The 114,530-nt window shown below is 59.1% G+C and carries 113 protein-coding genes (1 of these 113 running past the window's edge); 20 read left to right on the top strand and 93 right to left on the bottom strand.

From position 1 onward, the window contains the following. Positions 1–158 carry the final stretch of a DUF3108 domain-containing protein gene (locus F6R97_RS24475; RefSeq protein ID WP_038979701.1) on the top strand. The gene continues 556 nt to the left of window position 1, outside the view, so 158 of the gene's 714 nt are visible here — the last part of the coding sequence; its start codon lies beyond the left edge, outside the window; it ends in the stop codon at positions 156–158. Positions 159–228: 70 nt separating this feature from the next. Here the strand turns inward: F6R97_RS24475 and F6R97_RS24470 are convergent, their stop codons facing one another. Next, positions 229–693, bottom strand: a complete 465-nt coding sequence (locus F6R97_RS24470; protein ID WP_038979700.1) for a DUF3859 domain-containing protein — start codon at positions 691–693, stop codon at positions 229–231. A 127-nt stretch (positions 694–820) separates the two neighbouring features. After that, complete coding sequence (locus tag F6R97_RS24465) at positions 821–1,834, bottom strand: amidohydrolase family protein (protein ID WP_315867217.1); 1,014 nt, start codon at positions 1,832–1,834, stop codon at positions 821–823. A 163-nt stretch (positions 1,835–1,997) separates the two neighbouring features. On the opposite strand from F6R97_RS24465, the gene F6R97_RS24460 reads away from it, so the two are divergent. Further along, the gene (locus F6R97_RS24460) at positions 1,998–2,414 is read left to right on the top strand and encodes an OsmC family protein (protein WP_038979696.1); all 417 of its coding nucleotides are present in this window, start codon (positions 1,998–2,000) and stop codon (positions 2,412–2,414) included. Between the two features lie 61 nt (positions 2,415–2,475). Then, entirely contained in the window at positions 2,476–3,336 is an 861-nt protein-coding gene (locus tag F6R97_RS24455; protein ID WP_038979695.1) for a pirin family protein, read from the top strand. A 310-nt stretch (positions 3,337–3,646) separates the two neighbouring features. Here F6R97_RS24455 and htpG read toward each other — a convergent pair whose 3' ends face one another. The 3 genes from htpG to F6R97_RS24440 all read right to left on the bottom strand — a co-directional run bounded on the left by htpG (position 3,647) and on the right by F6R97_RS24440 (position 6,570). Beyond that, a complete protein-coding gene (gene htpG, locus F6R97_RS24450) occupies positions 3,647–5,551 on the bottom strand; it encodes a molecular chaperone HtpG (RefSeq protein WP_123721239.1) in 1,905 nt (634 codons plus the stop codon). A gap of 81 nt (positions 5,552–5,632) precedes the next feature. Next, positions 5,633–6,085 carry a PaaI family thioesterase gene (locus F6R97_RS24445; protein WP_030131718.1) on the bottom strand — a complete coding sequence of 151 codons (453 nt, stop codon included), beginning with the start codon at positions 6,083–6,085 and terminating at the stop codon, positions 5,633–5,635. After that, a complete protein-coding gene (locus F6R97_RS24440) occupies positions 6,082–6,570 on the bottom strand; it encodes a PaaI family thioesterase (protein WP_038979693.1) in 489 nt (162 codons plus the stop codon). Before F6R97_RS24440 ends, F6R97_RS24445 begins: the two co-directional genes overlap by 4 nt. 156 nt (positions 6,571–6,726) lie before the next feature. On the opposite strand from F6R97_RS24440, the gene F6R97_RS24435 reads away from it, so the two are divergent. Then, positions 6,727–6,990, top strand: coding sequence for a hypothetical protein (locus F6R97_RS24435; protein WP_315867216.1), 264 nt, complete (start codon positions 6,727–6,729; stop codon positions 6,988–6,990). 65 nt (positions 6,991–7,055) lie between these two features. On the opposite strand, the gene F6R97_RS24430 is transcribed toward F6R97_RS24435, so the two are convergent. The 12 genes from F6R97_RS24430 to sdhC all read right to left on the bottom strand — a co-directional run bounded on the left by F6R97_RS24430 (position 7,056) and on the right by sdhC (position 21,521). Beyond that, positions 7,056–7,457: an MAPEG family protein gene (locus tag F6R97_RS24430; protein WP_038979689.1), complete on the bottom strand. Its 402-nt coding sequence runs from the start codon at positions 7,455–7,457 to the stop codon at positions 7,056–7,058. After that, complete coding sequence (locus tag F6R97_RS24425) at positions 7,457–8,194, bottom strand: DUF599 domain-containing protein (RefSeq protein WP_038979687.1); 738 nt, start codon at positions 8,192–8,194, stop codon at positions 7,457–7,459. The genes F6R97_RS24430 and F6R97_RS24425 overlap by 1 nt, the downstream gene beginning before the upstream one ends. A 262-nt stretch (positions 8,195–8,456) precedes the next feature. Continuing rightward, on the bottom strand, positions 8,457–9,770 hold the full coding sequence (brnQ, locus tag F6R97_RS24420; RefSeq protein ID WP_048394337.1) for a branched-chain amino acid transport system II carrier protein: 1,314 nt from the start codon (positions 9,768–9,770) through the stop codon (positions 8,457–8,459). Positions 9,771–10,164: 394 nt separating this feature from the next. Beyond that, positions 10,165–11,046 (bottom strand): succinate--CoA ligase subunit alpha, encoded by an 882-nt coding sequence (sucD, locus tag F6R97_RS24415; protein WP_007898976.1) that lies wholly within the window; start codon positions 11,044–11,046, stop codon positions 10,165–10,167. Next, positions 11,046–12,212 (bottom strand): ADP-forming succinate--CoA ligase subunit beta, encoded by a 1,167-nt coding sequence (sucC, locus tag F6R97_RS24410; protein ID WP_007898980.1) that lies wholly within the window; start codon positions 12,210–12,212, stop codon positions 11,046–11,048. The genes sucD and sucC overlap by 1 nt, the downstream gene beginning before the upstream one ends. Positions 12,213–12,391: 179 nt before the next feature. Then, the gene (gene lpdA, locus F6R97_RS24405) at positions 12,392–13,828 is read right to left on the bottom strand and encodes a dihydrolipoyl dehydrogenase (protein WP_007898983.1); all 1,437 of its coding nucleotides are present in this window, start codon (positions 13,826–13,828) and stop codon (positions 12,392–12,394) included. Between the two features lie 110 nt (positions 13,829–13,938). Then, positions 13,939–15,156 (bottom strand): 2-oxoglutarate dehydrogenase complex dihydrolipoyllysine-residue succinyltransferase, encoded by a 1,218-nt coding sequence (gene odhB / locus F6R97_RS24400; RefSeq protein ID WP_007898985.1) that lies wholly within the window; start codon positions 15,154–15,156, stop codon positions 13,939–13,941. Positions 15,157–15,198: 42 nt separating this feature from the next. Further along, complete coding sequence (locus F6R97_RS24395) at positions 15,199–18,030, bottom strand: 2-oxoglutarate dehydrogenase E1 component (protein ID WP_038979684.1); 2,832 nt, start codon at positions 18,028–18,030, stop codon at positions 15,199–15,201. Positions 18,031–18,292: 262 nt separating this feature from the next. Beyond that, complete coding sequence (locus F6R97_RS24390) at positions 18,293–18,997, bottom strand: succinate dehydrogenase iron-sulfur subunit (protein ID WP_038980237.1); 705 nt, start codon at positions 18,995–18,997, stop codon at positions 18,293–18,295. 11 nt (positions 18,998–19,008) lie between these two features. Beyond that, positions 19,009–20,781 (bottom strand): succinate dehydrogenase flavoprotein subunit, encoded by a 1,773-nt coding sequence (sdhA, locus tag F6R97_RS24385; RefSeq protein WP_038979682.1) that lies wholly within the window; start codon positions 20,779–20,781, stop codon positions 19,009–19,011. A 3-nt stretch (positions 20,782–20,784) separates the two neighbouring features. After that, on the bottom strand, positions 20,785–21,153 hold the full coding sequence (gene sdhD / locus F6R97_RS24380; RefSeq protein WP_008071469.1) for a succinate dehydrogenase, hydrophobic membrane anchor protein: 369 nt from the start codon (positions 21,151–21,153) through the stop codon (positions 20,785–20,787). Continuing rightward, a complete protein-coding gene (gene sdhC, locus F6R97_RS24375) occupies positions 21,147–21,521 on the bottom strand; it encodes a succinate dehydrogenase, cytochrome b556 subunit (RefSeq protein ID WP_038979680.1) in 375 nt (124 codons plus the stop codon). The genes sdhD and sdhC overlap by 7 nt, the downstream gene beginning before the upstream one ends. A 363-nt stretch (positions 21,522–21,884) precedes the next feature. Here sdhC and gltA point away from each other — a divergent pair, with 363 nt between their 5' ends. After that, entirely contained in the window at positions 21,885–23,174 is a 1,290-nt protein-coding gene (gene gltA, locus F6R97_RS24370; protein WP_007898998.1) for a citrate synthase, read from the top strand. A gap of 850 nt (positions 23,175–24,024) precedes the next feature. Here the strand turns inward: gltA and F6R97_RS24365 are convergent. The 3 genes from F6R97_RS24365 to F6R97_RS24355 form a co-directional block, all read right to left on the bottom strand. Continuing rightward, a complete protein-coding gene (locus F6R97_RS24365) occupies positions 24,025–25,683 on the bottom strand; it encodes a cation acetate symporter (protein WP_038979678.1) in 1,659 nt (552 codons plus the stop codon). After that, a complete protein-coding gene (locus F6R97_RS24360) occupies positions 25,680–25,991 on the bottom strand; it encodes a DUF485 domain-containing protein (protein WP_038979676.1) in 312 nt (103 codons plus the stop codon). Before F6R97_RS24360 ends, F6R97_RS24365 begins: the two co-directional genes overlap by 4 nt. Positions 25,992–26,196: 205 nt before the next feature. After that, complete coding sequence (locus tag F6R97_RS24355; protein ID WP_038979674.1) at positions 26,197–27,048, bottom strand: glycine betaine ABC transporter substrate-binding protein; 852 nt, start codon at positions 27,046–27,048, stop codon at positions 26,197–26,199. Positions 27,049–27,334: 286 nt separating this feature from the next. Here F6R97_RS24355 and F6R97_RS24350 point away from each other — a divergent pair, with 286 nt between their 5' ends. Next, a complete protein-coding gene (locus F6R97_RS24350) occupies positions 27,335–28,930 on the top strand; it encodes a beta (1-6) glucans synthase (protein ID WP_048394500.1) in 1,596 nt (531 codons plus the stop codon). Positions 28,931–29,023: 93 nt separating this feature from the next. On the opposite strand, the gene F6R97_RS24345 is transcribed toward F6R97_RS24350, so the two are convergent. Further along, positions 29,024–29,395: a hypothetical protein gene (locus F6R97_RS24345; protein WP_038979673.1), complete on the bottom strand. Its 372-nt coding sequence runs from the start codon at positions 29,393–29,395 to the stop codon at positions 29,024–29,026. 223 nt (positions 29,396–29,618) lie between these two features. On the opposite strand from F6R97_RS24345, the gene F6R97_RS24340 reads away from it, so the two are divergent. Together F6R97_RS24340 and F6R97_RS24335 are read left to right on the top strand one after the other, a co-directional pair. Further along, positions 29,619–30,917 carry a serine/threonine protein kinase gene (locus F6R97_RS24340; protein ID WP_038979671.1) on the top strand — a complete coding sequence of 433 codons (1,299 nt, stop codon included), beginning with the start codon at positions 29,619–29,621 and terminating at the stop codon, positions 30,915–30,917. Beyond that, positions 30,910–31,698 carry a VacJ family lipoprotein gene (locus F6R97_RS24335; RefSeq protein WP_038979669.1) on the top strand — a complete coding sequence of 263 codons (789 nt, stop codon included), beginning with the start codon at positions 30,910–30,912 and terminating at the stop codon, positions 31,696–31,698. The genes F6R97_RS24340 and F6R97_RS24335 overlap by 8 nt, the downstream gene beginning before the upstream one ends. 186 nt (positions 31,699–31,884) lie before the next feature. Here F6R97_RS24335 and F6R97_RS24330 read toward each other — a convergent pair whose 3' ends face one another. Then, positions 31,885–32,799, bottom strand: coding sequence for a DUF808 domain-containing protein (locus F6R97_RS24330; RefSeq protein WP_038979667.1), 915 nt, complete (start codon positions 32,797–32,799; stop codon positions 31,885–31,887). Positions 32,800–32,933: 134 nt separating this feature from the next. On the opposite strand from F6R97_RS24330, the gene F6R97_RS24325 reads away from it, so the two are divergent. Further along, positions 32,934–33,542: a TetR/AcrR family transcriptional regulator gene (locus F6R97_RS24325; RefSeq protein ID WP_050683319.1), complete on the top strand. Its 609-nt coding sequence runs from the start codon at positions 32,934–32,936 to the stop codon at positions 33,540–33,542. A gap of 124 nt (positions 33,543–33,666) precedes the next feature. On the opposite strand, the gene F6R97_RS24320 is transcribed toward F6R97_RS24325, so the two are convergent. Together F6R97_RS24320 and F6R97_RS24315 are read right to left on the bottom strand one after the other, a co-directional pair. Continuing rightward, positions 33,667–34,125, bottom strand: a complete 459-nt coding sequence (locus F6R97_RS24320; RefSeq protein WP_315867215.1) for an REP-associated tyrosine transposase — start codon at positions 34,123–34,125, stop codon at positions 33,667–33,669. A gap of 249 nt (positions 34,126–34,374) precedes the next feature. After that, on the bottom strand, positions 34,375–34,815 hold the full coding sequence (locus F6R97_RS24315) for a heme-binding protein (RefSeq protein ID WP_315867214.1): 441 nt from the start codon (positions 34,813–34,815) through the stop codon (positions 34,375–34,377). A gap of 266 nt (positions 34,816–35,081) precedes the next feature. On the opposite strand from F6R97_RS24315, the gene gcl reads away from it, so the two are divergent. The 9 genes from gcl to F6R97_RS24270 all read left to right on the top strand — a co-directional run bounded on the left by gcl (position 35,082) and on the right by F6R97_RS24270 (position 46,443). Continuing rightward, complete coding sequence (gene gcl, locus F6R97_RS24310; protein ID WP_038979660.1) at positions 35,082–36,857, top strand: glyoxylate carboligase; 1,776 nt, start codon at positions 35,082–35,084, stop codon at positions 36,855–36,857. Positions 36,858–36,990: 133 nt separating this feature from the next. Beyond that, positions 36,991–37,773, top strand: coding sequence for a hydroxypyruvate isomerase (gene hyi, locus F6R97_RS24305; protein WP_008014978.1), 783 nt, complete (start codon positions 36,991–36,993; stop codon positions 37,771–37,773). A 151-nt stretch (positions 37,774–37,924) separates the two neighbouring features. Continuing rightward, positions 37,925–38,815 (top strand): 2-hydroxy-3-oxopropionate reductase, encoded by an 891-nt coding sequence (locus tag F6R97_RS24300; RefSeq protein ID WP_048394334.1) that lies wholly within the window; start codon positions 37,925–37,927, stop codon positions 38,813–38,815. A gap of 174 nt (positions 38,816–38,989) precedes the next feature. Then, entirely contained in the window at positions 38,990–40,270 is a 1,281-nt protein-coding gene (locus F6R97_RS24295; RefSeq protein WP_315867213.1) for a glycerate kinase, read from the top strand. Next, complete coding sequence (gene pyk, locus F6R97_RS24290) at positions 40,260–41,675, top strand: pyruvate kinase (RefSeq protein ID WP_048394330.1); 1,416 nt, start codon at positions 40,260–40,262, stop codon at positions 41,673–41,675. The genes F6R97_RS24295 and pyk overlap by 11 nt, the downstream gene beginning before the upstream one ends. A gap of 268 nt (positions 41,676–41,943) precedes the next feature. Next, positions 41,944–42,858 carry an urea transporter gene (locus F6R97_RS24285; protein ID WP_038979652.1) on the top strand — a complete coding sequence of 305 codons (915 nt, stop codon included), beginning with the start codon at positions 41,944–41,946 and terminating at the stop codon, positions 42,856–42,858. A 21-nt stretch (positions 42,859–42,879) separates the two neighbouring features. Beyond that, complete coding sequence (locus tag F6R97_RS24280; RefSeq protein WP_038979650.1) at positions 42,880–43,704, top strand: ion transporter; 825 nt, start codon at positions 42,880–42,882, stop codon at positions 43,702–43,704. 106 nt (positions 43,705–43,810) lie between these two features. Next, complete coding sequence (locus F6R97_RS24275) at positions 43,811–44,809, top strand: sulfate ABC transporter substrate-binding protein (protein ID WP_038979648.1); 999 nt, start codon at positions 43,811–43,813, stop codon at positions 44,807–44,809. Positions 44,810–45,237: 428 nt separating this feature from the next. Continuing rightward, positions 45,238–46,443, top strand: coding sequence for an MFS transporter (locus F6R97_RS24270; RefSeq protein WP_038979646.1), 1,206 nt, complete (start codon positions 45,238–45,240; stop codon positions 46,441–46,443). A 98-nt stretch (positions 46,444–46,541) separates the two neighbouring features. On the opposite strand, the gene F6R97_RS24265 is transcribed toward F6R97_RS24270, so the two are convergent. The 12 genes from F6R97_RS24265 to ccmA form a co-directional block, all read right to left on the bottom strand. Then, positions 46,542–46,946: a type II toxin-antitoxin system HicB family antitoxin gene (locus F6R97_RS24265; RefSeq protein ID WP_048394326.1), complete on the bottom strand. Its 405-nt coding sequence runs from the start codon at positions 46,944–46,946 to the stop codon at positions 46,542–46,544. Next, a complete protein-coding gene (locus F6R97_RS24260) occupies positions 46,946–47,158 on the bottom strand; it encodes a type II toxin-antitoxin system HicA family toxin (RefSeq protein ID WP_315867212.1) in 213 nt (70 codons plus the stop codon). Before F6R97_RS24260 ends, F6R97_RS24265 begins: the two co-directional genes overlap by 1 nt. A gap of 292 nt (positions 47,159–47,450) precedes the next feature. After that, entirely contained in the window at positions 47,451–47,855 is a 405-nt protein-coding gene (locus F6R97_RS24255; protein ID WP_038979641.1) for a hypothetical protein, read from the bottom strand. Positions 47,856–47,869: 14 nt separating this feature from the next. Next, entirely contained in the window at positions 47,870–49,072 is a 1,203-nt protein-coding gene (ccmI, locus tag F6R97_RS24250) for a c-type cytochrome biogenesis protein CcmI (protein ID WP_038979639.1), read from the bottom strand. Further along, positions 49,065–49,538, bottom strand: coding sequence for a cytochrome c-type biogenesis protein (locus tag F6R97_RS24245; protein WP_038979637.1), 474 nt, complete (start codon positions 49,536–49,538; stop codon positions 49,065–49,067). The genes ccmI and F6R97_RS24245 overlap by 8 nt, the downstream gene beginning before the upstream one ends. Continuing rightward, the gene (locus F6R97_RS24240) at positions 49,535–50,071 is read right to left on the bottom strand and encodes a DsbE family thiol:disulfide interchange protein (RefSeq protein WP_038979635.1); all 537 of its coding nucleotides are present in this window, start codon (positions 50,069–50,071) and stop codon (positions 49,535–49,537) included. Before F6R97_RS24240 ends, F6R97_RS24245 begins: the two co-directional genes overlap by 4 nt. Further along, entirely contained in the window at positions 50,068–52,071 is a 2,004-nt protein-coding gene (locus tag F6R97_RS24235) for a heme lyase CcmF/NrfE family subunit (RefSeq protein WP_315867211.1), read from the bottom strand. The genes F6R97_RS24240 and F6R97_RS24235 overlap by 4 nt, the downstream gene beginning before the upstream one ends. 3 nt (positions 52,072–52,074) lie before the next feature. After that, entirely contained in the window at positions 52,075–52,530 is a 456-nt protein-coding gene (gene ccmE / locus F6R97_RS24230) for a cytochrome c maturation protein CcmE (RefSeq protein ID WP_038979631.1), read from the bottom strand. After that, positions 52,527–52,703 (bottom strand): heme exporter protein CcmD, encoded by a 177-nt coding sequence (gene ccmD / locus F6R97_RS24225; RefSeq protein ID WP_007894243.1) that lies wholly within the window; start codon positions 52,701–52,703, stop codon positions 52,527–52,529. The genes ccmE and ccmD overlap by 4 nt, the downstream gene beginning before the upstream one ends. Further along, positions 52,700–53,455: a heme ABC transporter permease gene (locus F6R97_RS24220; protein ID WP_123720715.1), complete on the bottom strand. Its 756-nt coding sequence runs from the start codon at positions 53,453–53,455 to the stop codon at positions 52,700–52,702. Before F6R97_RS24220 ends, ccmD begins: the two co-directional genes overlap by 4 nt. A gap of 78 nt (positions 53,456–53,533) precedes the next feature. Next, positions 53,534–54,202: a heme exporter protein CcmB gene (ccmB, locus tag F6R97_RS24215; RefSeq protein ID WP_315867210.1), complete on the bottom strand. Its 669-nt coding sequence runs from the start codon at positions 54,200–54,202 to the stop codon at positions 53,534–53,536. Continuing rightward, on the bottom strand, positions 54,199–54,834 hold the full coding sequence (gene ccmA, locus F6R97_RS24210) for a cytochrome c biogenesis heme-transporting ATPase CcmA (protein WP_038979626.1): 636 nt from the start codon (positions 54,832–54,834) through the stop codon (positions 54,199–54,201). The genes ccmB and ccmA overlap by 4 nt, the downstream gene beginning before the upstream one ends. Before the next feature lie 198 nt (positions 54,835–55,032). On the opposite strand from ccmA, the gene F6R97_RS24205 reads away from it, so the two are divergent. Beyond that, on the top strand, positions 55,033–56,607 hold the full coding sequence (locus tag F6R97_RS24205; protein ID WP_315867209.1) for a flagellar hook-length control protein FliK: 1,575 nt from the start codon (positions 55,033–55,035) through the stop codon (positions 56,605–56,607). After that, a complete protein-coding gene (locus F6R97_RS24200; RefSeq protein WP_038979623.1) occupies positions 56,604–56,933 on the top strand; it encodes an EscU/YscU/HrcU family type III secretion system export apparatus switch protein in 330 nt (109 codons plus the stop codon). The genes F6R97_RS24205 and F6R97_RS24200 overlap by 4 nt, the downstream gene beginning before the upstream one ends. A gap of 117 nt (positions 56,934–57,050) precedes the next feature. On the opposite strand, the gene F6R97_RS24195 is transcribed toward F6R97_RS24200, so the two are convergent. The 57 genes from F6R97_RS24195 to rfbF all read right to left on the bottom strand — a co-directional run bounded on the left by F6R97_RS24195 (position 57,051) and on the right by rfbF (position 113,644). Continuing rightward, complete coding sequence (locus tag F6R97_RS24195) at positions 57,051–57,443, bottom strand: DUF2802 domain-containing protein (protein WP_038979621.1); 393 nt, start codon at positions 57,441–57,443, stop codon at positions 57,051–57,053. Continuing rightward, positions 57,444–57,929: a chemotaxis protein CheW gene (locus F6R97_RS24190; protein WP_007894224.1), complete on the bottom strand. Its 486-nt coding sequence runs from the start codon at positions 57,927–57,929 to the stop codon at positions 57,444–57,446. A gap of 88 nt (positions 57,930–58,017) precedes the next feature. After that, a complete protein-coding gene (locus tag F6R97_RS24185) occupies positions 58,018–58,893 on the bottom strand; it encodes a CheW domain-containing protein (protein ID WP_315867208.1) in 876 nt (291 codons plus the stop codon). A gap of 123 nt (positions 58,894–59,016) precedes the next feature. Further along, the gene (locus F6R97_RS24180) at positions 59,017–59,805 is read right to left on the bottom strand and encodes a ParA family protein (RefSeq protein ID WP_038979617.1); all 789 of its coding nucleotides are present in this window, start codon (positions 59,803–59,805) and stop codon (positions 59,017–59,019) included. Positions 59,806–59,848: 43 nt separating this feature from the next. After that, a complete protein-coding gene (motD, locus tag F6R97_RS24175) occupies positions 59,849–60,739 on the bottom strand; it encodes a flagellar motor protein MotD (protein WP_038979616.1) in 891 nt (296 codons plus the stop codon). Between the two features lie 12 nt (positions 60,740–60,751). Beyond that, positions 60,752–61,492 carry a flagellar motor protein gene (locus F6R97_RS24170; protein ID WP_038979615.1) on the bottom strand — a complete coding sequence of 247 codons (741 nt, stop codon included), beginning with the start codon at positions 61,490–61,492 and terminating at the stop codon, positions 60,752–60,754. Then, positions 61,492–62,628, bottom strand: coding sequence for a chemotaxis response regulator protein-glutamate methylesterase (locus F6R97_RS24165; RefSeq protein ID WP_038979613.1), 1,137 nt, complete (start codon positions 62,626–62,628; stop codon positions 61,492–61,494). The genes F6R97_RS24170 and F6R97_RS24165 overlap by 1 nt, the downstream gene beginning before the upstream one ends. Positions 62,629–62,677: 49 nt before the next feature. Further along, the gene (locus F6R97_RS24160; protein ID WP_038979612.1) at positions 62,678–64,915 is read right to left on the bottom strand and encodes a chemotaxis protein CheA; all 2,238 of its coding nucleotides are present in this window, start codon (positions 64,913–64,915) and stop codon (positions 62,678–62,680) included. A 53-nt stretch (positions 64,916–64,968) separates the two neighbouring features. Continuing rightward, the gene (locus F6R97_RS24155; protein WP_038979610.1) at positions 64,969–65,757 is read right to left on the bottom strand and encodes a protein phosphatase CheZ; all 789 of its coding nucleotides are present in this window, start codon (positions 65,755–65,757) and stop codon (positions 64,969–64,971) included. Between the two features lie 22 nt (positions 65,758–65,779). After that, on the bottom strand, positions 65,780–66,151 hold the full coding sequence (locus tag F6R97_RS24150; RefSeq protein ID WP_003183998.1) for a chemotaxis response regulator CheY: 372 nt from the start codon (positions 66,149–66,151) through the stop codon (positions 65,780–65,782). A 167-nt stretch (positions 66,152–66,318) separates the two neighbouring features. Continuing rightward, entirely contained in the window at positions 66,319–67,059 is a 741-nt protein-coding gene (gene fliA / locus F6R97_RS24145; protein WP_007894214.1) for an RNA polymerase sigma factor FliA, read from the bottom strand. After that, the gene (gene fleN, locus F6R97_RS24140) at positions 67,056–67,886 is read right to left on the bottom strand and encodes a flagellar synthesis regulator FleN (protein ID WP_003222917.1); all 831 of its coding nucleotides are present in this window, start codon (positions 67,884–67,886) and stop codon (positions 67,056–67,058) included. Before fleN ends, fliA begins: the two co-directional genes overlap by 4 nt. A gap of 116 nt (positions 67,887–68,002) precedes the next feature. After that, positions 68,003–69,328 (bottom strand): flagellar biosynthesis protein FlhF, encoded by a 1,326-nt coding sequence (gene flhF, locus F6R97_RS24135; RefSeq protein ID WP_038979607.1) that lies wholly within the window; start codon positions 69,326–69,328, stop codon positions 68,003–68,005. Positions 69,329–69,339: 11 nt separating this feature from the next. Beyond that, on the bottom strand, positions 69,340–71,469 hold the full coding sequence (flhA, locus tag F6R97_RS24130) for a flagellar biosynthesis protein FlhA (protein ID WP_038979605.1): 2,130 nt from the start codon (positions 71,467–71,469) through the stop codon (positions 69,340–69,342). A 140-nt stretch (positions 71,470–71,609) separates the two neighbouring features. After that, positions 71,610–72,266 carry a hypothetical protein gene (locus F6R97_RS24125; protein ID WP_151152211.1) on the bottom strand — a complete coding sequence of 219 codons (657 nt, stop codon included), beginning with the start codon at positions 72,264–72,266 and terminating at the stop codon, positions 71,610–71,612. 160 nt (positions 72,267–72,426) lie between these two features. After that, a complete protein-coding gene (gene flhB, locus F6R97_RS24120; RefSeq protein ID WP_038979603.1) occupies positions 72,427–73,566 on the bottom strand; it encodes a flagellar biosynthesis protein FlhB in 1,140 nt (379 codons plus the stop codon). A 3-nt stretch (positions 73,567–73,569) separates the two neighbouring features. Next, on the bottom strand, positions 73,570–74,352 hold the full coding sequence (gene fliR / locus F6R97_RS24115) for a flagellar biosynthetic protein FliR (RefSeq protein WP_038979602.1): 783 nt from the start codon (positions 74,350–74,352) through the stop codon (positions 73,570–73,572). 3 nt (positions 74,353–74,355) lie between these two features. Further along, positions 74,356–74,625: a flagellar biosynthesis protein FliQ gene (fliQ, locus tag F6R97_RS24110; protein WP_007894208.1), complete on the bottom strand. Its 270-nt coding sequence runs from the start codon at positions 74,623–74,625 to the stop codon at positions 74,356–74,358. Further along, a complete protein-coding gene (fliP, locus tag F6R97_RS24105; protein ID WP_315867207.1) occupies positions 74,622–75,380 on the bottom strand; it encodes a flagellar type III secretion system pore protein FliP in 759 nt (252 codons plus the stop codon). Before fliP ends, fliQ begins: the two co-directional genes overlap by 4 nt. Next, positions 75,380–75,826 carry a flagellar biosynthetic protein FliO gene (gene fliO, locus F6R97_RS24100; protein ID WP_315867206.1) on the bottom strand — a complete coding sequence of 149 codons (447 nt, stop codon included), beginning with the start codon at positions 75,824–75,826 and terminating at the stop codon, positions 75,380–75,382. The genes fliP and fliO overlap by 1 nt, the downstream gene beginning before the upstream one ends. Next, positions 75,827–76,285, bottom strand: coding sequence for a flagellar motor switch protein FliN (gene fliN, locus F6R97_RS24095; RefSeq protein WP_038980234.1), 459 nt, complete (start codon positions 76,283–76,285; stop codon positions 75,827–75,829). A gap of 65 nt (positions 76,286–76,350) precedes the next feature. After that, positions 76,351–77,319 (bottom strand): flagellar motor switch protein FliM, encoded by a 969-nt coding sequence (fliM, locus tag F6R97_RS24090; RefSeq protein ID WP_038979596.1) that lies wholly within the window; start codon positions 77,317–77,319, stop codon positions 76,351–76,353. Between the two features lie 9 nt (positions 77,320–77,328). Further along, positions 77,329–77,832: a flagellar basal body-associated protein FliL gene (gene fliL, locus F6R97_RS24085; protein WP_038979594.1), complete on the bottom strand. Its 504-nt coding sequence runs from the start codon at positions 77,830–77,832 to the stop codon at positions 77,329–77,331. Positions 77,833–78,042: 210 nt separating this feature from the next. After that, positions 78,043–79,413 (bottom strand): flagellar hook-length control protein FliK, encoded by a 1,371-nt coding sequence (locus tag F6R97_RS24080; RefSeq protein ID WP_315867205.1) that lies wholly within the window; start codon positions 79,411–79,413, stop codon positions 78,043–78,045. A 105-nt stretch (positions 79,414–79,518) separates the two neighbouring features. After that, on the bottom strand, positions 79,519–79,866 hold the full coding sequence (locus tag F6R97_RS24075; protein ID WP_315867204.1) for an Hpt domain-containing protein: 348 nt from the start codon (positions 79,864–79,866) through the stop codon (positions 79,519–79,521). Between the two features lie 31 nt (positions 79,867–79,897). Further along, entirely contained in the window at positions 79,898–81,601 is a 1,704-nt protein-coding gene (locus tag F6R97_RS24070) for a fused response regulator/phosphatase (RefSeq protein ID WP_048394297.1), read from the bottom strand. Between the two features lie 2 nt (positions 81,602–81,603). Beyond that, complete coding sequence (locus F6R97_RS24065) at positions 81,604–81,909, bottom strand: STAS domain-containing protein (protein WP_038979589.1); 306 nt, start codon at positions 81,907–81,909, stop codon at positions 81,604–81,606. Positions 81,910–82,074: 165 nt separating this feature from the next. Then, positions 82,075–82,524, bottom strand: coding sequence for a flagellar export protein FliJ (gene fliJ, locus F6R97_RS24060; RefSeq protein WP_038979587.1), 450 nt, complete (start codon positions 82,522–82,524; stop codon positions 82,075–82,077). 6 nt (positions 82,525–82,530) lie between these two features. Next, the gene (gene fliI / locus F6R97_RS24055; RefSeq protein ID WP_038979585.1) at positions 82,531–83,889 is read right to left on the bottom strand and encodes a flagellar protein export ATPase FliI; all 1,359 of its coding nucleotides are present in this window, start codon (positions 83,887–83,889) and stop codon (positions 82,531–82,533) included. Continuing rightward, positions 83,879–84,688, bottom strand: a complete 810-nt coding sequence (gene fliH / locus F6R97_RS24050) for a flagellar assembly protein FliH (RefSeq protein ID WP_038979583.1) — start codon at positions 84,686–84,688, stop codon at positions 83,879–83,881. Before fliH ends, fliI begins: the two co-directional genes overlap by 11 nt. Before the next feature lie 7 nt (positions 84,689–84,695). Further along, the gene (gene fliG, locus F6R97_RS24045) at positions 84,696–85,715 is read right to left on the bottom strand and encodes a flagellar motor switch protein FliG (protein WP_007894195.1); all 1,020 of its coding nucleotides are present in this window, start codon (positions 85,713–85,715) and stop codon (positions 84,696–84,698) included. After that, the gene (gene fliF, locus F6R97_RS24040; RefSeq protein ID WP_038979581.1) at positions 85,708–87,495 is read right to left on the bottom strand and encodes a flagellar basal-body MS-ring/collar protein FliF; all 1,788 of its coding nucleotides are present in this window, start codon (positions 87,493–87,495) and stop codon (positions 85,708–85,710) included. Before fliF ends, fliG begins: the two co-directional genes overlap by 8 nt. A gap of 15 nt (positions 87,496–87,510) precedes the next feature. Beyond that, entirely contained in the window at positions 87,511–87,840 is a 330-nt protein-coding gene (gene fliE / locus F6R97_RS24035; protein ID WP_010456962.1) for a flagellar hook-basal body complex protein FliE, read from the bottom strand. 179 nt (positions 87,841–88,019) lie between these two features. Then, on the bottom strand, positions 88,020–89,405 hold the full coding sequence (locus tag F6R97_RS24030; RefSeq protein ID WP_315867203.1) for a sigma-54 dependent transcriptional regulator: 1,386 nt from the start codon (positions 89,403–89,405) through the stop codon (positions 88,020–88,022). A gap of 5 nt (positions 89,406–89,410) precedes the next feature. Continuing rightward, positions 89,411–90,616, bottom strand: coding sequence for a sensor histidine kinase (locus F6R97_RS24025; RefSeq protein ID WP_161794721.1), 1,206 nt, complete (start codon positions 90,614–90,616; stop codon positions 89,411–89,413). 128 nt (positions 90,617–90,744) lie between these two features. Further along, a complete protein-coding gene (locus tag F6R97_RS24020) occupies positions 90,745–92,220 on the bottom strand; it encodes a sigma-54 dependent transcriptional regulator (RefSeq protein WP_007894189.1) in 1,476 nt (491 codons plus the stop codon). A gap of 173 nt (positions 92,221–92,393) precedes the next feature. Further along, entirely contained in the window at positions 92,394–92,690 is a 297-nt protein-coding gene (locus F6R97_RS24015; protein WP_038979575.1) for a hypothetical protein, read from the bottom strand. 10 nt (positions 92,691–92,700) lie between these two features. Further along, the gene (gene fliS, locus F6R97_RS24010) at positions 92,701–93,096 is read right to left on the bottom strand and encodes a flagellar export chaperone FliS (protein ID WP_038979574.1); all 396 of its coding nucleotides are present in this window, start codon (positions 93,094–93,096) and stop codon (positions 92,701–92,703) included. Positions 93,097–93,223: 127 nt separating this feature from the next. Beyond that, positions 93,224–94,630: a flagellar filament capping protein FliD gene (fliD, locus tag F6R97_RS24005; RefSeq protein WP_038979572.1), complete on the bottom strand. Its 1,407-nt coding sequence runs from the start codon at positions 94,628–94,630 to the stop codon at positions 93,224–93,226. A gap of 81 nt (positions 94,631–94,711) precedes the next feature. Further along, positions 94,712–95,077, bottom strand: coding sequence for a flagellar protein FlaG (locus tag F6R97_RS24000; protein ID WP_038979571.1), 366 nt, complete (start codon positions 95,075–95,077; stop codon positions 94,712–94,714). A 74-nt stretch (positions 95,078–95,151) separates the two neighbouring features. Continuing rightward, positions 95,152–96,003 (bottom strand): flagellin domain-containing protein, encoded by an 852-nt coding sequence (locus tag F6R97_RS23995; RefSeq protein ID WP_038979570.1) that lies wholly within the window; start codon positions 96,001–96,003, stop codon positions 95,152–95,154. A 253-nt stretch (positions 96,004–96,256) separates the two neighbouring features. Continuing rightward, on the bottom strand, positions 96,257–96,526 hold the full coding sequence (locus F6R97_RS23990) for a hypothetical protein (RefSeq protein WP_038979569.1): 270 nt from the start codon (positions 96,524–96,526) through the stop codon (positions 96,257–96,259). Then, complete coding sequence (locus tag F6R97_RS23985; protein ID WP_315867202.1) at positions 96,523–97,815, bottom strand: motility associated factor glycosyltransferase family protein; 1,293 nt, start codon at positions 97,813–97,815, stop codon at positions 96,523–96,525. The genes F6R97_RS23990 and F6R97_RS23985 overlap by 4 nt, the downstream gene beginning before the upstream one ends. A gap of 96 nt (positions 97,816–97,911) precedes the next feature. Next, on the bottom strand, positions 97,912–98,838 hold the full coding sequence (locus F6R97_RS23980) for a ketoacyl-ACP synthase III (RefSeq protein ID WP_038979567.1): 927 nt from the start codon (positions 98,836–98,838) through the stop codon (positions 97,912–97,914). A gap of 223 nt (positions 98,839–99,061) precedes the next feature. Next, a complete protein-coding gene (gene pseI / locus F6R97_RS23975; protein ID WP_038979566.1) occupies positions 99,062–100,114 on the bottom strand; it encodes a pseudaminic acid synthase in 1,053 nt (350 codons plus the stop codon). Further along, positions 100,111–101,610, bottom strand: coding sequence for a UDP-2,4-diacetamido-2,4,6-trideoxy-beta-L-altropyranose hydrolase (gene pseG / locus F6R97_RS23970; protein WP_048394284.1), 1,500 nt, complete (start codon positions 101,608–101,610; stop codon positions 100,111–100,113). The genes pseI and pseG overlap by 4 nt, the downstream gene beginning before the upstream one ends. Further along, positions 101,607–102,302 carry a pseudaminic acid cytidylyltransferase gene (pseF, locus tag F6R97_RS23965; RefSeq protein WP_048394282.1) on the bottom strand — a complete coding sequence of 232 codons (696 nt, stop codon included), beginning with the start codon at positions 102,300–102,302 and terminating at the stop codon, positions 101,607–101,609. Before pseF ends, pseG begins: the two co-directional genes overlap by 4 nt. Positions 102,303–102,308: 6 nt before the next feature. After that, the gene (gene pseC, locus F6R97_RS23960) at positions 102,309–103,472 is read right to left on the bottom strand and encodes a UDP-4-amino-4,6-dideoxy-N-acetyl-beta-L-altrosamine transaminase (protein ID WP_315867201.1); all 1,164 of its coding nucleotides are present in this window, start codon (positions 103,470–103,472) and stop codon (positions 102,309–102,311) included. Next, the gene (pseB, locus tag F6R97_RS23955; RefSeq protein WP_048394278.1) at positions 103,469–104,470 is read right to left on the bottom strand and encodes a UDP-N-acetylglucosamine 4,6-dehydratase (inverting); all 1,002 of its coding nucleotides are present in this window, start codon (positions 104,468–104,470) and stop codon (positions 103,469–103,471) included. The genes pseC and pseB overlap by 4 nt, the downstream gene beginning before the upstream one ends. A gap of 30 nt (positions 104,471–104,500) precedes the next feature. Next, entirely contained in the window at positions 104,501–107,434 is a 2,934-nt protein-coding gene (locus F6R97_RS23950) for a TIGR00180 family glycosyltransferase (RefSeq protein WP_050681388.1), read from the bottom strand. A 54-nt stretch (positions 107,435–107,488) separates the two neighbouring features. After that, positions 107,489–108,217: a cephalosporin hydroxylase family protein gene (locus tag F6R97_RS23945; protein ID WP_038979560.1), complete on the bottom strand. Its 729-nt coding sequence runs from the start codon at positions 108,215–108,217 to the stop codon at positions 107,489–107,491. A 29-nt stretch (positions 108,218–108,246) separates the two neighbouring features. After that, a complete protein-coding gene (locus F6R97_RS23940) occupies positions 108,247–108,912 on the bottom strand; it encodes an acetyltransferase (protein ID WP_038979559.1) in 666 nt (221 codons plus the stop codon). Next, positions 108,909–110,030: a DegT/DnrJ/EryC1/StrS family aminotransferase gene (locus tag F6R97_RS23935; protein ID WP_038979557.1), complete on the bottom strand. Its 1,122-nt coding sequence runs from the start codon at positions 110,028–110,030 to the stop codon at positions 108,909–108,911. The genes F6R97_RS23940 and F6R97_RS23935 overlap by 4 nt, the downstream gene beginning before the upstream one ends. Next, on the bottom strand, positions 110,027–111,253 hold the full coding sequence (locus F6R97_RS23930; protein WP_038979555.1) for a class I SAM-dependent methyltransferase: 1,227 nt from the start codon (positions 111,251–111,253) through the stop codon (positions 110,027–110,029). Before F6R97_RS23930 ends, F6R97_RS23935 begins: the two co-directional genes overlap by 4 nt. Next, a complete protein-coding gene (locus F6R97_RS23925) occupies positions 111,250–111,810 on the bottom strand; it encodes a dTDP-4-dehydrorhamnose 3,5-epimerase family protein (protein ID WP_038979554.1) in 561 nt (186 codons plus the stop codon). Before F6R97_RS23925 ends, F6R97_RS23930 begins: the two co-directional genes overlap by 4 nt. Further along, positions 111,807–112,889: a CDP-glucose 4,6-dehydratase gene (gene rfbG, locus F6R97_RS23920; RefSeq protein WP_048394270.1), complete on the bottom strand. Its 1,083-nt coding sequence runs from the start codon at positions 112,887–112,889 to the stop codon at positions 111,807–111,809. The genes F6R97_RS23925 and rfbG overlap by 4 nt, the downstream gene beginning before the upstream one ends. Next, positions 112,871–113,644 (bottom strand): glucose-1-phosphate cytidylyltransferase, encoded by a 774-nt coding sequence (gene rfbF, locus F6R97_RS23915; RefSeq protein ID WP_038979552.1) that lies wholly within the window; start codon positions 113,642–113,644, stop codon positions 112,871–112,873. The genes rfbG and rfbF overlap by 19 nt, the downstream gene beginning before the upstream one ends. Positions 113,645–114,530 lie beyond the last annotated feature (886 nt).

Here is a 114,530-nt window from a genome sequence, read left to right as displayed (position 1 = left end):
GCGATCCGACACAAAGCAAGCGCATCACCGTGCTGTGGTTCGCCAAGGATTGGGATTATTTGCTGGTCCGTCTGCAACAGGTCGAAACCGACGGCAAGGAGTACAACATCATGCTCCTCGACGGCACGGTCAACGGCAAGCCGGTCAAAGGCAGCTGATCCGCAACAACATGAAAGCCCCGCAAACGCGGGGCTTTTTTTCGTTTGTCATTTGGCTGGGTGAGAGCGATCAGCGCACGGTAAAGCGTTGCTGGGCCAGCAGGCGATCGCCCTGGAACACCATGAAACGCCATTCACCGGGAACGACTTCGTGGCTTTCGGTGAACTCGTACGCCATCACGTCCTGCGGAGCGCCAGGCACCAGTTTCTGAGTGACTTCCAGCTTGTCGTGACGCACGCCATCCGGAGTACGGATGCCCGGCGTGAAATAGAGCAACGTCAGCGGCTGGTCTTCGGCGACCTTGCCGGCCAACTGGTAACGCATACCGAACTTGGTGCCGAGTTTGGCGGGGACGATTTCGGTTTGCTGTATCTGTTCATTGCTGCGGCGCAAAACTCGCTCGCCCGATTGCAGTTCGGCTTTCGGGCCAGCGAACACGCCATATTCCACCGGGCCTTCGACACGGACTTCGGCACTGGCCAGACCACTGACGAACATCATTGTGGCCAGGGCGGCTAAACGGGTGAGGTGCATGGTGCGCTCCTTGATTGAGATGGCCGGAGCGTATGACACGGACATGACTTATTGATGACAGGTCCGAGTTTGGCGACAGGTTCAACAAATGGGTTGAATGAGCTACCGCTTTCGCCGCGCCGCGAAATCAGCTTTTACCAACGGAACGAGGCAAAATCGCCAAAAAGTTATCCCGTGCAATCTTTCTGGCAACATCCTCCCGTAAGGCATCAAGAAACGGATCGAAGCTGCGCATTTCCTGACCGAGCTTGTTGAAACGTCCCACCACATCGGAACCGAGCATGAAGCGCTCCGGAAAGCGCTCCACCAGCTTCACCCATTCATCCCGAGGCGTGCCCTGCTCATCCAGCAGATAAGGCGTCAGCATGCTCCAGGACAGGTCAATGAACAGATTGGGGTAGGCCTCGAGCATTCGCGACAGCGTTGGCAACAGAAAATCCAGCTGCGTCTGATGCCGATGAATCTCCGCACTGGTGCCTGCATGAGCCCAGATAAACCGGGTGTGCGGATGATTGCGCAGCGGCTCTTCGACTTCTGCCAGGTACAGCGGATTTTTCTCACGCTTGGAGGTGATGTTGGAATGCAGCATCACCGGCAAGTCGTTCTCGGCAGCCAGGTGATAGATGCGGGTCATCGCCTCGTTGTTGGCCCGCGGCGTGTCGCCGGACGTCAGCGCAGTCAGATCGTCGTGACGGGTAAAGACTTCGCCGATGCCCTGCCAAAGCCCGGGATTGAGGTCGAGCATGCGCTGGATGTGTGCCGCGGAGTTTTTGTCATTCGGGTTGAAGCCGGACAGGAAAGGGTGAAAACGCTGGCGCTGCTCGGGCGTCAACTTATTCACCGCCGCCGCGACGATCACATCGGTCGCGCTGTACCAGTAGGCATCGGCGTCATCGCCGGCGTAATAACGTGGGCGCTTGGGTTCGTCTTCGTGCCATTTCTTGGCCACCGGAATGCCGGAAATCATCACATGCTCGATGGCATTGTCGTCCATGGCCGTGAGCAATTTCGACATGCCCGCCGTTTCCTGGAAGAAATCGACGTAATGCAGGTGCGCATCGCTGTAGGCGTATTCGCGAGCGTAGGCATCAACGCTGCACAGCGCCAACAGCCAGGCGAGGCTCAAACGGATCGGGGGCACGGGATTCTCCTGGATATGGGCAACTGCGGTATGAGCACCATAGACCGCCCCGCGCAAACCGGGGTTCAGCCGGCAAGAAAGTGGAACGCGAACTTGAAGGAATGCTCTATAACTTCACGGTCTTTTTGATCGAATGACTTTTCCACTGCCCGCGAGGTTTCCCATGACTGTTACCGTCAATACCATCTCCGCCGAAGGTTTTCGTCACAGCGTCCAGATCGATGACCACGAACTTTTTGCCGATGTGCCGAAAACCTCTGGCGGCGAAGGCACCGCGCCCGAGCCCCATGACTACTTCGATGCAGCCCTCGGTGCCTGTAAGGCCCTGACGCTGAAAATGTATGCCCAGAAAAAAAACATCCCGCTGACGGGTGTCGAGGTTGAGGTCACGCGCGACAACAGTGAAGAGCAGAAAGGCAAATACGCCCTGCACGTCGAACTCACGCTCAAGGGTGTGCTTACCGACGCTCAGCGTGACGAACTGCACCGCGTGGCCGACCGCTGCCCGGTACACAAGCTCATGACCACTTCCGAGATCAGCATCGAAACCCATCTGTCCGAAGGTGCCTTCAGCCAATAGCGGCAAGGGCTGCGCAAGCGGGTTATGCTCCCTGCGTCACCCGCTCAGCCTGGAATGCACCATGAACACTCCGCTCGTGATCCGCCCTCGCGCCGAAGATGTCGAAGGTCAGCCGATTCTTCGCCCGTTGCCGTCAGCCAAATGCCGCAACGTCGGGCCTTTCGTGTTTTTCGACCACATGCTCGAAACCCGTTATCCGGCGGGCAAAGGCATGAACATCCGTCAGCATCCGCACATCGGTCTGTCCACCCTCACCTACCTGTTCGAAGGGCAAATCCAGCACAAGGACAGCCTCGGTTCCGATCAGGTGGTGAATGCCGGCGATGTCAGCTGGATGACCGCGGGTAGCGCAATTGCCCACGTCGAACGCACGCCCGAGCCATTGAAAGACAGCGGCTTTACGATGCACGGCTTACAGATCTGGCTGGCTTCGCCCAAGGATCGTGAACACGGTCCGGGACACTACAGCCACCATCCGGCTGCCACGCTGCCCGTCAGCGATAACCTTGGCGTGAAGATACGGATGATCGCCGGGTCAGGCTTCTGCCTCGAATCGCCGGTCCCAGTGCTTTCTCCTACGCTCTACGCCGAATTGAACCTGCAAACAGCGACCACATTGCTGATTCCCACCGAGCATGAAGAACGGGCACTGTATGTACTGAGCGGTGAGGCGCAACTGGATGGCGAGGCGCTGGAGCCGCATTCGCTGGTGGTATTGCCGGCCGGGGAAGAGATGACACTGTTCGCCGAGAGCGACTGTCATGCCGTGCTGTTTGGCGGCGCGCCGCTGGATGGCCCGCGACGGATCAACTGGAATTTCGTGGCCAGTGATCCAGCATTGATCGATGAAGCACGTCGGCGCTGGGCGGCCGGGGATTGGCCGACTGTGCCGGGGGAAAGTGAGCGGATCGAGTTGCCTTAGGTCCTGAGTCGCCTATCAGATTGCCTTCAAAATAAAAACCATCAAGACAGTTGCTCCCACATTTGATCGAGTCGTCCGCAAAATTTACAGTCGACGCCGATCCACTGTGGGAGCGGGCTTGCTCGCGAAGGGGACGGCACTAACACCACCCCTATCAGGGCTACAAACAGCAATCAGTCCTTGAACACTTCATCCAGCAAGTCATACATCGATGGCGACGGAACGAACCATGATTTGGCTCATGATTAACTCCCGGTAAAAAAGCCCCAGAATGAAAAAACCCGCCGAAGCGGGTTTTTTTACAACGCGGTTAAACCGACAGTTCAACCAACAGCTTGTTCAGACGGCGCACATAAGCCGCCGGGTCTTTCAAGCTGTCGCCGGCCGCCAGGGCCGCCTGATCGAACAGGATGTGCGACAGGTCGCCGAAGCGCTCGTCGCTCTGCTCGTTGTCGAGTTTCTCGATCAGCGGGTGAGCCGGGTTGAATTCGAAGATTGGCTTCGAATCCGGAACCTTCTGACCGCTGGCTTCCAGGATCTGACGCATTTGCAGGCCCAGGTCCTGCTCGCCGATGGCCAGAATCGCCGGGGAATCGGTCAGACGATGGGAAACCCGCACTTCAGCAACGGAGTCGCCCAAAGCGGTCTTGAGACGCTCAACCAGGCCTTCTTTGGACTTGGCGACTTCTTCCGCGGCTTTCTTGTCTTCTTCCGAATCCAGGTTGCCGAGGTCCAGGTCACCGCGTGCCACGTCGACAAAGCTCTTGCCGTCGAAGTCGTTGAGGTAGCTCATCAGCCACTCGTCGATGCGGTCGGTCAGCAGCAGCACTTCGATGCCTTTCTTGCGGAAGACTTCCAGGTGCGGGCTGTTTTTGACTTGCGCGTAGGTTTCACCGGTCAGGTAGTAGATCTTGTCCTGACCTTCCTTGGCGCGGGCCAGGTAGTCGGCCAGACCTACAACCTGCTCGCCGTCATCGCCCTGAGTGGACGCGAAACGCAGCAGGCCGGCAATTTTTTCTTTGTTGGCGAAGTCTTCTGCCGGGCCTTCTTTCATGACCTGACCGAAGTTCTTCCAGAAGCCTTTGTATTGCTCAGGCTCGTTCTTCGCCAGTTTTTCCAGCATGTCCAGAACGCGCTTGGTCAGCGCCGACTTCATCGAATCGATGATCGGGTCTTTCTGCAGGATTTCCCGCGACACGTTCAGCGACAGGTCGTTGGAGTCGACCACGCCTTTGATGAAGCGCAGGTACAGCGGCAGGAACGACTCTGCCTGATCCATGACGAACACACGCTGCACGTACAGCTTCAGGCCTTTCGGCGCCTCCCGCTGGTACAGATCGAATGGAGCACGGGTCGGCACATAAAGCAGCGAGGTGTACTCGAGTTTGCCTTCGACCTTGTTGTGGCTCCAGCTCAGCGGGTTTTCGAAATCGTGAGCGACGTGCTTGTAGAACTCTTGGTATTCCTCGTCTTTTACTTCAGTGCGAGGGCGAGTCCACAGGGCGCTGGCGCGGTTGACGGTTTCCCATTCAACGGCAGGCTTGTCTTCGCCTTCAACGGCTGCCACTTCTTTCGGCAACTCGATCGGCAAGGCGATATGGTCGGAGTACTTCTTGATGATGTTGCGCAGACGCCAGCCATCGGCGAACTCGTCTTCAGCGGACTTCAGGTGCAGGACGATACGAGTACCACGGTCGGCTTTCTCGACGGTGGAGATTTCGAATTCGCCTTCGCCCTTGGACGACCAGTGCACACCTTCGCTGGCAGCGAGGCCGGCACGGCGGCTGAATACGTCAACTTTATCGGCGACGATGAAGGCCGAGTAGAAACCGACACCGAACTGACCGATCAGGTGCGAGTCTTTTTTCTGATCGCCAGACAGGTGTTTCATGAAATCAGCGGTGCCGGACTTGGCGATGGTGCCCAGATGCGTAACCGCATCTTCACGGCTCATGCCGATGCCGTTGTCTTCGAGGGTGACGGTTTTAGCGTCCTTGTCGAAGCTCACACGGATTTTCAGTTCAGCGCCGCCTTCCAGCAATTCAGGCTTGGCCAGTGCTTCAAAGCGTAATTTATCGACAGCGTCAGAGGCGTTCGAGATCAATTCGCGAAGGAAAATTTCCTTGTTGGAATACAGCGAATGGATCATGAGGTGCAGCAGTTGCTTCACCTCGGTCTGGAAGCCCAGGGTTTCCTTTTGAGTTTCCACACTCATGGTCATCAAACTCCAATCAGATGGCAGTGGCCGCGACCTTGAGGGTCGGCGGCGGGTTGTCCTCAGAGTTGGGGGCTGAGATCAGGATTTCAAGGGCTCTTCGATTTTGAAGTGAGCGCGGGCCGTGGCAATGGGCTCGGCTTCGGTGCTTTGCCAAGCGGTAATTGCCACGTTTGCCACCCGGCGCCCCTGTCGGCACACCTGGCATCTGGCCCAGGTATCGCGAAACTGCCCCGCGCGCAGGTAGTCGAGGGAAAAGTCGATAATCTTCGGCACACCAGGCGAGCCGGTGAAGATCAGCAGGTGCAGTGCTGCCGAGAGCTCCATGAACCCAGCAATCACCCCGCCATGAATCGCCGGCAATAAAGGATTACCAATGTTGTCTTTGTTGGCCGGCAGACGAAACAGCAGCTCATCCCCCACCCGTGAACATTCGACGCCGATCAGTCTGGCGTAGGGAATCAGGTCCAGCAGCGAGGCGTAGTCTCCCTGCGCATGGGCCTGTTGAAGTTGTTCCTTGAACGTGTCGGTCATTTCGCAACTCCAGCGACGGCACCGGCAATAGCACCGCCAAAACCTTTGGTGCCTTTGATGCTCTTGCCCATACGCATGAAGGTGCCTACCACATGGGCGATGGGCTGTTCGGGGTCGTCCTGATAGGCAAAACCGCGCGCGAAGATCACGTCGGTGGTCACTCGGTAGCATTGAGCGAAGCCGTATACGTCCTTGTGCGGCTCGGCGGCGTGCATGTAGTCGATGCGCAAGTCGAGCGTCGGACAGACTTCGAATTCGGGCAGCACACAGAGGGTGGCCATGCCGCAGGCAGTGTCCATCAGTGAGGTCAGCGCACCACCATGAATCACCCCGGTTTGCGGATTACCGACGATCTGCGGGCTGTACGGCAAAATCACCGTCAATCCTTCGCTGCTGGCGCTGTGAACACGCATGCCGAGTACCTGACAATGCCGCAATGCCGACAGGAATCGCGTCGCACGCTCAAAAACGGGATTTTCGGCCATTTGATAAAACTCTTCTTAGTGTCTGGTCAAGTAGCGGGCTAGAAGGCAAAAGTTCCGCAGCAAAACAAACTTATATATCTGTATGAATTGAGGAACTTAACCCTATTCGCTGTGCTCGAAAGGCCAGTAGATATTTTCCATAAGGAGAAACACCCCATGCGTAAGACTTTAGCTATTGCCTTGATGTTGACCGCTTCCCTCGGTCTCGCTGCCTGCGATAAAAAATCCGAGGACAAAGCTCAAGATGCCACCAAACATGCCGAGCAAGCTCAGGAAAAAATGGGCGAAGCTCAGGATAAAGTGAACGAGGCTGCAAAAGAAAACGCCGAAGCTGCCAAAGCTCAGGCCGAATCGAACGCAGCAGCGGCAAAAGAAGCAGCTCCAGCTCCAGCTCCAGCTCCAGAAGCCCCTAAAAACTAAAACGTTTTTAGTGTGATAAAAGAAAACCCGCCAAGTGCGGGTTTTCTTTTTATTGGCGATAAGTATTAGAGCAAAATTGTTCTAAAAGTCGGACTAATCATCAGCAACAACGAACACACTACCCCCACAAACCACACCAGGCTGCGCTGCCAGGCCAGATCTACCCAATAGCACAGCAAGTAAATGATGCGCGCGATCACAAAGATGATTGCCAGCGTATCGATCAGCCATCCCGCCGTCTGCGTGGTGTGCGCCATCAACACCCCTACCGCGAACAATAAGAACGCCTCGAAACTGTTCTGGTGGGCCGCCAATGCACGGGCGCCGAAACCGGTTAGTTGGGCCTGCTGCTGGCGCGGCAGGTGATTGTCGTAACCGCCCTGCTCGTTCATGGCCTTGGCCACTGGAATCTTTGCCACGTAAATCAACAATGCGCTGACAAACACACACCAGAACGGAATACTCATCAAGCAGCCTCCTTGTTCGCTTCAGGCAATGGCGCCTCTGTAGGGGTATACACCATTACATCAAGAACGTCGGAGTGAAACTCGCGGCGATACAACACCAGCACGACGCCGGCACTCATCAGCATGAACAACCAGGGGCTGACGAACCACGCCAGCATGGTCATGCCGAAGTAATAGGAACGCAGACCGAAGTTGAACTGGTTGGCCGCCATGGAGATGACACGGGCGGCTCGGGAAGCGAAGGCTTTGCGCTCTTGCTCGGACACATGGCGCTCGCCGATCATCGGTGCAGAGCCCACCAGAATCGCCGCAAAGTTGTACTGACGCATGCACCAACTGAAGGTAAAGAACGCATAGACAAACACCAGCGCCAGGCACAACAACTTGATCTCCGACATCCCTTGGGAAGCCTGTTGCACCATCGGGATATCCGCCAGCAACGACACGGCTCTGTCGGATGCACCCAACACCGTGAGAATACCGGCCAGGATAATCAGCGTACTGGAGGCGAAGAACGAGGCATTGCGTTCCAGGTTACCAATCACGCTGGCATCGGCAATGCGGTTGTCGCGCAACAGCATGCGGCGCATCCAGTCTTCGCGATACAGGTGCAGCACGCTGGCCAGGCACGCGGTGTCGCGGCCCTTCCACGTTGCGTAACGGGTGTAGCCACCCCAGCAGACGGCAAACCAGAGTGCGGCGAGAATGTGGATCAGATTGGCGTGGATGAACGACATGCAATTCCCTGTGAGGCATTAGTTAAATCTGTAGGAGCGAGGCTTGCCCGCGAAGACGGCGTGTCAGTCGATAATTTCTTCGGATCTGACATCGCCTTTGCGGGCAAGCCTCGCTCCTACACAGGTAGTGCTTCGACGTTAGCGCAAGGAAAAAGACACCGCATCCCGCCCATAAAAAAATGCCCCGTATCGATTGATACGGGGCATTTCTATTTTTGCAGGAAGCAGTTCGAGGCCCGCTTGTGGCGGGCCTTAAAGCGACTTAAGCCAACGCTTCTTCGCGCTTGCCCAGCAGACGGTCGCAAACCACGGCAACCACCAGGGTCATGACCGCTGGCACTAGCCACGCCAGACCCTGCTCGCTCAGTGGCAGATGAGTCAGTTGAGTCGGCATCCAGTCAGCCAGACCGGCGCCCTTGAGGGCATCGATCAAACCAAAGATGAACGACACCAGCATCACCGGACCGACAATACGGCCCTGCTCATGCCAGAAATCCTTGCAGAAGCTCAGGGCTACCAGGGCGATGCACGGCGGGTAGATGGCGGTCAGCACCGGGATCGAGAAAGCAATCAGCTTGGTGAGGCCCAGGTTGGACACCAACAAGGAGAACGCAGCCAGGATGATCACCAGCGTCTTGTAGGACAGTGGCAGTACACGGCTGAAGTATTCGGCACAGGCACACGTCAGACCGACCGCTGTTACCAGGCAGGCCAGGGAGATCAACACCGCGAGGAAACCGCTGCCGAGCGAACCGAATGTGTGCTGAACATACGCGTGCAATACCGCCGCGCCGTTGGCAGCACCGGCGGCCACTTCATGGCTGCCCGAACCGAGACGGAACAGACTGACATAAACCAGTGCCAGGCCCACGCCGGCAATCAGACCGGCGATGATCGCGTAACGGGTGATCAACGCTGGCGATTCCACGCCGCGGGAGCGAATCGCATTAACGATGACAATGCCAAATACCAGCGCGCCCAGGGTATCCATGGTCAGGTAACCATTGATGAAGCCTTGGGAGAACGGTGCTGCGACATATTCAGGAGTGGCCACGCCGATTTCACCAGCCGGCAACGCGAACGCGGCGATGCCGAGAGCAGCCAGAGCGATGATCTTCAGCGGTGCAAGGAAACGTCCTACGGTGTCCAGCAGACGGCCCGGATAGAGCGAGATGAAGAACACCAGCAGGAAGTACACCGAGCTGTAGAGAAATAGCGCCAGCGGGCTCTCGCCAGTCAACGGCGCCAGGCCTACTTCAAACGACACGGTCGCGGTGCGCGGCGTCGCGAACAACGGGCCAACAGCGAGGTAGCACGCGGCTGCCAGCAGGCCACCGGCGACTTTACCGATCGGGCTGCTCAAGGCATCCATTGCACCACCGACCTTGGCCAGGGCGACAACGGTGATCACCGGCAGACCGACCGCGGTGATCAGAAAACCCAGCGCCGCCATCCAGACATTAGGCCCGGACTGCAAACCGACGATAGGCGGGAAGATGATGTTGCCAGCCCCGACGAACAGGGCAAACGTCATAAAACCCAGTGCCAGGATGTCCTGGCCTTTCAACACTTTCATTAAGGAAATACCACACTACTGAATCGGAATTTAGAGAGGGATTTCCCTTATGGGTGAGGGAAATGCTGTCGGCCCGTATAGGACTAACCCGTTTAGCGCGTCGCTGCCTTGTGGGCCGCGGACGCAAAAATGGCTGCTAGCCTAACGAATTTGCACGACAAACGCACTGTTACAGGGCGAACTATCCGATACGCGACATTTCAATGTCGCGTTTACATATCTAAATTTCATCGAAAACAGCAAAGATCAAAAGATCGCAGCCTTCGGCAGCTCCTACATGGACTGCATTCCAACTGTAGGAGCTGTCGAAGGCTGCGATCTTTTGATCTTTGGAAACGACAAAGGCCACCCGAAGGTGGCCTTTGTCAGCAGAGTTACAAGCTAAGCGCGAGGCTTACTTGATCGCCCAACCGGTCAGCTCGGACAAAGCCTTGCCGATGTCTGCCAGCGAACGCACGGTTTTAACGCCTGCGTCTTCCAGGGCAGCAAACTTCTCGTCTGCAGTGCCTTTGCCGCCAGAGATGATTGCGCCAGCATGGCCCATGCGCTTGCCCGCAGGGGCAGTCACACCAGCGATGTAGGAAACAACCGGCTTGGTCACGTTTGCCTTGATGTAGGCAGCCGCTTCTTCTTCAGCCGAACCGCCGATCTCACCGATCATTACGATCGCTTCGGTCTTCGGGTCTTCCTGGAACAGCTTCAGGATGTCGATGAAGTTCGAACCCGGGATCGGGTCACCACCGATGCCGACGCAAGTCGACTGACCGAAACCGGCGTCAGTAGTCTGCTTCACAGCTTCGTAGGTCAGGGTGCCGGAACGGGAAACGATACCGACCTTGCCTGGCAAGTGAATGTGACCTGGCATGATGCCGATCTTGCATTCGCCTGGAGTGATCACGCCTGGGCAGTTAGGACCGATCAGGACTACGCCCAGCTCGTCGCACTTGACCTTGGCATCCAGCATGTCCAGGGTAGGAATGCCTTCAGTGATGCAAACGATCAGCTTGATGCCGCCGAAGGCTGCTTCCAGGATGGAGTCCTTGCAGAAAGGAGCTGGAACGTAGATCACGCTGGCGGTGGCGCCAGTGGCAGCTACAGCGTCTTTCACGGTGTTGAACACTGGCAGACCCAGGTGCTCGGTGCCGCCTTTGCCTGGAGTTACACCACCAACCATCTTGGTGCCGTACTCGATGGCTTGCTGGGTGTGGAAACTACCTTGCGAACCGGTAATACCCTGGCAGATAACTTTGGTGTCTTTATTGATCAGGACGCTCATTATTTGCCCTCCGCAGCTTTAACGACTTGTTGAGCAGCGTCGGTCAGGCTGGTAGCAGCGATGATGTTCAAACCGCTTTCTGCCAGTACTTTAGCGCCCAGCTCAGCGTTGTTGCCTTCAAGGCGAACAACAACCGGGATTTTCACGCCGACTTCTTTCACAGCGCCGATGATGCCTTCGGCAATCATGTCGCAACGAACGATGCCGCCGAAGATGTTGACCAATACTGCAGCGACGTTAGTGTCGGACAGGATGATCTTGAACGCTTCGGTTACGCGTTCTTTGGTAGCACCGCCGCCCACGTCGAGGAAGTTGGCTGGTTTGCCGCCATGCAGGTTGACGATGTCCATGGTACCCATGGCCAGGCCAGCACCGTTGACCATGCAACCGATGTTGCCTTCCAGTGCTACGTAGTTCAGTTCGAACTTGGCAGCGTGCGCTTCGCGCGGATCGTCTTGCGACGGATCGTGGAAAGTCTTCAGCTTAGGCTGACGGTACATGGCGTTGGCGTCGATGTTGATCTTGGCGTCGAGGCAATGCAGATCGCCGTCAGCCTTGATCACCAGCGGGTTCACTTCCAGCAGAGCCAGGTCGTGATCCTTGAACAGCTTGGCCAGACCTACGAAGATCTTGGCGAACTGAGCAACTTGCTTGCCTTCCAGGCCCAGCTGGAATGCCAGCTCGCGACCCTGGAATGGCTGAGCGCCAACCAGTGGATCGATAGTGGCCTTGAGGATTTTCTCAGGGGTGTCGTGAGCGATTTTCTCGATGTCCACGCCACCTTCGGTGGAAGCCATGAACACGATGCGACGGCTCGAACGGTCAACGACAGCGCCCAGGTACAGCTCTTTAGCGATATCAGTGCACGATTCAACCAGGATCTTGGTGACTGGCTGACCATTGGCATCAGTCTGGTAAGTCACCAGACGCTTGCCCAACCACTGTTGAGCGAATGCTTTGGCGTCTTCTTTGCTGCGAACCAGCTTTACGCCGCCCGCTTTACCGCGACCACCAGCGTGGACCTGGGCTTTGACAACCCACTCGGTGCCGCCGATTTTGTCGCAAGCTTCTGCTGCTGCTTCCGGGGTGTCTACTGCGTAGCCGGTCGAAACTGGCAGGCCGTACTCAGCGAACAGCTGCTTACCCTGATACTCGTGAAGATTCATGCTTATTACCGTCTTCGTTAGGTACTGCGCATTCGGTGCTGCACTTGTTCAAGTGCCGCACCACCTGTGACTGCTGCTTGCGTAGCTGAGCTACGCAAGACTGCGTCCAGCGGACATTCCGCGGTGAGTCTTGCATGCAAGGCTCACGACGGGCCGTACCGCCGTGGTTTCTTATTGTCTTAACGCTTCTTGCGGTTGGCGATGTGGATGGCGCCGCCATTCACAGCCAAAGCTGCTTCGTGCAAGGCTTCAGACAGGGTCGGATGGGAGAAAACCATCATGCCCAGGTCTTCAGCGCTGGTGCCGAATTCCATACCGATCGCGCCCTGCTGAACCAGTTCTGCAGCGCTCGGGCCAATCACGTGGACGCCCAATACGCGGTCAGTCTTGGCATCAGCAATGACTTTCACGAAACCGCCGGTGTCGTTGGCTGCCATGGCACGGCCACTGGCTGCGAACGGGAAGGTGCCAACGTTAACTTCAACGCCTTCAGCCTTCAAGGTCTGCTCGGTCTTGCCGACCCACGCGATTTCCGGGTGAGTATAAATAACTGACGGGATCAAATCATAGTTCATCTGGGCTTTGTGGCCCTTGATGCGCTCAACGACCATGATGCCCTCTTCCGAGGCTTTGTGTGCCAGCATCATGCCGCGAACCACGTCACCGATGGCGTAAACGCCCGGTACGGTGGTGGCGCAGTGATCGTCAACGTGCACGAAACCGCGCTCGTCCAAGGTCACGCCGCAATCAGCAGCCAGCAGATCAGTGGTCACCGGACGGCGACCAACGGCTACGATCAGCTTGTCGAAAGTGATGTTCTGTTCGCCGTTGGCATCGGTGTAGTTCACAACGACTTCGTCGCCGTTCACTTTGGAACCGGTAACGCGAGCGCCCAGCTTGATGTCCAGACCCTGCTTGGTCAGGGTTTTCAGCGCTTCCTTGGAAACGGCAGCGTCAGCGGCCATCAGGAAGGTGTCCAGCGCTTCGAGAACGGTAACTTCTGCGCCCAGACGGGACCAGACCGAACCCAGTTCCAGACCGATCACGCCAGCGCCAATCACGCCCAGACGTTTTGGAACCGATTGGAATTCCAGCGCACCAGTCGAATCGACGATCACATTCTGGTCGACCGGAGCCGGTGGAATGTCGATCGGACGCGAACCTGGAGCCAGAATCACGTTCTCGGCTTCAATGATTTCTACCGAACCGTCAGGCTTGGTGACTTCGACTTTCTTGCCGGCCAGCAGTTTGCCGTGGCCCTGGATCGAGGTCACACCGTTAGCCTTGAACAGGGTCGCAACACCGGAGGTCAGGCCTTTGACGATGTTGGCTTTACGGCCGACCATTGCTGGCACGTCCATGGTCACGCCAGCGTGGTTGATACCGTGGATCGCGAAGCCGTCTTGGGCTTCGTGGAACTTCCAGGAGCTGTCCAGCAGCGCCTTGGATGGAATGCAGCCGACGTTCAGGCAAGTACCGCCGAGGGCCAGTTTGCCTTCCTTGTCGGTGTATTTCTCGATGCAGGCAGTGGAGAGGCCCAGTTGCGCTGCTTTAATGGCAGCCACGTAGCCGCCAGGGCCCGCGCCAATCACTACCACGTCGAATTTCTGAGTCATGTGTCATTCCTTCTCGAATCAAACCGGACGGCCCCTTTTGGGGACCGTCGTGGGACGAAGCTGGTCATTACAGAAGAGCCGCTCATCGCTGAGCGGCCCGTGCAACGAAATCAGATATCCAGCAGCAAACGAGCCGGGTCTTCCAGCAGGTTCTTGATGGTAACCAGGAAGGTCACAGCTTCTTTGCCGTCGATCAAACGGTGATCGTAGGACAGAGCGAGGTACATCATCGGACGGATAACGACTTGACCGTTGATCGCCATAGGACGCTGCAGAATGTTGTGCATGCCCAGGATGGCCGCTTGCGGCGGGTTGACGATCGGGGTCGACATCATCGAACCGAAAGTACCACCGTTGGTGATGGTGAACGTGCCACCGGTCATTTCGTCCATCGACAGCTTGCCGTCGCGAGCCTTCTTGCCGAAGGTGGCGATGCCGCCTTCGATTTCAGCCAGGCTCATCAGTTCGGCGTTACGCAGAACCGGTACAACCAGGCCGCGGTCGCTGGAAACAGCAACACCGACGTCAGCGTAGCCGTGATAAACGATGTCAGCACCGTCGATCGACGCGTTGACAGCCGGGAAGCGTTTCAGCGCTTCGGTGGCAGCCTTGACGAAGAACGACATGAAGCCCAGGCGCACACCATTATGGCTCTTCTCAAAGAGATCCTTGTACTTCGAACGCAACGCCATGACTTCGGTCATGTCGACTTCGTTGAAAGTGGTCAGCATTGCCATGTTCGATTGAGCTTCAACCAGACGCTTGGCAACGGTGGCCCGCACGCGAGTCATCGGTACGCGCTTCTCGATGCGATCGCCGGCAGCGAACACTGGAGCAGCAGCGGCAGGCGCAGCAGCCTTGGCAGGCGCGGCAGCCGGAGCGGCTTTCTTGGCAGCTACAGCGGCAACAACGTCTTCCTTGGTCACACGACCGCCTTTGCCAGTGCCGGCAACGGAAGCGATGTTGATACCGTTTTCTTCAGCCAGCTTGCGAGCAGCCGGTGCGGCAACAGGATCGTCTTCGCCCGCTTCGGCAGGAGCAGCGGCAGCGGCAGCAGGTGCAGCAGCGGCGGCTGGCGCGGCAGCAGCACTGCCCTCACCGATGGAGCCCAGAACTTCGTCGGACAGAACGGTGTCGCCTTCGTTCTTGACGATAGCGCCCAGCACGCCATCAGCGGTGGCCAACACTTCCAGTACGACTTTGTCAGTTTCGATGTCGACGATCAGTTCGTCACGCTTGACGGCGTCGCCCGGTTTTTTGTGCCAGGTGGCAACGGTGCCATCGGCAACCGATTCCGGGAAAGTGGGGGCTTTGATTTCGATAGCCATTATCTGTGGGTCCTTAAATTCGGTTTCAGGTGCGCGAAGGCGTTAAACAGTAAAGGCGTCTTGCAGCAGTTGTTCCTGCTGCTCAGCGTGCATCGATGCATAACCACAAGCAGGTGCAGCAGAAGCATCACGGCCCGCGTACTCAAGTACGAGAGACTTGTCGTGATTGCCAACGATGCGGCGCATGTGGTGTTGGCTGCAGTACCAGGCACCCTGGTTCATCGGCTCTTCCTGACACCAAACGATATGTTTGAGGTTGGTGTACGGAGCCAGGACTTCGTTCAAGTCGTCCTCAGGGAATGGGTACAGCTGCTCGATACGCACGATGGCGATGTCATCACGACCTTCGGCACGGCGTTTTTCCAGCAGGTCGTAGTAGACCTTGCCGCTACACAGAACAACGCGCTCGACCTTTTTCGGGTCCAGGGCATCGATTTCCGGGATAACGGTCTGGAACGAACCTTCAGCCAGATCTTCCAGGGTCGAGATGGCCAGTTTATGACGCAGCAGCGACTTCGGAGTCAGAACGATCAACGGCTTGCGCAGCGGGCGAATCACCTGACGACGCAGCAAGTGGTAGATCTGAGCCGGCGTAGTCGGAACGGCAACCTGAATATTGTGCTCGGCGCACAGCTGCAGGTAACGCTCCAGACGAGCCGAAGAGTGCTCTGGACCCTGACCTTCATAACCGTGCGGCAGCAGCATGGTCAGACCGCAGAGACGACCCCACTTGTGCTCGCCACTGGTGATGAACTGGTCGATAACCACTTGGGCACCGTTGGCGAAGTCGCCGAACTGGGCTTCCCAGATCACCAGCGCCTCAGGCGTGGTGGTCGAGTAACCGTATTCGAACGCCAGCACGGCTTCTTCGGACAGGAACGAATCGTACAGGTCGAAACGTGGCTGACCCTTGTACAGGTTTTGCAGCGGGACGTAGGTACCCGCGTCTTTCTGGTTGTGCAAGACAGCATGACGGTGCGAGAACGTACCGCGACCGATGTCCTGACCCGTCATGCGAATCGGGTGACCTTCGAACGCCAGGGTCGCGTACGCCATGGTTTCGGCGTAACCCCAGTTGATCGGCAGGCCGCCGGCTTGCATTTTCTGACGGTCTTCGTAGATTTTCGAGACCTGGCGCTGAACCACGAAGCCTTCCGGAATTTCCAGCAGCTTGGCGGACAGTTCCTGCAAGGTTTTCAGATCGAAGCGAGTGTCGTGACGCGCGGTCCAGGCGTGGCCCAGATACGGACGCCAGTCCACGAACAACTCTTTGTTCGGCTCTTTGACCAGACTTTTTACAACATGCAGACCGTTGTCCAGCGCATTGCGGTATTCGTCGACTTTCGCCTGAACACGCTCTGCGTCCAGCACACCGCCCTGGGTCAGACGATCGGCATACAGCTCACGGGTGGTGCGCTGTTTGGTGATCTGCTGATACATGATTGGCTGGGTGCCGCTAGGCTCGTCGGCCTCGTTGTGGCCGCGACGACGGTAGCAGACCAGGTCGATCACCACGTCACGCTTGAACTGCATGCGGTAGTCGATGGCCAGCTGGGTCACGAACAACACGGCTTCCGGATCATCACCATTCACATGGAGGATCGGCGCCTGGATCATCTTCGCAACGTCGGTCGCGTACTCGGTGGAGCGCGAGTCCAGCGGATTGCTGATGGTGAAACCGACCTGGTTGTTGATCACGATGTGCACGGTGCCGCCGGTCTTGAAACCGCGGGTCTGCGACATCTGGAAGGTTTCCATCACCACACCCTGACCGGCGAATGCCGCGTCACCATGGATGGAGATCGGCAGAACCTTCTCGCCGGTAGGGTCGTTACGACGATCCTGACGAGCGCGAACCGAACCCTCGACCACCGGGGAAACGATTTCCAGGTGAGACGGGTTGAACGCCATGGCCAGGTGAACTTCACCGCCAGTGGTCATCACGTTGGACGAGAAGCCCTGGTGATACTTAACGTCACCGGAACCCAGCTCGACCTTCTTCTTGCCTTCGAACTCGTCGAACAGCTCGCGCGGGTTCTTGCCGAAGGTGTTGACCAGCACGTTCAGGCGACCACGGTGGGCCATGCCGATGACGATTTCCTTGGTGCCGTAGGAACCGGAACGCTGGATCAGCTCGTCGAGCATCGGAATCAGGCTCTCGCCGCCTTCCAGACCGAAACGCTTGGTACCCGGGTATTTGGTCCCGAGGTATTTTTCAAGACCTTCGCCGGCGGTGACGCGTTCGAGCAGGTGGCCCTTGATGTCGGCGGAGTACGTCGGACGGCCGCGCACGCTTTCCAGACGCTGCTGGAACCACTGGCGCTGCTCGGAATCGGTGATATGCGTAAATTCAGCGCCGATGGTGCGGCAATATGTCTGCTGCAACGCTTCGTGAATTTCGCGTAGGCTCGCCTCCTCTTTGCCGATGAACAGGTCGCCGGCACGGAAGGTCGTATCAAGATCGGCATTGGTCAAGCCGTAATGATTGATTGACAGGTCTGCAGGTGCAGGACGCTGCCACAGCCCCAGCGGGTCAAGCTGGGCTGCCTGGTGGCCACGCATACGGTAGGCCTGGATCAATCGCAGCACTTCAACTTGCTTCTTCTCGTGCTCACTGCTCACGCTGCCGGCGGAAACCGGTTGGGCGCGGCGCTGGTTCTTTGCCAGCAAGACGAAATGATCGCGAATTGTGGAGTGCGAAACATCGGTGACAGTGTCGCCATCAGCAGGCAACTTCTGGAAGTAGGTGCGCCACTCTTCTGGCACAGCGTTAGGGTCGTGCAGGTAGAGCTCGTAGAGCTCTTCCACATAGGCAGCGTTACTACCGGATAGGTAGGCGCTGTTCCACATGCGCTGCATCACGCTTTCTTGCATGCTTGGTCACCCTCGGTTAGGGGAACACCACCGGCGTCGACACCGAGAAAACTTGCAGAAGTCCGAATGCAGCGACTAAAACAAGCCACTTAGGATCACGCTGATAGTCCGGGTACCAGCCCGGATGCCCCTGCTTGTCTCATTTCTTCAAAATAAGAGCTGCAGCCTTATAAGCTGCTGCTCAGGTTAAAACTACGGCGCCGGTTGAAGCCTGCGCCGTAGCATCTACGGGTATTGCGGTCCTACGGGTACAGCAGCTGAATCACACGCCGCTTGAAAGCAGCATGTTACGAATGTGACCGATGGCCTTAGTCGGGTTCAGGCCTTTCGGACAAACGTTGACGCAGTTCATGATGCCCCGGCAGCGGAATACGCTGAACGGGTCATCCAGCGAAGCCAGACGCTCGGATGTCTTGTTGTCGCGGCTGTCTGCCAGGAAGCGATAGGCTTGCAGCAAAGCAGCCGGACCCAGGAACTTGTCCGGGTTCCACCAGAAGGACGGGCACGAAGTCGAGCAGCAAGCGCACAGGATGCACTCGTACAGACCGTCGAGCTTTTCACGCTCTTCAGGGGACTGCAGACGCTCGATGGCCGGAGCCGGCGTGTCGTTCTGCAGGTATGGCTTAACCTTTTCGTATTGCTTGTAGAAGATGCTCATATCGACGACCAGGTCACGGATAACCGGCAAACCTGGCAACGGACGAACGATCAGCTTGTTACGTTTTACGACGGCAGACAGCGGCGTGATGCACGCCAGACCGTTTTTGCCGTTGATGTTCATGCCGTCGGAACCGCAAACACCTTCACGGCAAGAGCGACGATAGGAGAAACCTTCGTCCTGCTCTTTGATCAGGGCCAGCACGTCCAGCACCATCAGGTCTTTACCACCGGTATCAACCTGGAATTCCTGCATGAACGGCGCAGCGTCCTGATCAGGGTTGTAACGATAAACACTGACTTGCAACATGGCGGCCACCCTTAATAAGTCCGAATCTTAGGTTCAAAAGTCGGAACAGTCTTCGGCGAGAAGTTCACAGCACGCTTGGTAACGCGCTTGTCACCCGGGAAGTACAGTGTGTGGCACAGCCAGTTTTCGTCGTCACGGTCTTCGAAGTCTTCACGGGCGTGAGCACCGCGGGACTCTTTACGCACTTCTGCAGCGATGGCAGTAGCTTCGGCCACTTCCAGCAGGTTCTGCAGTTCCAGCGCTTCGATACGCGCGGTGTTGAACGCCTGGCTCTTGTCATTGATCTTGACGTTGGCGATACGGCCACGCAGATCAGCCAGCTGAGCAATACCCTTCTGCATGTATTCGCCGGTACGGAACACACCGAAGTAGTTCTGCATGCAGTTTTGCAGTTCGCGACGCAGGGTTGCCACGTCTTCACCTTCGGTACGCTCGTTCAGAGCGGACAGACGTGCCAAGGCCGCGTTGATGTCGGCGTCGGTGGCGTCATCGTATTCGATACCGTCGGTCAGCGCTTTTTCCAGGTGCAGGCCGGCAGCGCGGCCGAAAACCACCAGGTCGAGCAGCGAGTTGCCGCCCAGACGGTTGGCGCCGTGAACCGATACGCACGCCACTTCACCCACTGCGAACAGGCCAGGGATGATTTCGTCGACGCCTTCGTCGTTCTGGGTGATTGCCTGACCATGAATGTTGGTCGGAACGCCGCCCATCATGTAGTGGCAGGTCGGAACAACCGGAACCGGAGCAACAACAGGGTCAACGTGTGCGAAAGTCTTGGACAGTTCGCAGATGCCTGGCAGACGGCTGTGCAGCACTTCCTCGCCCAGGTGGTCGAGTTTGAGCATTACGTGGTCGCCATTCGGACCGCAACCGTTACCGGCAATGATTTCTTTAACCATCGAACGGGCAACAACGTCACGACCGGCAAGGTCTTTGGCGTTCGGAGCATAACGCTCCATGAAACGCTCGCCGTGCTTGTTGATCAGGTAACCACCTTCACCACGGCAACCTTCGGTGACCAGTACACCGGCGCCGGCGATGCCGGTCGGGTGGAACTGCCACATTTCGATGTCTTGTACCGGTACGCCGGCACGCAGCGCCATGCCAACGCCGTCACCGGTGTTGATCAGGGCGTTGGTGGTCGATGCGTAGATACGACCTGCACCGCCGGTGGCCAGTACGGTGGCCTTGGCACGGATGTAGGTGGTTTCACCGGTTTCGATGCAGATGGCAATCACGCCGACGAATGCGCCTTCCTGGTTTTTCACCAGATCAACAGCGTAGTACTCGTTCAGGAACGTGGTGCCAGCTTTCAGGTTGCCCTGATAAAGGGTGTGCAGCAGCGCGTGACCGGTACGGTCGGAAGCGGCGCAGGTACGGGCGGCCTGGCCACCTTTACCGTAATCCTTGGACTGACCACCGAACGGACGCTGATAGATACGACCTTGTTCGGTACGCGAGAACGGCATACCCATGTGGTCCAGCTCGTATACGGCGGCCGGGCCTTCCTGACACATGTACTCGATAGCGTCCTGGTCACCGATGTAGTCGGAACCCTTGACGGTATCGTACATGTGCCAGCGCCAGTCATCGTTCGGATCGGCAGACGCGATGGCGCAGGTGATGCCGCCCTGGGCCGACACGGTGTGCGAACGAGTCGGGAAAACCTTGGTGATCACGGCAGTCTTGTGACCGCCCTGTGCCAGTTGCAGCGCTGCGCGCATGCCGGCACCGCCACCACCAATAATGATGGCGTCGAAAGAAATCGTTGGAATGTTAGCCATGGATCAGATACCCCAGAGAATCTGCACACCCCAGACGAAGTAAGCGAACATCGCAACGCCGCATACTGCCTGGAAAAGGAAACGTACTGCAGTCGCGGACTTGCCCAGCGCCATCGGCGTCAGGTAGTCAGTCGCGATGGTCCACATGCCGACCCAGGCGTGAGCGCCCAGGGCTACAAGGGCCAGCAGACTGAAGATACGCATCCCGTTGTGGGCGAACAGGGCATGCCATTGGTCGTAGCCAATGCCTGGATTCGCAACGAGGTATCCGATCAGGAAGATGAAATAAGCCGCGAGAACGACCGCAGACACACGCTGTGCCATCCAGTCATAGAGGCCCGAACGCGAAAGGTTCGTAACGCTGGTTACCATATCCAAACTCCTGCCAGAACGATCAACACCACGGAAACGGCGATGATAATTTTCGAGCCCAGGCGGCCGCCTTCCAGCGTCTCACCGATGCCCATGTCCATGATCAAATGGCGCACACCGGCTACCAGGTGATACAAAAGAGAGGACAGGAGGCCCCATGCTACGAACTTGGCCAGCGGACTGGTCAAGCATGCCTTCACCTCGGCAAAACCTTCCTCGGAACCCAGAGACTTGCCCAATGCATACAGCATGAAGCCAAGGCCCAGGAAGAGGATGATGCCGGAAACACGGTGAAGAAACGACGTAACGCCGGTGATGGGGAGTTTGATGGTCCTTAGGTCTAGGTTTACAGGTCGTTGGCTTTTCACGGCTTTTTTTTCACACTGAAGAGCCCCTAACAATCAGGGCAAAGTTGTTGGGGAGTGCACTGGTCAGGTAACCACCACCCAGGGATGCGACCCCCAATAAAGCAGGCCCAAAAGCCCCTGGCGGTCGGTGGCCGAGTATAGACAGTTAGGCTACTAATGACAACGCGTTCACCTTCCCCTAATAGCTGATTGCACAAGTGAGATAAAAGGCGTAAATGGCAGTCAATTTCGAGGAAAAAGTCCGGTTAAAGCCTTCTGGAGCAAGACTTTAGGCAAATTGACATTCGAATTTATCTCACTATAGTGGTGCGGGCCCTGCGTGGGGGGTCTGTCTGATGATTTCAAGCATAAATAGGAGGCCACATGGCTGACAAAAAAGCGCAGTTGATCATCGAGGGCGCAGCCCCCGTCGAGCTGCCCATTTTAACCGGCACCGTTGGTCCCGATGTTATCGACGTTCGGGGCCTGACGGCCACGGGCCGTTTCACCTTTGACCCTGGTTTCATGTCGACTGCCTCCTGCGAGTCGAAGATCACCTATATCGACGGCGACAACGGCATTCTGCTGCACCGCGGCTACCCGATCGAACAGCTGGCTGAAAAGTCGGACTACCTGGAAACCTGCTATCTGCTGCTCAACGGCGAGTTGCCGACCGCAGAACAGAAGGCCCAGTTCGTCGGCACCGTGAAGAACCACACCATGGTTCACGAGCAGTTGAAGACCTTCTTCAACGGCTTCCGTCGCGACGCCCACCCGATGGCCGTCATGTGCGGCGTAGTGGGCGCCCTCTCGGCCTTCTACCACGACTCCCTCGACATCAATAACCCGCAGCATCGCGAAATCTCCGCGATCCGCCTGGTTGCCAAGATGCCGACCCTGGCTGCAATGGTTTACAAGTACTCCATGGGCCAACCCATGATGTACCCGCGCAACGACCTGTCGTACGCGGAAAACTTCCTGCACATGATGTTCAACACCCCGTGCGAGATCAAACCGATCAGCCCGGTACTCGCCAAGGCCATGGACCGGATCTTCATCCTCCATGCCGACCACGAGCAAAACGCATCGACTTCTACCGTACGTCTGGCCGGTTCGTCGGGTGCCAACCCGTTCGCCTGTATCGCCGCCGGTATCGCTGCACTGTGGGGCCCTGCCCACGGCGGTGCGAACGAAGCCGTTCTGACCATGCTTGACGAGATTGGCGATGTTTCGAACATCGACAAGTACATCGCCAAGGCCAAGGACAAGAACGATCCGTTCAAATTGATGGGCTTCGGTCACCGGGTTTACAAAAACCGTGACCCGCGCGCTACCGTCATGAAGCAGACCTGTGACGAAGTACTGAAAGAGCTGGGCATCACCAACGATCCGCAACTCGAACTGGCCATGCGCCTGGAAGAGATCGCCCTGACCGATCCGTACTTCATCGAACGCTCGCTGTACCCGAACGTCGACTTCTACTCGGGGATCATCCTCAAGGCGATCGGCATTCCAACCAGCATGTTCACCGTGATCTTCGCCCTGGCGCGGACTGTCGGCTGGATCTCCCACTGGAAAGAAATGCTCTCCAGCCCGTACAAGATCGGCCGCCCGCGCCAGTTGTACACCGGCTATGAGTCGCGTGATATCACCAAGCTGGAAGACCGCGAATAAGACCTGTCTTGCGATAACGTCTTAAGCTGTACCGGAAACGGCCTCTATTTAGATAGGGGCCGTTTTTGTTTGTGCCTGACGTTTGAATGACGCGGCGGCCTGAGGGCCGACCGGGCTCGTTGGTCGGGTACATATCCTTTTCTGCGGTAACGGCTGCTGGCGGTTCCGCTCTTACAGCGGGTCACTTTGGAAAAGCGCTGTCGTACGCCGATCCATTGTGGGAGCTGGCTTGCCTGCGATGGCGACCTGTCAGCCGACCAATCTCTTGCAGATGCACATCATCCCCTGTGGGAGCGAGCCTGCTCGCGAAGCTTTTGATCTTGTCGTTGCCGTTGCTTCGGCTTTTGATTTTGATCGTGATCGTGATCTTGATCTGCCGCCCCTTTCCCAGAGGCCGAACGCAGGTATTGCGTAGGGGGCACCGCGGCAAGGATGCCGCGGTAGCCGCCCCCGGCCATGGATGGCCGATGGCGGCGGCCCCCCGGAGCAATGCCGGAGTGAGGGCATGCCGAGCCTGGGCGAGGCACCGAATGGAGGGGCAAAAGCGCTTTGGTTACTTTCGCGCTTTTCGAAAGTGACTCGCTGTAAAAGCGAAACCAATAGCCGCCGCTACCGAAGAAACGGATATGTACACCATCAAAAATCCCGGTCGGTTATCAGACCGCCATCGCAGGCAAGCCTGCCCCCACATTTGATCGGTGTACATCTGCAAGAAACAGGTCGGCTATCAGGCCGCCTTCGCGGGCAAGCCTCGCTTCTACAAGGGGCGATAACCGCCCAATAAAAAATGCCCCAATCTCTCGACCGGGGCATTTTGTGTAGCTCAGCTTATATATAGAAACTCAAAGCCTTAGTGCGAAACCGCCCCACTCGCCCCCAACCCGGTCTGCGAACGAACAAACTGCGGGAAGAACAGCGCACGCTCGTTCACACCCTCAGCCGACTTGTCAGTGACCGAGAAGAACCAGATCCCGACAAACGCAATGGCCATGGAGAACAGCGCTGGGTATTCATACGGGAAGATCGCCTTCTCGTGACCCAGGATCTGCACCCAAATGGTTGGCCCCAACACCATCAAGCCAACAGCACTGACCAGACCCAGCCAGCCGCCAATCATCGCACCGCGAGTCGTCAGCTTCTTCCAGTACATGGAAAGCAGCAGCACCGGGAAGTTGCAGCTCGCCGCGATGGAGAACGCCAAGCCCACCATGAACGCGATGTTCTGCTTCTCGAACAGAATGCCCAGGCCGATCGCCAGCACCGCCAGAGCGATGGTGGTGATTTTAGAGACGCGGATCTCGTCCTTCTCGTTGGCCTTGCCCTTCTTGATCACACTGGCATACAGGTCATGGGACACCGCCGAAGCACCGGCCAGGGTCAGACCAGCGACTACCGCCAGGATGGTCGCGAACGCCACCGCCGAGATGAAGCCCAGGAAGATACTGCCCCCGACCGCGTTGGCCAGGTGCACCGCCGCCATGTTGTTGCCGCCCAACAGCGCGCCGGCCGCATCTTTGAAGGCTGGGTTGGTGCTGACCAGCAGGATCGCGCCGAAGCCGATGATGAAGGTCAGGATGTAGAAGTAGCCAATGAAGCCGGTTGCATACAACACGCTCTTGCGAGCTTCTTTCGCGTCACTCACGGTGAAGAAGCGCATCAGGATGTGCGGCAGGCCAGCGGTACCGAACATCAGCGCCAGACCAAGGGAGAACGCCGAGACCGGATCTTTCACCAGGCCGCCGGGGCTCATGATTGCCTCACCCTTAGGGTGAACCTTGATCGCCTCGGAGAACAACGCGTTGAAGTCGAAGTTGACGTGCTTCATTACCATCAGCGCCATGAACGAGGCACCGGACAGCAACAGCACCGCCTTGATGATCTGCACCCAGGTAGTCGCCAGCATGCCGCCGAACAGCACGTACAGGCACATCAGGATACCGACCAGGATTACCGCAACGTGATAGTCGAGACCGAACAACAGCTGAATCAGCTTGCCGGCACCGACCATTTGCGCGATCAGGTAGAACGCCACCACCACCAGCGAACCGCAGGCCGACAGCGAGCGGATCTGGGTTTGCCCGAGGCGGTAGGACGCCACGTCGGCAAAGGTGTACTTGCCCAGGTTACGCAGGCGCTCGGCGATCAGGAACAGAATGATCGGCCAGCCCACCAGGAAGCCGATCGAGTAGATCAGGCCGTCGTAGCCAGAGGTGAACACCAGGGCGGAAATACCCAGGAAGGACGCCGCGGACATGTAGTCACCGGCAATCGCCAGACCGTTCTGGAAACCGGTGATCTTGCCGCCCGCCGCATAGTAGTCGGCGGCCGAGTTGTTTTTCTTGGAAGCCCAGTAAGTGATATATAAAGTCGCGCCGACGAACGCCACAAACATCAGGATAGCCGCGACGTTCAGGGGTTGTTTGGTCACTGCACCGGTCAAGGCCTCAGCCGCCCAGGCGCCAGGTGCAAAAGCTGCGATGCTCAATAGAGCCATTAGACGCCGGATCATTGCTGAGCCTCCTTGAGAATCGCATTGTTCAAGTCGTCGAATTCGCCGTTGGCGCGTCGCACGTAGATGCCCGTCAGGATAAAGGCCGAAATGATCAGCCCGACACCGATCGGAATGCCCCAGGTAATTGAGGATTCGGGGCTGATTTTCGCGCCCAGGATATGCGGCCCGTAAGCAATCAAAAGGATGAATCCGGAGTACAGCCCAAGCATGATCGCTGAAAGAATCCAGGCGAATCGTTCTCTCTTGCTGACCAGCTCCTTGAAGCGCGAGCTGTTTTGAATCGAGAGGTAAATGCTGTCGTTCATTGTTTTTATCCTCGCAGCACAGATTTAGTTAGAACGGTATCCACTCTATGCGGCTGCCGGACAGGTTCCAGACGACCTTAGTATTAGAACGACATGACAGAGTCGCCATTTTTCAGCATTCAATAAACACATCAAAAAGCAAAAGGCCCCTTGGCATTAATGCCAAGGGGCCTTGAGAGGTACTGACTAGACGCTTCAGATCAAATCATTTGATCCAGGCGGCAACGCGATCCGGGTGTTTGGCCACCCAATCCTTCGCGGCGGCTTCAGGCTTGGCGCCCTCCTGAATCGCCAACATGACCTCGCCGATTTCGTCTTTCGACGCCCACTGGAAGTTCTTCAGGAACTTCGCAACTTCCGGCGCTTTGGCGTCCAGGCCTTTGCTGCCAATGCTGTTCACGGTTTCAGCCGCACCGTAAACGCCTTTCGGATCTTCCAGGAAACGCAGTTTCCACTTGGCGAACATCCAGTGCGGCACCCAACCGGTGACGGCAATGGATTCGTTTTTCTTCTCGGCACGGGTCAATTCGGCAATCATACCGGCGCCAGAACTGGCCTTGAGGGTGTAGTTGTCCAGGCCGTAATCCTTGATGGCCTGATCGGTCTTGAGCATCACGCCTGAACCGGCGTCGATGCCGACGATACGGTTTTTGAAGCTGTCGTCGGTTTTCAGATCCTCGATAGACTTGGCCTTGACGTACTCCGGTACGATCAGGCCGATTTTCGCGTCCTTGAAGTTCGGGCCGTAATCGACGACCTGATCCTTGTTCTTGGTCCAGTATTCCCCGTGAGTCACGGGCAACCACGCCGACAGCATGGCGTCGAGTTTGCCAGTGGCCACACCCTGCCACATGATCCCGGTGGCAACGGCTTGCAGCTTCACGTCATAACCGAGCTTCTGCCGGATCACCTCGGCAGCCACGTTGGTCGTGGCGACACTGTCCGACCAGCCGTCTACATAACCGATCGTCACTGCCTTGCCTTCAGCGCTGGCCATCGTAGAACTGATCGCCAGCACCAAAGCGGCACCTGCGCCCAAGAGTCGTCGCATCTTCATCGTTACTTCCCCGAAAGTGCTGCGCTCGACGGATGCCGAGCCGCTCAACGTATTGTTATGGTGCACAGCGCCCCCATCACGCCTCACTGCAAACTCGTTCAAACATCAGCGGAGTACTGACGATTGGATGATCAACCTGACGCCCACGACGACCTGCTCTGCCAGCGACCTCAAGGCATCGAGAAACGACATCAGAAGGCCATTAATTGCAACCGTCGCAAATCCATCCGCCACCCCGCCCGAACTTTGCATGTCAAGATTATGCAGGCCACCAAGCGCGGGACAAATACAGGTAACATGCGCAGCTTTGCTCCCAGACGGCCTGACCATGCCCGCGACATCCCGCTTTCCTTTTTTTGCTTATTTATTCGCCTGCCTGCTGGGGATTTTTGCCCTCGGCGGCTTCTGGTATGGACTCGGCAAACCGGTGATCCTGCCAGACGTGGCCAGCGCGACGCACAAGCTGCAATGCGCCTCCTACACCCCGTTCGACAAAGACCAATCGCCGTTCGATGTGCCGTTCAAACTGCGCCCCGAGCGCATGGACGCCGACCTCGCGCTGCTGGCGACCCGGTTCGAATGCATCCGCACTTACTCCATGACCGGCCTCGAGGCGCTGCCCGATCTGGCACGCAAGCACGGCTTGAAGCTGATGATCGGCGCCTGGGTCAACAGCAACCCGGTAGATACCGCCAAGGAAGTCGACCTGCTGATCGCCTCGGCCAATGCCAACGCCGATGTCGTGACCTCGGTGATCGTAGGCAACGAAACCCTGCTGCGCAAGGAAGTCACCGGCGCACAGTTGGCGACACTGATTAACAAAGTCAAAAGCCAGGTCAAGCAACCGGTGACCTACGCCGACGTCTGGGAGTTCTGGCTCAAGCACCCGGAAATCGCTCCGGCTGTGGACTTCCTGACCATCCACTTGCTGCCGTACTGGGAAGACGATCCGTCGAACATCGACGCCGCGCTGCAGCATGTGGCCGAAGTGCGTCAGGTGTTCGGCAACAAATTTGCACCCAAAGACGTGATGATTGGCGAAACCGGCTGGCCGAGCGAAGGCCGTCAGCGCGAAACCGCCCTGCCGAGCCGGGTCAATGAAGCCAAGTTCATTCGCAGCTTTGTGATCATGGCCGAGCAGCAAGGCTGGCATTACAACCTGATCGAAGCCTTCGACCAACCGTGGAAACGCGCCAGTGAAGGTGCGGTTGGCGGTTATTGGGGACTGTTCGACGCCGATCGCCAGGATAAGGGCGTACTCGCCGGGCCGGTCTCGAACGTGCCGTACTGGTCGCAATGGCTGGCGGTGGGTGGCTTGATCTTCATCGGCACGCTGATTCTCGGTGGTCGCGTTCGCAGTACCCGCGCGGCGTTGGTGCTGCCACTGCTCGGCGCGTTGGCGGCCTGTTCGATTGGGGCCTGGGGCGATCTGGCCCGTGTCACCACCCGGTTTGCCAGTGAATGGCTGTGGGTCGCCTTGCTGACGGGGTTGAATTTGTTGGTGCTGGCGCATGCCGCGCTGACCTTGAGCGCCCGCACCGGCTGGCGTGAACGCGCCTTCAATGCATTGGAACGTCGTGCCGGCTGGTGGCTGGCAGCGGCAGGTTTTGCCGCGGCGGTGATGATGCTGGAGCTGGTGTTCGACCCGCGTTATCGCAGCTTCCCGAGTGTCGCGTTCATCCTGCCGGCGCTGGTGTACCTGTGCCGTCCGGTCAGTGTGCCGCGTCGGGAAATTGCCCTGCTGACCTTCATTATCGGCGCCGGCATTGCGCCACAGCTGTATCAAGAAGGTTTGCAGAACCAGCAGGCTTGGGGTTGGGCGCTGGTGAGTGTGCTGATGGTGGCGGCGTTGTGGCGCAGCTTGCGGGCTCGCAAGGGCTGATCAACACAGCAAGATCAAAAGATCGCAGCCTTCGGCAGCTCCTACAGGGAAACGCATATCCCCTGTAGGAGCTGCCGAAGGCTGCGATCTTTTTTATTGAGCGCTGCGAGAAGCCCGGACCAGACGCAAAGCGGCAATCACCACCGCAAACACCGCCAACGTAGTGTTGTACAACGCCAGCGCCGGAAACCCGAACACCAGCGCCAGCACCGCCAGCCACCACCCCGCTCGCCCCGGCAGCACAAAACCAATCACGGCGGCAGCCACTGCTGCCCAGCCCAGCACCTTGAAATGAATCATCAGGCCCAGGTTCGACCGAATCTGGCATTCCCAGCGACTGGCCTCATCAACGCAAATGCCGACCCATTGAGCATCCTCCATGAAGCCATAACGCGCGCCATAACTGGCGGCCAACCACAATGGCAGAAGAACGAGCAACAGGATTACGGGCAGACGGCGGGACATGAAGCACTCCAATAAACGAAATCGGCGGCCAGCTTAATCCCCCGCCCGCCGTAAGCAAGTGACATCAACAGATAACTGTTCATGAAATAGCTGCAAAGTGTATCGTCCAGCTACCGTTGCTCCGAAATCAGGCCTGTTTGGTGCCCATCATGGCACTTTGGCGCAAATCCTGTGGTCATAGCCTGCGAACTTCATCCGGCACCTTCCTCTAAGGGATCTAGTCATGCTCCGTTCCTTGCGCTGCGCCGCCCTGTTTGGCGGCTTGTTTTTAAGTGCGTCCGCACTGGCGGCCGACATTGATGCCGCCAGTTACGGCTACCCCCTGACCAACCCGTTCGAGGCGACCATCGCCACGACACCGCCGGAGTTACGCCCGGAATTGCCGCTGGACGACGACATCAATCAGGAGGATCGCAGCGTCACGTTGCGCCCTGAGCGTGAGTTCAGCCTGCCGGACAACTTCTGGCCGGTAAAGAAGCTCACCTACCGCATCGCCACGCAAGATCAAGCGGCACCGTTGATCTTCCTGATCTCCGGCACGGGTGCACGCTATGACAGCACCCTCAACGAGTACCTGAAAAAGCTCTACTACAAAGCCGGCTATCACGTGGTGCAGCTGTCGTCGCCGACCAGCTTCGACTTCATGACCGCCGCTTCGCGTTTCGCCACCCCCGGCGTGACCAAGGAAGATGCCGAAGACATGTACCGGGTGATGCAGGCCGTGCGGGCGCAAAACCCGAAACTGCCGGTCACCGACTATTTTCTGAGCGGCTACAGCCTCGGCGCTCTGGATGCGGCCTTTGTGGCGCACCTGGATGAAACCCGTCGCAGCTTCAATTTCAAGAAAGTCTTGTTGCTCAACCCGCCGGTCAACCTTTACACCTCGATCACCAACCTGGACAAGCTGGTTCAAACAGAGGTGAAGGGCATCAACAACAGCACCACCTTTTATGAGCTGGTGCTGGACAAACTGACCCGTTACTTCCAGCAGAAGGGCTACATCGACCTCAACGATGCCCTGCTCTATGACTTCCAGCAGTCCAAGCAGCACTTGAGCAACGAACAGATGGCCATGCTGATTGGCACTTCGTTCCGTTTCTCGGCGGCCGACATTGCCTTTACTTCGGACCTGATCAACCGCCGGGGCCTGATCACGCCACCGAAATACCCGATCACCGAAGGCACCACCCTCACGCCGTTCCTCAAACGTGCGCTGCAATGCGACTTCGACTGCTACCTGACCGAACAGGTCATTCCGATGTGGCGCGCCCGCACCGACGGCGGCAGCCTGCTGCAACTGATCGATCAGGTCAGCCTGTATGCACTCAAGGACTACCTGCACGACAGCCCGAAAATCGCCGTCATGCACAACGCCGACGACGTGATCCTCGGCCCGGGCGACCTGGGGTTCCTGCGCAGGACCTTCGGCGACCGTTTGACTGTTTATCCATTGGGCGGCCACTGCGGCAACCTCAACTATCGCGTCAACAGCGACGCCATGCTGGAGTTTTTCCGTGGCTAAATACCCCCTGCTGATCGCAGCGTTACTCTGTGCTGGCGTCGCCAACGCCGACAACAGCAAAGCCAATGCACCTGTGGTGGTCGATAGTGACGGCTTCAAGGAACCGCTGAGCAAACTCAAATTCAACCCGGGGCTGGATCAGCGTGAGTTCGAACGCTCGACGCTCAACGCGCTGAATGTCTACGACCCGCTGGAAGAGTGGAACCGCCGCGTCTACCACTTCAACTACCGTTTCGACCAATGGGTGTTCCTGCCCGTGGTCAACGGCTATCGCTACATCACCCCAAGCTTCCTGCGCACCGGCGTCAGTAACTTCTTCAACAACGTCGGCGATGTACCGAACCTGATGAACAGCCTGCTGCAATTCAAGGGGCAGCGTTCGATGGAAACCACCGCGCGCCTCCTGCTCAACACCACCATCGGTGTCGCCGGCCTGTGGGATCCGGCCTCCTCCATGGGGCTGCCGCGCCAGAGCGAAGACTTCGGCCAGACCCTGGGTTTCTACGGCGTACCGGGCGGCGCCTACTTCGTGCTGCCGATCCTCGGTCCGTCGAACCTGCGTGACACCGCGGGCCTGGCGGTCGATTACACGGCCGAATCGGCAATCAACTTCCTGAACGTTGCCGAGGTCAGCTCCAACCACCCGGAAGTCTTGGCACTGCGCGTCATCGACAAGCGCTATCAGAACAGCTTCCGCTACGGCCAGCTGAACACGCCGTTCGAGTACGAAAAAGTGCGTTACGTGTACACCGAGTCACGCAAGCTGCAGGTCGCCGAGTAATTCCGACGGCAACAAAAAAGGCCATTCGATTTGCGTCGAATGGCCTTTTTTATATTCTTGCCACACCACAATCCACTGTGGGAGCGGGCTTGCTCGCGAAAGCGGTGTGTCAGTCAACATTGATATTGGATGTGCTGGCCTCTTCGCGAGCAAGCCCGCTCCCACAGTTGACCGTGTTGCCAAGCGTCAGCCTTTGACTGTTTTCCAGATTTTGCTCACGAGCATCACCCCAACCAACACCGCCGCACCCGCCACAATCCCGGCCACCGCATTCAGCAACGTCGGTACGATAAACCCAGCCCCACCAGCACCCGCGCTGACACTCTCGATCCAGTGATGAATCACCGGCACGCCGTGGGTCAAAATCCCGCCGCCGACCAAAAACATCGCCGCGGTACCGATCACCGACAGGCTTTTCATCATGTACGGTGCCGCACGCAGAATCCCGCCGCCGATGCTTTTGGCCATCTGGCCGGGCTTCAGGGCCAGCCACTGACCGAGGTCGTCGAGTTTGACGATGCCGGCCACCAGGCCGTAGACGCCGATGGTCATGACGATGGCGATGCCCGAGAGCACGATCACTTGCTGGGTCAGCGAGGCCTCAGCCACGGTGCCCAGGGTGATGGCGATGATTTCCGCCGAGAGGATGAAGTCGGTACGGATCGCACCTTTGATCTTGTCCTTCTCGAACGCCACCAGATCGACCGCCGGGTTGGCCACGGCCTCGACCAGCTCTGCGTGTTCGGCCTGATCTTCAGCTTTGCTGTGCAGGAATTTGTGCGCGAGTTTCTCGAAACCTTCAAAGCACAGGTAAGCGCCACCGACCATCAACAATGGCGTGACCAGCCACGGAATGAACGCACTAATGGCCAACGCCGACGGTACCAGGATCAGCTTGTTGAGGAACGAGCCCTTGGCTACCGCCCATACCACCGGGATTTCCCGCTCGGCACGCACCCCGGAAACCTGCTGGGCGTTGAGCGCCAGATCGTCGCCAAGCACGCCGGCGGTTTTCTTCGCGGCCATTTTGGTCATCAACGCCACATCGTCCAGTACGGTGGCGATGTCGTCGATCAGCACCAGCAAACTGCTTCCTGCCATGAATCAGGTTTCCTTCTTGAATGAATGGTGCGCAGCATAGCGCGACCCGAGGCTACTCGGGGCATTCTTGAGCGCCGCGCGAGGCCGGTGCTACCATGCGCAACCGCCAGAACAGGCAAGGAACTCCTTGGTTTATGAGCACCATCCGCGAGCGCAACAAAGAACTGATCCTGCGTGCCGCCAGTGAAGAATTTGCCGACAAGGGCTTCGCTGCGACCAAAACCAGTGACATCGCGGCCAAGGCCGGGCTGCCCAAGCCTAACGTCTACTACTACTTCAAATCCAAGGAAAATCTCTACCGCGAGGTCCTGGAAAGCATTATCGAGCCGATCCTGCAGGCCTCGACGCCGTTCAACGCCGACGGCGTGCCCAGCGAAGTGCTGAGCGGCTACATTCGCTCGAAAATCCGCATCTCCCGTGACCTGCCCTTCGCCTCCAAGGTGTTCGCCAGCGAAATCATGCACGGCGCCCCGCACCTGAGCCCCGACCTGGTCGAGCAGCTCAACGGCCAGGCCAGGCACAACATCGACTGCATCCAGACCTGGATCGACCGCGGCCAGATCGCCCCGATCGACCCCAACCACCTGATGTTCAGCATCTGGGCCGCAACCCAGACCTACGCCGACTTCGACTGGCAGATCTCTGCGGTTACCGGCAAGGCCAAGCTGGATGAGGTCGACTATGAAGCGGCGGCGCAGACGATTATCCGGTTGGTGCTTAAGGGGTGTGAGTTGGACCGGTAGACCGAGTGACCCCAATCGCGGGCAAGCCCGCTCCCACAGGTTCGGTGGTGTACACAAAATATGTGAACACCCTCAATCCTTGTGGGACCGGTAGACCGCGATGAAGGCGACTCGATCTGAAGTCTTAAAGCCAGATAGCATCCCACAACGGATAGTCGCCAAGCCGCTCTACAAGACCTGCCCGCAATGGATTGGCCACTACATACCGTGCCATTTTCACCAAGTCTTCTTCTCGCCTCAATGCCCGGTCGTGATAGCCCTGCTGCCAAAGTGGTCCATTCCTGTTACTGGAAAGATTCACCTCCCGCGTAATCAGTGACTTGGTTTGACGCATCAGATTACTGAGCGAACACTTCTCCAATTTGACCAGCCAATGGAAGTGATCAGGCATAACGACCCATGCCAGTGAGTTCACTAATCCTGTGTTTTGTGCTTGGCGAAATTGATGAACGACCAATCTTCCCAATGCGAAATCCGCAAATACCGGCTCGCGATCAAGTGTATTGGTAGTCAGTAAGTAGATTCGATTGGGTTCGGCATAGCGCCCCGTTCGTAGGCGATGTGAAGCAGGAAGATCAGGCAATCCGTTGCCCCTTCATGATGGATTCATCAGAAGACTAGACGTCAGCGGCCCATAGATCGCGACAGTCCGTTATCCAGATGTGTCCATGAGGCCGCCATCGCGGGCAAGCCCGCTCCCACAAGGATCGAAGGTATTCAAAAATTTTGTGTCCACCTACAAGGATCGAGGCTGTTCACAAATTTTGTGTTCACCAGCAGGAACCTGTGGGAGCGGGCTTGCCCGCGATGACATTCGATCAGACGCTGAAAATCAACCAGCCACCCCCGCATCCGCCCTCAACCCCTGCGTCTCGATCGCCCTGATCGCACATTGCTCATCAACATCAGACAAATCACCGCTGATGCCCACCGCTCCCAACACACTCCCATCCTGATCCCGAATCAAAACACCGCCCGGTACCGGGACGACGCTGCCCTGCCCCAGGCTATTCAGCGCGGCGAAGAAGGCCGGGCGTTGTTGGGCGTCTTGGGCCAGCAGGCGTGAGCCCTTGCCCAGGGCGATCGCGCCCCAGGCTTTGCCGATGGCGATCTGCGGGCGCAACAGGCTCGCGCCGTCTTCGCGTTGCAGCGTTATCAAGTGCCCGCCGGCGTCCAGCACGGCAACGGTCAAGGGCGCGGCAGAGATTGCACGGCCCGCGGAGATGGCCTGATTGGCCAGGTTGACTGCAACGTTCAAGGTTAAAGCGCTCATGGTGCCGTCCTCATTTTGTTATTGGGAAAGCCGTTGGATTGCTTTCTGTTGCGCAATCCGATGCAACAAATAGAACACAATGAACTATTTTTTGTATACAATAATTATCGAAAAGCGCCACATGCGACGAAAAGCCACAGTCTTTCGGGCTTCCGACGAATGAAACAGCTGCTTGAGAAAATGGATTGACCTGCGCCGTCCGCCGTGAATACACTCTGCGCAAAGCCACTTGTATACAATTACAAAACGTAAGAGGCACCAAAACCATGAGCAAAATGAGAGCAATCGAAGCCGCCGTTCTGGTGATGCGCCGTGAAGGGGTTGATACCGCTTTTGGCATCCCGGGCGCCGCGATCAACCCGCTGTACTCCGCCTTGCAGAAAGTCGGTGGCATCGATCACGTCCTCGCTCGCCACGTTGAAGGCGCCTCGCACATGGCCGAGGGCTACACCCGCACCAAGGCCGGCAACATCGGCGTGTGCATCGGCACCTCCGGCCCGGCCGGCACCGACATGGTCACCGGGCTCTACAGCGCCTCGGCCGACTCGATCCCGATCCTGTGCATCACCGGCCAGGCACCGCGAGCCCGGATGCACAAGGAAGACTTCCAGGCCGTCGATATCACCAGCATAGTCAAGCCGGTCACCAAGTGGTCGACCACCGTTATGGAACCAGGCCAAGTGCCTTACGCGTTCCAGAAAGCCTTCTATGAAATGCGCTCCGGCCGCCCAGGCCCAGTGCTGATTGACCTGCCGTTCGACGTGCAGATGGCTGAAATCGAATTCGACATCGACGCCTATGAGCCGCTGCCGCTGGCCAAGCCGACCGCTAACCGCGTGCAAATCGAGAAGGCCCTGGCCATGCTTGATCAGGCGGAGCGCCCACTGTTGGTGGCCGGTGGCGGCATCATCAATGCCGACGCCAGCGAGTTGCTGGTGGAGTTTGCTGAGCTGACCGGCATTCCAGTGATCCCGACCCTGATGGGCTGGGGCACCATCCCGGACGATCACCCGCTGATGGTTGGCATGGTCGGTCTGCAAACCTCGCACCGTTACGGCAACGCCACGATGTTGAAGTCGGACGTGGTGCTGGGCGTCGGTAACCGTTGGGCTAACCGTCACACCGGTTCGGTCGACGTTTACACCGAAGGCCGCAAGTTCATTCACGTCGACATTGAGCCGACTCAGATCGGCCGCGTGTTCACCCCGGACCTGGGCATCGTGTCCGACGCCGCTGCCGCGTTGACCGTGTTCATCGAAGTCGCTCGCGAGTGGCAAGCCGCCGGCAAGCTGAAAAACCGCAGCGCCTGGCTGCAAGACTGCCAGCAACGCAAAGCCAGCCTGCAGCGCAAGACTCACTTCGACAACGTACCGGTCAAACCGCAACGTGTTTACGAAGAGATGAACCAGGTGTTCGGTAAAGACACCTGCTACGTCAGCACTATCGGTCTGTCGCAGATTGCCGGCGCACAGTTCCTGCACGTCTACAAACCGCGTCACTGGATCAACTGCGGTCAGGCTGGCCCGCTGGGCTGGACCATTCCGGCAGCACTCGGCGTGGTCAAGGCTGATCCGACCCGCAAGGTAGTGGCGCTCTCGGGCGACTACGACTTCCAGTTCATGATCGAAGAACTGGCGGTGGGCGCGCAGTTCAAGCTGCCGTACATCCACGTTGTCGTGAACAACTCGTACCTGGGGCTGATCCGTCAGGCCCAGCGCGGTTTCGAAATGGACTACTGCGTACAGCTGTCCTTCGACAACCTCAACGCTCCGGAACTCAACGGTTACGGTGTCGACCACGTCGCTGTCGCCGAAGGCCTGGGTTGCAAGGCGCTGCGGGTATTCGAACCGGATCAGATCCAGCCTGCCCTGCGCAAGGCTCAGGAACTGATCGAGGAGTTCAAGGTACCGGTGATCGTCGAGATCATTCTGGAGCGCGTGACCAACATTTCCATGGGCACCGAGATCAACGCCGTCAACGAATTCGAAGACCTGGCGCTGGTGGGCAACGATGCGCCAACGGCGATTTCGTTGCTCGATTGATGATCGTTCCCCATGTGGGAGCGGGCTTGCTCGCGAAGGCGGCGGCACAACCAACATTGATGTCGCCTGACACACCGCTTTCGCGAGCAAGCCCGCTCCCACAGGGGACTGCACAAATTTACGGGAGACCACCATGCCGCGTTTCGCAGCCAACCTGTCCATGCTGTTCACCGAGCAGGATTTTCTTGCCCGTTTCGACGCTGCCGCCAAGGCCGGCTTCAGTGGTGTCGAATACCTGTTTCCCTACGACTTCAGCTCCGCCGAAATCAAGGCCAAGCTCGATGCCAATGGCTTGACCCAAGTGCTGTTCAACCTGCCGGCCGGTGACTGGGCCAAGGGCGAGCGCGGTATTGCGTGCTTGCCGGATCGGGTCGAAGAATTCCGCGCCGGTGTCGATCTGGCCATCGCTTACGCGAAAGTGCTGGGCAATACCCAGATCAACTGCCTGGCCGGTATTCGTCCACAAGGTGTCGACGATGCCACCGTGGAAAAGACCTTTGTCGCCAACCTCAAGTACGCGGCCGACAAGCTGCAAGCGGTGGGCATCAAACTGGTGATGGAAGCGATCAACACCCGCGACATCCCAGGCTTCTACCTGAACAACACGGCGCAAGCCCTGTCGATTCGCGAGCAGGTCGGCAGCGCCAACCTGTTCCTGCAATACGACATCTATCACATGCAAATCATGGAGGGCGACCTGGCCCGGACCATGGCTGCGCACTTGGGCGAGATCAACCACATCCAGTTGGCCGACAACCCAGGGCGCAACGAACCGGGCACCGGTGAAATCAATTACCGCTTCCTGTTCGAACACCTGGACCGCATCGGTTATCAAGGTTGGGTTGGCTGTGAATACAAGCCGCTGACCACAACCGAAGCGGGTCTTGGCTGGTTGAAAACCCATAACGCGATTTGACGCAAAACCTGTGGGAGCGGGCTTGCTCGCGAAAGCGGTGTAACAGTCACATAGATGTTGAATGTTATGACCTCTTCGCGAGCAAGCCCGCTCCCACCAAAAGCGCTGCCCTATTTGCTTGAAGCAGCTACAAAAACAAGAGGATTTTCTCATGGCTAAAATCGGATTTATCGGCACCGGCATCATGGGCCACCCAATGGCGTTGAACCTGCAGAAAGCCGGTCACAGCCTGTTCCTGTCGGCGCACCACGACCCAGCCCCTGCCGATCTGGTCGCCGCTGGCGCCATCGCCCTGGCAAACCCGAAAGAAGTGGCCCAGGAAGCCGAATTCATCATCGTCATGGTCCCGGATACCCCGCAGGTCGATGACGTGCTGTTCCGCGCCGACGGCGTTGCAGCGGGCGTGAGCAAGGGCAAAATCGTGATCGACATGAGCTCGATCTCGCCGACCGCCACCAAAGCCTTCGCTGCCAAGATCAACGAGAAAGGCGCTCAATACCTCGACGCGCCGGTTTCCGGCGGTGAAGTCGGTGCCAAGGCTGCGACCTTGAGCATCATGGTCGGTGGCGATGCCGATGCGTTCGAACGCGCCCTGCCGCTGTTCCAGGCCATGGGCAAGAACATCACCCTGGTCGGTGGCAACGGCGACGGTCAAACCGCGAAAGTGGCGAACCAAATCATCGTCGCCCTGAACATCCAGGCTGTGGCCGAAGCGCTGCTGTTCGCCTCGAAAAACGGTGCCGATCCAGCCAAGGTGCGTGAAGCGCTGATGGGCGGTTTCGCATCATCGAAGATCCTTGAGGTTCACGGCGAACGCATGATCAAGGGCACCTTCGATCCGGGTTTCCGCATCAGCCTGCACCAGAAGGATCTGAATCTGGCCCTGGCCGGCGCTCGCGAACTGGGCATCAACCTGCCGAACACCGCCAATACCCAGCAAGTGTTCAGCACCTGCGCGGCTATCGGTGGCAGCAACTGGGACCACTCGGCGCTGATCAAAGGCCTGGAACACATGGCGAACTTCTCGATTCGCGATAAATAACACCGATCTGAAACTGGCTCGGTTCCTGTGGGAGCTGGCTTGCCTGCGATGGCATCGACTCGGTCTACCTGAAAGACCGCGTCGCCTGAATCGCAGGCAAGCCAGCTCCCACAGGACCGCGTCGCAACACCTGCTTTCGCTTTATCCCAATAACAAGAATTCCGGGAGCCCGCCATGTCGGTCGATCCGCAACAACTGCTGCGCGAGCTGTTTGCCACAGCCATCGACGCGGCCCATCCGCAGCAAGTTCTCGAAGCCCATTTGCCCAAAGATCGCAGCGGTCGGGTGATCGTCATCGGCGCCGGTAAAGCCGCAGCCGCCATGGCCCAGGTGGTCGAGCGCTGCTGGCAGGGCGAAGTGTCCGGCCTGGTGGTGACCCGTTACGGCCACGGCGCCCCATGCGAAAAAATCGAAGTGGTCGAAGCCGCTCACCCGGTACCGGATGCTGCCGGTCTGGCTGTCGCGAAACGGGTGCTGGAACTGGTCAGCGACCTGAGCGAAGACGACCGCGTGATCTTCCTGCTGTCTGGCGGTGGCTCTGCCCTGCTCGCCTTGCCTGCCGCCGGCATCACCCTGGCCGACAAGCAATCAATCAACAAAGCCCTGCTCAAATCCGGCGCGACCATCGGCGAGATGAATTGCGTGCGCAAGCACCTCTCGGCGATCAAGGGCGGTCGTCTGGGCAAAGCCTGCTGGCCGGCCACGGTTTATACCTATGCGATTTCCGATGTACCGGGCGACCTCGCCACGGTCATCGCGTCCGGCCCCACCGTGGCCGACCCGAGCACCTCGGCCGAAGCGCTGGCGATCCTCAAACGTTATGGCATCGAAATCCCGGCCTCGGTGCGCAACTGGCTGCAAAGCCCGGAATCGGAAACGGTCAAACCCGGCGATCCGAGCCTGGCCCACAGTCATTTCCAGTTGATCGCCCGCCCACAGCAATCGCTGGAAGCGGCAGCGGTGAAAGCCCGTCAGGCCGGTTTCAGCCCGTTGATTCTCGGCGATCTGGAAGGCGAATCCCGGGACGTGGCGAAGGTCCACGCCGGTATTGCGCGGCAGATCGTCCAGCACGGCCAGCCGCTGGCAGCGCCGTGCGTGATTCTGTCCGGCGGCGAAACCACCGTCACCGTGCGCGGCAATGGCCGTGGCGGGCGCAACGCCGAATTCCTGCTGAGCCTCACCGACAGCCTCAAAGGCCTGCCCGGCGTCTATGCGCTGGCCGGTGACACCGACGGGATCGACGGCTCCGAAGACAACGCCGGCGCCATCATGACCCCCGGCAGTTACGCCCGCGCCGCCGCCCTCGGCCTGAGCGCCAGCGATGAGTTGGACAACAACAATGGCTACGGCTATTTCGCCGCGCTGGATGCGCTGATCGTCACCGAGCCGACCCGCACCAACGTCAACGACTTCCGCGCCATTCTGATTCTCGAGAGCCCTAAACATGACGCCTAATAAGAAGGTCAAAATCCTCGCCACCCTTGGTCCGGCCACCAACGGAATCGACGACATCCGTGAGCTGGTGCAGGCCGGGGTCAATATCTTTCGCCTGAACTTCAGCCACGGCGATCACGCCGACCACGCCCAGCGTTATCAGTGGATTCGTGAAGTCGAGCGCCAGCTGAATTACCCGCTGGGAATTCTGATGGACCTGCAAGGCCCGAAATTGCGGGTCGGCAAATTCGCCCAAGGCAAAGTGCAGCTGTATCGCGGTCAGGCCTTGCGTCTGGACCTGGACCCGACGCCGGGCGATGAGCGCCGGGTCAACCTGCCTCACCCGGAAATCATCGCAGCGCTGGAGCCCGGCATGGACCTGCTGCTGGACGACGGCAAGCTGCGCCTGCGAGTGGTGACCAAATACGCCGACGCCATCGACACCACGGTGCTCAATGGCGGCGAGCTGTCGGATCGCAAAGGCGTCAACGTGCCGCAAGCGGTGCTGGATCTGAGCCCGTTGACTGCCAAGGATCGTCGCGACTTGAGCTTCGGTCTGGAGCTGGGGGTGGATTGGGTTGCGCTGTCGTTCGTGCAACGCCCGGAAGACATTCGCGAAGCTCGCGCACTGATCGGCGACAAGGCGTATTTGATGGCGAAGATCGAGAAGCCATCGGCCGTGACTCAACTGCGGGAAATCGCCGAATTGAGCGATGCGATCATGGTCGCTCGCGGTGACCTGGGCGTGGAAGTTCCGGCCGAAAGCGTGCCGCAGATTCAGAAAAACATCATCAGTACCTGCCGCCAACTCGGCAAACCGGTGGTGGTGGCGACGCAGATGCTGGAGTCGATGCGCTTCTCCCCCGCCCCGACCCGCGCCGAAGTCACTGACGTCGCCAACGCGGTGGCCGAAGGTGCGGATGCGGTGATGTTGTCGGCGGAAACCGCGTCCGGCGAATACCCGCTGGAAGCCGTGCAGATGATGAGCAAGATCATCCGTCAGGTGGAAAACGGCCCGGACTATCAGGCCCAACTGGACGTAAGCCGACCGAAAGCCGAGGCCACGGTGTCGGACGCGATCAGCTGCGCGATTCGCCGTATCAGCAATGTGCTGCCGGTGGCGGTGCTGGTGAACTACAGCGAGTCTGGCACGTCGAGTCTGCGGGCGGCGCGGGAACGGCCGACGGTGCCGATCCTCAACCTGACGCCGAATTTGCAAACAGCGCGGCGTTTGACGGTGGCGTGGGGCGTGCATTCGGTGGTCAACGATCGGCTGCGCCAGGTGGATGAAGTGTGCTCGACGGCGTTGGAGATTGCCCAGGCACAGGGGATGGCTCAGCGGGGGGATACGTTGTTGATCACGGCGGGTGTGCCATTTGGGCAGCCGGGGTCGACCAATTCGTTGCGCATTGAGACATTGATTTAAAGACAGCTTTTGTGGCGAGGAGGCTTGCCCCCGTTCGGCTGCGTAGCAGTCGTAGATTCGGTATGACGGTTTCGATAAAAAACCGCATTCGCTGATTTGGGGCCGCTCCGCAGCCCAACGGGGGCAAGCCCCCTCGCCACATGATTTAGCGTCTGTACCGGCCTCTTCGCGGGCAAGCCTCGCTCCTACAGGGACAGCGCATTCCTGTAGGAGCGAGGCTTGCCCGCGAAGAACGATTACACGGTTCCTCTGACACACAGACCTCATCATGCCCGCCAACCACTTCAACACCCACTGCCCCGACTGGGCCACTGCCCTGCTCAACGGCTTCAGCCAGATTTTTCTCCAGCGCCATCCGCTGTGCGGTTTGCTGTGTCTGTTGGCGATTCTGTTCAGCGCGCCGGCCTTGCTCGGCGGTGCGTTGCTGGGAGGGGTCGCCGGGTTGCTCACCGCGCAACGTCGTGGGTACACCAAGGCTGATCGTCAGGCCGGGCTGTTCAGCTACAACGGTATTCTGCTCGGCCTGCTGCTGAGCCTTTATTTCCCATGGTCAGCGCTGTTGCCACCGCTGATCATTGCCGCTGGGGGCCTGAGCGCGATGCTCACTCAGCAATGGCTCAAGCATTCGCGCGATCATCATTGCCTTCCCGCCTATACCGCGCCCTTCGTCGGGATGAGTTGGTTGTTGCTGTCGTTTGCCGCACCCCAGCAACCCGCCCCGCTGATCGAAATGACCACACTCAACCTGCTCGCCGCGTCATTGAAGGGACTCGGTCAGGTGCTATTTCTCGGTCATCCGCTGGCCGGTGCTCTGATTGCCACGGGTTTGCTGATCGCTGACCGTCGCGCCTTCCTCTGGGCGCTGCTCGGCTCCGTTGCCGGCCTCGGACTCGCCCTACTGCAGCACGAAACATTAACCGCCCTGCAGGGTTTGAGCGGTTACAACGCCGTGCTCGCCGCCCTCGCCTTCAGCCAGAATCGTCGCCAGCCTTGGCTGCCATTGTTGGCAATCCTGCTGGCGGTGTTGCTCACACCGGGGTTCGCCGCACTCGGCCTGGCCACGTTGACCGCGCCTTTCATCCTCGCCTGCTGGCTGATTCGCGCAGGCATTCGGGTGCTGCGTCAGGCCGCCATAGACAGCGCGCCTTGCACTACCGGGGAGAATCACCCTAGGCTGCGCTGATTCTTGGTTCAGGCGTTTTCCATGGACAGCAATAAAAACTGGCGTGAAGACCTTTACGTCATCATCTTCCAATCCGATACCCCGGCCGGTCGCCGCTTCGACAGCATTCTGCTGTTGATCATCCTCGCCAGCCTGGTGATCGTGATTCTGGACAGTATCGACAGCGTTCACCAGAACTACGCCGACATACTGGCGTACATTGAATGGGGCTTCACCGTCGTTTTCGCCATCGAGTACGGCCTGCGCCTGTACTGCTCGCCCAAGCCGTTGCGCTACGCATTCAGCTTCTATGGGCTGGTGGATTTACTGGCGATCGTGCCCGGTATTCTCGCGCTGTATTACAGCGATGCGCAGTACCTGCTGATTATCCGGATCATTCGGATGCTGCGGATTTTCCGCGTGCTCAAGCTCAGCCCGTATCTGAAGCAAGCCAACTATTTGATGACGGCGCTGCGCGGCAGCAAGCAGAAAATCGTGGTGTTTCTGCTCAGCGTCAGCACCCTGGTGACGGTGTTCGGCACTCTGATGTACGTGATCGAAGGCCCGGAACACGGCTTCACCAGCATCCCCAAAGGCATCTATTGGGCTATCGTCACGCTGACCACCGTGGGCTTTGGCGACATCGTGCCCAAGACGCCGTTGGGTCAGGTGATTTCGTCGCTGGTGATGATCACCGGTTACTCGATCATCGCCGTCCCGACGGGGATTTTTACCGCGGAACTGGCCAATGCCATGCGCGGTGAACAACTGCAACACGATTGCCCGACCTGCAAGAAAAACAGTCATGAACACGGCGCAGCATTTTGCTCCCGTTGCGGCAATGCCCTGTTCAAAAAACTGGAATAAGCAAAGTGCTTTTTAATCTTTAAAGGACTATGCGAGCCCGGCTATAGTCGCTGGCAAATTGCCAACACTCTCCATAGAACATGTTTGATCAAACAAGGAATGCGCAGTGAAAAAACTCTTTGGCGCCTCACTTCTGGCCGCTGGCCTGGCCTTGGGTAGCGTGGCTCAGGCTGCACCGACCCTGCTTAACGTTTCCTACGACGTGATGCGAGATTTCTACAAGGACTACAACGCTGCCTTCCAGAAACACTGGCAAGCCGAGCACAACGAAAACATCACGCTGCAGATGTCCTTCGGTGGTTCCAGCAAACAGGCGCGTTCGGTAATTGATGGCCTGCCGGCTGATGTCATTACCATGAACATGGCCACCGACATCAACGCCCTCGCGGACAACGGCAAACTGGTTCCGGACAACTGGGTCACGCGCCTGCCAAACAACAGCGCGCCGTTCACCTCGGCCACCGTGTTCATCGTGCGCAAAGGCAACCCGAAAGCCCTGAAAGACTGGCCTGACCTGCTCAAGGACGGCGTGCAAGTGATCGTCCCCAACCCGAAAACCTCGGGCAACGGCCGCTACACCTACCTCTCGGCCTGGGGCTATGTGCTGAAAAATGGCGGTGACGAAAGCACGGCAAAAGCCTTCGTCGGCAAACTGTTCAAACAAGCACCGGTGCTGGATACCGGCGGCCGTGCAGCGACCACCACGTTCATGACGAACCAGATCGGCGACGTGCTGGTGACCTTCGAAAACGAAGCGGAAATGATTGCGCGTGAGTTTGGTCGTGATCAGTTTGAAGTGATCTACCCAAGCGTTTCCGCTGAAGCTGAACCGCCAGTGTCCGTGGTCGACAAAGTGGTCGAGAAGAAAGGCACTCGCGCTGCCGCTGAGGAATATTTGAAGTACCTGTGGTCGCCGCAAGGTCAGGAAATTGCAGCTGCCAACTACCTGCGTCCACGCGATCCGGCGATATTGGCCAAGTACACCGATCGCTTCCCGAAGGTTGATTTCCTCTCGGTGGAGAAGACCTTTGGTGACTGGCGCACGGTGCAGAAGACTCACTTCAATGATGGTGGGGTTTTTGATCAGATTTACAGCGGTCAGTAATTCCTGAGCTGCAATGAAAAAGGCGACCTGCGAAGGTCGCCTTTTTTTGTGAGCGCTGGACTGCGATCTAGCGTAGGAGCTGCCGCAGGCTGCGATCTTTTGATCTTGATCTTCAGTGCTTCGAAAAGGATCAGGATCAAAAGATCGCAGCCTTCGGCAGCTCCTACAGGGGTTGCGTGATGCCATTACATCGTCGGTGTGACACCCTCCTCCTTGGCGAGAGAAAACATAAGCACGCTATCGAACAAGATGTAAGTGTATGTATCATCGGGCGCAACGATCGGGACCGCCGGTGCAAAGGTTCAAATGAACGGCCTCTCTCAATCATGCCTCAGAAGCATGATTACTATCACTCTATTCCCTCTTCCGCCGCTCTAGCCCGCCGATTAGCCTTCCCTGCATTCCTTTCTTGTTCAGCGAGACACGTTATGAACCCAGTGACTCAGGTGCCCCTCGGTGCCGCGACAATGACCCGAGGCATGGTGCTGCTCTTCGCCTTCTGCTGCGGCGCCATCGTGGCCAACATTTACTACGCCCAGCCGATCATCGGCCTGATCGCGCCGGACATCGGCCTGACCGACACCATGGCCAGCCTGATCGTTTCGCTGACGCAGATTGGTTATGCGCTGGGTCTGTTCTTCCTGGTGCCATTGGGTGATCTGCTGGAAAACCGCCGCTTGATGATCATCACCACCGTGGTGGCGATTGCCAGTTTGCTCGGGGCGGCGTTCACCGATCAGCCGAACGTATTTCTGCTGATCTCGTTGCTGGTGGGGTTCAGCTCGGTATCGGTGCAGATCCTGATTCCACTGGCCGCCCACCTGGCGCCGGAAGAATCGCGTGGCCGCGTGGTCGGCGGCATCATGGGTGGTTTGCTGCTGGGGATTCTGCTGGCTCGACCGGTGTCCAGCGTAGTAGCCGACCACTTCGGCTGGCGCGCGATGTTCGTCATCGCCGCAGTATTGATGGCGGCGATCAGCATCGTTCTGGCCCTGACCATCCCCAAGCGCCAACCTGATCACAACGCTTCTTATGGCCAGTTGTTGGGTTCGCTCTGGACGCTGTTGCGTCAGCAGCCGGTGTTGCGTCAACGGGCGTTTTATCAAGCCTGCATGTTCGCCACCTTCAGCCTGTTCTGGACTGCAGTACCGCTGGAACTGTCGCGTAATCATGGCTTGTCGCAAACCCAGATCGCGATCTTCGCCCTGGTCGGCGCCATCGGCGCGATTGCTGCACCCATCGCCGGTCGACTGGCCGATGCCGGCCATACCCGCATCGCCTCGCTGCTGGCCCTGCTATTCGCCAGCCTGAGCTTCCTGCCCGCCTTCATCCACCCGGCCTACAGCGTTATCGGCCTGGCGGTGACGGGGATCGTGCTGGATTTCTGCGTGCAAATGACCATGGTCCTCGGCCAACGAGCGGTCTATACCCTCGACGCTAAAAGCCGCGGCCGTCTGAATGCGCTGTACATGACGAGCATTTTTATCGGCGGTGCGTTTGGTTCTTCGGTGGCCAGCGCGGTGTATGAGCATGGCGGCTGGTTGTGGGTCGTGATTGTGGGTAGTGCGTTTCCGTTGTTGGCGTTGTTGCGGTTTTTGAGTGCTTCGCAGAGGCATTCGTTGGCGACGGCTTAAAGACCTAAAAGCTTCGCGGGCAAGCCTCGCTCCTGCAGGGTTGGTGTAAGACCTGTAGGAGCGAGGCTTGCCCGCGAAGGCGATTCGACTGATACCACTCAGGGCCGAACCAGTTTCTCCATTGCTGCATCCGCGAGAAAGGAGGAGCGGCTTTTGACATTGTGCTCTCGCACATAACGGTCAATGCGCTGGATCACGTAGCCAGGCAGCGTCACGTTGACCTTCTCGGTCTTGCCCAGATACGGCGAGATGTCGAGTTCCAGCATCCCCCAACCCATCTCGGCAAATTCCGGATTCTCGCGGTGCGCCGCCGCTGAGGTCGGCATCGGAATTGACTCCCCGTCTGCCATGATCTCCTGCAGCATGATGTGGGCAATTTCGACCGCCGCGTTGTAAGCATCTTCAAACGTATCCCCGGCCGTAACGGCACCCGGAATATCGGGGATCTGAATACCGATGGCGGTGTTCTCGTCGCCCCACTCGATACAGATTGGGTATTGCATTATGGATCTCCTGCCAAACTGACTTCCGGGTAATAAAGCCCGGCTCGCCTCCTGATGCTTTTAACCGTCCCGACCGGCAAATCCTTCTTCGGATGAGGGACGGGTATCGTGTAAGGGTTGTAACGGTGAGTGAAGATGTGATGACTGCCGGTGACCCGGTCCAGTGCCCAGCCCGCCTCTATCAGTTCCTTGATCAATAACCTGCTCTGCACCACCAGCCTCCTTGCTCCGGCCCAAACAAAAATAACCCTAGAGTTACTTTTACTCAAGCACAAAAATCCGGATCACGACGCTCGGTTGTTTTACAGGGTGTTGATTTGAATTCCTGGCACTGCAGTTGAATCGCTCAATCAAGATCAAAAGATCGCAGGCTTCGCCAGCTCCTACATTAACCGCGTACACCCGCCGTTCATCGTCGTACGCGATCCTGTAGGAGCTGGCGAAGCCTGCGATCTTTTCAGCCCCCAAAAAGCAAAACGGCGATCCTCAGATCGCCGTTTCCATTCACTGCCCGAATTGCCTGCCCAACCCACTCGGCACGCCATGGATATTCGTCTCTTCCCACGGCCCGTTGGGGCTGATCGAGCGGCTCCAGCCGTTGTTCCAGCGGTAGTAGGTGCGTTGGCGGTAGAAGGTGTTGGTCTGATCATCGAGGACGTAAACGCCGAGTTTCGCGTCCCAATGGCTATTGCCCCCCGGTGGCGGGGCAAAGCTGGCGGAGGTGCGTGGCATCGGCTTGGAGGGTTTGACCGGGGTACTCGGTTTGCTCGGTACCGTCGGCGGAGCCGGCTTGGTACTCGGTTGCGAAGGCGGGATTGGCGGCAGCCGTGTGGGCTCGGGCTGCTGGACCGCACAGGCGCTTAACCCCAAAACCATACTGAGGAGAGTGATACGAGCGATGGCGGTCATGGTGGTGCTTCCTGTTATTTATCCGGGCTGTCGATGATCAGTTTTTGTTGCGCAGTGGTGCTGGTGGCCAAGGGTTGGCTGCGACCGATCCATTCGCCGGCAGTCGGTTGGCCGGCGCGGGAGATGCGCGCAACCAGTTGGACTTCAGGGAAGTTCGACAGTTTCAACTGCGGCATCATCGCATCGGCATCACCCAGTTCGACGGTTGCCGGCAAGTCGGCGACGGTCAGACGCTTGGCGGCCAGCGGTGCGGGCGGGCCGGAGATGGCGCGGGCGAAGATAAACACGCTGTCACCCGGCTGGACCTTGGCTTTGAGCTCTGGCGCCAGATCGACATGCACTTTGAGCAGTGCTGCAGCTTTGGCCGCAGGCGCCTGGGCAACCTTGCCACCGCTGGCTTCGAGCTTCTCGGCGGCCCGAGTAATGCCGCCTTGCAGCGCGATGCGGGATTTATCATCCGACGGCAGTTGCGCCAGCAGGCGATTCCAGTAGTCGATGGCGTCCTGGTAACGCTCACTTTCAAAGGCCGCGATGCCCAGCAGACCGAGGCTGGTGACTTCTTTCGGGTCAGCTTTCAGCGCTTCGTCGGTCAGGGCCTGGACCTTATCCGACCACTTCTTGCCGTCGGCGAAATATTGCGCCTGGGCCCATTGCCCGAGCAGTTCCGGCTGACGACCAGCCAGGGCCACGGTGCGTTCGAAGATCTTCGCCGCGTCGCCCGGACGGTCCTGAGCCATGTAGGTGCGGCCGAGGAAGTACAGGCCTTCGGCCGAATCCGGTTGGGCGGCAACCGCACGTTCCAGGCGACGGGTCATCTCTTCCATCGACTGCGGAGCCTGGGCGAATTCGCGGGTCAGCTCGACTTTATCGCTGGCGCCGAAATGCAGGTACAGCCCAAGGCCCAGCACTGGCACCAGAATCGCCGCCAGCAATGGCAATGGCTTGCCCAGACGCGACACTTGCGGCGCCTCGACGCCTTCGGTGTCGGCGAGCAGTTCACGGGCGGCTTCGGCGCGGCCGGTGTCCATTTGTTCGGCGTTGAGCACGCCCTCTTCCTGCTGAGTCTGCAACTCAGCCACGCGCTCCTGATAAAGCGCAACGTTCAATGCCGTGCGGTCCTCCTCAAGCTGAGCGCGGCGACCACGCAGAACGGGGATCAGCAGAAAACTCAGGGCAACCAGGAGCAGCAGGCCTGCAGCGAGCCAGAAATCAATCATTCTTGGTTTTATCCAACAGGTGGTCGAGGCGCTCGCGCTCCTCGGCAGAAAGCGTGTCCGGGCTGTCAGTGCGTTGCACGCGACGACGGCGGACGATCACGGCGATGACCACAAAACCGCCCAGCAGCAGGCCGGCGGGGCCGAACCAGAGCAGTGCGGTTTTGGCGTTGAGAGCAGGTTTGTAGCGGACGAAATCACCGTAGCGGTCGACCATGAAATCGATGATTTGCTGGTTGTCCTTGCCCTCGCCGAGCATGCGGAAAATCTCTTTGCGCAGGTCGGCGGCGATCGGTGCGTTGGAATCGGCGATGTCCTGATTCTGGCACTTGGGGCAACGCAGCTCTTTGGTCAGCTCACGAAAACGCTCACGGTCGCCTTCTTTGGCGAACTCATAGGTGTCGATGGCCGCGTGGGCCACACCAGCCATGCTCAACCCCAGCACGGCGGCGGCAATCCAGCGCTTCATGGTTTGGCCTCATCGACCAGCGCCTGATACTTGGCCGCCAGTTTTTCACGCCAGACTTGTTCGTCAATCACGCCGACGAATTTGTCGCGGATGATACCCTTGGCGTCGATGAAGAAGGTTTCCGGAGCGCCGTATACGCCGAGGTTCAGGCCCAGGGTGCCGGCATCGTCACGGATGTCCAGTTGATACGGGTTGTGGAACTCGGCCAGCCACTTCAAGGCATCGGCGTTGACGTCCTTGTAGTTGACGCCGTAGATCACCACGCCCTGCCCGGCCAGTTTGTTCAGCACCGGGTGCTCGACCCGGCAGGAAATGCACCAGGTGCCCCAGACGTTGACCAATGCCGGTTTACCCAGAAGGTCCGCTTTGGTCAGGGTTTTGTCACCCTGCACCGACGGCAACGAAAACTCCGGGAACGGTTTGTTGATCATTGCCGAAGGCAGCTCGGCCGGGTTCAGGTACAGACCCCGATACAGAAAAACAGCGACCACCAGAAAAATCGCCAGTGGCAACAGCATCAACCAACGTCTCATGCGGTGGCTCCCGTCATGCCGAGCGCTTCACGCACGCGGCTTTTCACCTTGACCCGATAACGGCGATCCAGCGCCGCCAGCAACCCGCCGAGACCGGTGAGCAACCCACCAAACCAGATCCAGCGCACGAACGGTTTGACGTGCACGCGGACCGCCCAGGCGCCCTCGCCCAGCGGTTCGCCCAGTGCGACGTAAAGATCACGGGTGAAACCGGCGTCGATCCCGGCTTCGGTCATCACCGAGTTCTGCACGGTGTACAGGCGTTTTTCCGGGTGCAGCACGCTGATTTCCTTGCCATCGCGGATCACCCGGATGGTGCCCTTGTCGGACGTGAAGTTCGGCCCTTCGAAGTGTTTGGCGCCTTCGAACACAAATTGATAACCGGCCAGGCTCATGGACTCACCCGGCGCCAGGCGCAGATCACGCTCGGCACTGTTCTGGCTCGACAACACGACACCCAGCGCGCACACGGCAATGCCCAAATGCGCGACTTGCATGCCCCAATAGCTGCGGGTCAGGGTTGGCAGACCTTTGATCAGGCCTTTGTGACGGGTCTTGTCGAAGATATCCCGCACACCGGCCAGCAATACCCAGGCAGCCAGCATGAAGGTCGCCAGCACCGCCCAGTTGAAATCGCCGTAAGCGACGCCGGCCACCACGGCCAGCGCAGCGCTGCCAAGCAGCACCGGGGTCAACATGCTTACGAGCCATTTGACCGGGGTGTCTTTCCAGCGCACCAGCATGCCGACCGCCATCACCACCATCAGCAACGCCATCAACGGAATGAACAGCGCGTTGAAGTACGGTGGGCCCACCGACAGCTTGGCGCCGGTCATCGCGTCGAGGATCAATGGATACAAGGTGCCGAGCAGGATCATCGAAGCGGCCACCACCAGCACCAGGTTATTGCCCAGCAGCAGGGTTTCCCGGGACCAGAGGTTGAAGCCGACGTGGCTCTTGACCACCGGAGCGCGCAGAGCGAACAGCGTCAGCGAACCACCGACCACAAACAGCAGGAAGATCAGGATGAACACGCCGCGTTCAGGATCCGACGCAAAGGCGTGAACTGAAGTCAGCACACCGGAACGCACGAGGAAGGTCCCGAGCAAACTCAACGAGAACGCGGCGATAGCCAACAACACCGTCCAGCTCTTGAACACGCCGCGTTTTTCCGTGACCGCCAACGAGTGAATCAGTGCCGTGCCCACCAGCCAAGGCATGAAGGATGCGTTTTCGACCGGATCCCAGAACCACCAACCGCCCCAGCCGAGTTCGTAATAGGCCCACCAGGAGCCCAACGTAATACCGATACCGAGGAAGGCCCAGGCGACGATGGTCCACGGACGCGACCAACGCGCCCACGCCGCATCAAGACGACCGCCCAGCAGTGCGGCGATAGCAAAAGCGAAGGCCACGGAGAAACCGACATAGCCCATGTACAGCATCGGCGGGTGAACGATCAGGCCGATGTCTTGCAGCAGTGGGTTGAGGTCGCGCCCATCCGTCGGCATCTGCGGCAGGATTCGGGCGAACGGATTGGACGTCAGGATCAGGAACAGCAGGAAGCCGGTGCTGATCATGCCCATCACTGCCAATACGCGAGCCAGCATCACTTGCGGCAATTGCCGGGAGAACACCGACACCGCGAAGGTCCAACCGCCGAGGATCAGCGCCCACAGCAGCAACGAACCTTCATGCGCGCCCCAGACGGCGCTGAATTTGTAGTACCACGGCAAGGCGCTGTTGGAGTTGCTGGCCACGTAAGCGACGGAGAAGTCGTCCGCCATGAACGCGTAAGTCAGGCAACCGAACGCGAACAGCAGAAACGCGAACTGCCCCCACGCGGCCGGCTGGGCCAGGCTCATCCACAAACGATCGCCCCGCCAGGCACCGAGCAATGGCACCACGGCCTGCACCAGCGCGAAACACAGCGCGAGGATCATGGCCAGGTGGCCCAGCTCTGGTATAAAAAGCACAGGGATAAAGATTCCGGACGTCATCGATCAACCCTCCTTCGCGGGCGTTGGAGCAGATTGACCGCTGTCTTTCAGAGCCTTGGTCACTTCCGGCGGCATGTACTTTTCATCGTGCTTGGCCAGCACTTCGTCGGCCACCACCACGCCGTCAGCGTTGAGTTTGCCGAGAGCAACGATGCCCTGCCCTTCGCGGAACAGATCCGGCAGGATGCCGCGATAACTGATGGTCACGGATTTGTTGAAGTCGGTGACGATGAATTTCACGTCCAGGGAATCGCCGGAACGTTGCAGCGAACCTTTCTCGACCATGCCGCCCGCACGAATGCGCGTGTCTTGCGGCGCTTCGCCGTTGGCGATCTGGGTCGGGGTGTAAAACAGATTGATGTTCTGCTTCAAGGCGCTCAAGGCCAGGCCGACGGCAGCGCCGACACCGACCAGGATCGCGAAAATGATGATAAGACGCTTTTTACGCAGGGGATTCACTTGCCGTTCTCCCGGCGCAGACGACGCGCCTCTTGTTGCAGATACCGCTTGCGGGCCAGGATCGGCGCCGCCACGTTGAGGGCCAGCACCGCAAGGCTTATGCCATAGGCTGACCAGACATACAGGCCGTGATGGCCCATGGCGAGAAAGTCGCCGAATGAAGCGAAACTCATCGAGCGACCTCCAGACTGTTCTGCACTTCGGTTTTCACCCAGCTCGCCCGGGCTTCGCGCTTGAGCACTTCAAGGCGCATGCGCAGCAACAGCACCGCGCCGAAGAAACAGTAGAAGCCCAGCGCTGTCAGCAGCAGTGGCAGCCACATCTCGGCGGGCATCGCCGGTTTTTCGGTGAGGGTGAAGGTCGCGCCCTGGTGCAGGGTGTTCCACCACTCCACCGAGTATTTGATGATCGGGATGTTGATCACGCCGACGATCGCCAACACCGCACAGGCTTTGGCCGCACTGTCACGATTGCTGATGGCGTTGCCTAGCGCAATAAGACCGAAGTACAGAAACAGCAGAATAAGCATGGACGTAAGTCGCGCATCCCAGACCCACCACGAACCCCAGGTCGGTTTGCCCCAGATCGCGCCGGTGACCAGCGCCACGGCGGTCATCCAGGCACCGATCGGCGCGGCGCATTGCAGGGCGACGTCGGCCAGCTTCATCTTCCAGACCAGCCCGACGATGCCGCACACGGCCAGCATCACGTAGATGGACTGCGCCAACATGGCGGCCGGGACGTGGATATAGATGATCCGAAAGCTGTTGCCTTGCTGGTAGTCCGGCGGCGCGAAGGCCAACCCCCAAACCACACCGATGCTGATCAGCAGCAACGCCGCGACGCTCAGCCATGGCAACAGTTTGCCACTGATACCGTAAAACCATTTGGGTGAGCCGAGCTTATGAAACCAGGTCCAGTTCATTGCTGTTTCCATCACGGTTGCTGTTCGTCATCACGAGCAGCGAAGGGTCTTTACTGATCAAAATTTGATCAGACCTCATTATTCGCCGACGCTGATCTTCAGGCCAGCAGCTATTGCAAAAGGTGTCAGGGTTATCGCCAGGGCGGTCAGGCTACCAAGCCACAAGAGATAACCGGTCGCCGCCATGCCCTGCAATGCCGCCTGCAAGGCGCCACTGCCGAGAATCAACACCGGGATGTACAGCGGCAGAATCAGCAACGCCAGCAACAGGCCGCCGCGCTTCAATCCTACCGTCAACGCCGCGCCCACCGCACCGAGCAGGCTCAGCACCGGTGTACCCAGCAATAAAGAAAGCAGCAACACCGGCAGACAGGCGGCAGGCAAACCGAGCATCAACGCCAGCAAGGGTGCGAGCAAAACCAGCGCCAGGCCGGAAAACGCCCAGTGTGCCAGTACCTTGGCCAAAACCAGAATAGGCAGGGGGTGCGGCGAAAGGACCCACTGCTCAAGCGATCCGTCTTCGAAATCACTGCGGAAGAGCCCGTCCAGCGAGAGCAAGACCGATAAAAGTGCTGCCACCCAGACCAACCCCGGGGACAAGGTTTGCAACAATTGAGGCCCGGCACCGACCGCCAACGGGAACAAAGAGACAACGATGGCGAAGAACACCAGCGGATTCGCCAATTCGGCAGGACGGCGAAACAGCAAACGGGCCTCGCGGGCGACCAACAGGCCGAAAACACTCATACGGCCCAATTCCCCAAATCAATATCGCGATAGCCGGCCGGCATCCTGGTCAGCGTGTGGTGAGTGGTCAGGACCACCATGCCGCCCCGCTCGCAATGCGCAGCCAAGTGTTCTTCAAGTTGCGCCACGCCTTGTTTGTCGAGCGCGGTGAACGGCTCATCGAGGATCCACAGCGGCGGGCTGTCCAGGTATAACCGCGCCAAGGCCACGCGACGTTGCTGGCCGGCCGACAGGGTGTGGCAGGGAACATCCTCGAAACCGCGTAGCCCCACAGCCTCCAGCGCCTGCCAGATCGCCTCATGGGAGGCCGGTTGATGCAACGCGCAGAGCCAACTGAGGTTTTCCTCGGGGGTCAGCAGGTCTTTGATGCCGGCAGCGTGGCCGATCCACAACAGGTTGCGCGCCAGTTCACTGCGCTGCTCATGCAATGGCTGGCCGTTTAGCAATACTTGACCGGCGGTCGGGTGCATCAAACCGCATAACAGACGTAAAAGGCTGGTCTTGCCACTGCCGTTGGGGCCGCTGATCTGCAACATTTCGCCACTGGCCAGTCTCAATTCGAGATTTTCGAAGAGCAGCCGAAGGTCTCGCTCACAGGCAAGGGCAACGGTTTGCAGGACAGGACTGGTCAAGAGATCACGGGCCTTATACGGTTCAAGTCGGCTCTGGTGCGGCCGTTAAAGAGATGCAGCATAGATGCAATGACGGCTTGTTCTAGAGAGCTGCGTCAAACAAATGCAATGTTTTCGCCACTCTGTATACAACGGGGCGGCATTATACATGCCATGCCTTACTCTAAAGAGTGCATTTTCCTCAGGTTGTGACCGCGTATGACAGGCGAAATGAACATCCTCCCGCTACCGCCAACCACTGCGGCGGTCACGCGTCCGCTGGTGATCAACGGCGAGTTGCTCAAGCTGCTGACGCCGATGGAGGGCCTGATCACTGCCGGTCAAACCGCCAAAGCCGAAGTGCTGTCGCTCAAGCAGACGGATCAGACTTTTCAACTGTTGCTCAAGGTCACCCTCGACAGCGGCCGCCAGACCACGGTCCAGGCCACCAGCACCCAGCCGCTGCCCCAAGGCACCAGCCTGGCGATCACCCAGCCATCGGCGGGCAATCTGGCGGTCACGGTGCAACAGGCCATCGCCTCCAGCGTCGCCACCCTCACCCGCATCGACACGGCGCAACTGCCGGTCGGCACCTTGCTGCAAGGCAAAGTGCTGACCTCTCAGGTGATGCCACAGGTGCCGGGCCAGCCGACAGTGTTTCGCTCGATGGTGAGCCTGCTCAACACCGCGCTAAGCGGCAGCACCCTGAGTATCGACAGCCCGACGCCACTGCGCATCGGTACATTGCTGAGCGCCTTGGTGCAGGACACCCAGACCCTGAAATTCGTCCCGTTGAGTAGCCGCCAGGAACAGCTGGCGGTGACGCAACAATTGGTCAGCCAGCAAAGTCGCCAGGGTTCTCTGGATGGCTTGATCAAAGTCCTGCAAAACCTGCCGCCGTCGGATCAAACCTCCAGCGACCTGCGCGCCGCCGTGGACAAATTGCTCGCCGGTCTGCCGGACGTCCAGCAACTGAGCACGCCCAAAGGCCTGGCCCAGGCATTGGCCAACAGCGGCCTGTTCCTCGAAGCGAAACTGTTGACCGGACAAAACCCGACGCTGACGCCTGACATGAAGGGCGACCTGCTCAAGTTGATCGCACAACTGACGCCGGGCCTGCCGGCTAACACCAATCTCAACGCGATCATTGCCGCCAATACCTTGGCCCAGGCGCTGCCGAGTTTCGTGCGCAGCGCCCTCGGCATGCTCGGCCAGGTCAGTGCCAAACCATTGCCGACCAGTTTCCCGCTTCCGGAGCGCTTGCTGCAAAGCCAGGACGGTGAAGGCGATCTGGAACACTTGCTGCGTCTGGCAGCAGCGGCCGTCTCGCGCCTGCAAAGCCATCAACTGTCGAGCCTGGAACAGACCGGCCTCACCGACGACGGTCGCCTGCTCAGCACCTGGCAACTGGAAATCCCCATGCGCAACCTGCAGGACATCGTGCCGTTGCAGGTCAAATTCCAGCGCGAAGAAGCGCCCGAGAAAGAACAACCACACGAACGCCGCGACGAACGCGAACCCAAGCAACAGTTGTGGCGCGTCGAACTGGCGTTCGACATGGAACCGTTAGGACCGTTGCAGATTCAGGCCCAGTTGATCAAAGGCAGCCTCTCCAGTCAGCTATGGGCCGAACGGCCGTACACCGCGAGCCTGATCGAAAGCAATCTGGCCGGGCTGCGCGAACGCCTGCTGGCGTCAGGCCTGAACGTCGGCGATCTGGATTGCCACCTCGGCACACCGCCGCAAGGCCCTCAAACCCGCCTCGAACAACGCTGGGTCGACGAAACCGCATGAACAAATCCACCGCACCGCGCCAAGCCATCGCCCTCAAATACGACGGCAGCCACGCCCCTACCCTCACGGCCAAAGGTGACGAGGAACTGGCCGAAGCCATTCTGCAGATTGCCCGTGATTATGAAGTGCCGATTTACGAAAACGCCGAGCTGGTGAAACTGCTAGCGCGGATGGAATTGGGAGAGAGCATTCCGGAGGAGTTGTATCGCACGATTGCCGAGATCATTGCGTTTGCGTGGAATTTGAAGGGGAAGTTTCCCGAGGGGCGGGATCCAGATGCTGCGATGGTGGAGAAGGACATCACCGAGCGCGGGGATGATTATTGAATCGTTGTTGAATGCAAAAAGATCGCAGCCTCGTTGCACTCGACAGCTCCTACAGGGCGTACACCGTCCCAATGTAGGAGCTGTCGAGTGCAACGAGGCTGCGATCTTTTGATCTTTTCAGTTCTTGTGCAACTTACTCATCAACTCCGCCTCAGCCTGGGTCAACCCGCAAGACTGAGTCAGTTCATCGACGCTGGCCCCCATCCCCACCAGGCGTGCTGCCTGAGCGAATGAAAGACTCGACGGATCACGTTGCTCCAACTGAGCCAGTTTGTCCGGCAACGGGCCGACGACGGCGCGCAGTTCGTGCAGGTCTTCACCCATGCGCACGTTGCCGTTCTGGTAGTCGTCGACGCGTTTGGCCAGGTCCTTGATGCGCTGATCGCGCAGCGCATCGCCCTCGGCCTGTTGCGCGGCGATCTGCCGCTGAGCGCGGATGTACGCCAGGAACATCGCCAGCGTGCCTGCCCAGAAGAGGAACAGGACAATGACAGCCACCTCAAGAATCAATCAGATACTCTCCAGTTCCGACCATTCTTCTTCGCTCATCATCTTGTCCAGTTCGACCAGGATCAGCAGTTCGTTGTTCTTGTTGCACACACCTTGAATGAACTTGGCGGACTCTTCGTTACCGACGTTCGGCGCGGTCTCGATTTCCGACTGACGCAGGTAAACCACTTCAGCCACGCTGTCGACCATGATCCCGACCACTTGCTTGTCGGCTTCGATGATGACGATGCGGGTGTTATCGCTGATCTCGGCATTCATCAGGCCGAAGCGCTGACGGGTGTCGATCACGGTGACCACGTTACCGCGCAGGTTGATGATGCCCAGCACGTAGCTCGGAGCACCCGGGACCGGGGCGATTTCGGTGTAGCGCAGGACTTCCTGAACGCGCATCACGTTGATGCCGTAGGTTTCGTTGTCCAGCTTGAAGGTTACCCATTGCAGGATCGGATCTTCAGAACCTTTTGCATTCGTCGCTTGATTACTCATACCCTGACCCCTCGAAAAACCGCTTCTGGCGGTGTGTGTTCTGTTGGCGGCATTCAACAATGCCGTCGCATATTTGTTATGTCGGCAGCTATGTCGGTTTGTGTAGCGGCTTGATGCCGCCCATGTGCTTTACCCCGCCGCTGGCGATCAACTCGGCCAAGGCGGAAACGTCCAGCAGCGCACACATGTGCTCAATTACCGTGCCGGCGAGCCATGGCCGCTGACCTCGATGGCTTCTCCATTTGATTTCGTTCGGGTCCAGGCGCAACGAGCGGCTGACTTGATGCACCGCCAGCCCCCACTCGTAGCCCTGAACCGAAATAACGTATTGCAGGCCCTGGCGGAAATCATCGCGGTAGCGGTCCGGCATGACCCAGCGCGCGGTATCCAGCACTTTCAGGTTTCCGGCCTGGCTCGGCAGGATCCCGAGGAACCATTCCGGCTGACCGAACAACGGTGTCAGCTCGTGACCGGCCAGAGAATAAATCGAGCCCAGGCACACCAGCGGCACCGCCAGGGTCAACCCGGCGACGTCGAACAACAAGCACTCAAACGGCTCGGCAGCCCACGACGGACGACCGTCGGTTTCCACCGGTGGCGGCGTGTTGCTTGGCGGCAGATGAACTTCGACCAACGGCGGCACCAATGCTTGCAGCAGTGGTGCAATCGTCGACACGGGCGCCAGAATCGGTGCCGGTGCTTCGATAACAACCACCGGTGCTTTCACCACTGGCGCAACGATGGGTGCAGCAGCTACGGCCGGTTTCTGCGCATCACGGGCCTGTTCTTCAAGCACGGCGGCCTGGAACTCATCCAGCGCGGCCTCAACCTCGATAACCTCGATAACCTCGGGCAGCGCCTCGACTTCTGGCAGCAACTCTTCGGTCGCGTCTTGCAGCAAGCTGTCCAGATAAGACTGGAGGGCCAGTTGCGGACGCGAGGTGATCTTCACCGGCCGAGTCATGCGCACACCATCGTAGGAGCTGCCGCAGGCTGCGATCTTTTGATCTTGATCTTTTCAAGGACGCCAAAAAGCAGGATCAAAAGATCGCAGCCTGCGGCAGCTCCTACAGGGATTGAGTTCATCTCACGCCACCTGCGGAACAAGTTGCGCCGCCATCAGATGTTTGAGCAGTGCACGGTAAGCGAGAACGCCACGGCTCTTGCCGTCGAATTGCGAAGGCGTCAGCCCTGCCCGGCTCGCGTCACGCAAGCGGGTATCGATCGGGATGTAGCCTTGCCAGATTTCTTCCGGGTACTTGTCGCGCAGCACGCGAAGGGTGCCGAGGGACGCCTGGGTACGACGGTCGAAAAGGGTCGGCACGATGCTGAACGGCAGCGCCTGTTTGCGCGAGCGGTTGATCATCGCCAGGGTGTTGACCATGCGTTCCAGGCCTTTGACGGCCAGATGCTCGGTCTGCACCGGGATCACCAACTGCTGACTGGCCGCCAAGGCATTGACCATCAACACGCCGAGCAACGGCGGGCTGTCGATCACCGCGTAATCGAAGTCCTGCCAAAGTTGCGCCAGGCTCTTGGCGATCACCAGGCCCAAACCACTCTGGCCCGGCGACTGGCGCTCAAGGGTTGCCAGCGCGGTGCTCGATGGCAACAGGGAAATGCGCTCGTCACTGGTGGGCATCAGCAACTGACCGGGCAAGCCTTGGGGCACAATGCCCTTGTGCAGGAACAGGTCGTAACTGCTGTGTTCCAGGCTGTCGGGGTCGTAACCGAAGTAGCTGGTCATGGAGCCGTGGGGGTCGAGATCGACCACAACCACGCGCTTGCCCGCCTCAGCCAGCAAACCGGCTAAAGCGATGGAGGAAGTGGTTTTACCGACACCACCCTTTTGATTGGCGACTGCCCAGACTCTCATTCGGATTGTTCCTCCCGGTCGAAAAGGTCGACCGAGAAATAGCTCAACGTATTAATGCGGGTGACGGAGAATTGACGGCGCTCTCTCGTCCCGGCGACTTGACCGGGGTAGGTGCAGTTTGTGTGCCAGCCCGCTTCAACGCGGCATCCGGTTGTGCATGAGCCGTTCCGGTACCGGTGAGGCTGCGGCGTACATCGAGATTTCGTGAAACCACCAACACCACCCGACGGTTACGCGCCCGGCCTTCGGCGGTGGCGTTGTTGGCCACCGGCTGGAACTCGCCGTAACCCACCGACGCCAGACGACCGGGATTCACACCCTGCATCGCCAGCATGCGCACAATGCTTGCCGAACGGGCCGAGGACAGCTCCCAGTTGGTCGGGTATTGCGCGGTACGAATCGGCTGATCGTCGGTGAAGCCTTCGACGTGGATCGGGTTGTCGAACGGCCTGAGGATCGCGGCAACCTTGTCGATGATGTTGAACGCGATGTCGCTGGGCATGGCGTCGCCACTGCCGAACAACAGGCTGGAATTGAGTTCGATCTCGACCCACAACTCATTGCCGCGCACGGTCATCTGGTTGGAGCTGATCAAGTCGCCGAACGCCGCGCTGATGTCATCGGCAATACTTTTGAGCGGATCGCTGGCCCCGGCGATACCGGCATCGACCTGCTCGCTGTCCTTGACCAGCGGCTTGGCCGGAGTCACGGTCTTCGGTCGCTCTTCGCCGATAGGAATCGGCTTGAGGGCTCGATCGGAGTCAGTAAATACCCCGATCAACGCCTCGGAAATGATCTTGTACTTGCCTTCGTTGATCGAAGAAATCGAGTACATCACCACGAAGAAAGCGAACAGCAACGTGATGAAGTCGGCGTAGGAAACGAGCCAGCGTTCATGGTTTACGTGTTCTTCAGGTTGCCGACGACGAGCCATGAGGTTATTCCCTTAATCCATGAAGCCCTGAAGCTTCAACTCAATGGAGCGAGGGTTTTCACCTTCGGCGATCGACAAGATCCCTTCCAGCAACATCTCGCGATAACGCGACTGTCGCAACGCGATGGATTTGAGCTTGGCGGCAATCGGCAGCAACATCAGGTTGGCACTGGCCACGCCATAGATGGTGGCGACAAAGGCGACGGCAATACCGCTGCCCAGTTGCGACGGATCGGCCAGGTTGCCCATGACGTGGATCAGGCCCATCACCGCACCGATGATGCCGATGGTCGGCGCGTAGCCACCCATGCTTTCAAAGACTTTGGCGGCTTCGATGTCGCGGCTTTCCTGGGTGTAGAAATCCACTTCCAGAATGCTGCGAATCGCTTCCGGCTCGGCGCCGTCCACCAGCAGTTGCAGACCTTTGCGTGAGTAGCTGTCGGGTTCGGCGTCGGCCACCCCTTCCAGACCGAGCAAACCTTCCTTGCGTGCGGTCAGGCTCCAATTCACTACGCGATCGATGCCGCCGGCCAAGTCCACGCGCGGTGGAAACAGGATCCAGGCGAGAATCTGCATGGCGCGCTTGAAGGCGCTCATCGGCGATTGCAGTAGCGAAGCACCAATGGTCCCACCGAGTACGATCAACGCTGCCGGGCCGTTGGCCAGCGCACCGAGATGACCGCCTTCAAGGTAGTTGCCGCCAATAATGGCGACGAACGCCATGATGATCCCGATAAGGCTTAATACATCCATCAGATACACGCCTCGACCAGGTGACGGCCGATATCGTCCAGGCTGTACACCGCGTCCGCGAGTTCAGCTTTGACGATGGCCATCGGCATGCCGTAGATCACGCAGCTGGCTTCATCCTGAGCCCAGATCGCACTGCCGCCCTGCTTGAGCAGACGTGCGCCTTCGCGACCGTCCGCGCCCATGCCGGTGAGTACCACCGCCAGAACTTTGTCGCCGTAGGATTTGGCTGCGGAACCGAAGGTGATGTCCACGCACGGTTTGTAGTTCAAACGCTCGTCGCCCGGCAGGATTTTCACCGCGCCACGGCCGTCGATCATCATTTGCTTGCCACCCGGAGCCAACAGCGCCAGGCCCGGACGCAGGATGTCGCCATCCTCGGCTTCCTTGACGCTGATGCGGCACAGTTTGTCCAGACGCTCGGCGAAAGCCTTGGTGAAGGCTGCCGGCATGTGCTGGATCAACACGATCGGTGCCGGGAAGTTGCCCGGCAACTGCGTCAGAACCCGTTGCAGGGCAACCGGGCCACCAGTGGACGTACCGATGGCAACCAGTTTGTAGGCTTTGCGTTTCGGCGCTGGCGACGATGGAGTCGCTGCATGGGTGCGAGCCGGAGCCGGAATCGGTGCCGGTGCCGGACGCGCAGGCGCGCTGCTACCGTAGCTGTTGACGCTCGAAGGCGCAGGCGTCGGGGCTGGCGCAGCCACCGGGGCCGGGGCGCTGTAAGTGCTGGCGCGACGATTACTGCGCGAGATGCTGAGAATCTTCTCGCACAGCAGTTGCTTGACCTTCTCCGGGTTACGGGAGATGTCTTCGAAATTCTTCGGCAGGAAGTCCACCGCACCGGCGTCCAGCGCATCGAGGGTGACCCGCGCGCCTTCGTGAGTCAGCGAGGAGAACATCAACACCGGGGTCGGGCAGCGCTGCATGATGTGCCGCACTGCGGTGATGCCATCCATCATCGGCATCTCGTAGTCCATGGTGATCACGTCTGGCTTGAGGGCCAGCGCCTGATCGATCGCCTCTTTGCCGTTGGTCGCCGTACCGACGACCTGGATATTCGAATCCGCTGAAAGAATTTCCGAGACGCGGCGGCGGAAAAACCCCGAATCGTCCACCACCAGGACTTTGACTGCCATAAACACTCCGTTAGACGGGGCGAGGCTCAGTCGCCCCGCTCCCCCAGAATCAAATACGCCGTGCGGCGTAACGCTTGAGCATGCTCGGAACATCGAGAATCAGCGCAATGCGGCCGTCACCGGTGATGGTGGCGCCGGACATGCCGGGGGTTCCCTGGAGCATTTTGCCCAATGGCTTGATGACCACTTCTTCCTGGCCCACCAGTTGGTCGACGACGAAGCCGATCCGCTGAGTGCCCACCGAAAGGATCACCACATGGCCTTCGCGCTGCTCTTCGTGAGCGGCGGAGCTGACCAGCCAGCGCTTGAGGTAGAACAGAGGCAGCGCCTTGTCCCGCACGATCACCACTTCCTGGCCGTCCACCACGTTGGTGCGCGACAGGTCGAGGTGGAAGATCTCGTTGACGTTCACCAGCGGGAACGCGAACGCCTGGTTGCCGAGCATGACCATCAGCGTCGGCATGATCGCCAGGGTCAACGGGACCTTGATGACGATCTTCGAGCCCTTGCCCTTGGTCGAGTAGATATTGATGGTACCGTTGAGCTGGGCGATCTTGGTTTTCACCACGTCCATGCCCACTCCGCGCCCGGAGACGTCGGAAATTTCGGTTTTGGTCGAGAAACCCGGAGCGAAGATCAGGTTGAAGCAATCCGACTCGCTGAGACGGTCCGCCGCATCCTTGTCCATCAGGCCTTTCTTCACGGCGATACCGCGCAGAACATCAGCGTCCATGCCTTTGCCATCATCGGAGATGGACAGCAGGATGTGGTCGCCTTCCTGTTCCGCGGACAGGATCACCTTGCCGCTGCGAGGTTTACCCATCGCTTCGCGCTCAGCTGGCTCTTCGATACCGTGGTCGACCGAGTTGCGCACCAAGTGGACCAGCGGGTCGGCCAGGGCCTCGACGAGGTTCTTGTCGAGGTCGGTTTCTTCGCCGACCAGCTCCAGGTTGATCTCTTTCTTGAGCTGGCGAGCCAGGTCACGAACCAGACGCGGGAAGCGCCCGAAGACTTTCTTGATCGGCTGCATCCGGGTCTTCATGACCGCGGTTTGCAGGTCGGCCGTGACCACGTCGAGGTTCGACACGGCCTTGGACATGGCTTCGTCGCCGCTGTTGAGGCCCAGACGGACCAGGCGATTACGCACCAATACCAGCTCGCCGACCATGTTCATGATTTCGTCGAGACGCGCGGTATCGACCCGCACGGTGGTCTCGGCTTCGCTGGCCGGTTTTTCTGGTGGTGGCGCAGACGGGGCACGGGCCGGGGCCGGTGCAGCAGCGGCGGCCGATTTCGGCACTTCGGCTTTTGGCTCGGGCGCTTTGGTCACAGGTTTCGCAGCTGGTGCCGGCGCCTTGGCGACAGGAGCAGAAACCACTGCGCCAGTGCCAACCTCGGTGAACTTGCCTTTACCATGCAATTCGTCGAGCAGTGATTCGAATTCGTGGTCCGAGATCAGATCGCCGCCGGCCGCTTTAGCGGTTGGCGCAGCCGGAGCTGGTACGGCGGCAATCGCCGACTCCAGCGCATCGACGGCAAAGTTGCCCTTGCCGTGCAGCTGATCGAGCAGTGCTTCGAACTCGTCGTCGGTGATGTCGGAGCTGTCGCCTGCCGCTTTCGGGGCAGCCGGTGCGGCTGGCGCAGCCACCGCATCGACGGCGAACTGGCCTTTGCCGTGCAGTTGATCGAGCAACGACTCGAACTCGGCATCGGTGATTTCATCGCTGGCCGAGGCATCGCTGGTCGGCACTGGCGCAGCCGCTGGAGCCTCGGCTTGAGCCTTGACGGCGTTCAGCGAGTCCAGCAGCTGTTCAAATTCGTTATCCGTGATGTCGCCCGATTCTTCAGCGGCAGGTTCTTCCACTACCTCGGCGACCGGTGCCGATTCATCGGCGGTTTGCGGCTCGGCCAGACGGGCCAACGCTGCAAGCAATTCTGGAGTGGCAGCCGTGATCGGGCCGCGTTCGCGGACTTCGCTGAACATGCTGTTCACCGCGTCCAGTGCTTCGAGAACCACGTCCATCAGTTCCGAGTCGACGCGTCGTTCACCCTTGCGCAGGATGTCGAACACGTTCTCGGCGATGTGACAGCACTCCACCAACTCGTTGAGCTGGAGGAAGCCGGCGCCCCCTTTTACAGTGTGAAAACCGCGAAAAATTGCATTGAGCAAATCCGCATCATCCGGTCGGCTTTCAAGCTCGACCAGCTGTTCGGACAGTTGCTCTAGAATCTCGCCGGCCTCAACCAGGAAATCCTGAAGGATCTCTTCATCGGCGCCGAAGCTCATTAAGGGGGTGCTCCTGAGGTCTAAAAACCTAAAAAACCTAAAATGCTAAAACTCTAAAATCCTAGGCTGGATAACAAATCGTCCACATCGTCCTGACCGGACACAACGTCTTCTCTTTTATCGGCATGAATCTGCGGACCTTCACCCTGAGAGAGATGTTTTTGTGGATCTTTTTCAGCCAGCATCGCATCACGGTCATGTTCGATACCCGCAAAGCGGTCTACCTGGCTGGCCATGAGCACGAGCTTGAGCAGATTGCTTTCAACTTCGGTGACCAACTGGGTCACGCGTTTGATCACCTGACCGGTGAGGTCCTGGTAATCCTGGGCCAGCAGAATGTCGTTGAGATTGCTCGACACGACGCGGTTATCTTCGCTGCTGCGTGTCAGGAAACCGTCGACGCGCCTGGCCAGTTCGCGGAACTCTTCAGCCCCGACTTCGCGACGCATGAACCGTCCCCAATCCGTGCTCAGCGTCTGAGCTTCGTCGCTCAGGCTGTTGATCAGCGGCGTGGCGTTTTCCACCAGATCCATGGTGCGGTTCGCCGCGGCCTCGGTCAGCTTGACCACATAACCCAGGCGCTCGGTGGCATCCGTGATCTGAGACACTTCCTCGGCTTGCGGCATGTGCGGGTCAATCTGGAAATTGACGATCGCGCTATGCAGCTCGCGGGTGAGCTTGCCTACTTCCTGGTACAGGCCGCGGTCACGGGTCTGGTTGAGCTCATGGATCAGTTGCACAGCGTCGCCGAACCTGCCTTTTTCAAGGCTCTCGACCAGTTCGACCGCGTGTTTTTTCAGGGTCGACTCGAAATCGCCCTGTGAAGATTCTTTATGCTCCATAGCTCCCCCGTGGCGCAGTACATCAACCGATGCGTTCGAAAATCTTCTCGATTTTTTCTTTCAACGCCTGGGCTGTGAAGGGTTTGACCACATAGCCATTAACACCGGCCTGGGCCGCTTCGATGATTTGCTCGCGCTTGGCTTCAGCGGTCACCATCAGCACCGGCAGGTGCTTGAGCTTTTCATCGGCGCGCACGTGACGCAGCAGATCGATACCGGTCATGCCAGGCATGTTCCAGTCCGTTACCAGAAAGTCGATGCTCCCACTGTTGAGAACCGGGATGGCAGTGGTGCCATCGTCAGCCTCGACCGTGTTGGTGAACCCAAGGTCACGCAACAGGTTTTTTATGATCCGCCGCATCGTTGAGAAGTCATCAACGATGAGGATTTTCATGTTCTTGTCCAATTCGACCTCCAAGCAGTCTTAAACGCGCCCAGCACCTGGACGCGCCATTTCAATCAATCCGGCAAAGCACTCAATGACTGTCTGGAGCACAACAGATCGAGACCGATGCAGTTCAACACCACACCAGCTCCATTCGCAGTGTCCCCACACTGCCTTCAGCGCGCTCGCCACTCCCCCAAACGCCCCCGCAAACGGGCCGCGCACTGGCTGTGTAACTGGCTGACCCGCGATTCGCTGACCCCCAGGACCTCACCGATTTCCTTGAGATTCAACTCTTCGTCGTAGTACAGCGCCAACACCAGTCGCTCACGCTCCGGCAAATTGGCAATCGCGTCCGCCAGCGCCGCCTGGAAGCGTTCATCTTCCAGATCGCGTGACGGCTCGAGATGAGCACTGGCGCCATCCTCATGCAGCCCTTCGTGTTCGCCGTCCTGCAACAGATCGTCGAAACTGAATAAGCGGCTACCGAGGGTGTCGTTCAAAATCCCGTAATAATCGTCGAGACTCAATTGGAGTTCGGCCGCAACCTCATGATCTTTAGCGTCACGACCGGTTTTAGCTTCAATCGAGCGAATCGCGTCGCTGACCATGCGGGTATTGCGGTGAACCGAACGTGGCGCCCAGTCCCCCTTGCGCACTTCATCGAGCATCGCGCCGCGGATTCGAATGCCCGCGTACGTCTCGAAACTCGCGCCTTTGCTGGCGTCGTATTTGGTTGATACTTCAAGCAGGCCGATCATCCCGGCCTGGATCAGGTCTTCGACCTGGACACTGGCCGGCAAACGCGCCAGCAAGTGGTAGGCAATGCGTTTGACCAGTGGCGCGTAACGCTCGATCAGCTCGTACTGCGCGTCACGTGCCGACTTCTTGTAGAGGTTGTAGCCACTGGCTGTCATAGGACGGGTCCTGCCGTTTGTTGCACGAGGCGTTCGACGAAAAACTCCAGGTGCCCGCGTGGGTTGGCCGGCAGTGGCCAGGTATCGACCTTCTGCGCAATGGCCTTGAACGCCAGGGCGCACTTGGAACGCGGGAAGGCTTCGTAGACGGCACGCTGTTTCTGCACGGCCTTGCGCACGCTTTCGTCGTAAGGCACCGCACCGACATATTGCAAGGCGACGTCGAGGAAACGATCCGTGACCTTGGTCAACTTGGCGAACAGGTTACGGCCTTCCTGCGGGCTTTGCGCCATGTTGGCCAGGACGCGGAAACGATTCATGCCGTAGTCGCGATTCAGCAGTTTGATCAGTGCGTAGGCGTCGGTGATCGAGGTCGGCTCGTCACACACCACCAGCAAGACTTCTTGCGCTGCGCGGACGAAACTGACTACCGAGTCACCAATGCCCGCAGCGGTGTCGATCACCAATACGTCGAGGTTGTCGCCGATGTCGCTGAAGGCCTGGATCAGGCCGGCATGCTGGGCCGGGCTCAGATGAACCATGCTCTGGGTGCCGGATGCGGCCGGGACGATGCGGATACCGCCGGGCCCTTGCAACAGTACGTCGCGCAGCTCACAGCGGCCTTCGATCACGTCGGCCAGGGTACGTTTGGGTGTCAGCCCCAGCAGGACGTCGACGTTCGCCAGCCCCAGATCGGCATCCAGCAGCATGACGCGCCGGCCGAGTTCAGCTAGAGCCAGGGACAAGTTCACTGACACGTTAGTCTTCCCGACGCCACCTTTGCCGCCGGTCACCGCGATCACCTGTACGGGATGCATGCTGCCCATGTTATTTCTTTACCTTGTCTTGCATAGACGGAGGCCACATTACTGGCTGCGCGTTCAGCGACTGAACAATGCATGGCCGACCATCGATGTAGGTACAAAAAATGTTCATTAATACCTCAGCCAACCTGCTTGGTCGGGCTGTGGTAAATATCAGCGAACATATCAGCCATGGCTTCTTCGCTGGGTTCTTCCTGCATTTGCACGCTAACGGCGCGGCTGACCAACTGATGACGACGCGGCAGATGTAAATCATCCGGAATCCGCGGGCCATCGGTCAGGTAAGCCACCGGCAATTCATGACTGATGGCCAGGCTCAACACCTCACCCAAGCTTGCCGTTTCATCCAGTTTAGTCAGGATGCAGCCGGCAAGGCCGCAACGTTTGTAACTGTGGTAAGCGGCGGTTAGAACCTGTTTCTGGCTGGTGGTTGCCAAGACCAGATAATTTTTTGATTTGATGCCGCGTCCGGCCAGGCTTTCGAGCTGCATGCGCAGTGCCGGATCGCTGGCCTGCAGGCCGGCGGTATCGATCAGCACCACGCGTTTGCGCAGCAAGGGCTCCAGCGCCTGCACCAGGGATTGACCTGGGTCGACGTGGGTGACCGACACGTTGAGGATGCGGCCCAGGGTCTTGAGCTGTTCCTGAGCGCCGATGCGGTAGCTGTCCATGCTCACCAGCGCGATGTTCTGCGCGCCGTACTTGAGCACGTAACGGGCCGCCAGCTTGGCCAGCGTGGTGGTCTTGCCCATGCCGGCCGGGCCGACCATGGCAATCACACCGCCCTCTTCCAAGGGCTCGACTTCCGGGGTGGCGATCATCCGCGCCAGGTGCGCGAGCAACATGCGCCAGGCCTGACGGGGTTCTTCAATGTCAGTAATCAGCGCCAGCAGATCGCGCGACAACGGGCCGGACAGGCCGATGCGTTGCAAGCGGCGCCAGAGGTTGGCCTGGGCCGGACGGCTGCCTTGTAGCTGATTCCAGGCCAGCGAGCCAAGTTGCACTTCCATCAGTTCACGCAGGCTGTTGAGCTCGAAACGCATCGAGTCGAACGCACGCGGATCGACGCCGGTCGCTGCGGCAGGCGCAGGTGCCGAGCGCCGAGGCTCGGCCAGTGTCGATTCAATCAGCGGCTCGGCGGCGGTCAACGGCAGGCCGGCGAACAACTGTCGATTGGTGCTCTTGTCGCTCTCGCCATCGCCACGCAGACTCAGTTCGGCCTGGGCGGTGACGATCCGCGACTGGGTCTTGCGCAGCTCGTCCTCGAGTTCCATGTTCGGAACACGCGGGGCCAGCGCCGACAATTTGTAATCCAGGGCAGCCGTCAGCTCGACACCGCCGGCGATCCGGCGATTGCCAATGATGGCGGCATCTGCGCCCAGCTCATCACGAACCAGTTTCATGGCCTGACGCATATCGGCGGCGAAAAAACGCTTAACTTGCATAAACCACTACCTCAGCCGTTGGGCCCTACTGTCGCAACGATGGTCACTTGCTTGTTGTCAGGGATTTCCTGGTAAGCCAACACATGCAAACCCGGGACTGCCAGTCGGCCGAATCGCGAGAGCATCGCGCGAACCGGACCGGCCACCAGCAGAATCACCGGTTGACCTTGCATTTCCTGACGCTGCGCCGCTTCGATCAACGAGCGTTGCAGTTTCTCTGCCATGCTTGGCTCCAGCAGAACGCCCTCTTCCGAGCCTTGTCCTGCCTTCTGAAGACTATTGAGCAATATTTGTTCCAACCTTGGCTCCAAGGTGATCACAGGCAGCTCCGACTCAGTGCCTACAATGCTTTGCACGATTGCACGGGATACGCCGACGCGCACCGCGGCCACCAAAGCGGCAGTATCTTGACTCTTGGCGGCGTTGTTCGCGATGGCTTCGGCGATGCTGCGAATGTCCCGTACCGGCACCTGTTCAGCCAGCAATGCCTGCAAGACCTTGAGCAACTGCGACAGAGAAACCACCCCCGGCACCAGCTCTTCGGCCAGTTTCGGTGAGCTTTTGGCCAGCAATTGCATGAGTTGCTGGACTTCTTCGTGGCCAATCAGCTCGCTGGAGTGTTTGTACAAAATCTGGTTCAAGTGGGTTGCCACTACCGTACTGGCATCGACCACGGTGTAACCGAGGGATTGCGCCTGGGCACGCTGGCTGATTTCGATCCAGACCGCCTCCAGACCAAAAGCCGGATCTTTGGCGGTAATGCCGTTGAGCGTGCCGTAGACCTGCCCCGGGTTGATCGCCAGTTCGCGGTCCGGGTAAATCTCGGCCTCGGCCAGGATCACGCCCATCAGGGTCAGGCGGTAGGCGCTTGGCGCCAGGTCGAGGTTGTCACGGATATGCACAGTCGGCATCAAGAAACCCAGGTCCTGGGAGAGCTTTTTACGCACACCCTTGATCCGTGCCAGCAACTGCCCCCCCTGATTGCGATCCACCAGCGGGATCAGGCGGTAGCCGACTTCCAGGCCGATCATGTCGATCGGGGTCACGTCGTCCCATCCGAGCTCCTTGGTTTCCTGGGCGCGGGCCGGCGATGGCAGCAATTCCTGTTGACGCTTGACCTCTTGCAGGGCCTGAACCTTGACCACGTTCTGCTTCTTCCAGAACAGGTAAGCGCCGCCAGCCGCCAGGGCTGCCATGCTCAGAAAAGAAAAGTGCGGCATGCCCGGCACCAGGCCCATCACCGCCATCAAGCCAGCAGCCACGGCCAGGGCTTTCGGTGAAGCGAACATCTGACGATTGATCTGCTTGCCCATGTCTTCCGAACCGGAAGCACGGGTCACCATAATCGCAGCGGCAGTCGACAACAGCAGTGATGGCAATTGCGCCACCAAACCGTCACCGATGGTCAACAAGGCGTAAACCCGACCGGCATCGCCAAAGGTCATGCCGTGCTGGAAGATACCGACCGCCATGCCGCCGATCAGGTTGATGAACAGAATCAGCAGGCCGGCGATGGCGTCACCGCGAACGAATTTGCTGGCACCGTCCATCGAGCCGTAGAACTCGGCTTCCTGGGCCACTTCCATCCGGCGCAGTTTCGCCTGGTTCTGATCGATCAGGCCGGCGTTCAAGTCGGCATCGATCGCCATCTGTTTGCCGGGCATTGCATCGAGGGTGAAACGCGCGCTCACCTCGGAAATCCGCCCCGCACCCTTGGTCACTACGACGAAGTTGATGATCATCAAAATCGCGAAAACCACGATACCAACCACGTAGTTACCGCCGATCACCACTTCACCGAAGGCCTGGATCACCTTACCGGCAGCGGCATGGCCGTCCTGACCGTGGAGCATCACCACCCGTGTCGAGGCCACGTTCAGCGCCAGTCGCAGCAACGTCGCCACCAGCAGAATGGTCGGGAACACCGCAAAATCCAACGGCCGCAAGGCGTACACGCAGACCAGCAATACGACGATGGACAAGGCAATGTTGAACGTAAAAAACACGTCCAGCAGGAACGGCGGCACCGGCAACATCATCATGGCCAGCATGACCAGCAGCAACAGCGGCACACCCAGATTGCCCCGACTGAGGTCGGCAACGTTTGTGCGTGCAGTGTTGATTAACTGAGAGCGATCCACCGGTTTTCCCCGTTCCTTTAAAGCAAACTTTTGACGCCTGAAACAGGCGCAGGGCGGCTACTGCAAGAAGCCTTCCAACTTTTTGCAGGCCGCCGAAAGAGTTTGAGAAACGCTCTGAAACAGGATCGCCGCGGACGGACTCAGGTTGCAATCCTGATGTCGTTGGCGCTGATTTTTCCGAAGGCGAGCTGATGACCGCGCATGTAAAGCATCCCGCGATTCATCGGTGCGCCGTCGACCTCCACCAGATCCTCATACACATACCCCAACGTCAGGACATGACCGGGCGCCCTCTCCAGCCGCGTATGCCCTTGCATCAAGCCAAGCCCCCAAAAAAAACTGACTACAGGCAGATCGCCGATCACAATTTCCCGCTTACGATCTGACCAGCGAAAATACTGCCCGCAGGTAATAAAAATATCATTGCCTACCACCTCGAACGTGGGCTTCGCATAACGCCGCGCAAGGCTGCCCTCCGTCCATTGATCGAAGTAATTGCCCGCCCAGCTGAAAACTTCGCATAGCCGCTCAAAAGAGTGGATTTTCCCGGCAGCATCACTGAAATAGTTGTACCAAAGATGGTAGGCAAGCCCGCCCAGTTCAGGACGAATAGCATTGATGAAGGAGTCGAGATAGCCAGGAATGGCTGCATTGGCCGCAACCTTGAAAGCCTCAAAGTCCAGTAGCAATTTGAACTTGATCGTGTAACCGATGGCGCCTTCTTCCAGTCGATGCTCAACGTTGCCCGATACGAACTTGAGCCCCATTCCCTCCAGCCGCGTGTACTGATTTTCCATGATGCCGCCCCTGCCGTGATCACCCTGAACAGGGCGAAATAGTCAGGCTTATCAGACACACCATTTTCATCGCCGCCTACTGTCATAACTGATAGGTAAACAAGCAAATAGCGACCACTCATCGGCAAGCCGCCGGCCGACGGCGCAGAATCCCCCTCACTCAGGAATCGCGCCGCAAATCCGGTGGAATCGGCAGATCGTCCTGGAGCGGATCCGGGCGCTTGCCCTTGCCGGCGCGGTACTGGCGGATCTGGTAGACGTAGGCCAGTACCTGGGCGACTGCCAGATAGAGCCCGCCGGGAATTTCCTGCTCCAGCTCCGTGGAGTAGTAGATCGAACGCGCCAGCGCCGGCGATTCGAGCAGCATCACATTGTTGGCCACGGCGATTTCGCGGATCTTCAAGGCGAGGAAGTCGCTCCCCTTGGCCAACAGCACCGGCGCATTGCCTTTATCTGGATCGTACTTGAGGGCCACGGCGTAGTGGGTCGGGTTGGTGATAACCACGTCGGCCTCGGGGATCGCGGCCATCATCCGCCGCTGGGACATCTCGCGCTGCAACTGACGAATGCGCTGTTTGACCTCTGGCCGCCCTTCCTGATCCTTGTGCTCGTCGCGCACCTCCTGCTTGGTCATCAGCAGCTTCTTGTGGCTTTCCCAGAGCTGCACCGGCACATCGACCGCAGCGATGATGATCAGCCCGCAAGCCATCCACAAAGTGCTCCAGCCGACCACTTGCAGGCTGTGAATGATCGCCATGTCCAACGGCTCGTGGGCGATGCGCATCAGATCATCGATGTCCGACGACAAGACCGCCAACGCCACGAACAAGACGATGAAAAACTTCGCCAGGGCCTTGAGCAACTCCACCAGCGCCTTGGCCGAAAACATCCGTTTCAGGCCCGCGCCGGGGTTCATGCGACTGAACTTGGGCGCCATGGAGCCGGCCGCGAACAGCCAGCCACCGAGGGAGATCGGGCCGATCAACGCCGCCAACAGCATAGTGATCATCACCGGCTGAATCGCCAACAAGGCAATCTGTCCCGAGTGCAGCAAGAAGGTACCCATGCTGCGCTGGTCCAGAATCACTTCCCGCGACAGCGTGAAGTTCATCCGCATCAGCTCCATCATGTCCTGCGCCAATGCGCCGCCAAAAATCAGCAGCGCGCCGGCACCGGCGAGCATGACCGCCAAGGTATTGAGCTCCTTGGAGCGCGCAATCTCGCCCTTGTCACGGGAGTCCTTTTTACGTTTCTCCGTGGGGTCTTCTGTTTTGTCCTGACCGCTTTCGCTCTCAGCCATGACTCAGCGCGCCCGTGCGAGTTCGCGTAACAACTGCAAAGCCTCGGAGGCCAGCGGTTGATACTGATTGAGAATGTCCGCCAGGCCGACCCAGACAATGAACAGCCCGAGCACCAGGGTCAGCGGGAAGCCGATCGAGAAGATGTTCAACTGCGGTGCCGCCCGGGTCATCACGCCAAACGCAATGTTGACCACCAGCAACGCCGTGATCGCCGGCAACACCAGTAACAGCGCCGCGCCAAGTACCCAGCCGAGCTTGCCGGCGAGTTCCCAAAAATGATGGACCATCAACCCGCCACCGACCGGCAGCGTGGTGAAGCTCTCGGTGAGGACTTCGAACACCACCAGATGGCCGTTCATCGACAGGAACAGCAGGGTCACCAGCATGGTGAAAAATTGCCCGATCACCGCCACCGACACACCGTTCGTAGGGTCCATCATCGAGGCGAAGCCCATGCCCATCTGGATCGCGACAATTTGCCCGGCGACCACGAAAGCCTGGAAGAACAGCTGCAAGGAAAAGCCCAATATCGCGCCAATGATGATTTGCTCGGCAATCAGCAGCAGTGCGCTCAGGTCCAACGCGTTGACCGGCGGCATCGGCGGCAGGCCGGGAGCGATCACGAAGGTGATCGCCAGGGCGAAGTACAGGCGTACGCGCTGGGGCACCAGGCTCGTACCGAAAATCGGCATGACCATCAGCAACGAACCGATGCGAAACAGCGGCAACATGAACGTCGCCACCCAGGTACTGATCTGGGTATCGGTCAGCTGCAGCAGCGACATGGTTTAGCCGATGACCTGAGGAATACTGCCGTACAACTGCAGGATGTATTCCATAAAGGTCTGCACCATCCACGGGCCGCCAACGATCAGCGTCACCAGCATCACCAGCAGGCGCGGCAGGAAGCTCAGGGTCTGTTCGTTGATCTGGGTGGCTGCCTGGAACATCGCCACCAACAAGCCCACCAGCAAGCTCGGGATTACCAGCACGGCGACCATCATGGTGGTCAGCCACAACGCTTCGCGAAAGATGTCTACGGCAACTTCCGGCGTCATGGTGAAACGCCGCCGAAGCTGCTGGCCAACGTGCCAATGATCAACGCCCAGCCATCCACCAGCACGAACAGCATGATCTTGAACGGCAGGGAAATAATCAGTGGTGAGAGCATCATCATACCCATGGCCATCAGCACACTGGCCACGACCAGGTCGATGATCAGGAACGGAATGAAGATCATGAAGCCGATCTGGAACGCGGTTTTCAGCTCAGAGGTCACGAACGCCGGGACCAGAATCGTCAGCGACGCCTGATCAGGCGAAGCAATGTCAGTGCGCTTGGACAAGCGCATGAACAGCTCCAGATCGCTGCTGCGAGTCTGAGCCAGCATGAAATCCTTGATCGGCACCTGCGCCTTGGTCACGGCATCCTGAGCGCTGAGTTTCTCCGCCAGATATGGCTGCAAGGCATCCTGATTTACGCGATCGAACACCGGCGCCATGATGAACATAGTCAGGAACAGCGCCATGCCGGTGAGGATCTGGTTCGACGGTGTCTGCTGCAAGCCAAGGGCCTGACGCAGGATCGAGAACACGATGATGATCCGGGTGAAACTGGTCATCAGCATGACGAACGCCGGGATGAAACTCAGCGCGGTCATGATCAGCAGGATTTGCAGGCTGACCGAGTATTCCTGAGCGCCTTCGGCGTTAGTGCCCAGAGTGATTGCCGGGATCGATAACGGATCGGCAGCGAACACCAGCGGCGCAGCCAGCATCAGGGCCAGCGTCAAGACGATGCGTAGCGCACCCATTACTTCTTATCCTTCTGATCCTTGCCGAGCATCTTCAACAGATGCTGAGCAAACTCCGGGGTCGCTTTCTCGGTAGTGGCGGGCACTGGCACCGGCTCCTTGAGCACATGCAGCGCAGTGATGGTGCCGGGGCTCAGGCCGAGCAGGATTTGTTCATTGCCGACCTGCACCAGCATCAAACGGTCACGAGGGCCAAGCGCGCGAGAACCGATCAGCTCGATCACTTGCCCCTTGCCCGCCGGCCCGGCCTGCTGGACCCGGCGCAGTAGCCAGGCGAGGAAGAAGATCAACCCCAGCACCAGCACCAAGCCGAATACCAATTGCGCCAATTGCCCGGCCACACCGCTGCTGACAGCCGGCGTGGCGGCCGCAGTAGCGGTCGCTACCGGCTCGGCAGCCAGAACACTGAACGGCAACGCCAGCACAAACCCCAGAACCTTTTTCACTCAGCGCAGCTTCTTGATGCGTTCGCTTGGGCTGATCACGTCGGTCAGGCGGATGCCGAACTTTTCGTTGACCACCACCACTTCACCGTGGGCGATGAGCGTGCCATTGACCAGCACGTCCAGCGGCTCGCCGGCCAGACGATCGAGTTCGATCACCGACCCCTGGTTGAGTTGCAGCAGGTTGCGGATGTTGATATCGGTGCTGCCGACTTCCATGGAAATGGATACCGGAATATCGAGGATCACGTCCAGGTTCGGACCGTCCAGCGTCACCGGATCGTTGCTCTTCGGCACGCTGCCGAACTCTTCCATTGGCAGACGGTTGGACGACGAACCGGTGGCATCGGCGGCCAACAAGGCATCGATATCGTCCTGCCCGGCGTCACCGGTTTCTTCCAGGGCCGCAGCCCATTCATCAGCCAGTGCCTGGTCGTCCTGGGCGTTCATATCGTCGTTCATCATTTGTCCTCGGCGGGCACCTGCTCAATCAAGAGCAGTCAATTGAAAGGGGGTTGGAGCGCCGGTCAGCGGCGCTCGATCGGCTCGATAACCTGCAACGCGAGGTTGCCTTTGTGCGAGCCCATCTTGACCTTGAAGGCCGGCACGCCGTTGGCGCGCATGATCATTTCTTCCGGCATCTCGACCGGGATCACATCCCCGGGCTGCATGTGCAGGATGTCGCGCAGCTTCAACTGGCGGCGGGCTACGGTGGCACCGATCGGTACATCGACGTCCAGCACATCCTGGCGCAAGGCGTTGATCCAGCGCTCGTCCTGATCGTCGAGGTCCGACTGGAAGCCGGCGTCGAGCATTTCGCGTACCGGCTCGATCATCGAGTACGGCATGGTCACGTGCAGGTCGCCGCCACCACCATCGAGTTCGATGTGGAACGTCGACACCACAACCGCTTCGCTCGGGCCGACGATGTTGGCCATGGCCGGGTTCACTTCCGAGTTGATGTACTCGAAGTTCACTTCCATGATCGCCTGCCAGGCTTCCTTCAAATCGACGAAGGCCTGTTCCAGCACCATGCGCACCACACGCAGCTCAGTGGGGGTGAATTCACGCCCTTCGATCTTCGCGTGACGGCCATCGCCGCCGAAGAAGTTGTCCACCAGTTTGAACACCAGTTTGGCGTCGAGGATGAACAGCGCAGTGCCGCGCAGCGGTTTGATCTTGACCAGGTTGAGACTGGTCGGCACGTACAGCGAGTGCACGTATTCGCCGAACTTCATCACCTGCACGCCACCGACGGCAACGTCCGCCGAGCGGCGCAGCATGTTGAACATGCTGATGCGGGTGTAGCGGGCGAAACGCTCGTTGATCATTTCGAGGGTCGGCATGCGTCCGCGGACGATGCGATCCTGGCTGGTAAGGTCGTAGCTTTTGACGGTGCCGGGTTCGGCAGCGTTATCGGTCTGTACCAGACCATCGTCGACGCCATGCAACAGCGCATCGATCTCATCCTGGGACAGCAGGTCCTGCACGGCCATGTCGTGTTCCTACTGCAGTACGAAATTAGTGAAAAGCAACTGTTCGATCACCACTTTGCCAAGCTCTTTCTGCGCCACTTCCTGGACGCTGGCCGTGGCCTTCTGACGCAACATTTCCTGGCCGACCGGACTCGCCAGCGTGGCGAAATCCTGACCGGAAAACAGCATCACCAGGTTATTGCGGATCACCGGCATGTGGACTTTGAGCGCTTCCAGATCGGCCTGATTGCGCCCCTGCAGGGTGATGCTCACCTGCATGTAGCGCTGACGGCCGTTCTGGGTGTAGTTGGCCACGAAGGCCGGTGCCATGGGCTCGAAGATCGCCGGCTGCTTGCCGACCACAGCGGTTTCAGCCGCAGCGGCAGGCTTGCTCTGGGCGCCGTGCATGAAGTACCAGGTCGCCCCCACGGACAAGCCGATCGCCAGCAGCATGGCCACGACGATCACAATGATCAGCTTTATTTTGCCTTTGGTTGCGGGGTCTTTCACTGGTGATGCGTCGCTCTTAGCCATGCCAATAATCCGTCACTATTCGGGTTTTCACAGTCGCACGGCAAGGCAAGAGCAAGTGTTATGCCAGAAGTGTCTGAGGGCAAAATGGATGGCGGCGGGCAGGCACCTAAAATCAAAAGATCGCAGCCTTCGGCAGCTCCTACAGTTGGATGGTGTACACCCTGTAGGAGCTGCCGAAGGCTGCGATCTTTTGAGGGGCGCCCTAATTTATCAGGCGTAATAATCGACGGCGCTGGAGCCAATCACACTGGTACTGGCGGCTACTTCAGCGACAGTCGCAGGGAGTTCTTCATCGACAGAGTCGAGGCGACCGCCACTGGCGTTGCTACGTCCACCCTGCCCCTGTTGAGCCTGTTCCTGACCCTGCCAGCCACGGGACTGATCGGAAACGTTGACGTCGACCTGGCCCATGCCTTGCTGCGCGAACATGTCACGCAGGCGATGCATTTGCCCGTCGAGCGCTTCGCGAACGCTTGGGTGGGCGCTCATGAAGGTCACCTGGGTCTGCTGATCCGGCACCATGTTCACCCGAATATCGAGGCGCCCCAACTCGGCCGGCTGCAACTGAATATCGGCCGCTTTGAGGTTGGCGCTGGACAGGTACATGACCCGGTTGACCACCTCTTCAGTCCAACCGCTCTGATGCATGGCGATCGGCTGGTTCACCGGCAATGCATTGGCAGTCTTCGGCGTTGCCGCCTGGGTCAGTGCCGCCAGACGGTTGGCGAAATCATCGACACGGGTATCACTGCTGGCGGATTTGAGATCCTTGAGACCGTCATCAATCAGGCCACTGAAGGCCTTCTCGCCGCCCTGGCTGGTGCTGTCCTGATCGGCTTGCACATCGAGCATGCTCGCCATGCCCACGGCAAAGCTTTGCGCCGAGGTCGGTTCGCCGTCGGCCTGAGCCTGGGCCGGAGACGCTTTGGGCTGGGCCTGGCTAGAAGCGGAAACGTGACCACCTTGCTCCATGGCCAGACGCACCGCTGGCAGCGCATCGAGTGGATCGGCTTCAGGATCGAAATCGCTGTCGACGGTGGCGGTGCCGGCTTGTGCGGGTGCGGCAACGATGGCAGCGGCAACCGGCGCTTCAACCTGTGGCGCACCGCTCGTCACAACCGGCGCAGGTGCCTGCGCTACCGGCACGGCCACCAATGGTTGAACGGCCTGCATCAAGGCAGGATCGAGGGCCGGATCAAGGCTCGGATCAACCGGTGGAGCATCGGCTACCGGTGTATCGGTCGTCTCCGGCTTGTCATCGCTGGCCGTCGTGTCGTCTGTCGGCGCCGGTTTATCGGCGGGCAAGGAATTGCCGCTATCGGCAACCGCAGGTTCCGGGGCGGCAGCTTTATCGCTGCTGACGTCCGGTTTGCCGGTGCCTTGCGGCGCATTATCAGTCGCCGGCCTGGCCGATTTATCAGCGACCACAACAGGCTTGTTCTGGGCTTGATTGGCATAGACCTCAGCGAAGCTGGACGCCTTGTCCCCGGGCTCAGCCGTTAGCGCCGGCGTATTGGCGGATGCGGCTTGAGTCTTGGCCGTAGCGGCGGCCTGAAGAAGAATATGGGGGGTAACGGGCATAAAACGGTCTCCGCTGCACTGGGATCGTAGGTACAGTTGAGTGAGTTAAATGCAAGGGTCGAGCCAGCTTTGCTCGCTGGCCGCCAAAAGCGCTGGACGGTTGCCTTATTCAGCAAGGGAACGCTGACGTTCCGCTTCGTAGAGTGGTCGGACAATGGCGAACTCACCGTCAATTTCTCCGACCAGCGCCTCAATGCCTTCGAGGCTTTTCTGCTTGGCTCGCTGCTCCAGCTCATGGCACAACTCTGCCAGCCGGGTAGCGCCCATATTGCTGCTGCTGCCTTTGAAGCTGTGCGCGGCGGCGCCCAACTTCTCGGCATCGTCAACTTGGCGCAGCAGACTCAAGCGCTCTTCGGAATCGGCGAGAAAGGTATCGAGCAATTCTGGATACCCGTCTTCCATAACTTCCTGCAACGCGCTCAGCACGTCAAGGTCCAGATGTGTGTCAGCCACTTGTTCACTCCTTGATCAAGAACGCCTGGGATTATGCCAGAGCCTCCCAGAAAAACTCCACACGAGCACTTCGACCATTATCGGACCAGCTCGCATGATCGCTCAACTGGCGGATCAAACTGACGCCACGTCCCGACAGACGGACATCATCGACAGGACGCGCCATCACCCGCGCCACATCGAAACCCTTGCCACTGTCTTCGACCCGGACCGTCAGGCAACCGCCCTCGCCTCTTGGCGACACCTGCAAATGTACCCGCACATAACCGTCGCGCAATTCGTCCAGGCGCGTATTGCGCTGCTGATAATAGCGCGCAAAACCTGAAGCATCGCGTTTCAGACTCGAATCCAGGCCCAGCACGCCATGTTCCAGGGCATTGGAATAAAGCTCTGCCAGCACACTGTAGAGTGCGCCACTCTGAGCGCGCAGGCCATGCACCTCAAGCAGCAACTGCAACAAGTACGGCAGCGGATTGAAGCGCTTGAGGGTGCCGGCGCGAAACTCAAAACTCACCGACCAGTCCAGCGGGCTTGACTGACCGCTGTCGGAGTACACCGGCACCGGCGGACTCAGTTGCGCAGCCTCCAGTAGACGGACCTCGACCATGCTCACGTCATCGCGAGCCTCGCCGCGAAAGTCCCGCAGGGCCTGTTCGATTTCTTCGAACAGCGCATCAGGCTGACGATTGGCTGCAAACACCTGCTCCAATCGCTCTACGCCAAACAATTGTTCATTTTCATCGCAGGTATCGATCACCCCGTCGGACAACAGAAAGACCCGATCCCCGACGGCCATCGGGAACACCTCGGTGCGGTCATCGAAGGTTTGCGGGCTCAGCACCCCCAGCGGCAAGTGCCGTGCCGTCAGCGCGATGCGTTCGCCGCTGGCGGTGCTGTGCAAGTAACCGTCCGGCATCCCACCGTTCCAGACCTCCACCGATCCTCGCTGAAAGCTCAGGCACAGCAGGGTCGCACAGCAGAACATGTCCACCGGCAGAATACGTTTGAGCTTGGCGTTCATCTCGCGCAGGGTTTCGGACAAGCCGTAGCCCTTGGCGGTCATGCCGTAGAAGACTTCAGCCAGAGGCATGGCACCCACAGCGGCCGGCAAACCATGACCGGTGAAATCGCCGAGCAACACGTGCATGTCGCCGGCCGGAGTGAACGCGGCCAGTAACAGATCGCCGTTGAACAGCGCATAGGGTGATTGCAGGTAACGGATGTTCGGTGCATTCAGGCAACCGGAGTGGGCGACCTTGTCGAACACCGCTTTGGCCACCCGTTGTTCGTTGAGCAGGTAATCGTGGTGCCTGGCGATCAGGTCGCGCTGCTCCAGCACCGTGGCTTGCAAACGTCGCAAGCGGTCCATGGCCTTGATCTTGGCGGCGAGGATCACTTGGTTGTAAGGCTTTGCCAGAAAATCGTCGCCCCCGGCTTCCAGACAACGAGCCAAGGCTTCGCTTTCGGTCAGCGACGTCAAAAAGATGATCGGCACCAGCGTTTCGCCGGCTAGCGCCTTGATCTGCTGCGCAGCCTCGAAACCGTCCATCACCGGCATCATGGCGTCCATCAGTACCAGATGCGGTCGCTGCGAGCGGAATGCTTCGACCGCCTCGGCACCGTTGGCGGCCGTCAGCACTTCATGGCCCTGACGCCGGACGATGGTCGACAGCAGCAGGCGATCGGCCGCGCTGTCTTCAGCGATCAGTATCGTCAGCGGTTCAAGCTGCTGCATGATCAACTGATGTCGAACAACTTGTCGAAGTTGGAAATGGCGAGGATTTTCTTCACGTCGGTGCTGCTGTTAACGACGCGAATATCGGAACTGTCGCCACCGGCGTGATCACGCAGTAGAAGCAGCATGCCCAGCGCCGAGCTATCGAGATAAGTGGCTTTCTTCAGGTCCACCACAATGGACTCGGGTTTACTGTTGAGTCGCTCGTAGGACTCGCGAAACTCCTGATGCCGACCGAAATCGAATCGCCCCTCGATCGAAATCGTCAGCTTTTTCCCATCCTGAGATACTTCTGTAACGACTGACATTTCACGGCTTCCTTGTCATTGGCGAACGTACGTGTAGAAGGTTTAGCACCTGATGGAGGCTGGAGCAAGGTCAAAAGATCGCAGCCTTCGGCAGCTCCTACAGGATCGGATTCACATCGGCCCATGTAGGAGCTGCCGCAGGCTGCGATCTTTTAAAACCGACACTCAATACGGATCGTGCCGAGGCAATCGCTGGGACAGTTCATCCAGCAGCTTCTGCTCACGCTTGTCCTCCAGTTGCCGTGCCTCATCCATGTAGCGCTGAACCAGTTTGCGCAAACCTTCGACCCGGGCAAACGCCTGCTGCCAGGCTTCCCGGGACTTGTTCAGATTGTTTTGGTGCCAGTTCAGGCTCTGACGCTGCTGGTCGATGGCCGTGCCCAGTTGCGCGAGAAAGCCCTGATAACCCAGCAACCATTGGCCCGACACGCCGCTACTGCCGCGCACGATCCACTGTTCCTGGTATTCGAGGCGGAAGTTTTCGAGGTCGGCGAGCTTGCTTTCCGCCAGACGAACCTGGCCCTGGAAGTGTCCGAGGCGCATAACCGCGGTTTTTTCGGCCTTTTCGGCCATTTCCACCACGGGTGCGAGGCGTGCTGCGCGGCTCTGGGCCATGGCCGGTTAGCCGCCCGGCGCCGGGGCGAAGACCGAAGCAAGATGGTTTTCGCTGGCGCCCATGCTGATGTTGTCGTTCAAGCCCTGGCGCAGGTACATGGTCATGGCCGGTTGCAGATGGATCGCGGCGTCAGTTTCCCGGTCACCGCCGGGCACATAGGCGCCAACGCTAATCAGGTCGCGGCTCTGCTGATAGCGCGACCAGTATTGCTTGAACGTCTGCGCGTGATTCATGTGCTTGATGCCGACCACCGACGGCATGACCCGACTGATGGACGCTTCGATATCGATGGCCGGGTAATGCCCTTCCTCGGCCAGACGCCGGGACAACACGATGTGCCCGTCGAGCACGCCTCGCGCCGCGTCGGCGATCGGGTCCTGCTGATCGTCGCCTTCGGACAATACGGTATAAAACGCAGTGATCGAACCGCCGCCCTTTTCGGCATTACCGGCGCGCTCCACCAGTTTCGGCAACTTGGCGAACACCGACGGCGGATAGCCCTTGGTCGCTGGCGGTTCGCCGATAGCCAGGGCGATCTCCCGCTGGGCCTGGGCGAAACGGGTCAGGGAATCCATGAGCAACAGGACATTCTTGCCCTTGTCGCGAAAGTACTCGGCGATCCGTGTGCAGTACATGGCCGCGCGCAGACGCATCAGCGGCGCATCGTCCGCCGGCGACGCCACCACCACCGAACGCTTGAGTCCTTCTTCACCGAGGATGTGCTCGATGAATTCTTTAACTTCACGACCCCGCTCACCGATCAGCCCGACGACGATAATGTCGGCTTCGGTAAAACGGGTCATCATGCCCAGCAGCACACTCTTGCCCACGCCGGTACCGGCGAACAGCCCGAGCCGCTGGCCGCGACCAACCGTCAACAAACCGTTGATGCTGCGAATACCGACGTCCAGCGGCTGGCTGATCGGGTCACGCTTGAGCGGGTTGATGGTCGGGCCGTCCATCGGCACCCAATCTTCGGCCTTCATGCCACCTTTGCCGTCGAGCGGACGACCGGCGCCATCGAGCACCCGCCCAAGCATGCTCATGCCCATGGGCAGACGACCGGTATCGGCCAACGGAACCACACGGGCACCGGGAGCGATGCCGGCGACGCTGCCAACCGGCATCAGAAAAACTTTGCTGCCAGAGAATCCCATGACCTCGGCTTCGACTTGCACCGGGTGATAGCTGTCATCGTTGATGACCATGCAGCGGCTGCCCATGGCGGCGCGCAAGCCTTCGGCTTCGAGGGTCAGGCCGACCATGCGCAGCAGGCGACCTTCGAGGATTGGCGCTCCAGCCAGCTCCGTGGCCTCGGCGTAGCTACCCAGGCGCTTGGCGAAGCTGGTGCGATCAAGGCGCATCGGGATCATCCAGTGCCGACTCGACCAGGGTAACCGCAGGCTTTTCGTCGACCGGCAGTTCCAGGCTCAGGTCCGGCGCGGCCGGGTGCAGCGCCTGATCGTGCAATTGATCGAACAGCTTGGCCATGACTTGGGTAATACGGGTTTCGATGGTGGCGTCGATGCGACTGTGTTCAGTCTCGACCCGGCAACCGCCCGGCAACAAGGACTCGTCCTCGACGATGCGCCAGGTTTCTTCATGGCGCTCGCGCAGGGCTTTGACCTGTTCGAAATCCTGCGGGTTGATGTACAGCCGCACATTGCCCACGCCCAGCGGCAAGAGCTTGAGCGCTTCGCGCATGACGTGTTCGATTTGCGTCGAGTCGATGGCCAGTTCGCGCTGAATCACTTGTTTGGTGATGTGCTGCACGAGGTCGACCAGCGACTTTTCGATCTGCGTGTCCTGCTCGGCAATCGGCTCGAACAGGCTGGCCATCAGCTGTTCCAGGCCAGCGATCTTGGCCGTCAGGGCCACTTCGGCTTCCTGACGGACCTTGAGCGTGGTGCTGTGAAAACCTTCTTTTTCCCCAACAGCAAAGCCTTCGTTGTAGGCCTCCTGGCGAATGCTTTCTAGCTCTTCGAGGGTCAGTGGCTGGACTTCTTCCAGCGGCACTTCTTCCATTTCCGGCGGTTCGGGTTCTGGCTCCGGCTCGGGTTCCGGCACAAACGGGTCGAAGCTGGGCAGCGACCAGATGTCGAAACCACTGACATCCTTGGCCCGGATCAGGTCGGTGTTGGACTCATCATGTTTAGACGACATAGTGACCTTAGATCATCTCTTCGCCGCCCTTCCCGCCGAGAACGATTTCTCCGGCTTCGGCCATACGGCGGGCAATGGTGAGGATTTCTTTCTGCGCGGTTTCCACGTCGCTGACGCGCACCGGGCCTTTGGCTTCGAGGTCGTCGCGCAACAGTTCGGCCGCCCGTTTGGACATGTTCTTGAAGATCTTCTCCTTGACGCCTTCGTCCGAACCCTTGAGGGCCAGCACCAGGACGTCCGAGGACACTTCGCGCAACAGCGCCTGAATGCCGCGGTCGTCGACATCGGACAGGTTGTTGAACACGAACATGAGGTCTTCGATCTGACCGGACAGGTCTTCGTCGACTTCGCGGATCGAATCCATCAGCTGACCTTCGATCGAGCTGTCGAGGAAGTTCATGATGTCGGCCGCACGCTTGATGCCACCCAGGGTGGTGCGCGAGGCATTCGAGTTGCCGGAGAACTGCTTCTCGAGAATCTGGTTGAGTTCTTTCAGGGCCGCTGGTTGTACGGTATTCAGCGAGGACACCCGCAGAATGATGTCCAGTCGAACCTTGTGGTCGAAGTTGCCCAGTACTTCACCCGCCTGATCCGGGTCGAGGTACGCGACCACGATTGCCTGGATTTGCGGGTGCTCGTAACGGATCACGTCGGCGACGGCGCGCGGTTCCATCCACTTCAGGCTGTCGAGGCCACTGGTGTTGCCGCCCAGCAGGATCCGGTCGATCAGGCCGTTGGCCTTGTCTTCGCCCAGTGCCTGGGTAAGCATTTTGCGCACGTAGTCATCGGAACCGACGCCCAGGCTGGTCTGGTCGCCGACGATGTCGACGAATTCGCTCATGACCTGTTCGACCTGCTCGCGGTGCACGTTGCCCATCTGGGCCATCGCCACACCCACACGCTGGACCTCTTTGGGCCCCATGTGGCGCAGCACTTGCGCAGCATCGGTGGAACCGAGGGACAGCAGCAGAATCGCGGCTTTGTCGACCTTGGTCAGTTTGGCGGCAACGGCTCGGTTATCACTCATCTGCGTTAATCCACTCTTTCACGACCTGGGCCACGCGACCCGGATCTTCTGCCACCAGACTCTTGATTGCGTTCAACTGTGCGTCATAGCCTTCGCTCGGGCTCGGCAGCAGGATGCTGGTCGGGCCACCGAGGCTGACACGGTCGTTGGCCAGTTCGCCGTCCAGGCCGCCCATGCCACCGAGCTCCATGTCGCTGCCCAGGCCTGCGAGTTGCTTGTCTTTGCCGCCACCGGTGATGTTGTTGAGCACCGGACGCAGCACACCGAACACCAGCACCAGGATGAACAACACACCCAGCACTTGCTTGACGATGTCCCAGAACCACGGCTGGGAATAGAACGGAATCTCGGCAATCACTTCACCGCGCTCGGCAGAGAACGGCATGTTGATCACACTGACGCTGTCGCCACGGCTGGCGTCGAAACCGACGGCGTCCTGCACCAGGCGAGTGAAGCGCGCCAATTCATCGGCGCTCCACGGCGCACGGGTGGTTTCGCCGTTGGCCGCGCTGACCTTGACCTGATCATCCACCACCACCGACACCGACAGGCGATTCAAACGACCCTGCTGTTGTTTGGTGTGGCTGATGGAGCGGTCGAGTTCGAAGTTCTTGGTGGATTGTTGACGCTTGTCCGCCGGGTACGGCGCCAGCATTGGCTGGCCGGTGGCCGGGTCCATGATTTGCTGACCGTTGGCATCGAGCAATGGCTGGCCTGGCTGCACCATGCCGGCCGACGCGGTGGCGCCACCGGTGGTTTGCGGCGCCGAGGCTGGCGATGGCGGCTGGTTGCTCAGGGCACCCGGCACACCTTGCGGGCCATTGCTGGCGGTGCGTTGTTCGTTGACCGACTGCTCGCTGCGCAACGCCGGCTGATCCGGGTTGAACTGCTCGGAGGTCGACTCGACGGCGCTGAAGTCCACATCGGCCGAGACTTCGGCTTTATAGCGATCGTTGCCCAGCACCGGTTGCAGGATATTGTGCACACGCTGAGTCAGCATGCTTTCCATGCGACGGCTGTAATCGAATTGCTTGCCGGCCATGGTCAGTTCGGAGTTTTCCGCCTGATCCGACAGCAGATTGCCCTTCTGGTCGACAACGGTGATCTGCGACTTGCTCAGTTCAGGAACGCTGGTCGCCACCAGATTGATGATAGCGACGACCTGACCCGGCTCCAGCGAGCGACCGGAATAGAGTTCAACCAGAACAGAAGCGCTTGGCTTGCGTTCGTCACGCACGAATACCGAACTTTTCGGAATCGCCAGGTGCACGCGGGCACCCTTGACGTTGTTCAGGCTGGAAATGGTCCGGGCCAGTTCGCCTTCGAGGCCGCGACGATAACGGGTCGCTTCCATGAACTGGCTAGTGCCCAGCCCCTGTTCCTTGTCGAGGATCTCGAAACCGATGTTGCCGTCGCTGGGAGTGACACCAGCGCCCGCGAGCTTGAGTCGCGCACGGGACAAGTCGTCGGCCTTGACCAGCAAGGCACCGGAGTTCGGTTCAACGGTGTAGGGAATGTCGGCCGCGGCCAGGGTTTCCATGACTTGCTTGGCGTCCAGACCGGCAAGGCTGCCGTACAGAGGCCGGTAGTCCGGCTGCTGGGACCACAACACCACGGCAAAACCAATCGCCACACTCGCAGCCAGGCCGACCAACAGGCCCACCTGACGCAACATGGTCATCTCGGAGAGGTTTTCCAGGAAGGACAACCCGAACAGCGGCGGTTTGCCGTCTATTGGAGTGGCCTTGGCCGGAACATTATCGGCGATTGCTTCTGCCATGACTCAATCTCGTCCTTAAACCGGCATCTGCATGATGTCTTGGTAAGCCTGAACCAGCTTGTTACGCACTTGGGTCAGTGCCTGAAAAGACACGCTGGCCTTCTGTGAGGAAATCATCACGTCCGTCAGGTCGACGCCGCTTTTACCGATCTCGAATGCACTGGCCAACTGACTGGACGCCTGCTGGGTGTCGTTCACTTTATTGACGGCCTGACCGAGCATGTCGGAAAAGCTGCTGCCACCCAATTCAGGAACTGCGGCAGTCGATTTCGGCGCAGACATCGCATCCATTTGCATGGAGCGCATGTCCAGCATCAACCGATTGAATTCAATACCTTGGCTCATGGTTTCTCTCTTTGACGAAGCTACGTCTTTGGCTACCCGCAATTTTTTGACACTCACTCGGCGGGTAGTGAGGTGTTAGCAACAAGGGTGCCAGCTCCGTGGCCGATCTGAACAAAAGCCAATTCCGGGCCTTGCTCAACCGTGAACCACATTTGGATCGGTGTTGCTTGCGTCAACTTTCAGGTGGCGAACAAGTACGCTTCCACATCCATGCCAGCGTCGCGCATCTGCGCCAGCTTGTAGCGCAAGGTGCGCGGGCTGATGCCCAGTCGCTCGGCGGCTTCTTTGCGACGGCCGCGCTCAGAGCGCAAGGTATCGATGATCATCTGGAATTCACGGCGCCGCAGGTCATCGCCGAGGGCGCCCGCCGATTCAGCTTCGACTTCTACTGCGCGCACGGACGTCGGCGCCAATGTCGGCAACGGCGCACACGCCACAGGCCCGGCCAGGCAGAAATCCTGCGGCTGGATCAAACCGCCCTGCTGCAGAATCAAGGCACGCTGGATCGCGTTATCCAGTTCTCGCACGTTGCCCGGCCATGGATAACCGATCAGGCACGCCTGTGCTTCGGGCGAGAGCTTCGCCGCGGCATGCTTCATTTTATTGACGTGTTTGGTCAGCAGACGCTCGGCCAGCGGCAGTATGTCGGCGGTGCGCTCGCGCAGCGGACGCCAAGCCAGCGGGAACACCGACAGGCGATAGTAAAGGTCTTCACGAAAACGCCCCGCCGCCACTTCAGCGGCGAGGTCACGGTTGGTGGTGGCGACCACTCGGATGTCCAGCGTGATCGGCTTGCGTGCGCCGACTCGTTCGACTTCACGCTCCTGCAATACCCGCAGTAATTTGGCTTGAAGGCCGAGGGGCATTTCGGAGATTTCATCGAGCAGAATCGTCCCGCCATCGGCCTGCTCGAACTTGCCGGCCTGCGCCGCGATGGCACCGGTGAACGAGCCCTTTTCGTGACCGAACAAGGTGGCTTCGAGCATGTTGTCCGGGATCGCTGCACAGTTGATCGCAATGAACGGCTGACTGGCGCGGCGAGAGTGTTGATGGATGTAACGCGCCAGCACTTCCTTGCCGGTCCCGGACTCACCGGAGATCAACACCGTGGAGTCACTACGCGCCACCCGTGCGGCCAATTCCAGCAATTGCGCACTGGCCGGCTCGAACGCCACAGGCCCCTCGCTCTCGGTCGCACCGAGATTGCCCAGTGCGTGACGCGCCACCAGATCGAGCAAGGCTTTGGGCTCGAACGGCTTGACCAGATAATCGGCTGCGCCCTGACGCATCGCGTCGACCGCTCGCTCGACAGCACCGTGAGCGGTCATCAGCAGCACCGGCAGCTGGGGCTGACGAGCCCGCAGCAATCCCAGCAGCTGATGACCATCCATGCCCGGCATGTTGACGTCACTGAGCACCAGGTTAAACGCCTCGGCACCGACAGCCTCCAACGCCTCTTCCGCCGAACCGACCGCCGTGTAATCGTGCCCGGCAAGCAGCAACGTATCGGTCAACGCCTCCCGAAGCGCGCGGTCATCCTCGACCAGTAAAACCTTGATGGCCATGTCCTTCACTTCGCTCCCTGAGCGCTGGGTTGCTCACCAGAAAAAAGCGGCAAGATCACCTGCGCACAGGTGCCGCGACCCGGCCGCGAACGCAACTGCAATTCTCCCTGATGGGCACGGGCGACGGCCTTGACCACGGTCAGGCCCAGGCCGGTGCCGGTGGTTTTAGTGGTGAAAAACGGCTCACCCAAACGCGCCAGCACCTTCGTGTCGATGCCACTGCCGCTGTCGCTGACACACAAGCGCAGGTTGTTGCCGCGGGTATACAGGTGAACCTTCAAACGGACATCGCCGGCACTCGCCTGAATGGCGTTCTCGATCAGATTGAGGATCGCCCCGACCAGGGTGTCGCGATTGCACAACAACTCACCGGCATGACTGTCGCACTGCCAGCGAATCGGCAGGTCCTGAACGTGGGTCAGCGCTGCCGCTTGCAGCGACTGCATCAGCATCTTGGGGGTGACGCGGTTAGTCAGCGGCAGTTCGCCGCGAGCGAACACCAGCATGTCGCGCACCTGGTGTTCCAGTTCATGCAAACGCTCTTTCAGGCGACCGGCAAAACGCTGTTGCGTGGCGACTGGCAACTCCTGTTCAGCCAAATGACTGGCATAGAGCAGCGCAGCGGACAACGGCGTGCGGATCTGATGAGCCAACGACGCAACCATGCGACCGAGAGACGACAGGCGCTCATGACGAGCCAGTTGATCTTGCAGATGACGGGTTTCAGTCAGGTCGTTGAGCAGCACCAACTGACCGGGTTCGGCATCCAGCGAGCGCGTGGCGATCGACAGACGCCGACCGTCCTTGAGAGAGATTTCGTGACCGTCATCCTCGCGCGGTGCAAAGCATCGAGCAATCACATGACGCCACAGCTCGCCTTCGAGAGGCAGACCGAGCAGTTCAGTCGCGGCGGGATTAGCTTCGCGCACGATGCCTTGGGCGTCGATGACGATGACGCCGCCGGGCAACAGATCGAGGAGGTTTTGCAGACGGTTGGCCAGGCGTTCTTTTTCTGCCAGCTCCTGCATGCGCTGAGCACTGACCACCGCCAGCTCGCCCTTGAGCTCGGTGACCCGGGCTTCGAGCATGCTGTAGGAATCGGTCAATTGGCTCGACATCTGGCTGAACAGCGCAAACGCCTGCTCAAGGCCAAGCCGGCTTGCCTGCTCTACGGACGACGGTTGCCCCGAAGCATCTGGGACAGGAGACATCTGGGCGGCTGGGGGCATCGTGCTCTCTCGCGTGGCTGACCGTCAGTTAAACGGAACGTTGCGAGGGATGTAGCAATACCCGTGCCTAAAAAAAAACGCCTATAAATGAAGGAGTTGAAAAACAGGCGTCAATCATCCGCCTGTTCATCACCGTCACGACGGCTCATGCCGTACTTGCGCATCTTCTCCACCAGCGTGGTACGACGAATCCGCAGCCGTTCTGCCGCGCGCGCCACGATGCCATTGGCATCATCCAGCGCCTGCTGAATCAGCCCTTGTTCCAGACCGCCAAGGTAGTCCTTCAGGTCCAGGCCTTCCGGAGGCAGCAGGGCATTGGCGGTGAAGTCCGGGGTATGACCATTGATGGCCACTCGCTCTTCAAGATCGCTGCGCAGGCTGTCGACCAATTGCTCGTCTTCGTCATCGACGTAGCGGAATTTCTTCGGCAACTCGACCACGCCGATCACGCCGTACGGATGCATGATCGCCATGCGCTCCACCAGGTTGGCAAGCTCGCGAACGTTGCCCGGCCAGCCGTGACGGCACAGCGACATGATCGCCGCCGAATTGAAACGGATCGAACCGCGTTTCTCGTGCTCCATGCGCGAGATCAACTCGTTCATCAGCAGCGGGATGTCTTCGACGCGTTCGCGCAATGGCGCCATCTCGATCGGGAACACGTTCAAGCGATAGTAGAGGTCTTCGCGGAAAGTGCCGATCTCGATCATGCTTTCGAGATTCTTGTGGGTCGCCGCAATGATCCGCACATCGACGCTTTGGGTCTTGTTGCTACCCACGCGCTCGAACGTGCGCTCCTGCAAGACGCGCAGCAGCTTGACCTGCATCGGCAGCGGCATGTCGCCGATTTCGTCGAGGAACAAGGTACCGCCATTGGCCAGCTCGAAACGCCCGGCACGACTGGTGATCGCCCCGGTGAAGGCGCCCTTCTCGTGGCCGAACAATTCGCTTTCCAGCAACTCGGCCGGGATCGCCCCGCAATTGACCGGAACGAACGGCGCGTCACGACGCTTGGAATGGTAGTGCAGATTACGCGCGACCACTTCCTTGCCGGTCCCGGATTCGCCGAGGATCAGCACGCTGGCGTCGGTGTCGGCGACTTGCTGCATCATCTGACGGACGTGCTGAATCGCCCGACTGGTGCCGACGAGGCTGCGGAAAAGATTGGGTTCACGGTGACGACCGCGCTCACGGGCCTGGTCATACATCTCGCGATAGACCTGGGCACGGTGCAGCGAATCGAGCAATTTGCTGTAGCTGGGTGGCATTTCGAGGGTCGAAAGCACTCGGCGACGCTGGTCTTCTGGTAAGTCAATGGAAGAATTATCACCCATTAACAAAACTGGAAGGAACTCATCCCAGGTTGAGAGTGTCTTTAACAGGCCCAAAAGTGCACCAGGAGCATTTACCGTCCCGATGAGGACACAGATTACTTCACGACTTGATGACAGAGAGCCGACCGCCTGCTGCCAGTCATGGCTGCCACAGGGTAAATTTTCTTCGCCAAGAAAATTTAAAATCACCGCCAAATCGCGGCGGCGGACGCTATCGTCATCAATCAGCAGAATTTTGGTTTCACGCCACATGCAATAGCAACTTCCCTAGTCAACTCAATGCCCAAAATGAGGGGCAAGCTAGACGCTTGCAGACACGTTATGCCTGTAGACGCCTGAAATCTGGAACCAGCCACTAGTTAAGTCAAAAAACCGTGCACAGTCAAATTTATGGCGCACTATGTTTGGATTAACTGAGGGGTTAACTAACCAAACAGATGGTAAACCTTTGCCGCGCTCTGTGCTTGGTGGATCTGCGACATCTCGTCGACTATCGCTTGCCTCTCCCCCGTCGCCGCCTCCAGAAGCTGCTTATAGACTCTCAGCAACTCCTCAAGGTTATCGCGCAACGCGACCTCGTCCACCGAAGCTTCACTCAAGACGTCTTCCATGCAGGAACGGCAAGCCAGGTCCAATTCACCGATGGCTTCCCAGTTGCGCTCGGCCAATGCATCGACCAGAGCCTCACGGGTTTGTTCGATTCGCTGCAATACAAGACTCATGGTGATCTCCTTAAAACTGCGGACCTGGCGCGGCGATGGCATCCCAACCGTCTTTGACTGTTCGGAGCAAATCAGAGACTTCGTCGAGAATGGCTGGATCGGTCTTGATATTGGCCTCAGCCAAACGCTTCATCATGTAGCTGTACAGGCTGTCCAGCTCACCGACGGTTTCGACAGAGTTCTCAAGGTCCAGACCTTCACGTAAACCACCAATGATGCCGATGGCCTTGCCGATCAGAACACCTTTGTTCGGAATGTCTTTACGCTCCATTGCGCCTTTGGCCTGGGCGATACGATCCAGGCAGCCTTCCATCAACATCTGCACCAGACGATGCGGGCTGGCTTCGGAAGTTTGCGCCTGGGCGCCAATCTTCTGGTATTGGCGAAGGGCTAACATTGGATTCATGTTGTACCTCATCAAAAATCTGTGGTTCGTATAACCAGTGTATCGACGACGCGTCAAAAAACTTTAGATTCAAAAAACAAAAAGCCCGGAGCGTGAAAACGCTGCCGGGCTTTTGGCGTTATGAGTATTACGAGTTCTTCTGCTGCGCAGCCATGGCCTCAAACATCGAGGTGATGTTGCTGGCTGTCGCTTTCAATTTACCAACGAGTGTATCCATGTCGTTGTACTTTTTGGTCAGTACAGCGGTCAGGGTCTCGACCCGACGGTCCAGGGCTTCTTGGTCGGCGGCCAGCCTGGTCTTGGTGGTATTCAGGTTGGTGTTGCGAGTATCAAGAATACCGCCCGTATCGGTGTATGGCTTGATCACATTATTCATGCGCTCAATCAGACCATTGGTACCGGTAAACAGGGTCTGAACCTCGCCGCCGAGCTTCTTGTCGTTCATCGCCGCGGTGAACTTGGTGGAGTCAAAGTTCAGTGCACCGGTTTTCTGGTCAGTCGTGATCCCCAACTGCGAGAGCACGGTCAGCTTGTCGCCAGCACCGGCCTGGGACAATGGACCCCGTATGGCAGCCAGAAGCGAACGTGGCAACGGGTCGCCGGTCAGCGCAGCAGGGACGGTCGGCTTGCCATCGTCGTCCAGGGACGGCTTGGTCAAGGAAGTCACAGCGTTGGCGACGGCGTTGTACGCGTCGACAAACTTCTGGATCGATGCCTTCAAACCATCGTTGTTGGACGCTACGGTGACGGTAGACTTGCCGGTGGTAACCAGCTTCAAGGTCAGCCCGGAGATCGTTTGATCGAGGGTATTTGACTTGCTGGTCATTGCCAGGCCATCGACTGTGAACTCGGCATCCTGGGCCAAGCCACCGATAGCACCTGAAGAGGTGGCGGTCGGCACGGCGGCCATCGGGGTCGACCCGTCGATTACCAGACCGGCAATACCACTGGCGGAGATGTCGGAGCCGGCACCGGTGGTGGTGGAGCCCAGCACCAGACGCGAACCGAAACTGTCGGTCACGATGTTGGCGCTCAGGCCACTGGCCTGGTATTGGGTGTTGATCGAGTCACGTACCGATTGCAACGTGGCGCCCGCACCTACAGTGACAGGGTAGCTGGTGCCGTTCTGGGTGATGGTCAGCGTGCCCGAAGGGATAGCACTGGTCACACCGCCGGCAAACGCTTCGGAAGCCACTTTCGACGAGGTGGCCAGCTTGGTCACGTCGACGGAATAGGTTCCGGACACAGCCGTGTTGCTGGAGGTAGCCGTCAGTATTTTTACATCGGAGGACGTAGCAGAAAAACCCGTGAACTGTGGGGTTGTCGTGCTGCCCAGATCGGTGAGTGCTTTCTGGAACGTGGCCAACAGCGACTTCAAGGTACCAATCCCGGAAATGCTCGCCCTGTTGGTGGTGGTTCCACGGTCGATCTGGCCTTGCTTGGCTGCTTTGTCAGCGTTCACCAAGGCTTTGACGATAGCACCGGTATCAAGGCCGGAGCCTAAACCCGTGCCCGGTAGAATTGGACTTGCCATGTGAAACTCCCTTCAGTGTGTCGCCGGCCTTTTGACCACTACAACGCCCAAAAGAACATAGCAACAAAATTCGTGCCAGCGTCAGGCTTTAGCGCTGAACAACAAGCTGCTTGCATCATTCAAACTATTAGCCAGTTTCAGGACTTCTTCGTTGGGGATCTGGCGGACCACTTCACCCGACTCACTGGCAATGACTTTCACAACAACCTTGCCTGAAGGCTCATCAATCGAGAACTCCAGGTTACGCTTTACCGACTGAACGAACTTTTCAATTTCCTGGACAGCCATTTTCAGCTTGTCCTGTTCAGATTGTTCGGTCTTGCGCACTTCCTTGACGTCGACCACTTGCGCGGGCTCCGCTCGAGGCTTTTCCGCAGGCTGGTCGGCAACCGTAGTCGCGTGCCTGGCCGCCGGATAAGACAAGTTCAGCTTCACGCTCATATCCATGTCCATTACCTCTAAAAGTAAAAAAGCGAGAGGGTGCGACCAGCGCACACCCCTCGCCAACACTCAATCAGCTATTACTGAAGCAGTTTCAGTACAGCGGATGGCAGTTGGTTGGCCTGAGCCAGAATTGCGGTAGAAGCTTGTTGCAGAGTTTGTTGCTTGGTCAGCTGGGCAGTTTCAGCAGCGAAGTCGGTGTCTTGTACGCGACCACGAGCAGCTTCAGCGTTTTCGTTGATGTTCTGCAGGTTGGAGATGGTGCTGGTCAGACGGTTTTGTGCAGCACCGAGGTCAGCACGGGCGGTGTTGATGGTCTGCAGAGCAGCGTCGATACGGGTCAGGGCAGCGGAGAACGAAGCTTGAGCAGTAGCCGAGTTGTTACCAGTGATCTGCGTGGTAGCCGAGTCAACGGACAGGGTTGCAGCGCCGAAGCTGCTGGACAGGGTCAGAGTGATCTGGTTAGCCGAACCGGTGTTGGAACCGACCTGGAAGGTCATGGTGCCAGCGGTACCGTCCATCAGGTTCTTGCCGTTCAGGTTGGTCGAGTTGGCGATACGCGTCAGCTCGTCCGACATTGCCGCGAATTCTTTGTTCAGAGCGACACGGTCCTGAGTACCGTTTGAGTCGTTTCGAGCTTGTACGGCCAATTCACGCATACGTTGCAGAATGTTGGTCGATTCCTGCATCGCGCCTTCAGCGGTCTGAGCGATCGAGATACCGTCGTTGGCGTTTTTGATCGCCATGTTCTGACCGCGGATTTGCGAGGTCATACGGGTAGTGATCTGCAGGCCGGCGGCGTCGTCTTTGGCGCTGTTGATTTTCAGGCCGGAAGACAGACGGGTCATCGAAGTCGACAGAGCGTCGGAAGAGCGGTTCAGGTTCTTCTGAACGCTCAACGATGTGACGTTGGTGTTTACGGTTAAAGCCATGACGAATTCCTCGTTGGTTGGGTACTGCGGCTTCCGGCCCTGGCAACCGCCGGGTATGGCCTAGAGAACCTTCGTAATAGTTATCGTCGGCAATGCAACTTGCTTTAGGGGATTATCAAAAATATTTGCCATCACGTTGCCACCCCCCGTAAATCAAGGGTTTGGCGGCGCTCCAATAGCGAAAAAATGACGCCAGGGGAATGCCGGTGACAGATTGGCGAGGGCTCGCCTGCACCGGCAGAAGGGAAATTGCTTAAACGGACAGGCTGGCGGTCAGTATCTCGACCAGTTCATATTCCAGATAATCCGCCAAGGCGAGCCAGTTCTGCGCCTCCTGACACGCGAACATTTCGCCGAGCAGAAATGCCCACTGCTGTTGAGACTCGTGCGGCGTCGAATCCAGCCTCGGGTGCAGCGCACCTATCAGCTCGATCATTGCCAGCCCGGCTTCTACATCACGCCCCAGACGGAACAGTGCAGCGCATTGCTGCGCGTCGACGACGAAGGACTCAAACCCGCTCATGACGCAAACTCCGGATGAAAAACCGTGCCGGCGATCATCGCCCCTGCCCGACTACTGTTATAGAAGCGCACCTGAGGATGGCCCGCGATAAAGCGCTCCAGCTCACACAGGTAGCTGCGGAAATTGAGCTGGGTTTTGATCCGCTGGCCATGACCATCGAGCACCCAGTGTTTGGCGGCCCCCAGTTGCGGCCCCAGATCGCCATCGTTCCAACCCGCGTGAGTCTTGTCGCCGGGGAAGGCGAAGTCGGCACCGAACAACGTGATCTGCGCTGCGCCCATTTTTACCGCCAGGTCTGCCGCTGGATGAATCACGCTGCCGCCGACATACAGCTCTCCCCTGGGTAATTGCGCACGCAATTGCTGGTAGATCGGGCTGGCGGAGTAACCGGCATATCGCGGCCCCTGCCAAGCCTCGAGCACCAGCGGATCGAGCATCGGCATGTACACCAGCGTGATGTCGGTCGTGCCTTCAGGCGGCAGGTGCCGGGCCGAGATCCGCTGGTCAATGCTGACCACCACGTCGGGGCGGATGCCGTGCGCGAGCAACGGGCGATAGGCTGTATCGACGCAGATGAACAACGGCCGCTCAGCTTGATTGCGAATCGCGCGCAAAGTGTCGAAATGCTGTTCCAGGCTTGGACCGGTGGCGATGACAAACACCTCCCGACCCGGGCGGGAGCCGAACAACTCGGCCACGTCATGATCGGTCTGCACCCGAGAAAGACTGGCCTGTAAGCACTCTATAATCTCGGGCGACTGCGGGTCGAACTCGCGATTATTGAAGGTCAGGTGAGTTTCGCTGATCAAGCGATCGCGGATCTTCGCATTGAAGTCATCGGCCAGGACCAGTTCCGACGGCAAGGCGAAATACGGCAGCTTTATTTCCGTCAGATCGCCGGCATACAACAGCTCGACTCGCGGATCGCTGAGCCACTGCTGTTGATCGAGCAGTTGCAGCACCAGCGCAAACACCGCGCCGTTGAGGATATGTACGTATAAACGCTCAAGCCCGGCGCGCTGCAGTAGCTCTATCTGCAGATCGCCAAGCCCGGTGCCGTAGGCATGCACCACCGGGCTGTCGATGGGCAGGCTGTCGGCTTGAAGCCTGGCTTCGCGGGTGCAGTCATGACGACTGGTCAGCTGGATGCCATTGATGCTCAACGTCGAGCCCAGGCCTTCGACCAGATCGGCCTGCAACAGGCTCGCGTCTTCAACCAGCAAGCGCACAGCCAACGCCGGCCAGCGTTGCTGGATGACCTCGACGTTGCGCTCAAAGAACTCGCTCATGGAGCCTCGCTTTTCATTCGGGCAAAAAAATAGCGTTCAAGGTTACACCTTGAACGCTTTTTTTTGCCTGGCTTTCTTTGACTAAAGAGCCGAGATTCAAGGGCGATAAATGATCGCCGACCCCCAAGACAAACCAACACCGAAACCACTCAGCGCCACGCGCTTCCACTTCGAGTCCAGCACGTGTTTTTCCAGCAGCAGCGGAATGCTCGACGACACGGTATTACCGGTCTCGACCATGTCCTTGATGAACTTCTCAGGCTCGCCCTCGAAACGCCGCGCCACGGCGTCGACAATTGCCGCGCTGCCCTGGTGAATGCAGAAGGCGTCGATATCGTCAGCCGTCAGGCCGGAGTCGCCCAGCAGCTCGTGCAAATGCGCTGGCACTTTGAGCAGCGCGAAGTTGAAGACCTGACGGCCGTTCATGAAGAACACCCCGTCGGAAACCTTCAGGTGCGGCGCGCCGGAACCGTCAGTGCCGAACTTGGCCTTGCCCAGCTGCCATGGTGCATCTTCGCCCATCCAGGTGGCAGTGGCGGCATCGCCGAAGAGCATGGTGGTGTTGCGGTCTTCCGGGTCGACGATCTTGGAGTACGGATCAGCGGTCACCAGCAAGCCATTCTTCAGGCCAGCAGCTTCCATGAAACCCTTGATGGCGTAGATGCCGTAGACGTAACCGGAGCAGCCCAGGGAAATATCGAACGCAGCCACGGTCGTGGGCAGGCCCAGTTTGTCCTGAACAATGGCGGCGGTGTGCGGCAGACCTTCTTCGTCACCATTCTGGGTAACGACGATCAGCACGTCGATGGCTTCACGCTTCAATTCGGGATTGTTGGCGAACAGCGCGTTGACTGCTTCGACACACAGGTCCGAAGTTTCTTGCCCTGCATCTTTGCGCGGCAGGAAGGCCGAACCGATTTTGCCCAGGATGAATTCTTCATCCTTTTCGAATTTTGCACCTTGTGCGTAATTGTCCACGCCGGCTACAGGAACGTAGCTCGCAATGCTCTTTATGCCAATCATTACGGCTTCCCAATAATAAACAGCCCAATACCACCGCTCGCAAGGATTCGAGGGGCGCCGACAAACAACAAGTAACGTCGCCCTCAACGGGGCGGGAAGAATAAAAGGCCATCACTGGGCTAAAAACAGTCCAGGCGCCATCTTCCCTTTTTATACAATACAGTGAAGATGCGCGTTATGACTCGCAGGTCACGCTATTTTGCCGAATCAGCCCCGCAAGGGGTTATTCGACCAGCGACCAGTCCAGCGGCGTCCCGCGCTTGATGGCTTGGCGGGCGCGGCGGCCCAGAAGGGTTTCAGCGTGTTTGGGGGCCAGCCCCAGGCCAGGACGGATGGCCCGCAGATTGGCGACGGTGAAAGGCTCACCGGCGGCCATGTCCTGAGTGACGTACAGCGAACGGCGGTATACCAGCGACTTGCGCTCGGCCTCGGTCACGCCGTAATGCACCTGGCCCATCGCCTGCCAGGCGCGTTCGGTTTCGATCACCAGGCTGGCGAGTTCGGCTGGTTCCAAGGAGAAACTGGCGTCCACGCCACCGGCGGCACGGTCAAGGGTGAAGTGTTTTTCCACCACCGTCGCCCCCAGCGCTACCGCGGCGACGGACACGCCGACGCCCATCGAATGATCGGACAAACCGACTTCACAGCCAAATAACTCGCGCAGATGAGGGATGGTGCGCACATTACTGTTGGCTGGCGTCGCCGGGTAGGTGCTGGTGCACTTGAGCAACACCAGGTCCTTGCAACCGGCCCCACGGGCGGCGCGCACGGTTTCATCGAGCTCGGCGATGCTGGCCATGCCGGTGGAGATGATCAGCGGCTTGCCGGTGGCGGCGACTCGCCGGATCAACGGCAGATCGGTGTTCTCGAAACTGGCGATCTTGTAGGCCGGCACGTCCAGGCTTTCGAGGAAGTCCACCGCCGTGTCATCGAACGGTGTGGAGAACGCCAGCATGCCCAGCTCTTTGGCCCGGGCGAAGATCGGCGCGTGCCATTCCCACGGCGTATGGGCCTTCTCGTACAGCGCGTATAGCGACGAACCGGCCCACAGGCTGTTGGGGTCCTTGATGAAGAACTCGCCTTCGGACAGGTCCAGGGTCATGGTCTCGGCGGTATAGGTTTGCAGCTTCAAGGCGTGCGCGCCGGCCTTGGCCGCGGCTTCGACGATTTGCAGCGCCATGTCCAGCGACTGGTTATGGTTGCCGCTCATTTCGGCAATGATGAACGGCGGCGCATCGGCACCGATCGAGCGGTTGCCGATCTTGAAGCTGGTCATGGGTGATCCTTTAAAACGCGTGTGAACGAACAAGCACTCTGAGTGAAACCTGCCTCACGGAAAACTTTCAGCGACGCCTGGTTGGCCGGCAGCACCTGAGCGGTGATGGCTTGCAGTGACGGCCAATGAGCCGTGACGAAGGCTTCGCCCCGCGCCAGCAGCGCCCTGCCCCAGCCCAGGCCAAATCGGCCTTCGAACAGATAAATCGAGACTTCGGCCCGAGCATCGTCGAGGTCATAACGCAGCACACCGACCGGGCCATCATCCGCCTCGGCGATCAACAGCAACCGCTGCGGGTTGCTCAGGCTCGCGGCCAGCCAGGCCTGATGCCGTTGCCAGTCGATGACGTGCGTGTCCAGCGACCAGCGCCGTACCGCCTCGGCATTGCGCCCGTCGAACAACAATTGCGCATCGTCCTGAGTGGCCTGACGAACCTGCAACACCGCCCCCGCCAGCGCTGCCGCCACCCGCTGCGCCCCACGGCCATCGACCAATTGCCGCGAACGTTCGGCCAGACTCTGACGAATCCCCTGATTGCCCACGATAAAACCGATGGCCTGGCGCAACTGCTCGACGCTGACCTGCTCGCGATTCCCCATAAACACATGAGCCCCCGAGGCTGCCATGACCTCGCCATTGGCCTGCTGGTTATTCGAGACCGCAATGCAGATCGTCGGCAACCCCATGGCCGCCCGCTCCCAACTGGTACCGCCACCGGCACCGATGAACAGGTCGACCTCGCTCATCAACCGGTAGAAGTCGCAGACAAAACTGTGCAGGCGCCAGTTCGGACGATACTCCGCCAAACTCTGCATCTGCTCCCAGGCAGGATTGTCGGCACCTGCCACGAAATCGATCTCGAGATCATGGAAATCCGCCAACGCCAACATCGCGTGGTGGGTCTGCATGGCCGCATCGAAGCCGCCGAAGTTCACCAGTACTCGCCTGGCTCGAGGCTTGACCTCGATCGCCGGGCAACAGAACTCATCGCGCAGCATCGCAAAACGTGGGCCGAGCAAGGTCTGGCAATCGGGCGTCAGCAGTGAGGCATAAGCCTCTGGCGTGCCCGACAGATTTTGATTGAGCAGCAGATCGACGCTGTATTGCCGAGTGGCCAAATCGTCCACCGCCGCGATTCTTGGAGCCCAGCGGCGCGCGGCGGTCTGCCAGTGATGATCGAGACCATAGTGGTCGGCGATGATCCAGTCGAAAGCCGGATGACTTTCCAAAGCTTGCCCCAGCGCCGCAATATCCGCCTCCCACGGCAGCATCGACTCGATGGCCTGCTGCGGGTCTTCACCGGGGTAGCGCTCCGGCAGCGCGAAGGTCTCGAAGCCGTCGGCCCGCAGCCTGTCCAGCCGATGCCCCGGCAACAGGCGACACGCAAAAGCAACGTGCGCACCCTGCTTGCGCAATACCTTGGCCAGGGTCAGGCAACGGGCGATATGGCCAATGCCGATGAGCGACGACGCGTCGACGCGGATCAGCACTCTCATTGCAACTCACCACCGGCCTTCAAGGCGGCGTAAAGGTATTCGGCACGCGTCCAGTCCTCAAGCGTGTCGATGTCCTGCACCAGGTGCCGCGGCAGAATCACCGGCAGGCTTGCCGGCGAGAACAGTACATCGCCACGCAACCAGGCCTCGCTGCGCCCCCAATAGAACTGACCGGCATCTTGAAAAGCTTCGGGCAAGTCCTGGGAACGGGTCTCGCGAAATTCCGGGTAGAGCGAGGTCAAGGCGCCCTGCTCGTCGAGGGTCAAGGCCCGTTGTACCGGGAAGCCAAAACCGGTGACTGAAAACGCAAAAGACTTGTCCGGATGCTGCACCAGCAATTCATGCCCCTGACGCAGATAATGCGCCTGCAACAGGGGCGCCGTCGCGTAGACGCAGCACGCATAGTCGAACGGCGGCAATTGCTTCAAGGCATGCACGATCACCGCGGCGGTCCCGGTGAAATCGTCGGCAAGCGCCGCAGGCCGCATGAACGGCACTTGAGCCCCACCGGCCCGTGCGACCTCGGCGATCTCTTCATCGTCGGTGCTGACGATCACCTGGTCGAACAGATTCGACTCCAGCGCCGTGCGAATCGAACGGACGATCATCGGCACGCCATCGAATGGCTTGAGGTTCTTGCGCGGGATTCGCTTGCTGCCCCCGCGGGCCGGAATGATCGCAACGCAGCTCAAGAGTCACTACTCCTCAAGGATCAGTCGTCGTAATTGCTCGACCACATAATCCTGTTGTTCATCACTCAGCAGAGGAAACAGCGGCAGGCTGATGGCCTCGGCGTAATAACGTTCGGCCTGGGGGAAATCACCCTCGGCAAAACCCCGGTCGCGATAGTACGGCTGCAAGTGCAGTGGAATATAGTGCAAGTTCACACCGACACCAGCCGCTCGCAAGCCTTCGAACACCTGTCGATGGCTGAGGTTGATCCGCTCCGTCTGCAAGCGCACCACGTACAGATGCCACGCCGACTCGGCCTCCGGCTGCGCGCTGGGCAAGGTCAGCGGCAAGTACGCCAGCAACCGCTCATAACGCGCCGCCAGCTCACGCCGACGTTCGATAAAACCATCGAGCTTGTTCAGCTGTGACAGACCGAGGGCCGCTTGCAAGTCGGTGATCCGGTAATTGAAGCCCAGTTCCACTTGCTGGTAGTACCAGGGGCCGTGACTGGGTTCAGTCATCTGCGCAGGGTCACGGGTCATGCCGTGGCTACGCAGGCGCTGCAAGCGCTCGGCCAGTTCCGGGCGATTGGTCAGCACCATGCCGCCTTCGGCGCTGGTGATGATCTTCACCGGGTGAAAACTGAACACCGTCATTGCCGCGAATTCGCCGCACCCTACCGGTCGCCCGGCATAGGACGCCCCGACCGCATGGGAGGCATCCTCGATCACGGTGAAACCATAGCGCTCGGCCAGCTCGGCGATCATGCGCATATCGCAGCTCTGCCCGGAGAACGCCACCGCCACCAGCACTTTCGGCAGTTTGCCGTCGCGCTCGGCAATCTCAAGCTTCGACGCCAAGGTGTCGGCGTCGAGGTTCCAGGTCAGCGGATCGATGTCGACGAAATCGACCTCGGCGCCGCAGTAGCGACCGCAGTTGGCCGAGGCCAGAAAGGTGTTCGGCGTGGTCCACAATCGATCGCCTGGCCCGAGTCCCGCCGCCAGACACGCGATGTGCAACGCCGCCGTGGCATTGCACACCGCCACCGCGAAATCGGCCTGGCAGCGCTCAGCCATGGCCTGTTCGAAACGTTCGATGGTCGGCCCTTGCGTCAGCCAGTCGGACTGCAACACGGCAACCACCGCGTCGATGTCTTCCTGATCGAGGCTTTGCCGACCGTAGGGAATCATGCCGACAGCTCCGCGTGCAGGTCAGCAATCTGGCCGACCGACAGGAAGTGCGGGTTGGTGTCGGAGCGGTACTCGAAATCTTCGCTCACCGGCCTGCCCTGCTCACCCAGTTTGTCGACGGCAAAATCCACGTCGACGCTGGTGAAACGAATCGACGGCTGAATGGTGTAGTGATCATCGAATTCCAGGGTCATGCGCGCGTCATCCAGCGGCACCATCAGTTCATGAAGCTTTTCCCCTGGACGAATACCGACGTTTTTATGCGGCAAATGCTCAGCCATGCCCTGCGCCAGATCGACGATACGAATCGACGGGATCTTCGGCACAAACACTTCACCGCCGTGCATGCGGGCGAAGCTGTCGAGCACAAACTTCACACCGTGATCGAGGGTGATCCAGAATCGGGTCATGCGCTCATCAGTGATCGGCAACTCTTTGGCGCCCTCGGCAATCAGTTTGCTGAAGAACGGCACCACCGAACCGCGCGAGCCTGCGACGTTGCCGTAGCGCACCACAGCAAAACGGGTCTGCTGTTCGCCAGCAATGTTGTTGGCGGCCACGAACAGTTTGTCCGACAGCAACTTGGTTGCGCCGTACAGGTTGATCGGGCTGGCGGCCTTGTCGGTGGACAGCGCGACGACTTTTTTCACGCCGTTATCGATGGCGGCGGCAATGATGTTTTCCGCGCCGTTGACGTTGGTACGAATGCATTCGGTGGGGTTGTATTCCGCCGCCGGCACTTGTTTCAGGGCTGCGGCATGCACCACGTAATCGATACCGCGCATGGCCTGGCGCAAACGATCGGCATCGCGCACATCACCAATGAAGTAACGCATGCACGGCGCGTTGAACGTCTGCTGCATCTCGTACTGCTTGAGCTCATCGCGGGAAAACACCACCACACGCTTGGGCTGGTATTGCTCCAGCAGCCGGCGGATGAAGTTGCGCCCGAACGAGCCGGTGCCGCCGGAGATGAAAATCGATTTACCGTTGAACATGCCTTGAGTCCTTTTACCTGTCAGCCAGGCTTATGCGAGCAACTGCGCCCAGTTCACACGGGTCGGTTCGCTGAGAGTAAAGCCCTTACCGGTCAAGGCCAGGTTCTGGTTGTAGGCCGAATCGTACGCAAAGCGCGCTTGCCACTTGTCTTGCAGGGCCGCGGCAGTCTGCGGTGCGTCGGGTAGCAGGCCTGGGTGCAACACCTGCGCCTGAGGGCACCAGACAATCAGGTAACCGGCATCGGCGGCTTTCAGGCACAGATCGATATCGCCGAAAGCTTCGTCGAAGTGCTCTTCGTCCAGTCCGCCGACGGCTTCGTAAAGGTCCTTGCGCACCATCATGCAAGCGCCGGACACCGCCGAATAGTTCTGCTCGACCTGGTGACCGTTCATGTAGCCTTTGGCATCCTTGCGCTCATCGATAAACACCGAGCCCACCACACCGTTGAAGCCCAGTACCAGGCCGGCTTGCGTGGTGAATCCACTGATGTCCATCAGCTTGGCACCAACAATCCCGACTTCCGGACGCTGGGCCTGATTGAGCAAACTATCGAGCCAGTTGGAGTTGACCACGACGGCGTCGGCCGACATCAACACCACATAGGCACCCTTGGCTTCGCGCACCGCAAAGTTATGCAGCGCCGAAGCGCTCAGACGCTCGCCGGAACGCAAGACGCGCAGGCGGTCGCCCTTGCCTTCCAGGCTGGCCAACCAGGTCGCCAGTTCTTCGGATTGGCTGTGGTTATCGGCAATCAGAATTTCGTGCTGCTGATAACGGGTGCGTTGCAACACGCTGACCACGGCGCTTTGCAGCGTTTCCAGATTATCCTGGCTGTGCAGGATGATCGACACCTTCGGCCGTTCGGCGTGCTGGTAGTCGATCTGCCAGGTTTGCGCCAGCTCGGAACTGACCTGAGCGCGATAGCCGCGCTCCCTGAGGTGACGGGTCAAAGTCTGACGTTCATGAGGATTTTCCTCGGAGGATGGCGCGCTGCAGATCAGCAGCGGCTCGGCCAGATGCGCCAAGCCACCCAGCCCGCCGTCTTCAATCAGGCGCAGCAGCAAGTCGAATTCCAGTGCAGATGCGTATTCAGTCGAGTAACCACCGGCGTCAGCCAGAACGTCACGCTGAATCAACCAATGCCGGGCCATCAGCGACGGTACGGTTTGCAGCAGATCAAGGTTGACGCCCGGACGGAACACATCGCTCAGGGAGCCGTTTTCCTGACGCTGGATTTCATCCATGGCCACGGCGCGCACGCCTTCTGCGCCCATCAACTCGAGGCTGGCGCGCAGCAGGCCGCTGGCGGTGAATTGATCTCCGGCCTCGGCCAGCACCAGCCAGTCGGCGGTGGACTGGGCGACACTCTGGTTGATACGTTCGATGTAATTGGTCGCGGTCACTTTGACGAAATGCACGGTGTCACGCGGCGAGGTGGTTGCCGGCAAATCGCCGGTGGTGAACACCACCAGTTTGAACGCCTTGCAGTGGCCGTTGACCAGGCTGTCGAAGGTCGCCTGCAACTTGAACATGTCTGCCTCCAGATCCAGCAACAGAATGCCGAATTGCGGGCCGCCATTGTGCTTGGCCAGATGCGTGGAGATAGCTGAACGTTGAGCGGCATCGGGATTGCGCGTTTCGAGCCAGTCGAGCAAACGCCCGGACGGCATCTTCTGAAGCAATGTTCGGTCATCATCCTGCCCACAGACCGAATCCAGACGCTCGACCCATGCTTGAAGCTTGAGCTTCTCGTCCTGTTCCTCAGTGTCTTCGAGTGACTCGATCAAGCGCTTGACCACCGACCGGCTGAACGGGTTAAGACTCAATGCCTCCCACAAGCGAGCGCGAATGGTGCGGTCGTTGTCGTTAGGCTGAATTTGCATCAGCTCGTGTTGCTTGAGCAGGATGCCTTCGAGTTCCTGCAATTGCAGGCGACCGGCCGGCATTGCGTGCAACAGAAACTCAAATTCGGTCAGCAGATCGAACATCGGTTTGTTGTAGAACGGCATTTCGACGAACTGCTCGGGACCGAACATGCGAACCGGCTCACACCCCGCCTCGCCCCAAACCGAATTGAAGATCATGGTGCCTTTAAGCGAGCGACCTTGGATCAGGCAGTCGGCCATGGCGGTAAAACTGTCCAGAGCAATTTGTTTGATCTGTGCCGGATCCTTGTCGCTCAATTGCGTCGGGATCGAAGCCAGGAATTGCGCAAACTGCTCACGGTCGGCGACGGTTTTCGCATCTTTGTACGTCAGTACGGTCAACACGTTGGTGTTGTGCTCCGAACCGCCATAGTTCGCCTCACGCACAGCGAACGGAATCGGCAGGATCCGCGCTTTGGCACACGCCAGCAGGTAGAACGCATGGCCGATTTCCTGCCACTCGAAACTGGTGTCGGGAGGCAGCAGCCTGTACCACTGTTGCAGCAAGTCAGTGCGGGTCACCGCATAGAATGGCGGCAGAAACTGGCCCAGGAATTCCATGACCCGATCTTCAGGCTGCTGCGAGTTGTAATCCTCTTGCACCCGTTGGTCGCGGCGATAGTAGTTCACTTCGGTGGCACGGGCCAGGTACATCATCCCGTAACCATGGCACAAGCCATAGTCGGGGTTGGCATGCAGAAACTCGACCGATGCGATCAGCGCGTCATGAATCAGGAAGTCATCGTCGGCAGCAAAAACCATGTACGGCGTGGTGACCTCTTCAACACCGAATATCAGCTTGGACTGGATGCCCCAGTAGCCGAACTGTGGCAAATGCCGATAGTCGATGGTGTCCCCAACCGCCGCCGCGCCGTCCAGAGCAACGGCTGACGAATCAAGGACCAGAATCTTGCAAGGCAGCGTACTGTAGAACTGCAATGCCCTGCGCAGATACGCCGGACGATTGTGCGTAAGCAGCACCACAGTGAACAGTTCACTCAGGGGCGCCATGTTTTCAGAACCATAAATACCTTGCATATCCTTCCTCACCACAAACCTATTGCCTGATGAATACTTAAATGAAGTTGTCGCTTAACGTACCCGACGCAGATAGCCATCCGGCGCGACGGTGATCAGTAGCTTGCTGTGAATCGCCTGGTCGATCTCGAAATCCCGGTTTTCTTCCAGGTAAGCCCACACGGCGGTTTTCGGGTTGTCACCCTTGCCCCACGGACGGTCCAGGAAGGCATCTTCAGGCATGTCTTCGACCACGGTGTCCATGACCACGCAGTAGCTGCCGACCGAAACCATCGGTGCATACAGACGCAACTCTTCCAGCACGTGTTCATGCGTGTGATTGGAGTCCAGTACCACCAACACTTTTTTGCCCTGAATGCGCTCGCGCACCTGATCGACGATCGCGGCGTCGATGCTCGACCCCTGGATCATCTGGATTCGTTTGCTCATCGGATGGGCTTCGATCGCTTCACGGTTGTGCTGGCGAATATCGATGTCGACACCCAGTACTTCACCATGGCCGATCAGCTCCAGCATCGAGGCGTAGAACACCAGCGACCCGCCGTGGGCGATACCGGTTTCCACGATCACGTCCGGGCGCAAGTCCCAGATAATTTCCTGCATGGCGACCATGTCCTGGGGGAACTGAATAATCGGCCGCCCCATCCAGCTGAAGTTGTAGGTGTACTTGTGTTTGGCCGTGGTGCTTACCCAGCCCAGCGACTCGGTCTGCAGCGCCTTGTCTTGCTTCAGGCCTTCGATGTTGCCTTTTACTTCTTCACGAAACTGCTCATGGGGATTCATTGCAACTCTCCAAAAAATAGGGAAACGGCTTACTTGAACACCCTACCGTCGGGGTAAGGCACCGTGTTGGTCTTGATGATCCTGGCGGGATTGCCCACCACGACCGAATAATCCGGAACATCTTTGGTGACGACGGCACCAGCGCCGATGGTGACCCAACGACCGATACGCAGGCGCGGCAGGATGGTGGCGTTGGTACCGATAAAGGTCCCGTCGCCGATTTCCACGCAACCGGCGATACACACCCCTGGCGCCATGAAAACCGAGTGGCCGATCTGCCCTTCATGCCCCACCACACTGCCGGCGCTGATGCTGGTGTTGTCACCCAGGGTCACTTCGGCCTGCATGAGCACCCCTTCCTGCAGATAACTGCCCTGCCCCATGCGAATCATGGTCAGGTCGATACCCGGGTGAACGAACTGGCCCAGGGTGGCGCCGGCCTCGACCAGTTGGCGGGTGGTCTCGTAACGCAGCCGGGTGCTGCCGGTGATCAGGTTCACGAAGCGCACCTCAGGACCTTTGAGTTCGCTCACACGATCCGAACCGCCGATCACCGGTACCCCATAAAACAGCGTGCCCTGCTTGCTCGGGTCGTTGTCCAGAAATGCGAATTCGACATTCGGCGTGCTGCGCTTCACCGCCTGGAGCATGCGCACCGCTTCCGGGTTGGCCGCGCCCAGCAAATAGACCTTCACAACAGCTGCCTTTTTGCGAGCAGGGTGCGCACAACATCGACCACCCGTTGTTGATCGGCGTCGGTCATGTCGTGGTAACTCGGCAGGTTGAACGCGCGCTCTGGCAAGGCGAAAGCCACCGGCGTGTCGACAACGTATTCGTTGAACATCGGCAACGACGACAATGGCCAGAAGAACACCCGGGCGTCGATATCGGCAGCCTGGAAGGCGGCGATCAACTCGTCGCGGTGAATTCCGGTCTCAGCGTCGAACACCACCGTTGGCATCCAGTAGCCGTTACGCGAGTGCGCAGGCTCAGGGTTCAGGGAAACACCCGGCAGTAGTGTCAGGGCGCGAGCGTAATTGGCGAAGATCTCGCGTTTGCGACAGATGAGCTCATCGATACGCTCGACCTGGGCGCAACCGACGGCAGCCTGCAGGTTGCTCATCTTGTATTTGTAGCCGATGAACTCCGGCCAGAATTGCTTTGTACTTCCAGCGACCCGCCCGTGGTTGGACAAGGTCAGAACTCGCTCGTACAAGGTTTTGTCCGAGGTGACGAAAATCCCGCCCTCACCGGTGGTCATGGTCTTGGTGCCATGAAACGAAAATGCACCAAATGCGCCTAGAGAACCGGCAGCCTTGCCGCGCCACTGCGAGCCGATGGCTTCAGCGGCGTCTTCGATCACCGGGATATTGTGTTCGCGACCGATCGCCAGCAAGGCGTCCATGTCACACAGATTGCCGTAGAGATGCACCGCGAGAATGGCTTTGGTTCGCGGAGTAATTGCACCTCTGACCTGCTCCGGGTCCAGGCACCAGCTATCCGCCAGGACGTCGACAAATACCGGCGTGGCGCCCAGGTAGGTAATGGGAGCCGCCGATGCGATCCAGTTGGTGTTGCCCAGGATCACCTCATCGCCCGCACCGATGTCCAGCGCCGCCATCCCCATGTGCAACGCACCGGTACAGCTGGAGGTCGCGATGGCATACGTTGCGCCAAGATGCTCGGCAAAACCATGCTCGAAGCGTGTCAGATATTCGTAGCAACGGGCGCCCCAACCATTCTGAACGGCGTCCAGGGCATACCGGGCTTCCAGCTCACCGACGCTCGGCTTGGTGTAATGAATTCTGCTCATTGAATGCTCAACTCCGGAACGGCGACCACAAACCGTGCTCCCCACGCGTTGACCGAGGCGAATTGTTGGGTGATTTCAGTCAATAGGTTCCAGGGTAAAACCAGGATGTAGTCGGGTTTTTCAATATCGATGCGGTCGGGCGAAACCACCGGGATTCGGCTACCCGGCAAGTACTTGCCCTGCTTGTGCGGATTGGCGTCGGCGACCCAGGCCAGCAGGTCCGGTTTGACCCCGGCATAGTTGAGCAACGTGTTGCCTTTGGCCGCCGCGCCATAACCAACCACGCGCTTGCCGTCGGCCTTGGCCTGCAACAGAAAGCGCAGCAGTTCGTGCTTGATGCGTTCGGCAGCGGGCGCCAGGGTCGCGTAGTACTCGGGCGTTTTCACCCCCGCTGCAAGTTCGGCCTGCAACTGCTGCTGAACGGCTGGCTGCACCTCACGGCGAACACCGTCGACACGCTGGACGAAGACCCGCAGCGATCCGCCGTGAGTAGTCAGCTGGCTGACATCGAACACCTCCAGGCCATTGCGCTCGCACAAGTTCTGCACGGCGGTCAGGGACAGGTAGGAATAATGCTCGTGATACAGCGTGTCGAACTGCTGCCCGGCCATCAGCGTCAGCAGTTGTGGAAACTCGAACGTCGCCACACCGGTCGGCTTGAGCAAGGAGGCAAAACCACCGAGGAAATCATTGATGTCCGGGACGTGGGCCAACACGTTGTTGGCGGCCATCAGGTCGGCGGCCCAGCCTTGGCTGTTCAGCTGCGAGGCGGTGTCGCGACCGAAGAACAGTTCGCGAATTTCGAGGCCTTTTTCCCGCGCCGCTTTCGCGGTGCTGCGGGTCGGTTCAACGCCCAGGCAAGGGATGCCGCGCCCGGCAACGTACTGCAACAGGTAACCGTCATTGGCGGCGATTTCCACCACACGGCTGTCGGCGGTCAGGCCGAAGCGCTCGACCATTTCTGCCACATAGCGCTCGGCATGGGCCAGCCAGGTGCTGGAGAACGAACTGAAATAGGCGTACTCGGCGTCGAACAGGCTGTCGGCGCGGGTGTAATCCTCTGTTTGCACCAGCCAGCACTGCTGACACACCGCAACTTTCAGTGGCACCCATTGTTCGGCTTGCTCAAGTTGATCGGCGCGCACGTAGGCGTTGGACGGCGGCGAGGTGCCCAGGTCGATCAGCGGCAAAGCCAGAGGAGTACCGCAACCACGGCAATTCATACACGCACTCCAGCGAAGTGTTCATCGAGCAAGGGATGGCTGGAATCCCGCGCCGACAGATTATTGACAGACAACGGCCAGGCGATGGCCAACCGTGGATCGTTCACGCTCAAACCGCCCTCATGCGCAGGCGTGTAATCGGCGCTGTGCAGGTAGAGCAATTCGGCGTCGTCGGTAAGGGTCTGGAAGCCATGGGCGAACCCGGCCGGGATCAGCAGACTGCGACCGTCGCCGGCCCGCAGGTGTTCGGCATGCCAGTGCAGAAAGGTTTCGGAGTCGGGGCGCAAGTCCACCGCCACATCCCAGACCTCGCCGCGCAGGCAGGTAATCAACTTGGCTTCCGGTGCATTGGAATTTTGATAATGCAGACCGCGCACACTGCCCCGTAAACGTGTGCAGGAATGGTTGATCTGACGAATATGAAACGGCTGGCCGAAGGCGCTCAGGCTGCCTTCGCAGAACAGCCGCGCGAAGTGCCCGCGATCATCTTCGACGCGTTTGTGCTGCACGCTGAACAGACCGGCCAGCGGCAAGGCTTTCAATAGAAATTCGCTCACAGCGCGCCTCGGTACAGGTTCAACTGGCCCAGGGTGACTTCACGCATGTCATCGCCGTTCTGCCACGCCAGGTGCCAATCGAGGGTCTGTGTCAGGCACTGCTGCAACGACCAGCGCGGTTGCCAGGCCAACAGTTGACGGGCGCGGCTGCTGTCCAGGCGCAGCAGACCAGCCTCATGCAAATCACTCGGTTCGATGCGCAAGCCGCGCGCTTGTGGCCAGCGGCTGGCGAGCAGCTCGACGACTTCGCCGACGCTGCACATGTCCGCTTCGCTCGGGCCGAAGTTCCATGCGCCGGCGAATCCTGGGCCTTGTTCATAGAGACCGGCGGCCAGTTGCAGATACCCCGCCAAAGGCTCAAGCGCGTGCTGCCACGGGCGCACGGCTTGCGGGTAGCGCAGGGTCACGGGCTCGTCTGCGGACCAGGCCTTGAGCACGTCAGGAATCAAACGCTCCGGCGCGAAGTCGCCACCACCCAACACGTTGCCTGCACGCGCGGTGGCCAACGCCAGACCGTGTTCGGCGTACTTGTCAGCCGGGAAAAACGACGCTGCATAAGACTGCGCCAACAATTCACAGCAAGCCTTGCTGCTGCTGTAAGGATCATGGCCGCCGAGGGCTTCGTCTTCGCGATATGGCCACAGCCATTCCTTGTTCGCATAAACCTTGTCGGTGGTCACCAGCACGCAGGCGCGCACGCCGCCGACCTGGCGGATCGCTTCGAGCAGATTGAGGGTGCCCATGACGTTACTGGAGTAAGTTCCCAGCGGGTCGCGATAGCCTTCACGCACCAGCGGTTGGGCCGCCAGGTGCAGGACGATTTCCGGCTGCACATCGGCGATCAGTTCCAGCAACGCGCCCAGGTCACGCAGGTCGCCGCGCTGATCGTTGATGCCCTCGGCCACCCGCGCCAGTTCGAACAGGCTCGGCTCGGTGGATGGATCGAGCGAAAATCCGCTGACCTCAGCACCGAGGCTTTGCAGCCACAACGTCAGCCAGCTGCCCTTGAAACCGGTGTGGCCGGTCAGTAGAACCCGCTTGCCGCGCCAGAATTCCGGGCTCAGTCCCATTGTTTCCATGGGGCCCCCCCGCTCTGCCACAAAGCCTCAAGGTGATTCTTGTCGCGAAGGGTGTCCATTGGCTGCCAGAAACCGTCGTGCTGGAATGCCATGAGTTCACCGCGCTCGGCAAGACCATCAAGCGGACCGGACTCCCACGAGGTGTCGTCTCCCTCGATCAATGGCAACACCTCAGGTGACAGGACAAAGAATCCGCCATTGATCCATCCACCATCACCACGGGGTTTTTCGGTGAAACCGAGCACGCTGTCGCCGTCGCGATTCAGTGAGCCATATCGACCTGGCGGCTGCACCGCCGTGACTGTTGCCAGCTTTCCGTGTTGAAGATGGAAATCCACTAGCGCACCGATGTTCAGGTCTGACACACCGTCACCGTAGGTAAAACAGAATGCCTGTTCGTCTTCGATGTAACGTCGGGCCCGCCGCAAACGGCCGCCAGTCATGGTTTCTTCGCCGGTGTCGATCAGCGTGACGCGCCATGGCTCACTGTAATTCTGGTGAACGTCCATGCGGTTGTTGCGCATGTCGAAGGTAACGTCAGAGGTGTGCAGGAAGTAGTTGGCGAAGAAGTCCTTGATCGCATACCCCTTGTAGCCAAGGCAGATCACGAAATCATGAATTCCGTGAGCGGAGTACTGTTTCATGATGTGCCAAAGAATTGGCTTACCGCCGATCTCGATCATCGGCTTGGGCTTGAGGTGCGACTCTTCGCTGATCCGCGTACCGAGACCACCCGCCAGAATTACTGCCTTCATCGCTGTCCTCTTGCTCTTCGCGCGGTTTGGCCACCCCCGCAAGGGTCGGCGAACCGTCAGATGCACATCATTTACCCGCAGCCACTGGGGCCTTCACGCCTTTGGGGGTGAAGGTTTTATGGCGATATATGGGGGACTTGCAGGAAGTGAGCCAATTGTTTGGGGTGGGCGACTGATGGGGGTTTGGCGGTTTATTGAGGTGGGAGGTGATTGCTGTGACCGGGGATTGGGGATTGGGGATTGGGGATTGGGGATTGGGGTACATATCCGTTTCTGCGGTCACGGCCGCTGGCGGTTTCGCTCTTACAGCGAGTCCCTTTTCCAAACGCCGAAAAGGAACCAAAAGGCTTTGCCCCTCCATTCGGTGCCTCGCCCAGGCTCGGCATGCCCTCACTCCGGCATTGCTCCGGGGGCCCGCCGCCATCGGCCATCCATGGCCGAGGGCGGCTACCGCGGCATCCTTGCCGCGGTGCCCCCTACGCAACGCCTGCGTTCGGCCTCTGGGAAAGGGGCGGCAGTTCAAGATCAAAAGCCGAAGCAACAGCACGGCAACGGCAAGATCAACAGCTTCGCGAGCAAGCCCGCTCCCACAGTTGGACTGGGTACATCCCCACGGAGCAGGACCGGAGCGAGGGCATGCCGAGCCTGGGCGAGGCACCGAACGACGGGGGCAGAAGCGCTTTGGTTACTTTCGCACTTTTCGAAAGTGACTCGCTGTAAAAGCGAAACCAATAGAAGCCATTACCGCAGAAACGGATATGCACACAGACCAAAATCAGTCCGGCAACCAGCCCCAAAGCCAATGCTGAAGATTATCCCCGCGCAACATGAAATCCCGATGCACCGCTTCCCGCAATTCATCCCCCATGCGATAGCTGGCATCCGG

This window comes from Pseudomonas sp. JV414 (assembly GCF_032424305.1).
GTDB lineage: Bacteria > Pseudomonadota > Gammaproteobacteria > Pseudomonadales > Pseudomonadaceae > Aquipseudomonas > Aquipseudomonas lini.
Note: the sequence above shows the minus strand (reverse complement) of the source record. Positions and strands in the feature narration are given on the sequence as shown.

Excerpts from the sequence above, each read along its gene's own strand:
- F6R97_RS24470 (WP_038979700.1), bottom strand. The coding sequence starts at position 693 with ATGCACCTCACCCGTTTAGCCGCCCTGGCCACAATGATGTTCGTCAGT.
- F6R97_RS24460 (WP_038979696.1), top strand. The coding sequence starts at position 1,998 with ATGACTGTTACCGTCAATACCATCTCCGCCGAAGGTTTTCGTCACAGC.
- F6R97_RS24455 (WP_038979695.1), top strand. The coding sequence starts at position 2,476 with ATGAACACTCCGCTCGTGATCCGCCCTCGCGCCGAAGATGTCGAAGGT.
- htpG (WP_123721239.1), bottom strand. The coding sequence starts at position 5,551 with ATGAGTGTGGAAACTCAAAAGGAAACCCTGGGCTTCCAGACCGAGGTG.
- F6R97_RS24445 (WP_030131718.1), bottom strand. The coding sequence starts at position 6,085 with ATGACCGACACGTTCAAGGAACAACTTCAACAGGCCCATGCGCAGGGA.
- F6R97_RS24440 (WP_038979693.1), bottom strand. The coding sequence starts at position 6,570 with ATGGCCGAAAATCCCGTTTTTGAGCGTGCGACGCGATTCCTGTCGGCA.
- F6R97_RS24435 (WP_315867216.1), top strand. The coding sequence starts at position 6,727 with ATGCGTAAGACTTTAGCTATTGCCTTGATGTTGACCGCTTCCCTCGGT.
- F6R97_RS24430 (WP_038979689.1), bottom strand. The coding sequence starts at position 7,457 with ATGAGTATTCCGTTCTGGTGTGTGTTTGTCAGCGCATTGTTGATTTAC.
- F6R97_RS24425 (WP_038979687.1), bottom strand. The coding sequence starts at position 8,194 with ATGTCGTTCATCCACGCCAATCTGATCCACATTCTCGCCGCACTCTGG.
- brnQ (WP_048394337.1), bottom strand. The coding sequence starts at position 9,770 with ATGAAAGTGTTGAAAGGCCAGGACATCCTGGCACTGGGTTTTATGACG.
- sucD (WP_007898976.1), bottom strand. The coding sequence starts at position 11,046 with ATGAGCGTCCTGATCAATAAAGACACCAAAGTTATCTGCCAGGGTATT.
- sucC (WP_007898980.1), bottom strand. The coding sequence starts at position 12,212 with ATGAATCTTCACGAGTATCAGGGTAAGCAGCTGTTCGCTGAGTACGGC.
- lpdA (WP_007898983.1), bottom strand. The coding sequence starts at position 13,828 with ATGACTCAGAAATTCGACGTGGTAGTGATTGGCGCGGGCCCTGGCGGC.
- odhB (WP_007898985.1), bottom strand. The coding sequence starts at position 15,156 with ATGGCTATCGAAATCAAAGCCCCCACTTTCCCGGAATCGGTTGCCGAT.
- F6R97_RS24395 (WP_038979684.1), bottom strand. The coding sequence starts at position 18,030 with ATGCAAGAAAGCGTGATGCAGCGCATGTGGAACAGCGCCTACCTATCC.
- F6R97_RS24390 (WP_038980237.1), bottom strand. The coding sequence starts at position 18,997 with ATGTTGCAAGTCAGTGTTTATCGTTACAACCCTGATCAGGACGCTGCG.
- sdhA (WP_038979682.1), bottom strand. The coding sequence starts at position 20,781 with ATGGCTAACATTCCAACGATTTCTTTCGACGCCATCATTATTGGTGGT.
- sdhD (WP_008071469.1), bottom strand. The coding sequence starts at position 21,153 with ATGGTAACCAGCGTTACGAACCTTTCGCGTTCGGGCCTCTATGACTGG.
- gltA (WP_007898998.1), top strand. The coding sequence starts at position 21,885 with ATGGCTGACAAAAAAGCGCAGTTGATCATCGAGGGCGCAGCCCCCGTC.
- F6R97_RS24365 (WP_038979678.1), bottom strand. The coding sequence starts at position 25,683 with ATGATCCGGCGTCTAATGGCTCTATTGAGCATCGCAGCTTTTGCACCT.
- F6R97_RS24360 (WP_038979676.1), bottom strand. The coding sequence starts at position 25,991 with ATGAACGACAGCATTTACCTCTCGATTCAAAACAGCTCGCGCTTCAAG.
- F6R97_RS24355 (WP_038979674.1), bottom strand. The coding sequence starts at position 27,048 with ATGAAGATGCGACGACTCTTGGGCGCAGGTGCCGCTTTGGTGCTGGCG.
- F6R97_RS24345 (WP_038979673.1), bottom strand. The coding sequence starts at position 29,395 with ATGTCCCGCCGTCTGCCCGTAATCCTGTTGCTCGTTCTTCTGCCATTG.
- F6R97_RS24340 (WP_038979671.1), top strand. The coding sequence starts at position 29,619 with ATGCTCCGTTCCTTGCGCTGCGCCGCCCTGTTTGGCGGCTTGTTTTTA.
- F6R97_RS24330 (WP_038979667.1), bottom strand. The coding sequence starts at position 32,799 with ATGGCAGGAAGCAGTTTGCTGGTGCTGATCGACGACATCGCCACCGTA.
- F6R97_RS24325 (WP_050683319.1), top strand. The coding sequence starts at position 32,934 with ATGAGCACCATCCGCGAGCGCAACAAAGAACTGATCCTGCGTGCCGCC.
- F6R97_RS24315 (WP_315867214.1), bottom strand. The coding sequence starts at position 34,815 with ATGAGCGCTTTAACCTTGAACGTTGCAGTCAACCTGGCCAATCAGGCC.
- gcl (WP_038979660.1), top strand. The coding sequence starts at position 35,082 with ATGAGCAAAATGAGAGCAATCGAAGCCGCCGTTCTGGTGATGCGCCGT.
- hyi (WP_008014978.1), top strand. The coding sequence starts at position 36,991 with ATGCCGCGTTTCGCAGCCAACCTGTCCATGCTGTTCACCGAGCAGGAT.
- F6R97_RS24300 (WP_048394334.1), top strand. The coding sequence starts at position 37,925 with ATGGCTAAAATCGGATTTATCGGCACCGGCATCATGGGCCACCCAATG.
- F6R97_RS24295 (WP_315867213.1), top strand. The coding sequence starts at position 38,990 with ATGTCGGTCGATCCGCAACAACTGCTGCGCGAGCTGTTTGCCACAGCC.
- pyk (WP_048394330.1), top strand. The coding sequence starts at position 40,260 with ATGACGCCTAATAAGAAGGTCAAAATCCTCGCCACCCTTGGTCCGGCC.
- F6R97_RS24285 (WP_038979652.1), top strand. The coding sequence starts at position 41,944 with ATGCCCGCCAACCACTTCAACACCCACTGCCCCGACTGGGCCACTGCC.
- F6R97_RS24280 (WP_038979650.1), top strand. The coding sequence starts at position 42,880 with ATGGACAGCAATAAAAACTGGCGTGAAGACCTTTACGTCATCATCTTC.
- F6R97_RS24270 (WP_038979646.1), top strand. The coding sequence starts at position 45,238 with ATGAACCCAGTGACTCAGGTGCCCCTCGGTGCCGCGACAATGACCCGA.
- F6R97_RS24265 (WP_048394326.1), bottom strand. The coding sequence starts at position 46,946 with ATGCAATACCCAATCTGTATCGAGTGGGGCGACGAGAACACCGCCATC.
- F6R97_RS24255 (WP_038979641.1), bottom strand. The coding sequence starts at position 47,855 with ATGACCGCCATCGCTCGTATCACTCTCCTCAGTATGGTTTTGGGGTTA.
- ccmI (WP_038979639.1), bottom strand. The coding sequence starts at position 49,072 with ATGATTGATTTCTGGCTCGCTGCAGGCCTGCTGCTCCTGGTTGCCCTG.
- F6R97_RS24245 (WP_038979637.1), bottom strand. The coding sequence starts at position 49,538 with ATGAAGCGCTGGATTGCCGCCGCCGTGCTGGGGTTGAGCATGGCTGGT.
- F6R97_RS24240 (WP_038979635.1), bottom strand. The coding sequence starts at position 50,071 with ATGAGACGTTGGTTGATGCTGTTGCCACTGGCGATTTTTCTGGTGGTC.
- F6R97_RS24235 (WP_315867211.1), bottom strand. The coding sequence starts at position 52,071 with ATGACGTCCGGAATCTTTATCCCTGTGCTTTTTATACCAGAGCTGGGC.
- ccmD (WP_007894243.1), bottom strand. The coding sequence starts at position 52,703 with ATGAGTTTCGCTTCATTCGGCGACTTTCTCGCCATGGGCCATCACGGC.
- F6R97_RS24220 (WP_123720715.1), bottom strand. The coding sequence starts at position 53,455 with ATGAACTGGACCTGGTTTCATAAGCTCGGCTCACCCAAATGGTTTTAC.
- ccmB (WP_315867210.1), bottom strand. The coding sequence starts at position 54,202 with ATGAGTGTTTTCGGCCTGTTGGTCGCCCGCGAGGCCCGTTTGCTGTTT.
- F6R97_RS24205 (WP_315867209.1), top strand. The coding sequence starts at position 55,033 with ATGACAGGCGAAATGAACATCCTCCCGCTACCGCCAACCACTGCGGCG.
- F6R97_RS24200 (WP_038979623.1), top strand. The coding sequence starts at position 56,604 with ATGAACAAATCCACCGCACCGCGCCAAGCCATCGCCCTCAAATACGAC.
- F6R97_RS24190 (WP_007894224.1), bottom strand. The coding sequence starts at position 57,929 with ATGAGTAATCAAGCGACGAATGCAAAAGGTTCTGAAGATCCGATCCTG.
- F6R97_RS24185 (WP_315867208.1), bottom strand. The coding sequence starts at position 58,893 with ATGACTCGGCCGGTGAAGATCACCTCGCGTCCGCAACTGGCCCTCCAG.
- F6R97_RS24180 (WP_038979617.1), bottom strand. The coding sequence starts at position 59,805 with ATGAGAGTCTGGGCAGTCGCCAATCAAAAGGGTGGTGTCGGTAAAACC.
- motD (WP_038979616.1), bottom strand. The coding sequence starts at position 60,739 with ATGGCTCGTCGTCGGCAACCTGAAGAACACGTAAACCATGAACGCTGG.
- F6R97_RS24170 (WP_038979615.1), bottom strand. The coding sequence starts at position 61,492 with ATGGATGTATTAAGCCTTATCGGGATCATCATGGCGTTCGTCGCCATT.
- F6R97_RS24165 (WP_038979613.1), bottom strand. The coding sequence starts at position 62,628 with ATGGCAGTCAAAGTCCTGGTGGTGGACGATTCGGGGTTTTTCCGCCGC.
- F6R97_RS24160 (WP_038979612.1), bottom strand. The coding sequence starts at position 64,915 with ATGAGCTTCGGCGCCGATGAAGAGATCCTTCAGGATTTCCTGGTTGAG.
- F6R97_RS24155 (WP_038979610.1), bottom strand. The coding sequence starts at position 65,757 with ATGGAGCATAAAGAATCTTCACAGGGCGATTTCGAGTCGACCCTGAAA.
- F6R97_RS24150 (WP_003183998.1), bottom strand. The coding sequence starts at position 66,151 with ATGAAAATCCTCATCGTTGATGACTTCTCAACGATGCGGCGGATCATA.
- fliA (WP_007894214.1), bottom strand. The coding sequence starts at position 67,059 with ATGACAGCCAGTGGCTACAACCTCTACAAGAAGTCGGCACGTGACGCG.
- fleN (WP_003222917.1), bottom strand. The coding sequence starts at position 67,886 with ATGGGCAGCATGCATCCCGTACAGGTGATCGCGGTGACCGGCGGCAAA.
- flhF (WP_038979607.1), bottom strand. The coding sequence starts at position 69,328 with ATGCAAGTTAAGCGTTTTTTCGCCGCCGATATGCGTCAGGCCATGAAA.
- F6R97_RS24125 (WP_151152211.1), bottom strand. The coding sequence starts at position 72,266 with ATGGAAAATCAGTACACGCGGCTGGAGGGAATGGGGCTCAAGTTCGTA.
- flhB (WP_038979603.1), bottom strand. The coding sequence starts at position 73,566 with ATGGCTGAGAGCGAAAGCGGTCAGGACAAAACAGAAGACCCCACGGAG.
- fliR (WP_038979602.1), bottom strand. The coding sequence starts at position 74,352 with ATGTCGCTGCTGCAGCTGACCGATACCCAGATCAGTACCTGGGTGGCG.
- fliQ (WP_007894208.1), bottom strand. The coding sequence starts at position 74,625 with ATGACGCCGGAAGTTGCCGTAGACATCTTTCGCGAAGCGTTGTGGCTG.
- fliP (WP_315867207.1), bottom strand. The coding sequence starts at position 75,380 with ATGGGTGCGCTACGCATCGTCTTGACGCTGGCCCTGATGCTGGCTGCG.
- fliN (WP_038980234.1), bottom strand. The coding sequence starts at position 76,285 with ATGAACGACGATATGAACGCCCAGGACGACCAGGCACTGGCTGATGAA.
- fliM (WP_038979596.1), bottom strand. The coding sequence starts at position 77,319 with ATGGCCGTGCAGGACCTGCTGTCCCAGGATGAGATCGATGCGCTGTTG.
- fliL (WP_038979594.1), bottom strand. The coding sequence starts at position 77,832 with ATGGCTAAGAGCGACGCATCACCAGTGAAAGACCCCGCAACCAAAGGC.
- F6R97_RS24080 (WP_315867205.1), bottom strand. The coding sequence starts at position 79,413 with ATGCCCGTTACCCCCCATATTCTTCTTCAGGCCGCCGCTACGGCCAAG.
- F6R97_RS24070 (WP_048394297.1), bottom strand. The coding sequence starts at position 81,601 with ATGCAGCAGCTTGAACCGCTGACGATACTGATCGCTGAAGACAGCGCG.
- F6R97_RS24065 (WP_038979589.1), bottom strand. The coding sequence starts at position 81,909 with ATGTCAGTCGTTACAGAAGTATCTCAGGATGGGAAAAAGCTGACGATT.
- fliJ (WP_038979587.1), bottom strand. The coding sequence starts at position 82,524 with ATGGCCCAGAGCCGCGCAGCACGCCTCGCACCCGTGGTGGAAATGGCC.
- fliI (WP_038979585.1), bottom strand. The coding sequence starts at position 83,889 with ATGCGCCTTGATCGCACCAGCTTCGCCAAGCGCCTGGGTAGCTACGCC.
- fliH (WP_038979583.1), bottom strand. The coding sequence starts at position 84,688 with ATGTCGTCTAAACATGATGAGTCCAACACCGACCTGATCCGGGCCAAG.
- fliG (WP_007894195.1), bottom strand. The coding sequence starts at position 85,715 with ATGAGTGATAACCGAGCCGTTGCCGCCAAACTGACCAAGGTCGACAAA.
- fliF (WP_038979581.1), bottom strand. The coding sequence starts at position 87,495 with ATGGCAGAAGCAATCGCCGATAATGTTCCGGCCAAGGCCACTCCAATA.
- fliE (WP_010456962.1), bottom strand. The coding sequence starts at position 87,840 with ATGAGCCAAGGTATTGAATTCAATCGGTTGATGCTGGACATGCGCTCC.
- F6R97_RS24030 (WP_315867203.1), bottom strand. The coding sequence starts at position 89,405 with ATGGCCATCAAGGTTTTACTGGTCGAGGATGACCGCGCGCTTCGGGAG.
- F6R97_RS24025 (WP_161794721.1), bottom strand. The coding sequence starts at position 90,616 with ATGTCTCCTGTCCCAGATGCTTCGGGGCAACCGTCGTCCGTAGAGCAG.
- F6R97_RS24020 (WP_007894189.1), bottom strand. The coding sequence starts at position 92,220 with ATGTGGCGTGAAACCAAAATTCTGCTGATTGATGACGATAGCGTCCGC.
- F6R97_RS24015 (WP_038979575.1), bottom strand. The coding sequence starts at position 92,690 with ATGAGTCTTGTATTGCAGCGAATCGAACAAACCCGTGAGGCTCTGGTC.
- fliS (WP_038979574.1), bottom strand. The coding sequence starts at position 93,096 with ATGAATCCAATGTTAGCCCTTCGCCAATACCAGAAGATTGGCGCCCAG.
- fliD (WP_038979572.1), bottom strand. The coding sequence starts at position 94,630 with ATGGCAAGTCCAATTCTACCGGGCACGGGTTTAGGCTCCGGCCTTGAT.
- F6R97_RS24000 (WP_038979571.1), bottom strand. The coding sequence starts at position 95,077 with ATGGATATGAGCGTGAAGCTGAACTTGTCTTATCCGGCGGCCAGGCAC.
- F6R97_RS23995 (WP_038979570.1), bottom strand. The coding sequence starts at position 96,003 with ATGGCTTTAACCGTAAACACCAACGTCACATCGTTGAGCGTTCAGAAG.
- F6R97_RS23990 (WP_038979569.1), bottom strand. The coding sequence starts at position 96,526 with ATGAGCGGGTTTGAGTCCTTCGTCGTCGACGCGCAGCAATGCGCTGCA.
- F6R97_RS23985 (WP_315867202.1), bottom strand. The coding sequence starts at position 97,815 with ATGAGCGAGTTCTTTGAGCGCAACGTCGAGGTCATCCAGCAACGCTGG.
- F6R97_RS23980 (WP_038979567.1), bottom strand. The coding sequence starts at position 98,838 with ATGATTGGCATAAAGAGCATTGCGAGCTACGTTCCTGTAGCCGGCGTG.
- pseI (WP_038979566.1), bottom strand. The coding sequence starts at position 100,114 with ATGACCAGCTTCAAGATCGGCAACCGCTCGATCGGTGCCGATGCGCCG.
- pseG (WP_048394284.1), bottom strand. The coding sequence starts at position 101,610 with ATGAGAGTGCTGATCCGCGTCGACGCGTCGTCGCTCATCGGCATTGGC.
- pseC (WP_315867201.1), bottom strand. The coding sequence starts at position 103,472 with ATGATTCCCTACGGTCGGCAAAGCCTCGATCAGGAAGACATCGACGCG.
- pseB (WP_048394278.1), bottom strand. The coding sequence starts at position 104,470 with ATGTTCAACGGTAAATCGATTTTCATCTCCGGCGGCACCGGCTCGTTC.
- F6R97_RS23950 (WP_050681388.1), bottom strand. The coding sequence starts at position 107,434 with ATGCAAGGTATTTATGGTTCTGAAAACATGGCGCCCCTGAGTGAACTG.
- F6R97_RS23945 (WP_038979560.1), bottom strand. The coding sequence starts at position 108,217 with ATGAATCCCCATGAGCAGTTTCGTGAAGAAGTAAAAGGCAACATCGAA.
- F6R97_RS23935 (WP_038979557.1), bottom strand. The coding sequence starts at position 110,030 with ATGAGCAGAATTCATTACACCAAGCCGAGCGTCGGTGAGCTGGAAGCC.
- F6R97_RS23930 (WP_038979555.1), bottom strand. The coding sequence starts at position 111,253 with ATGAATTGCCGTGGTTGCGGTACTCCTCTGGCTTTGCCGCTGATCGAC.
- rfbG (WP_048394270.1), bottom strand. The coding sequence starts at position 112,889 with ATGGAAACAATGGGACTGAGCCCGGAATTCTGGCGCGGCAAGCGGGTT.
- rfbF (WP_038979552.1), bottom strand. The coding sequence starts at position 113,644 with ATGAAGGCAGTAATTCTGGCGGGTGGTCTCGGTACGCGGATCAGCGAA.